The organism is Sneathiella sp. D3-11, assembly GCF_055809395.1.
In genome coordinates this window covers 1,142,662-1,257,573 of record NZ_CM147911.1, presented here as the reverse complement: position 1 = coordinate 1,257,573, position 114,912 = coordinate 1,142,662, and the positions used below count along the sequence as shown (strand labels likewise).

The following is a 114,912-nucleotide window of genomic DNA, read 5'->3' as shown; positions in this document are numbered from 1 at the left end:
GCATTTGTGTTTGTTGCGTATTTCCTGTTCGGCAACTATCTCGGCGGCCCCCTCTATCACCGGCAATTCTCCCTGGGTTATGTAATTTCATATTTGTCGATCGGATTTTCGGGCATTTACGGCACGTTTCTATCTATCTCAGCGAACCAAATATTCCTGTTTGTTGTGTTTGGCAGCATGATGGGACTTTTGCGGATAAATGATTTTCTGTATGAGCTTGGCAAGCTTGTTGGACGGCGTGTCGCAGGTGGACCAGGCCAGACTGCCGTCGTCTCCAGTTCTCTTATTGGCATGGTTTCCGGCGCGGCGGTTGCAAATGTTGCCATCACTGGCGCCTTCACAATCCCTTATATGAAGCGGGCGGGATATTCAGCTCCCCTTGCAGGCGCGATTGAAGCGACTGCATCCACCGGCGGACAATTAATGCCTCCGGTCATGGGCGCCGCGGCATTTCTGATGGCCTTTTTTGTTGGGGTTCCCTACACGGATATCATGATCGCTGGCCTGATTCCGGCAATACTGTTCTACGTCGGAGTGATGCTGTCGGTCCAGTTTGCCTCCACTGCAGCCGGTATAAAAGCTCCGCGAGAGATGCCGAATTGGTCAGTTATTCGGCGCGGAGTTCCGATGTTTGTTATTCCTGTTGCGATCCTAACCGGCTTGCTCTTGTTTCGTTTCAGCCCGGCGTACGCCGCGTTCTGGGCTATTTGTACGGTTGTTGTTTTGAGTTTTTTCGATCTGGCGGTCGACCAACCGCTTCAGAATTTCTCGAGGCAGTGACAGATGGCGCAATCGTAGGTGCCCAGATTGGAATTTCCCTTTGCATTGTTGGCTTAATCTCGCAGACACTGATAACCACAGGTCTTGGCGGTAAGATTGCTGGCCTGGTTGAAGTTTTCAGCGCCGGCAATATTGTTATTGGCTTGCTGTTGACAATGGTCGTATCACTTATTTTGGGATGTGGCGTTCCGCCAGTTGCCGCATATAGCCTTGTTGCCCTTGTCGCGATTCCTACCATTATAAAAATGGGTGTGCCGGTCATGGCCGCACATTTTTTCTGTTTCTATTTCGCAATCATTTCCGCTGTAACTCCCCCAGTTGCCATGGGCGCTTTGGCCGCTTCGGCGATTGCCAAGGCGAATTACTTCGCCACGGCGATGAAAGCGTTTAAACTTTCACTCGCCGGGTTTATCATCCCTTTCTTTATTGTCTTCAACCCGGCAATGACCTTGCAAAGCACAGATATGCTGAATGCGATTATGTCTATCATCGCTATTTTCGTTGTATTGGCTGTCGGCACGGCGTTGCTTTATGGGACCGGTGCGGTTCGCTTTAGCGGAAGGGATTGGCTGTTTGGAATAATCGCTGTGGGAACCAGTATTGCCTACGCTTTGTGTAGAAACATCTTATCCGCAGAAATTGAACTGGTCTTATTCTTGATCGGATTTGCGTTTGCAGTGTTGTTATTCATGTCGCAGGTTCGTCAAAAGCGATTGGTTGTCAACAATCTTGCACTTAGGTGATGGTAATTAGGCGGCGTTATTCTGCTGAGAAAAATTGTTATCGAGAGTCATCACGCGATAATGCCATGATCCAAAAATTCAGAGATATAATAAGTTCAATTTAGATCTATTAGGAAGCTGCTAGGATTGTTCTGGCAGGAATATGACTAGGTGTCCAGACGCCCAAACTAAGCGCCTGCACCCGGAGCATGTGCGGGCAATTTGTATGACAACTCCTCAATTTAGGAGTAAACAAAATCATATTCCTGCGCTATTCATAAACAAATGCGTATCGTGAAGCAGTGGGCTCAATAATAAAAAAGGAAATGCCTGGGATGCACCAAGGACAAAAGCTCGTTCTCAGCCAATATGGTGAGGACAGAGAAGACGCGATAGAAAACGATCTGAAGCTCGAAACGTTCCCAAAACCTGAAGTCGGAAAACTTCAACCTCACGAAGTAATTATTGGCATTCATAGTGCGTCGGTTTCATTCGTCGATTTACTGATGTTGAGCGGGCAGTACCAAACAATGGTACCGTTGCCATGTGTTCCGGGGATGGAATATTCCGGGGTGGTGCTTGCAACTGGTCGCGATGTCGATGTGAATAAGCTCGCTGTCGGTGATAGGGTTTTGAGCGATTTTCTGGTGACAGGCCCTCGAAGCAAAGGCGCCTATCAGGCGGAAGGCGGATGGCAGTCTTATGCGATTGCGCCGGAACACGGCGTCCATAAGTTGCCGGACAATCTGTCATTTGATGAAGGGTGTAATTTACTGCTGAACTACGAAACACCCTATTACGCATTTATCAACCGTGCAAAGCTTCAAGCGGGGGAAACAGTTTTAATCACGGGAGCTTCCGGCGCCGCAGGGATGGCGGCAATACAAGTTGCAAAGCTGCTTGGCGCAAAGGTAATTGCGACCGGTCGATCCGATGAAAAGCTGGCACAGGTTAAAAAATTCGGGGCCGATCACGTTATTAATACTTCCCCCCGGCCCGGTGAAGCGGGCATCCCAAAGTTCCGAGAAGAAGTGAAGGCATTGACCGGAGGGCGTGGGGTTGAGGTTGTATTCGATACCGTCGGCGGTGATGTTTCAGAGGAGGCGATGCGATCGCTCGACTTTGGTGGCAGATTGGTAATCATCGGATGGGCCCAAAATACGAAAGTTGCAAAAGGGGGCGGAAAGCGCGGCTCTGACAATGCGGATCGGCTACCGACAAACATTATGCAGATGAAGGGTCTTTTTGTCATGGGATCGCCTATGGTAATTCATTCCGGGCGTGATCCCTCCATACGCGTCCCTCGTCTTGAAAGCATCTTTAAGGGGGCAAATGATGGTCTCCTGACGCCCTTTGTGTCGCATTGCTTTCCTATGGAAGACTATAAACGCGCGATGTATGCGAAGATCTCCGGCGAAGTCAACGGCGGCTGTGTATTAAATCCACGGACATTCTCATTATGATTTTGCGGGCTTTTAGCTGTAAATCATATGTCTAACCAGACGGTGATTAAAAGAAAGCGTTTCTTTTTGGCTAACTAGGAGCGGCGACTGAATGCAATGTTTGGATTTGTTCTCACGTCAATTAGGCAATATAAGCTTTAAGTACACTAGAGCAGAATCTGGAAAATGGTGCCCAGGGGCGGATTCGAACCACCGACGCGCGGATTTCCAGTCCGCGTGGATTTAGCTTTTTGAAAGATAGTTTGAACCGTAGTCCTTGCTATGAACTGAGAGTGAGGGCTATTTAATTCAGCAATTTTTGTAGCTGTTGTCGATGCAATAATTGGCTAACTTTTTAGCTTTTTCGATTGCTTCTTTTGTCATTTTGTTCTCAAGCCGTTGTTTTAATTTGTCTGCTCCGTAATGTCCTCGCCCGGAAGCGACTGAATACCACATTAGAGATCGTTCATAATCTTTCTCAACTGCCTGCCCATAATAATACATTCTGCCGAGGCTGAATTGAGCATCGATGTTTCCTTGACTTGCTGCGAGCCGATACCATTTCAACCCTTCTTCATAATTTGCCGTGACAAAACGATTGTTTACATACATATCACCAAGGATATTTTGTGCTAACGCGAACCCTTGCTCCGCTGCCATTGTGAACCATTTGCGTGCCGCTTGATAATCTAAGGGTACCCTCTGCCCACGAGAATAAATGAGCCCCAGACTATTTTGAGCGACGACATCACCGGAATTTGCTGTGGCCTCAATTTCCCGGATTGCAACAATGTCTGATTGTAGCACTCCTTGCCCTTCGTATTCAGCGTCTACTATGGCAACCGCTCTGTCGCATTTGTCTATATTCGGGGCTTTGTTTGGATCCAGATCCCTCTTATTGTCAGCATAGCCTATATTGAAAAACCGATCGGTTGCGTACCAGGTTTTAATAGCCTTGATTTTGTATGAAGGGTTGCCGCCAGCATAAAATTGCGAGCAGAGCTCACTATGGCTCGTATTCCACCCAACCATATAGGGGTTATGGCTTTTAAAGTTTGTTGAAGGCTCAATTGTTGTTGTGCAGGCTGCGAGAAAAAGAACCGGTACGACAAAAAAAGCATTTGAAGGAGTATCCTCAAAAAAGTCGTTTGCAAAATAGCAGAGCAACCTATGACGATATTCTCGCAATATATGAACAGGCAAAAAACAAACGAAACGGACTAGCATTGCAACCGTCGTAAAACGTCTCACTGTCATCTCAATTGTACTTGTACACAACTTGCATACCTCTTTCGCCAAATTTCATCCGTATATATGATTTCGACAGAATCCAGAATGTCATTACGACAGCCCATGATTGAACGGAAATGCTAAAGACGAATAGGCTAATACCAATAATGTTGGGTATCCATCCGTCCAGTAATAGGCTTTTCATGGCGGGGTTAATTGAGTAAGCGCCGACATATATTGCAACGCCGATTGAGCTAACTAAAACCGAACCTATTAAAAGACGGGTGAATACTTGGGGAAGTAGCTTCAGTTTATTGGTGAATTTCCCTTTCTCTCCTTCAATCTCTCCAGAAATAGCAGATGGGAGTGCCAACCCGAATAGGGAAAACTGAACTAGAAATAGAATACATTCTAGAAAATGCTCAACAAGTACGATAACAGCTACTAAAGCTACGCGGCTAAGGTCACCATGTAAATCTCGTAAGAAGTATGGAAGGGCTATAAAGAAAGCCAAGCGAGCCAAGTATAGTGGTAGGAAAAGCCCAGCAAATCGAAAATAGAATCGCGCAAAAGGAGCAGCATCGCTTGGATGCTCGTCTGCTTCGGGGCTTAATATACTTACACATGTGCTATAGGCTAAATAGGTCCATAAAGAAAAGTAAGCTACATCGACCCCAATATCATTGAATAAATCGCTCTCGTTCATAAATTTTAGCGAGAAGATTATTAGCGCACCGATGACATAGTATCGGTAGAACTTTCGAAATAATAAGAATGAGCTACGATACATTCAGGATTCTTTGCGCTCAGAGCCGGTTTCAAGATTTACCCGTTACCATAATCTACCTTATGGCGAAGAGTCAAAAAGGTATCTTCATGGCCTACGCCGCCAGCAGACTACTCTCCATCTTCGCGATCTGGGAAATATCTTCCTCTGTATTGTGAAACAGATGTCCATAGACATCAAAGGTCATGTTGATTGACGAATGACCGAGCAGCACCTGGATCTTCTTGGGCGTCCAACCTTGTTCAATGAATAAGGACGCAGCGGCATGTCGCAGAGAATGAAACCCAAACTTAGGTTTTCCATCAGTATCAACAATATCACAGGCAATCATGAGGGGCTTGAAGATCCGATGATAAATATTTGCATGCCCCTCAACATTGCCTGCGCCGTTGGGAAAGACAAGATTAAGCTCCCCTTTCGGACATCGTGCTTTCCAATCCTTCAACGTGCTGGCAACCAAAGGAGACATCGAAATAGTGCGACTACCCACACGGCTCTTGGGAACACCGATAACATTATGCCGATCCGCACGTTGCCTGATATGAATGGGACCCTCGGTGAAGTCTACTTGTGCCTAAAAAAGCCCTCTAAGCTCGCTGGAGCGCATTCCCGTGAGCAGGGCAGTGATGACACGCGGGGGTATGACGGGCAGGGGGCTTGGAGATTAGTTCTCTGATTTCATCCTTTGTAGGAATAATCCGTTCCTTCTCATTTCGACTATCGCGTGAGAGATTTCTTCAAGCAAATCATCAATGAAATCCTTTTCCTCTGACGCTGCCTGACATCGCCCAGCTTACTGGTTATACTATTTACAAAACAAGGGATAGGAGCGCATGGCGGTTTCACGATCTTTAATTGGATTGAAAGAAAACCTGACAAGCTTAGTCAGTGGTAAACTTTGGCTTCAAGTAATTGTTGCGATGATCCTAGGAATCGGCTTTGGTGTGCTGATTGGCCCGGCAACCGGGCTTTTCGATAAGAATATCGCTGAAATAATTGCAGGTTGGGTGGCTTTGCCTGGTAGGGTGTTTCTGCTTGCAATCCAGTTTATTATTATCCCTCTTATTGTTGCATCGGTAATTCGGGGAATTGCTGCCGGAGAGGCCACAGAAAACATTGGTCGACTGGGAATAGCCGCAATATTGTTCTTTGTTCTTACTACTATTGCCGCTGTTATAATCGGTATTGGGTTTGCTCTTATCATTGAGCCAGGGGCATATATAGACGGCACACATTTGAAGGCAATTATCCCTGACTCTCTGCCAGATGTTAGCGGAGCTGCCAAGATGGGTCTTCCCACTTTGAAGGAGCTTCCGGAACTGCTAACTGGACTGTTTCCGAAAGACCCATTAGCTACTTTTGTCAGTGGCAATATGCTTCAAACGGTCATCAGCGCCGTCATTATCGGCGTTGCACTCGTGGCTATGCCGTCGAGCCAACGCAAGCCAATACTCGACCTGCTTGGATCCATTCAGTCCGTCTGCATGGTTATTATCGGTTGGGTGCTTAAATTCGTTCCCTATGCAGTGTTTGGGCTGATAGCCAGCATAAGTGCGCGCGTTGGTATATCAACACTTATGGCAACAGCTGTGTATGTGGTAACTGTTCTGGTCGGTTTGCTTGCATTGCTCATAGTCTATTTGGTGATTTTATTAGTTGTTGGTCGTATGAATCCCCTTACTTTTCTAGCAAATTCCAAAGAAGTTGTGTTGTTGGCATTGTCTACGTCCAGTTCGGCTGCCGTCATGCCGCTTACGTTAAGTACAACAGAGGAAAAGCTAGGTGTCCGAACTGGAATTTCCCGCTTCGTAATCCCACTGGGAACAACAATCAACATGGGCGGCACAGCTCTATATCAAGGTGTTGCTACACTTTTCCTTGCGCAGGTGTTCGAAGTGGATATTGGCTTGTCCGGCATGGTCCTAGTTATCGTTATGGCAACGGGCGCATCGATTGGTTCACCAGGCACGCCCGGTGTTGGGATCGTTATTCTGGCAACAATTCTGGAAAGTGTCGGCATCCCTGCTGCAGGTATTGCATTAATTATTGGAGTTGATCGAATTATCGATATGTGCAGGACATCGGCCAATGTCATTGGTGATATGGTTGCAAGCGTGGTTCTTGATCGATTAATGCCCGATCCGGAAAAAGCTGGTAAATTCTCACCGTAAGCGTTGAGGTTCAGCCTTGATGTTTATATGGCCTCTTTGCAATGGAACGCGAGGTGCGCTGGAGTAAATAGTTTCCAAGGGCAGCAACGAGCCACCGACAGGCTGTTAGCGGCACTTAAGTCCAGTAACGGACAGGGCCAGTATCAATATGGAGAAACTGGGATTTAGGGTAATATCCCACGCCGCCGCCTTTGAGACTTTTTGCAGCTTTTTGAAGATACTTTAGATCGACGCCTCCAATGCGAAGATCAATCGCCATTCCCTTCATATGGTAACTTTTTTTAGCTACATTACTGCTGTTTTGGCGTAGTGCAGCGTTTGTTTTCGGCGACCTGTAGCCAGAGATAATCTGAGCGGATCTGGAAGCGTCAACTGAATGATGAAGCCGATGAATCAGCAGTAACAGTTTCGGGTCAATCTTGGCTACCTCGTCCGTGCGAAAATCCCGAAGAAGGTAATTTATTTCCCGCAAGCTCTCAGGAACGAATTTACCTTCAACCCAAAAAACAGACTGAAGACGTTCACCTGTGTGCAAGTTGCTCAAAGATAACTTCTTTTCATGCCCTGTGAATTGCGTTGCCGCTTGAGCAATTGAAGGAAGAAAAAATCCCGCTGATACAGCGGCTACTCCATTGCGTAAAAACAGGCGCCGTGCACGATGCCTGGATAAAGTCTCCGCCGTATTCTTCATAAACAACGATCCGTCATATTCTGATTATGCTGCTCTAATATACTAGGCTAATTGTGTTAATTTTTTGTCTTTATGGCAAATAATCATTCAGCGGTGCCAAGCTTCAAAACATATATCAAATCCGCATCCCGGCCATAAACATCCTTCCAAAGTTGCAGTTGGCCAGCCTCATCCACTGCTGCCGTGAAATAAGTGATATAAACAGGGATTGGGGCAGGTAATTTTATCACCTGCTTTTCGCCAGCCGCCATCGCCTCTTGTATGGATTTTACCGTCCATTTGGCCGAGGGTTCCATGAGGAAGTCAGCCAGGGTTAACGGGTCCGCTACGCGAATACACCCTGAAGAAATCGCACGACCTGTCTTGTTGAAAAGATTCTTATTTGGCGTATCGTGAAGATAGATGTCATAAGGATTGGTCAGTGTGAACCGGATCTGGCCAAGAGCATTGCTCGGTCCCGGGTTTTGGACAAATTTATAGTTTAGGCGCTCCGGCGATATTATCCGCCAATCGACTCCCTGAGGATCAATTTCTGGGGCATCTTTCTTCCACGACGTGAATACCCGAAAATCCGACGTGAGCAAATAATTCACGTCCGCTTTAATCTTTGGTAACAGGTCTTCGCGGGCAATTTTTACAGGCACCGTCCAGGTTGGGCGGAACTTGATGCTGGTGATTTTGTCATTCAGGATCGGTGTGCGGCGCTTCTGTTGCCCAACAATTACCCGCATGTGCAGTTTTTCGACACCATCGGAAACCGCGGTTAAGTCAAATCCCGGAACATTGACCATTACATAACGGGAGCCGAGGCTCTCAGGTAACTGGCGCAACCTTTCAAGATTGATGGTTATTTTCTGGATAATGCTTGCGGGTGAAACATTCAAAGCGGCATAAGTTTCCGGGCCAATAATGCCGTCCGGCGTTAGCCCATTGCGATTCTGGAACCGCTCGACGGCGACGAAAAGGGCATTATCGAAAACATCATTTGTCTCGTCGTTATCGGCGGGAAAATCCCCTAATATTTTTAACCGGGCCCTGACGTGAGGAACATTGGGGTCGGAGGATCCGAGTTCTAGCTTTTGATCTGTGTTCAAAAGGGGCCATTTCATATCAGCGATTTTACGGTATCGCTCCAGGTATTCCTTCAGGTTTTTGTATTTCAAGCTTTGTGGAGGTAGGCTTTCCAGCCATGCTTGAAAGTCGGCTGTTTGCAGTCCTGCCTTCAATAAAGCGGTGGCATTCGTCGGGTTTGGAATGTCAAAAAGCTCTGGATCCACATAACGTGCAGCCAGACGGCCATCACGTATGTCTGAAATGTAACGCAACAGACCCGTTGTGAAGCTGCGGTCATAGTTCTGTGGCGTCGTTTCTGGTGTCAGGTTTTCGTTTTTGTCATTATTCGAAGGGAGGTAGTCTGACGGTCTGAGCCCTTCCCGGTCTGCATGGCTTAAAAAGTCGACAATAATCTTTCCGCGTGCGGTCAAGCCTGTTGCTGGCGTCCACCAAATTGAATCTTCTCCTAAATCGGCGTAAATTTTATCAACTGACGCAGGTTCAAACCCGCCCCTAGCCTCATCGGCCATAGCTGGATTATAAAAGGCCCCGGGACATAGCCCCAGCATGACCATTAAAGCCACTGAAGTCAGCCCGCGAACCACCCTGTCGAAAATAAAATATTTACCGCGCATCACTTCCCCTAGGTCGCCTTATACATAATGTACAGTCCTGACATTGCCATAGGTCATTCAGCATGATCCGTATCTTAATCTTAAGCTTAAGCAGAGATAATTTTTATGCATGTTGTTTTGGATTTCTTGTACAACATCTCTTCATGCAGCATTTCGGGCCTCAGTTTCCAGTACCATCGGCGCTTCTTCTAAGGTGTGGCTAATGTCCATTCCACGGTCCTACGCAGGACTTTTCCCATAGCTATATCGAAGGCGAGAATGATCGCGTCCATGTTCGTGGCCGTGCTTAAAACAGCCGCTTCGAAGCTGTCTGATGCGACGATTTCCTGTCGGGAGGGGTCGAACAGTATCGCGTTCAAACGGACCCGAACCAATGGTTCCGCAGTGCCGTGAAAATATTCAGCCTGAAACTCCCGGAGTTCGCCTTTTAGTATGTAATTGGGCTGTAAACTAATTGCGTCTCGTCCGACCGTGGCGATGTGACCACTATTTGTAAAGCTTTCAATCAATAGCGTTTGGATCATTAGCGGGGTTCGCTCTGTCCAGCTTGCATCGGCAAAGTATTTCAACTCCGTTGGTTTAGGGTGCAACGCAATACGTTTACTGTTGAGCCCGCCCGTAGCAATCGGTTCTTCGATTACGAGTTTCCAGTTGACATGCGGCAGATTATTGGAAAACGTGCTTTTAGGGGTTAAGTTGTAAAGATTCACCACGCCTTTCTCTCCGGAAATCGAAATGGTTCCGCACCCGGCTAAAACAATTAGTAACGTCGCAACGATAATTGATATGGAGTATTTTGGTTTCATCATTTTGCCTTGAACTCTGCGTCCCGCTCGCCGAACAGAAACCCGGATGGATCGTTTTCAATACGGTCTGTAATGCGAGTCATTATCGCGACCAGTTTCCGGGATTCAGCAAGAAAATTCCTAAATTCTACAACAGCCGCCTTACCATCATTCTCGATCAGATTATCGACGTCAGTCAGAGTATCGTGAGCGACAGAAAGACTAGCTTCCAAATCTTGAACTAGTGGTTTCGTTTCGCTTGCAATCTGCCGAATTAGACGGGCAGATTCACCAACATCAGCACTAGTGCGATCCAATGAACTAATAATATTTTCGATCTTATCTGTGCGTGAGGAAATACTTTCCATGATCCGGGCTACATCCACGAGTATCTCCGTCGCAAGTCGCTGGTTCTCTGAATTCAGGAGATTGGACGCCCGGTCAGCCAACTCCTTGCTGCTGGCAATCAGATCGGGTGCTCCAAGAGCCAGTTTTTCAAGTTGCGACGGTTCGGAGGGGATAACAGGGTACTGCCTGTCTCTGTCCGCAGTCAAAATTTCGGCACCTATTTGTGCGCCATCGATGTTAATATAGGAAACGCCGGTTATTCCCTGTAACTCCAGCCGCGCGTGGTCACCCTTTCGGATGGGTACTGCGGCGTCTATTTCGACCAGCACCCTTATACGTTCGGGATTTTCAGGATCAATACTAATATGTTTTACCGAGCCGACGTTGATACCGCGATATCTTACGTCCGCGGCTGGCGATAGGCCGCTAACTGAGTTTTCAAAGTATATTTCGTAGAATGTCGTTTCCTGATCAAACTCCACCTTTGCAAGCCAAGCGACAAATGCGAACAAAGAGAGCATGCTGATCAGGACAAAGCTTCCAACAAGAATATGTTTTGCCTTGAGTTCCATCGTTCCCCCGTTTATGTCGATGCGTTATCGCCCTGGTTTTAATAACCCGGCGGACCGCGCCCGTGGTCCATGGAAATATTCCAAAACCCAAGGGTGGCGTTCGTTCAACATCTGTTGCATATCGCCGATCACGACCACCCGTTTATCCGCAAGAACAGCAATACGGTCGCAGATAGCATTCAAGCTGTCAAGGTCGTGAGTCACCATGAAGACAGTGAAATCAAGGGTCTTGCGTAACCTCCCAATCAAGGCATCGAAGCGTGCGGCTCCAATCGGATCAAGACCCGAGGTTGGTTCATCCAGAAACAATATTTCCGGATCAAGCGCCAAGGCACGTGCCAGGCCAGCGCGCTTGCGCATACCCCCTGATAATTCCGCAGGATAGAGTCTGCCGGCCTCCGGCGGCAGGCCAACCAATCCAATCTTGATCATTGCGATTTCATCCATCAATCGCTGGTTCAGATTCAGATGCTCTTTTAAAGGAACCTGGATATTCTGCGCCACAGTCAATGATGAAAATAATGCGCCGTCCTGAAATAATACGCCCCATCGCGCTTCGAGGGCGGAACGTTCTGGCGGCTCTAGGTCCAATACGCGCTGACCAAGGACCTCAATACATCCCGACCATGGCTTTTTCAGACCGATGATGCAGTGAAGCAAGACCGACTTTCCCGTACCGGACCCGCCGACGACACCAAGAACTTCTCCCTTGCGGACTTCCAAATTTAGGCCGTCATGGACTAAATGGTCCCCGAACCCCGTATGTAAATCCTCAACCTTGATAACTGCATCGCCCGTCATCCTTACACCCCGGCCAATTGGAAGAAAATGGAGAAAATGGCATCGGCCACGATAACAAGAAAAATGGATTCAACAACGGAACGGGAGGTCATATGACCAACGCTCTCTGCGCTTCCGCCAACCTGGAAGCCTTCATAACAACCAACCAAAGCAATTATCACAGCGAAGAAAGGCGCCTTGATAATACCGATCCAAAAACTCCACAAAGAAACTGCGTCACTAAGTCTTTCGATGAATTGATCTGGCCTTATGTCAAGAACGATCCAAGTCATCAGTCCGCCGCCAAGCAATCCAATCATGTCGGCGAAAAACGCTAATAGTGGCATGGCCAACACCAATGCCAACAATCTTGGGAGCACGAGTACTTCGATGGGATCCAGGCCAAGAGTGCGCATGGCGTCGATTTCTTCGTTCACCTTCATTGCGCCGATTTGCGCGGTGAAGGCGCTGGCCGACCGTCCTGCAATGACAATGGCAGCAAGCAAGATGCCTATCTCGCGCAGGATTGAGACAGCAATCAGATTGACCACGAACACTTCGGCCCCGAATTGCTTCATCTGGCTGGCGCCCTGATAAGCGATAACAACGCCGATGAGGAAGGAAATCAAGCCGACGATAGGAAGCGCATTTAGCCCAACCTTTTCCATGTGATGGATCATCGGAACGATGCGAAGGCGAGCCGGGTGCGACACGCTGCGTGATAGGGTCAGTATAACGAGACCAAAAAAACCGAGGAAATCGCGAGCCCGGGCCAAGGCATCCAGAGTCATTTCGCCGGTGTGCGCGACCCATTCTAACAGTTGGTTCGCATGCGGAAGGGGAGGAGGAGATTGATCATTGGCCGCAACTTCGTCCAAAAGAATACCGTATTCAGGCTTCATACCCTCGAGTATTACCTCTGCACCACCAGATTCTAGACTTTTACGCGTGCGATGGATTAGCCAGGCTCCAGCCGTGTCTAACCTCTCTAACCCTGAAAGATTGAAAATGAACTTGGTGCTGGCGCCGTCATGGATAACCATAAGCTCCTTGTCCAGCCGTTCGGCCTCGCTGATAGTCCAACAGCCCCCAAGTTCTATCATCCCACCATTATTGAACTTTACCCAAGCGGGATTACGCTGTGTTTGATGAGCCGTCGTGGTACTGGTGCTTTCCTCTGCCATCACCACTTTCCCCTCTGACAACGCTTTTGGGTCTAGATTTTAAAGTCCGTTTAATAACGGGCGAGGTACAAACTAACGATTTAGGCGGATTTTATCCAGTATTTCCGGCAATGGCCTCCAATTCACAGCCGGTCAGACCAGGTAGAATCAGATAAGGCTAGCCCATGAAGTAGAAGCCGAAAGACATCATCAGTCCGATGATAATGAACAGAGCGGCATAACTAACACTGGCCGCAGTATTGGCTTTCAGGTCCGACCGGCCGGCAGTGAACCACTTCCAGACATCCTTAGTGCCCACTTCGCCTACCAGAGCCATCTCTTTAAGTAGAAAGTGGACATTCTTAGGTCCGTGATGCGGTCGCTGATTTTTTTTCGGATCTTATGCCCGAAATGAAACGGGACGATTTTAGCGAGCATAGAAAAATTTGGCTCGAAGGAATTTAGTAAGTAGTTCTTGTTACTTAATCTCAATGGTTCGCCTGTGATCTCTTGGCGGTAGTTTCAGCGCTCTGTCTGTATATAAATCTGTATGTTTATCTAATTTCTGAATTAACTACCCTGCCTACTTTTGTCGGATCGAAAGCGGCAAATTTCAGCCAGAAGTTATCTTGCTTCTTGCCTTCAACTCGAATGCTGTCCTTCGGGAAATGACATCTATTCTGCTGTTGATCTTTGCGTTCAGCGAAAGTGTCCTGCCCGCAAAGTAGTCATTCTCGAGCCTCCAACTCCGGTTTACTGTTTTTGGAAAGACTAGCAGTTTGGATACCGGGTACGATGGCCATAGCATTTCTAATTGACATGAATAAAAGGCACTTTGGATTTTTTGAAATCATCCAACAGTTCTATTCTGTAAAAGATCGCCCAAATATTGTGCCAAGGAATGACCCTTGGGAAGGGTTGGTTAATTCAACTTTTGATCGAACCATTGATTATTGCCACTCAACATTTTTACAAAGTGCCGATAGTTCACATTCGGGCGCAGCGCGCTTTCATCGATACCGTTCACATTGTAACGATCTTCGAAAAAAGTCTCGAAGAGGAATAAAGATTCCTGTTTCGGTAGTTCGCCGAATGTTTCGGCAAGTCGGATATTATGGGTTCCAAGGCCGGGGAATGCCGCAACTTTGTCGGCTTGCTGCTAAGTCCAGACAGCGTATTCAGGGCCTCCACCCTCCTGAGATCTCATCCTTAAAGCCAAAACCAGTGATTTCTGATGATCATTCTTCGAGGCGAGATTTAGCATGGAACCGACATAATTTTGAACGCGAGCCACCTGAAATCAGTTGTTCTGGCCAGGGTTCTTCAAACGAACTTGTCATGAAGCCGTTTCCGAACAATCAAAGCCACTGCTAAAAATTAAGTAAAAAAATCTATAGTTGTGCGTGTGCGAGTATAAGTTTGCCACCACGAAATACGGCAAACTTATTGCCAAGTCATGCCGCTAAGTACGGCGAGAGGAGTTTCAAGGATGAACACAGATAGTAGCGATGAAATGAGTAGAAATTCCAATTGTGTAAAGGCTTGGTTGGCCAATTTTGAGCGAAGTCTTTTGGCATCGGACGGGGAGAATCTTAGAACTCTATTTTCTGAAAACAGCCATTGGAAGGACCTTTTGGCTTTCACCTGGAGCATCACACCGCATGACAGCCAATCGGCAATCATAGATAACTTAATCGCCCTTCAACCCGAAGTGCAGGCCAGTAACTTTTGCCTCGATGAAGACCGGACACCTCCGCGCCGCGTCAAAAGATTAGGCATAGATTCAATTGAAGCCATTTTTTCTTTCCAAACAAGAGCGGGGCGAGGGCATGGCCTCCTCCGACTGTTAGCCGAAAATCCCGAACAAGCTTGGGTTTTTACGACTTCGCTTGAGGAAATCAAAGGGCACGAGGAGCCCATTGGCGCGAGGCGTCCTGATGGATCGTCCTATTCGCGGATGTTTGGGGGGAGCAATTGGAGTGACAACCGCAAGCAAGAAATTACTTTCGAAGGGCGCGAACCTGAAGTGTTGATTATCGGTGGGGGACAGGCGGGTCTGAGCGTTGCCGCGCGCCTGCGGCTTCTTGGAGTAAGTGCGTTAGTAGTAGATCGCAATCCGCGAGTCGGAGATGTGTGGCGTAATCGCTATCGCTCGCTCGCACTGCACAACAAGATCGGCCTTAACCATATGGCATATCTTCCGTTTCCGCCGAATTGGCCTGAATTCCTGCCAAAGGACATGATCGCAAATTGGCTGGAAACATACTCCTGGGCCATGGAGTGTAATGTATGGACCGGCACCACGTTTCTAGGTGCAGAATACAACGAGAAGAGCTCCGAATGGAGCGCGCGAGTACGTACTGAAGATGGAAAAGAAAGGCTTTTGCGACCGCAGCACATCGTGTTTGCGAACGGCATTGCCGGCAGGCCTATAATCCCTGAGTTTAAAGGCCTTCAGGATTTTTCTGGGACTCTAATACATACCCATGAATTCGACGACGGTTCAGCTTGGGCGGGCAAAAAAGCGGTTGTCATTGGCACAGGAACTAGCGGTCACGACGTGGCGCAGGATCTGCAAAGCCACGGTGCCGATGTGAAGCTGGTCCAACGCGGATCAACTACGGTCGCCAGCATCAAGGCCGCCGGTTTAGTACACTCCGTTTATTACAATGAGAATCTGCCGCTGGAAGACGCCGATCTGGTCGGCACGTCTAGTACTTATCCGCTACTCATTCGCGGCCATCAGCTCTCAGCTGAGAAAATGAAGGAAATAGATGCAGACATGATCGCAGGGCTAAAGGCTCGCGGCTTTCGCATAGATTACGGTGAAGACGAAACGGGTCACCAGATGAAATTCCGCCGTCGACACGGTGGCTACTATCTCGATTGCGGATGCAGTAATCTGATTATTGAAGAAAAGATCGGTTTACTTCAATTTGAGGACGTGGATTGCTTTGTACCACAGGGTATACGTATGAAGGACGGCAGTCTGATAGAGGCGGATCTAATTGTTTCCGCGACGGGTTACCAGAACCAGCAGGAAGTCGTTCGCGAACTATTGGGTGACGGGGTCGCTGACAAAATTGGTCGCATTTGGGGCATTGCCGATGACGGAGAATTGGCGAATATGTACCGGGCAACTGCACAGCAGGGGTTGTGGTTTATTGGAGGCGGTTTCTCACATGCGCGCATATACTCACATTATATTGCCCTGCGGATTAAGGCTGATCAACTGGGCCTTGTAAATGACAGCAACGAGAAATCGTCGAGGTCGCAGAGCACACGCCATCAGTCAACACAGGGAGCAGCTTGAGCAATGTTACGATTAGATGGGAAAATAGCTTTCATAACCGGAGCTGGCTCTGTAGGCGAGGGCTGGGGAAATGGCAAGGCGACAGCAGTGCTCATGGCTCGTCAGGGGGCGCAAGTCTTTGGAGTTGATTTAGACAAAAAGGCTTTGGAGGAGACCGCGGAGCGCATGAGGGCAGAAGGCCTAGAAGATTCATGGGCATCCTTTACTTGTGACATGACTGACAATAAGCAAGTTAAGGCTGCATTTGAGTCGTGCTTGGCACGGTTTGGTCGCCTAGATATTCTCGTCAATAATGTTGGCGGCAGTGCGCCGGGCAATCCTGTTTCAATGAGTGAAGAAGTTTGGCATCGTCAGATCGATCTCAATCTCACCTCCTGTTTTCTCGCCTGCAAGCATGCGCTACCTACAATGGTTTCCCAGTTTGAGAATGAAGGCAAGGGCGGAGCAATTGTTAATTTGTCCAGCATTGGCTCAATGACTTATCAGGTTGGGGGGCGGGTAAGTGCGGCTTATGCAGCATCCAAGGCAGGGGTGGTCGCATTCGGCCGTTCGACCGCAATAGCTTATGTGAAGCAGGGGATACGGGTGAATACCGTCGTTCCAGGCGTCATGCATACGCCGCTCGTTGAAAACCGACTTGTCGCTCAACTCGGTGCCGGAGATGCTAAATTCCTGATTGCAGCGCGCAATGCCAGCGTTCCCATGGGTCGGATGGGGGATGCATGGGATGTCGCCAACGCCGTACTTTTCTTGGCTAGCGATGAGGCGCGCTACATTACCGCAACGGAGATCGTAGTCGATGGTGGTATGACCGCCGCAAGGCCGAGCCAATGAGCGTCAATGGTTCCGTTTACATAGGAGAAATATAATATGGCAAGAATTCAGCCATTGGCTCAAGATGAGTTAAGTGCCGAACAGCTTAACGCTTGCCGAGAAGTGCAATCGGGTCCACGCGGCAAGGTTCCCACACCGATGACCGCCTGGCTTCGGAATGCAGAGCTCGCTCGACGGGGCCAGAAGCTAGGCGAATTGCTGCGGTTCGACACTGGGCTCGACGCGGCACTCACTGAAATTGCGATACTGACCTGCGCCAGTGCACTGGACGTCTCATCATGAATGGACTGCTCACAAAAAACTTGCGCTCCAAGCAGGGGTGCCAAGCGGCGTGATTGCAGACATTGCTGCAGGCCGCCAGCCCAACTTTGGCGATGAGAAGCAAGAGATGATTCACAAACTCTCTGCTACAATCTTAAAAAAGGGCAAGCTCGCCCAGCCACTTTATGACGAAGGAATGGCAATGTTCGGTGAACGCTGTCTTGTAGAGCTTACTGCCATCCTAGGCTATTACTGTCTCGTCTCCCTGACGCTAAACGTATTCGAGCTGGGCTTGCCTGAGAATGTTGCATCTGAATTGAATGACACAGTTTCTGATCAGGAGGCACCATGAGGGCATGGAAAAGAAGCAACTTCACAAAAAAATGCTAGGGGATATTGAACATTTGGAAAATGACCAGCTTCTCGATCCGTCGCAGCCCATCGTTGACGCTCATCATCATTTGTATGACCGTAAAGACTTGCGCTACCTGTTACCAGAATTCCATACGGATCTGAAGACTGGCCACAATATAATAGCTACGGTATTCGTGCAGGCGAGAAGCATGTACCGCGAGACGGGTCCTGAGCATTTGCGATCAGTGGGTGAAACAGAGTTTGCCGTAGCCATCGCCGATCAATGTGCACGCGACACAGAGATAAAGACATCTGTTTGCGATGCCATAGTCGGCTACGCTGATTTGCAGCTCGGTAAGAGGGTCGCGGAGGTTCTCGAAGCCCATATCCAATCAGGTAAAGGGCGCTTTCGAGGTATCCGACATATCGTTGCGTGGGACGCCGACAAATCGCTACTTAATCCGGCTTATCCTACTTCACGCGATATGATGGATAGTGCAGAATTTCGGGCAGGATTTACCGAACTGGCGCGTGCGGGCTTAAGTTTTGATGCTTGGCTCTTCTTCCATCAACTTGATGATTTGGTGAAACTGGCGCGTGCCTTTCCGGATACCTCTATAATAGTCAACCACTGCGGGGGCATTCTCGGCATTGGCAAATACACTAATCGTCACCCTGAGGTATTCGCCCAATGGAAGAAAGCCATCGTTGAACTCTCTGGATGCGATAATGTTTCTATGAAGATTGGTGGTTTCGGGCTGGAGCTCACTGGGTTCAGCCGTCAACAAGATGGAAATGCTAGTGCACGAGAGTTGGCGCGCGGATGGAAGCCATGGGTTGAAACCTGTATTGAAGCATTTGGGACTTCGCGTTGCATGTTCGAAAGTAACTTTCCTGCAGATCGAGCTTGGATTAGCTATGATAAGGTCTGGAATTCCATGAAATGGCTCACAGCTGATGCCAGCGCGGACGAAAAAAACGATCTTTTCTGGCGTAGTGCGTCGTGTCTATACGGATTGCAGGTCGCAACCTAAACAGGCAATTAATGCTCCGCGAAAAATTGCCGGCCGTAAACCGGCAGGAATTACATAAAGTTACTGATGTCGAATTGTGTTGTAGGCTAGGTGGCGGACCGTATTATTCTGAAATTGTGTACTCGCTCCGACTACGAGTAATATGTTAAGATGGAAGGAAACAAGTTGACCATTAGCTCAGAATTGGCGCGTTTTTCACATGAAACGTCATTTTCCCAAGTGCCCCCGGATGTGCTTCAGAAAACCAAACTAATGGTACTTGATACGATCGGGGTTTGCCTTTCATCGAGCCAGTTCGAATTCGGTCGGGATACGATCAAACTTGCCAAGGAGTGGGAAATACAAGGCGGAGCTTCACTGATTGGATCGTCGCTTAAGGTTGCGCCGCACCACGCTGCGCTTGTCAACGGTATTCTCGGCCATGGACAAGACTATGACGACACGCACACGGAGTCCGTAGTTCATCCATCCAGTGCGCTTGTACCTGCCATGCTCGCGTGCGCAGAGCGTGATCAGATTGACGGCCAACGTGCACTGCTGGCATTAGTGATCGCTGTTGAAGTATCGATCCGTCTTGCAATGCCAGCGCTAAACAGATTTCATCTCAGAGGCTTCCACACAACTTCCGTCGCCTGTACGTTCGGCTCAGCCATCCTGTCGTCGCACACTAGGAACGCCAGTCTTGAGGCTTATGAAGAAGCGTTCGGCATATGCGGCAGTTTTGCCTCCGGTCTCCTTGAATGCGTTCCGGCACGGAGTTCTGCCAAGCGCCTACACGCCGGCTGGGCTGGCGTATGTGGCATAATGGCGAGCGATTTTGCTAAAATAGGGTTTACGGGTCCGACCAGCGTTATCGAGGGACACCTCGGTCTTTATAATTCAATTCTCAGGGGCGAGCAGTACGATCTGGCGAGTATCCTTGATGGTATTGGCCAACACTGGGAACTCTTAGATACGCGAGCAAAGCTTTACCCCTGCTGTCACTATCTGCAATCATTTATAGAGTGTGCCGCGGCTTTACGGCGCTCCGAAGACTTCAGCGTGGACAATATTGTTTCAATTGATTGCCAGGTGACGGAGGGCTCGGTGAATATGATCTGTAAGCCATGGGATCTTAAGACCGCACCTATCACTGGCTATGACGCGCGTTTCAGCCTGCCCTATGCCGTTTGCATTATGCTTTACAAAGGCAAGGCTGGCGCTGCGGAGTTTGATGCCAACGAGTGGACACATGAACCCATACGCGATCTCATGTCTAAAGTTTCGTATAAGGTGAATCCAGATTATTCGGTGAAAGACATGCCGGGTTCTGTGAAAATCACTATGTCGGATGGTCGTGTTTTGGCACATGAGCTCCCAAAAGTTCGCGGTGACCGCGACCAGCCATTTTCAGAAGATGAGATTATAGAGAAATTCCTCGGTTGCACTGAACATTTGGGTGAAAGCCAAGCCATGCGCTTAGTCGATGCAGTGCTGTCGATGGAAAAACTGGAGGATGTGGGTGTCCTTGTAAACGCCGGGGTTTCCTAAAACGTAATCCCTTTCAATACCGAGCTTTGAAGCAATGCCGATGTTGAGAAATCAACTAGTACTCGCTAACTGACGAATAAAGTTCATATTTGGCCCTGCGTATCATGCCGTTGCCATTAGACGCGATGACATTTGCTTGAATTTGAACTCCCCTGACTTCGCGGCTTCAAGCCAGGGCTGCTTACTCCAAACCATATAGTAAAGGGTCATCACCACTGCTCTTCATAAGAGGGGTAGCTAAGCGCGCGCTGATGCAGAAGGCTTCAATACTTATTGTGTCCCCTGAAAAGACGCCGTCACTCAAAAATGGACCAAAGCTCGATTAAATCTCGGGGCACTTCTAGTTGGAAATCAACACGCAGGCCGCCGTGAAACTACATAGTAATTGATGACCGAAAATGTACTTATGCGCCGCACGCAAAAGTTCTTGCCATTTGACATGCCTGCAGTAGCGAGCCGTCCGTGCTAATCTGAAGGAGTGCGTATTGGGTCGTGTTTCTAAAAACAATCAACCAATTTCATTCGTACCCAAACCAGAGAAAAGCGAGAACGCGATGCCTAAAGGTGAGACGTTAGATCTCAATAATGCTATTGGAGATCCCAATATAGTCAAAAAACTAAGGGAAAAAGCTCCCTCCAATCATGGAGCCGCTGAAGATTTTTGGCAAAGCGCAATGGACGCTCCGTTACTTTCGCACCGGTTGAAGGAGCTTGTGCTGCTCGGCGTTCATGCCTCCGCATCGTCAGTCAACGAAACAGCCATTAAGCGCCATATTCGTCGCGCCTGTTCAGCTGGTGCAAGCGAAGAAGATGTGATCGATGTGTTGATCTCTATCGTTGGGCAGGCCAATCATGCGCTCTATTTTTCGGGATCTATATTGGTCGACGAACTTCAAGCATATTCTGCGTCCGATGACGTTCTTCCCGATATGCGGGAAGATATGGCGGCGATTAAAAAGGATTTTGTAGAGAAGCGAGGATTCTGGCATTCGGATAGGGAAACCCTTGCCCGTTTAATGCCGGATTACTTTATGGCTCAGTCGACGCTTTCGGTTGCGCCATGGCAATCGGGAAGCTTAACGCCGCGTGAACGGGAACTAATCTTTATCGCCATAGATTCTTCAGCCTCCCACAACTACGAAGCTGGATTAAGGCTTCATATTCGAAACGCACTCAAAGCAGGAGCACATCGCGACGAGATCATCGAAGTCATGCATCTCGTCGCTCTAATGGGGCTCGAGGGTTATTTAATTGGAGGCACTGAGTTGCTCGGTAAGGGCGACGACTGAGTGTCTTCTATTTGATATTTTGGACAAAGAGAGGGGCGAAATGGGAAACGGACTAGCAGTTGTTTTTGGGGGTGCAAATGGCATCGGAGCCGCGGCCGGCCGATTGATGGCAAAGCGCGGGTGGGATGTCGCTATTGTCGACATTGTGGAGGATCGCACGAAGGTCGTAGCAGAGGAAGTCGGAGGCAAGGGATATGTCTGTGATATCGGTGATCTCCAGGCTATAGAGGCTACAGCAGAGGCAATCACGCGTGCACAAGGGCCTGCTTCTGTACTTGTCAATTGTGCAGCCATTTTGCAGGAACAGAAAACGCTCGACGACTTTCCGCAAGAACTCTTCCAGAGGATATTACAAGTCAACATTCAGGGTACTTTTAACACTTGCCGCGTATTTGGGAGTGCCATGGCGCAGCAAGGTAAAGGCAGCATCGTCAACATCGCGTCGATCACAGCTCATGTTTCGTCGCCTTTATTCGCTTATGGCCCGAGCAAGGCTGCGCTTGTTAACCTATCGAAATCTTTTGCAGCGCAATGGGGTCGGTCAGGGGTGAGGGTTAATACGATCTCTCCTGGCATGGTGCTGGTGGACCGAGTCAAAGCGCGCCCGCCGGGACGCTATGCGACCAATCCAGACGATTTCATGGCACTTGGGCGACGGATTGAGCCAGAGGAAATTGCCGAAAGCATCGAGTTTCTGGCGTCTGATCGTGCGTCGGCAATTACCGGGATTGATCTTGTGGTCGATGCAGGGTTTTTTGTGTCAAACCCTTGGGGAATGTATGGCGGGATTCCGAAATCGCAATCATAAGTCGAAAGTTGCGGGCCGGAGACATTTTGATCTAACGAGGTGCCAATCACTCTTAGAACATCCGTTCCTTAGAACCTTACCAGATGGCCTTTCTGCTAATCGAGAGCACGAATGCCATATTTAAACAGGAGTATTAAAAAATGCCAGATAACGTACTAAAAAAGCCTATGTACCGAATGCCCGTTTCCTTTGGACCAACGCCCGGACCAAGACAAGGACCGGATGGGAAGCCCTTTGCCAATCTTTCGGAGTCAAGGAGGCGCACAATCGAGGTAACTTTTCGTTCAGATGCGAAGCAGTTAGAATCATTGTTACCGCCTGGGTTCGTTCTAGACGGAGAGTCATTGGTAACACTCGAATACCAATACCTAACCAATCTTGCCTGGCTAGCAGGGAGGGGGTATAATATCTTGTCAGTCAAGATCCCAACGGTGTTTCAAGGAAAGACTAAGAAAGTACGCGGCCCCTTTTTGGCCGTCCTTTGGGAAAACTCTCCAGACGCAATCCTCTCGGGAAGAGAAGAACTGGGCTTTAGCAAGCTTTATTGCGAACTACCACCCGTACGAAGATTTGAGGGACAAGAACATTACGTTGCGTCTTGGGAGGGGCACGAGTTTTTCCACATGAACGTCAAGCCAATTGAAGAGATGGACACCTCTACGCTCAGCGCTCCGAAAGCGGATGGTGTTTTGCATTACAAGTACATGCCTCGCACCGGCGAATGGGGAACAGAAGAGATTGCATATGCCGCAATTACTCCCGTCACAACCGGCCACGTACAGGTAAAGAAGAAATGGCGGTGTGATGGAGCCGCATCATTTAGTAAAGCGAGCTGGGAACAGCTTCCGACATTACATCACATCGTTAACAAACTTGCTGACTTAAAGAATTTTGGCGTTGTTTCATCAACGATTACAGAAACTGCCGGGACTACAGATCTCTCTGAACAAAAGATCGTTGACTAGCAACTGTCTTCATCAGCGGGCAGGTGATGCTCACATTCGTCTTGATGTACAAAGCGGGTTTACAATCGTCGCAAGTTTTTGGGTCGCGGCGACAACGATGGCTTTGTATGCCTTGCCAGCGTAAGGTAAACGGTCAGTGACGTATTTGAAACATCACCTGCCATATCGCAGCCTTTCGATCAGAGGAAATGGGTATATTGATAACCTTGATTAAACGGCCGCGGGTATACAGGCAAGATGCTGGCTGTTCCTGTATAAACAAGAGGACAGGGCCCATGGTCCTGAGCTTGTGTCGCTGGTTGAGCTAAACGCCCCTACATCTCGAAACGCTTAGATAGGCAAACATAGCTGCATCATAGGGGATAGAAAACCAATAACGTGCCGAAACTTTGCTGTTTTAGCTTTTTGTCTGTTTTCACAGTGGTTCGTCAATTAGGAACTACGATCTATTACTTTAAGCTTGTTATGGCTGAATAAGGATACTAGGAAATCAACAAAAGCTCGAGTCTTCGGGGGTACCAGCTGTCCGTGGGGAAAGACAGCATACAGAGCAGTATCTTGCTCGGTAGGTTTAACCTCGAAATCCTGCAATACAACACGCAGATCTCCTTGCTCGATCGCTCGTTTAACCACCCACTCTGGCACCACTGCGATCCCAACGCCGTGTAGCGCAGCTTTCATCAGTGCGGTGCTGTGATCGGTCTTCAGATTACCGGAAACGTCGACTTTGATAACCTCAGAACCTTTAATAAATCGCCATGTACTTTCATAATTGGTCGCCGAGTAGACCAGACAGTTGTGCGATTTGAGGTCAGTAGGGTGTACTGGCTCTCCGTGTTCCCGAAAATAGTCAGGGCTGCTACATACGACTCGATTGCTAGAGCTCAGTTGGCGCGCAATAATATTTGAGTCTTCCAGTTTACCTAACCAAACAGCTACATCTATTTGGTTCTTAACAAGGTCGATCTGTTCGTCATTTAGTTCAATATCGATCCTCAGGTCGGGGTTGCCATCTAAGAATTTGGAAATCTGTGGAATAATCACTTCTGTAGCTATCGAAGTGCGAAGCTGGACTTTCAAAACCCCTTTAATTTCACTTTGATATGCTGATGCGTAACTATTTATATTGTCTAGTTTGCGCACTATTTCGACCATACGATTATGGTACATTTGTCCAACTTCAGTCATGCTTTGAGCGCGTGTCGTTCGATTTAGCAACCGCACCCCGAGATTTTTCTCCAGGGCGTCTATGTGTCTTGCAATCGAGCTCGCAGTCGTGTTCTGCTGTCTGGCAACAGATGAGAAGCTGCCAGACTCCACAACCCTAAGAAACGTACGAATACTGGTTAATTCATCCAATGTTGTCTTCCTTGTTGTCTGAACTTCTGGACTTTCAAGGGTTTAAAATGTCGCATTTACTGATCTTTCTGTTCAGCTCACAGTATGGATGAGTTTTAAAAAATTGAACAACCCATCGTCTCTGAGCGGACCTAAAGGTAACGTATTGCCAACATGCGTTCCATCAGAATTCATCTTTGGCAAATTCTTTTAATTCAGAATATTCATGAGGTTAATTGGATTGACCGGTAATCTTAAATCAAGCTTTTAAACTATCGTATGAATTGGGTGAATGAAAGGATATGTTTCCCATAGCGGTTGAACGGGGTCACCTCGTGATTACTCTTGGTTGCTGGTGGGCGCTCGCATTTTTGAATTAGGGTTTGTTGCTCATTGTTTTGACCGAGGTGATGGCATGCGTTATTAATCTCGAAAGCGCTGACGTAGTGGTCAATCGATGAACGCGCCACTAAAGGTCTGCATCACGATGCCGAGCATAGAAAATGCGTAATTGGCAAGCCTAATGAAGCTTGGATAAGAGTAATTATCTCAGTTGAACCGCCCGATCTAGCCATCAGCTGCAACGTTTAATCGAGCAGTATTTTCCAACCGAAATGGCCGACATCTCAGCTAGGCGATGTGATGCGAGAATTTGGCGCATCGTGAGCTTTGCCTAGAAACGCCGGCCAGAAGAACCAATTTCGCACGCACCGTCAGGCGACACTTTGGTTTTGGCAATATCTACATCAGGTTAACCAGAGTGTTAGGATCGGGAAGGCAATGAGCAATCCGAGGGTAACGAACTCAGCAAGCAGGAAGGGAATTATCCCCTTAAAACTCGAATAGAGATTAGTACGGGTGACCGATGAGGTGACAAAGACCACGAGACCTAACGGTGGTGAGACGAGGCCGATCTCTGTCGTCTTGATCATGATCACGCCCCACCAGATTGGGTCAAAGCCGAGACCGACCATCAACGGTGTCGAAATCGGCGCGGTCAGGATTAGAACAGCCGCCTGATCCATGAACATGCCAAGGATCAAATAGATAAGAACGACGATCAGCATGACTACGGTTGGTGTCATGCCGCTTTCGGCAATCCAGCCCAATAGTGTATTCGTAATGTGTGTAATAGAGATGAAATATCCCACGACATGGGAGCTAACAATGATCAGCATGATCATTGAGGTGATCCGTAATGTGCCGCTTACTGCCGCTGCAAAGTCTTTGCGGCCCATACGGCGAGACATGATTGAAAGAACTAAAGCTCCGGCAGCGCCGATTGCGGAGATCTCGGTCGGCGTTGCCACGCCACTGTACAACCCGCCCAATACGATGAAGATGAGTAAAATCATTGGCCAGACTGTGCCGCCATGCTGCTCTGTTGCGACGCGCTTTTCGTCGCTCGCATCAGGGCCAAGCTTTGGCTTTAGCTTGAGCGTGATAGAAATTGTCACGATATAACCCAATGCTGTCAGCAACCCGGGTATGATGCCGGCGATGAATAGTTTCCCGATAGAGGTCTCGGTTATGATGCCGTAGATTACAAAGGACACCGAAGGTGGGATCATGATTGCCAGCGTTCCAGCAATGGAAATCGTACCCACCGCAAACGACGGCGCATACCCAGCTTTCATCATCGCAGGAAATGACGCGCGGGCAAGGCTTGCTGCTGAAGCGGTGCTGCTACCGGTGGCGGCGGCATGGATGGCACCAGCCACGATGCAGGCCATGGCCAGACCGCCGCGTACTCGGCGGAGCATCCGGTTGCATGCCATTAGCAAGTCGGTCGCGACGCCGCCGCAGGAGAGAAACTCTGCCATCAGAATAAACATGGGAATCGTAAGCAGTACCGAATTGGCAAGCGTCTCATGCATGACTTTTCCCATGATCGCCTGAAGCACACCCATAGGAACTATCATGTTGAGGCTTACGAAGCCGGCTATTCCCAATGCAAAACCAATAGGAACGGCGAGCACCATCATTATTAGTAGCAAAGCCACGCCAATAGCAAAAGTCATTCGGGATACTCCTCTGCTGTATGCTCGACGATAAGGTCTTCCGATGCGGCGAATACGCTTAACAGCAGACGAAGGCTCAGTAGGCCGCAACCGATTGGCACCCAGATCCATGACAAGTGCACTGGCCAGTCGATAACATCCATCTCTACGAGCCCCTTGGAGTAGATTTCGTACCAGTTCTGACCGGACATCCAGGCAAGGTCGGCGCAGAACATACTACTGACTAACAGCCCGACGCGTAGCAGTAGGTTACCCACATTTTGCGGAATGACATGTAGGAGAAACGTGATCCGGATAAAGCCGCCTGTGCGGAAGCCCCATGCCAGAGGCAAGCAGACAAGGCCAACCAGCAAATATTGTTCAGTCAGGAAATAATTGAAACTGAGCGGTCTGTTGATCGTGTATCTCAGCAGCGCGTCGAACGTTGTGATGATCATTGCCGCCAACATCATCGCTGCACCAATGATCGCAGCGCCATTCTCAAGTGGACGCAATATCCGGTCCAGCAGTTTGAATGTCGCTTTTCTGCGTGGTGTTTCTCGTTCCAAACTTTGTTACCCCCCTCAGCTTCGCATTGCGTGCAGTAATTTGACTGCACTTAAGTCGAAATCTTTTTTTGTTGAAATGTAACTAATCCTATAGCATCAGAATTGTCTATAACTTAAGAAACCTCGCTGGTGGCTTGGCTGCTTGTCGCAATTCGGGTTCAGGGTTCACAAGTTTAGTAAGCCTTGGAGAGAGGAAAAGAAAAACACTAAAAAAATTTCTTATAATTACCATTGACTTAGAGGCATGATGTATCCCTTTTCAGTCCTCAGAAGAGACCACTGTTTTGCGCCGCCACTTTTGAATTCAGACGCTAAGAAAGGCCGATCATGCGCTCAACGCAAAACTCCTACACGCTTACGGGTATTGTCAGGAATTATTCTGCAGTTAGCATTCGAACGGTCTAAAAACTTAAAAAAAACTTCGATCGTGTCTTTGTTACATAAACCTAGGCAGGTTCTGGGTTCGCTAGATTTACAAATCTTAGGGAGAATAAAACATGTCAATAAAATTACTTGTAAATACTATGGTCTTAGGATCGTGCCTCTTTGCTTCGGCGGCTACAGCAGAGACCATTGTGCTAGCATCAGGCTTGCCCCCGAAGCACTTTCAATCGATTCAGGGCTCTGAGGCTTTGATGGAGTGCGTTACAAAAGGGACGAATGGTGAAGTGACCTTCAATTATTTCCCCTCAGGCGAGCTTGTGAAGCGCGACAGCATGGTGACAGGTATTAACCAAGGTCTTGCTCAGATCGCAGTATCAAGTGTACCAGACGAAGTTGCGTATATCCCTTTACAGGGCCTTTTGACGCTTCCTGGTCTGACGGGTTCTGCTGTAGAAGCAGTGGTCGGTTGGCGCAAGGCTCTTGATAAAAACGGTGTAATGGCAGAAGAATTTACTCGCCAAAACGTAATGCCGCTATTGCTTTCGCCACTCGCGCCGTATCAAATTATGGCAAATGAGCAGCTCGACGATCCCTCGAAATGGGATGGGTTGAAGATCCGCGCTACCGGTTCGTCGCTGTCTGTTTTGGTTAACTCAATCGGGGGAGTTGCCGTACAGATGCCCGCGACCGAAATTTATGTTGCGCTCCAGCGCGGTACAGTGGACGCGACGATCCTTTCCTTTACTAGCCTAGTAGGCTATTCCCTTCAGGAAGTGCTTTCCTATTATTCTACGAATGCAAGCTTTGGCACCTCGGCATCAATGTGGGGGATGGACTTGAAATATTTCAACGGTCTTCCCGCGGATCAGCAAAAGGTCATTAAGGAATGCGGGCGCTCGATTGAATTGTCGATGGCTGCTCTTATCGACTCAAACGAGAAAAAGATTGCAAAGGATTTGGCTGCGCAAGGACAGGTAGTCTTTGAACTGACCCCTGAACAACTCGCCATGTTTGCGGAGCAGATGGTCTCGGTTGAGGCTGATTTTCTCAAACGACTGAATGATCGCGGACTGCCGGCAGCAGAAGCGCTGAGCGAATACAAAGCCGCTTTGGGAAAGTAAACATTCAGTAAGTCCAATTATTGCGCGGGCCGGTCACCTTGTCCGGCCCGTACTTCCTACTAGGTCGAACGGCCATAACGCGAACTAGGTATGGTGTTCTCCACCTATTTTTCCTAGCTATATTAATCCTATATTCTTGGACCAGCCGGTTATACGCTCAAAAAATTTTTTACCCGCTCATGGGTATAGTCAAAAATTACGCCTCATTACTCTGTTGTAAAAGAGTATTTTGCCATTAATGCTGATAAGTGTCGGCACGCAGAAATCGTTTGATTGCGATCTGTTCCCTGGGGAGGCGGAAAATTTGCAGAACTTAGATCACCGTCATTAGGGCAGTGGCTGTTTCACTGGGCGGTAATGCGCCATTTTTGGTAAAGTAACTGATACAGTAAAAGAGGGGGTTGGTTTTATGCGTCTACTAAACAAACGGGCAATAGTTACCGGAGCAGGTTCGGGAATTGGCGCGGCAATTGCCTGTCACTATGCGAAACAAGGCGCGAAAGTTGCCGTTGTGGACATTAATCTGGAAAAGGCCGAGGCGGTAGCGAATAAGATTTGTGTAGACGGGGGCGAGGCGGTCCCATTTTATGCAGACGTTTCCAATTCTGATGATGTCGAGGCTGCTTTCGCAGGAGCAGAGTTGGCCTTCTCTGGGCTGGAAATCATTGTTAATTGTGCAGGTGTCAATCAGAAGCTAACTGCATGTACAGAAGTTAGTGAAGAAACATTCGATCGAATGTTTAATGTGAATGTTAAGAGCTTATACTTCACGACCCTTCATGGTGTGCCGATTTTGGCTAAGTATGAAAGATGTGCGATCGTCAATATAGGATCTGTTGGAGGTATTCGACCACGCGCAGGCATGGCGTGGTACGGGGCGAGTAAAGCGGCGGTTAATGCCTACGGTGCTGCACTAGCACTTGAGCTCGCACCACAGCGTATCCGCGTGAACTCAATTGCTCCTGTCAGAACTGATACGCCTATGGTTTGGTACATGGTTGATGGAGAAACCGTGGAAAAACGCACGAAGATGGAATCAGAAATCCCACTCGGCCGTATCGGGCATGTTGATGATATAGCGCAAGCGGCGGTATATTTGGCCTCAGATGAGGCGAGCTTTGTCACAGGGCAGACCCTGGCGGTCGATGGCGGCCGCCTTCTATTATAAAAATATCCATTATACATCGAAGATAGAAAAGGTTTATTGACTTGAACTGTCGACGGATTTTTCAGTGGAGTACTTTCTCCGAGGTCTTGTGTATTGAAAGGGAAATAAAAGATGAAGAAAACAGCCGTCGTAACCGGGGCAGCCTCTGGGATTGGTCGCCGAAGTGTCGAACGCCTTCTTAACGCAGGCTGGACTGTCTGGGCATTAGACCTGTCCCATGAGAAACTGGCAGCATTTGAAACGCCAGACTGCACCGGACGGTATTACCACCGAGCTTGTGATGTCAGCTCGGCTTCCGAGATTAAGGAAGTCTTTGAGGCTGTCAGTCGAGAAAACCAATCAATCGATGCCCTGATCTGCTCGGCAGGCGTTACTCTTGTGGGGTCTCTAATGGACTTTCCAGAGGAAGCGACCGATAAGCTAATTGACGTCAATCTTAAAGGCCCTTGGCTTACTATTCGTGGTGCCTATCCGCTGCTAAAGTATAATTCCAACATGGCCGACCCAGCCCGGATTGTCATCGTCGGATCGGTAAGTGGCATCAGGCCAAAGGTAGGAAGCGGTATGTATTCAGCGACTAAAGCGGCCCTACATACCTTGACCGGCGTGCTCGCTGTCGAACTCGCAAAGGATGGTATCACGGTAAATGCGGTCGCGCCCGGAACTACCGACACGCCAATGGCGCAGCAAGCAGCAGAAAATGCAGGGTCGTCTGGTTTTCAGCTCTCCGGCACCTCGCCTCTGGGGCGAATAGCGGATACTGACGATATCGTGGACGCGATCGAATTTTTCTTGGGCAGCAGTGCAAAATATGTCAACGGCACGGTATTGCCAGTCGATGGCGGAACCCGTGCAGCCTATTCCCGGGGATAAAGAAAGGCAGTAGTATTTTCTGGTGATCTAGATAGCTCTTTCGGCTTCAGGCTAAAATCAATTTTCTCCGTGCCCGTAATTCTAATGCTGCTTATTCCAATCAACAATAAATACCAATATGACGAAGCTTTATTTGGTTCGGCATTTAGCTGGTTTCGCAAGCGCTGGGGAATTATCCAGACAACAGCGATATATGAAGTTTGTGTCGTAATTGGGCGTCAATCAAGCCAGATCTCATAGCCTCCGTTATTAAAAATGATTAGTATTTTGAGCCTGTTTAAAATAGGGGATGCCAATTATAATGTTGGTGGTGAATTTCTGTTTTTCTCAAGAATTCTGCCAAAATGACCCGCTAGTAGACCATTTTAATTTCAATAGGTTATATAATGAACGATGTTGTTGATTTAACGAATAAAGATAGCTTTAGACACTGGACCCCCGTAACTATTCGTTTCTCTGACCAAGACCCTTTGCAGCATGTAAATAATGTCGCCTACGCGGCTTATTTTGAGGCTGCACGAACCATGTTTTTAGGTGGATTATTAAATGCCGACGAGAGAGTGGGAATTGATTTTATTCTGGCGCGCCTTGTGATTGATTACCTTAAAGAAACTCACTATCCCAATACAGTTGATGTTGGTGCAAGAGTTATCAAGCTCGGTACTAAATCGATAACAACAGGATATGGATGTTTTGCCGGCGACGAATGCGTTGCTACATCTGAAAGCGTAAATGTGTTCTTCTCGACGGCAGAACGTAAATCTGTTGGTATTCCCGATGCTGTTCGGACGAGTTTGGAAGCAGATCCGATGCAAGAATACAGCAAAATTGGATATAGTCGAAAACATTAACTGTCCGAGTTTGAAATTCGTAGTCTAAGTAGCGCGTCGGCCTGATCCTCCCTTTGTGATGGCATCAATTTACGTCGATGAGTTGGCTTGGCATTGTTCTTGTGACGTTCGCAAGCCAGCCACTCTTCAGGGGTTGATGATCGGCATTCCCTCAATTTGCAGGCGGAGTACTGGCTTTGTCCGTTTGAGGTTAGTAGACCATTCAAGTAGGTCGTCTGTTTCTAACGCATAAGCCAGCTCTTTGTATGACAAGGCTAAACACCGCTACTTTGAAATAACACGTCGATATTGTTGCTTTTGAAGGAAATGGTGCCCAGGGTCGGGTTCGAACCATCGACAGACTAATAGCCCGTCGGCATGCCGAACCAGAATATTGAACTGGATCCTTGGTGTGAGTAGCTATATCTCAGGTGAGATTTTAAAGTAACCTAATGGGTTTTTCTTAGGATGACCGGAAATTCCGCATCAGCCGAGCTCAAACACTTTTACTCCCCAACAAAAACATTTGTGACATTGCAATAGGCCTAAATCATTCCGCGGTACTTTCATTTTTACCGTATCGTTGATACAGAAAGCCAATACCGATAAGGCACGCGCCCAATCCAAGAAAAGATATGGCGCGTAGCAATCCGTCGAGAGCGGACATGTCAAAAACGAATACCTTTCCAACTGCCGCCAGCAATAGCAATAATGCACTCTGGCGTAGCAATTGACTATCACGCCAAATACCAACAAACATTAGACCGCTGGCAATGATGAGCCAGGCAAGCGAGTAAGTATAAAATTCTGGATTACTCATAGGGCTTAACCGAATGTCACTACCGACGAAGAAATGTCGTATTTCAGTATTGATGTAAAAGAAGGTCAAAAATCCAGCGAAAATTGTTAGGATGCGAGCAAGCGCAGCATGTTCTGTTTTCGCAATTGCCTTAAACAAGATGAATGTGGCGGCAGGAAAAGCATAGGCGACAAAGAGCCAATCCATAATATACCAGGTACCGACATTCCCTTTCGCGGAAAGAAGCGGGTTTAGAAGGCCAAGGGCACCAAATACCAACTGAATGAGGCCGAGTATGCCAAGGATCTTCCAGCCCCACTCACGCACAACTGTAGGATTTCGCTTGTTTAGCCAGTAAAGCCCCGATGCATTCGCGAACAAGCTGGCAATTTGAAGCGAAATCTCAGCCAGCGACATCCCGGCACTTGAGTAAGTTTCCCCTCCAGTCGTCAGAAGTAAGCCCACTCCTGCCATTTTTCGGATGCCAAGCGCAATCAGCGTGGTCCATAAGAGGACCAACCCGCTTTCAAGCAGAAGTATCAAATAGTCAGTTTTATCTTTTCGAAACCATGTCCATGCGAACCCAAATGCTGCAATGGCGATGGTAAATCCATAGAGAAATTCATCTGCCGCTGCGGTAGGACTAAGAAACAAACGCAGCACTTCACCGTCCAGTTCAAGCCGTATTATAACAACGGCGGTTAGGATCGCACTGAATGGACGAAATGCGGGGATTGGAATTTTCAGATAAATCCAAGCAGTTGCGGCCACTTGCAGGGCTAAGGCGACGCTTAACCATTCGTTCTCCAAGGCGACGGCCAATGCCAGTGCCAATGCAGCGGTTGAGCCAATTGCGAACACAGCAAGGACCGCGTCATCCAGCGTCTTGTTCAATTTATCCCCGACGAAACGCGCTGCAGCTGCGTAGGTTCCCGATAATGCAATTGCAATTAAGGCCCACTCGGGAGCGGTACCCAAACCGTTGAAGTGCCAATAACTGATGCAGAATATCAATATTGGTCCGGCAACAGCATGGGCTGCACCAGTCGCCGCGAAATATCCTTTCGCAATACGACGATACCCAAAGGCTGTGTAAAAAAGTCCAATCGTTATGGCAATCGTGAGAAACCGGAGGATTTCTGAAGCGTCTTTGAGAACAGGCGAATAATTTGGACCGGAGTTGAAGGCAAGCAAAGCCCCTGGCCAACTCAACAACAGTAGCAGTGCAGCGGCATGGGCAATGACAGGGAGACCTTCATAGGCCTGTCCTCGCATCGCAACAAACACAGCAAGCGGAGAAAGAACGAGGAGCAAGAGGATGGCAAGTGTTGCATGATCAAAGGCTGAGGCAATGAAAAGACCTGCAATGGCCGCATAGAGAAATGAAATATAGATCTGGAACAGGGGTGATTTCCAATCCAGAATTTCCGACAGTCGCGGGAGGACAGGAACGATGTTCGGAGTCTCAACGTTTCGGGTCGTAAGAAGAAAAATATAAACTAAGACCAGGCCAGTAAGATAAATCTCTACCACCAGCGCGTCAGCTACATTATTACCGCCATGAATATACCAGAGCCCAACCCAGAGAATACTCGCGCCAAGATTTGAGATGCCGAGCCAGTACCATGAGCGAAAACGCAGAATTGCAAGGCTGCCGACGAGTACGGCGAAGAGATAGAAAAAAGCAGCTCGGTTGAAGGATCGGCAGTTGAAATCAATAAAGGTACGGCATAGGCACCTATCAGCCCTACGGCTGCCATGATAGGACCTAGCAATAGGGAATATGCGAGGCCGCCAGAGGCAGTGAGCGCCAATAAAATAACAGCGACTAGTGGCGGATATAGTTCATAAAAGGAGAAACCCGAATACACTGCGCCATATATTGTCATGAGCCCAGCGCCAGAGACGGCAAGTGGCAAATATTGCCAACTGGACAAGTGATTAAGATACTCAGGTTGTCGACGAAACCATTCCCCAACGGCCAACATTACCGACCCAAGGGATATTCCAATTATGACCCGACTCCATGGACCGAGCATATTATTGTCGATAGAGAATTTCACGATAAAAACGCCGCCGAATGCGAGAGCAATCCCTCCAATCCAGACGAGCCAGTTGACGCCAAGAATCCATTCCCAGGGTGACGACGAGAGTGTTACTGTCGCCTCATGCAGGGCCGCTTCATCACGGCCCTTGGTTTCTGAGTCCAGAACCGTCGAGGCAACTGATTGACCCAGATCCGTTTCTGTTTGTATGACGACCGGTTCTTCTTCTGCCGCGAGTTCTGCGTCGCCAACTGTCTCAGAAGCAGTTTTAGAAGTTGTTTCTTGGAACTGAAGCTTTTCAAAGCGCGTTTCTAGGCTTCGGATGCTGGCTTCTATGCTTTGTAATTTTCTTTGTTGTTTTTTTACTTTGAAGAGTAGCCAGATTAAGCTCCCAACAATAAAAATCGGAATGGCACCGGCAGCGATTATAGATCCGATGTCATTCATGCTTCATCTCCGTTTCCCGGCACAACACTATAACTGGTTTTATCGCTGACAAATACTACTGTGGCAACAGCAAAAGTCAAAAATTGGGTTATTAACTTCCCGCTTGGTATGTTGGCGTTTATCCTCACTTGTCAGGAAAATTAGATTTCCTGTTCTTGCCAATATTTTTGGGCGCACCTTCTTCGACATGCGATCAAGGGTTCGAATAGCAGAACTGCATTCGAAAGCGCCTTCAGTGTAAAACATAGCCCATGTGTCTGGAATGGATCTTTGGCAAAGTGATGAAGAGCGGCGAATTCGAACCACCAATAGAAAGATAGTGCGTTCTACATATCTGGCTTTGCAATCATCAAGTAAAATATGGCTAAAAACAATGTAAAGGCGATAATCCCAAGACCTACCCACCAATGAAACAACTTATCAAAAACTTGGGGAAGAAGGGCGCTTCTGCTTTGTGCTTCTATCGCCATATTCCGCAGTTGATATTGTATCCAAAGAACGGGGAGCCAGCATGCACCGGCAATTGCAATGAGTGTGAACGAAACCACCAACCATGGCTCATCAAACTCTAATCCAAGCTCTCGGATCAAAAACCATCCTGAGATCACCTGCACGATGAAAGCCGGTGTCGTGAATATCCAATCCGCAACCACGACCCAAAAAGTTGCGAAGGCAATGCCGTGAGTATTTTTACTTTTTACGGCAACGAAAAGAAAAAACGCACTTCCAAAGCCCGTTCCAAACAATATTGTTGCTGAAACAATGTGAAACCATTTGAAGAAAAGATAGTCCATGGCTTAGATATACAGGCAATGAGTGATACAATGAATATTGATTTATCAAAAGGCGTGTGGTTCGTCTATGATGGGGATTGCCCGATCTGCAATCTGGCAGCACAGTCACTACGCATTCGGGAAGCCGTCGGTCCGTTATTTCTGGTCAATGCACGCGAAGAAACAGATCACCCTCTTTATCTGGAGATAGTGGACCAAAATCTAGACCTTGATGAAGGTATGGTCCTTAGATACGGCGATAGGAATTATCACGGCCAAAATGCACTCCAAATGATGGCGCTTTTGGGAAGTAGAAACGGTTGGTACAACCGTATGAATTCATTGCTGTTTAAATCACCGGCAATTGCGAGGTTCATGTATCCGATAATGAAACTGGCCAGAAATACGCTTTTGAGAATCCTCAGAATTCCGCGCCTGCAAAACCTTGAAGATGCGAAAGACGCATATCCTGTTTTCAAAGAGGTATTCGGTGATACTTGGCCAAATCTACCACCTGTCATTAAGGCTCATTATGCGGCGAGATCTTATTCGGAGGATCGGGTGATTGTTGACGGGCATTTGAATGTGTATGTGCATCCTTTATTGGGTTTTTTTGCTCGACTGACCGGTTTACTGGTTCCCTTTTCAGGTGAAAACGTTCCTGTTCGAGTGACCTTTAAAGCCGCGCACCACGATAATACCTTGGAATTTGATAGGGTATTTAGTTTTGAAGGACGCAAGCCTGTTCATTTCAGATCTAAGATGAGGCCTCAGCCAAATGGAGATGTCATAGAGCTTATGCGCTTTGGTTTTGGCTGGCGATTTAGATGCGAATGGCGGAAAAACAGAGTGATCTTATCTCATCTGGGCTATGTGTGGCGCTTTTTAGGCATGAATATCCCGATGCCATTCTCCTTGATTTTAGGTAAAGGTTACGCGGAAGAGTCTCCTGTGTCCGATACAGAATTCTCAATGTGGACCCACACGATGCACCCTCTGTTTGGAAAGATGTTCGGCTACGAAGGCTCCTTCACAATAACGGATATGAAATGCGACCCATATTAATTCTTGGTGGTTACGGTAACTTTGGGAAGCGAATTTCCAGGTCGCTCGCGGCGGCAGGCGTCCCTGTAATCATCGCTGGAAGGAATGAAGGGAAGGCTAATCTTCTTCTAAACACCTTGCCAGGGCAGGGCCACGGCGTGGCGATTTTTGATGTAGACCAAGACTTAAAACTTCACATGGCAAAATTGAAGCCTTCTTCCGTCATAAACACTTGTGGCCCGTTTCAGTCGGCTGACTACTCGATTGCCAAAACATGTATTGAGGAAGCAATCCCGTATATTGATCTGGCAGATGCCAGGGATTTCGTATGCGGAATAACTGAGTTGAATCAAAATGCGATTGATGCGGGCATTCCTGTGATTAGCGGCGCAAGTACGGTGCCCGGGCTCTCATCAGCAGTCCTAGAAGAATATGGTCATGAATTCTTACAGATTACGTCACTAAAATTCGGAATTAGCCCCGGACAAAAGGCGGAAAGAGGATTGGCGACAACTCAGGGGATTTTAAGCTATGTCGGAAAGCCATTACGACAGTTTGCAGGCATCGAACCAAATATTTTTGGCTGGCAAAATTTATATCGCCAAAAATATCCTGTAATTGGCAAAAGATGGATGGCCAATTGTGACATTCCAGATCTTGATTTACTGCCAAAGGCATATGGCATTGATAGAATTCAATTTTCTGCGGGATTGGAGCTGGCGCCGTTGCATCTGGGGCTGTGGGTGATGTCCTGGTTAGTTAGATTGGGCGTTCCAATTGACTTGCCAAAATTATCTGGACCGCTTTTGCGGATTAGTAATTGGTTAAATCACTTTGGCACTGCAGATGGTGGCATGCATATACTTATGGAGGGGTATGACACCGCGGGGCAACCGCATCGTCTTGATTGGTTCATTATTGCAAAGAATGGAGATGGCCCACAGATACCAACGATACCCACGATAGTTCTCGCCAAGAAAATTGCGAAAAGGGAATTCCCGGCTGTGGGCGCCATGCCCTGCGTTGGCCTCGTCTCGCTATCAGAGTATCTCGAAGAGCTTTCTGCCTTTGAAGTCAGTACCTATCGAGCATAGCACATTCGCTGACTAATGGCCTAAGGCTTGACCGCGGGAGCGTTTCGTGAGGCTTCGGAAAAATGGTGCCCAGGGGCGGATTCGAACCACCGACACGCGGATTTTCAGTCCGCTGCTCTACCAACTGAGCTACCTGGGCACATTGCGTTACGCGCACCGCCATATGGGCGAGGAAGCAGGTTTATAAAAGAAATAATTGAGGCTGTCCAGAGGTCTTGAACTAAAATTATAGAAAAGTCGCGACACGGCCCATTCGCTATATTTCCATAGGTTAAGCATATGGAAATATGCTTTTATTCGCCGTCCTCATCGTTGGCTGGTATGGTTTCTTCTCCCGGGATTACATAGGCCTCGTTAAACCATTTTCCCAGATCTACCTGTTTGCAGCGAGCGGAGCAAAAAGGGCGGTATTTTTGTGCGCCTGGTTTGCCGCATTGCGGGCACGGCTTAACAGGTGTTTTTACGTCTTCCATTGTCATTAGCCTATTGTGTAGCCGAAATCGGAAAGCTGGGCATTTTCAGATATCATGATTGGTCTCGCAAGTTCCTTTTCCAGAAGAGTTTGATGACGTCGCAACTGAGATGCAAGTTTCTCTCCGGCCTCAATCGTGAGTCGGGCTTGACGGGAGAAGCGGGTTTCGCTTTGCAGGGCGCGAAAAATCTCACTGAGGACCGTGATTTCGTTTTTGTCATATCCACCGCCATCGCAGGTTTTGCATGGGTAGCATAATACTTCATGTAAGGAGAGGCGGCCGCGTTTGCGGGTCATCTGCATCAGGCCTAATTCCGTCATGCCGATCAGGCGGGTTGGGCGGGAATCCCGGTTCAGCGCAACCTGCAATGATTGGGTGAGTTCCTCCACTTCACCTTTGCCATTCATCTGAATAAAATCGATGATAATAATACCACTAAGATTACGAAGCCGTATCTGGCGGCAGATTTCACGCGCTGCTTCGAGGTTCGTTGAAAGTGCAGCAGATCGGGAACCGGCCGCCTGAGTATGCCCTGCTGAATTGACATCGATAACGATGGCGGCTTCCGTGCGCTCAATCGTTATATTTCCGCCCGAAGTGAGCGGCACAGATTTCTGAAGGGCGATCTCCAGCTCCGCCTCGACGCCCCACTCTTCGAAAAGGGATGTTTGCTGGTCCCAGAGTGTGATCTGCTGCGGAATGCCAGGCATGTATTGTGCAATATAGTTTTTCGTCGCGGTGAGGGCCGCGATGTTGCTGACAATAACATCCATATTCGCGGTGAGAAGATTCTTCAGGACACTGGCGAGAGGCGTTTTTCTCTGTCCGAGGGCGGATGGCTTTGTTGCAGCTTTCCACGCCACTTGAATATCAGTCCACTCCTGAGAGAGGGCTTCTAGTTCTTTGAGGAGTGTTTCATCAGTGGCATATTGGGCAGCAGTCCGAACCGTAAGGCCGTACTCATGTGTGTGACCTTCAAGCAATGCTTTGAGGCGACTGCGTTCTTCAGAAGCGTTAATGCTTTTCGATAGCACAACGCCATTGCCGATCGGTCGCAAGATGAGGTTCGCGCCATGCAGGGCAAAACGGCATCCGAGTTGAAGTCCTTTCTCGCCCTTTGCATCCTTAATCACCTGAACGAGTAGTTTTTCGCCCTCGTGAACTGCTGTATTTATTGTTTTTGCGTTGGTCGAGATATCGCCAAATTGCAGGAATCCATCTCCTTCAGGCCCGAGATCAATAAAGGCTATGTCCATATCGGGCAGGATCTTCGCGACGCGTCCATTGAAGAAATCACCGACGCGCGAGAGATTGCTCGCTCTCTCAATTTGGAGTTCCAGCAGTTGATTGTCTTTCAGCACCGCCGCGCGCGTTTCGAAGGGGCCGTCATCGATCAGCAGGGTCTCCCGCATCAATCGCGACCTGCCCAAATCGGAAATCCGTTCCCTTGCAGGATATTCGCCACTTCAAAGAGGGGGAGCCCAACTACGTTGCTGTAGGAACCCTGAATTTGCCGGATAACGGCGGCGGCGCACCCCTGAATGGCATACCCACCTGCTTTACCATGCCATTCGCCAGATGCGATATAGGCGTTGATTTCAAGTTTATCCAGTACCTTGAAGATAACTGCAGTGGAAACAACGCGAGTGATCCGTTTCCCATCGGGCGTTATCATGGCGACGCCGGTATGGACTTGATGCCGCCGTCCGGACAAAAGGGAGAGATAGCTGCGTGCCTCATCCTCTGTTTCAGCTTTACCCAAAGCCCTGCGGCCAACGGCAACTACCGTGTCGGCAGAGAGAAGAAAAGCATTTTTATGCCGGTCTGCAACAGCTTCCGCTTTTTCTTGGGCAAGACGCAGCGCAAGATCGCGAGGACGCTCCTGCTTGATTGCGGATTCATCGATGTCTGCCGGATCTATAGAGTCTGGCTTAACCCCAATCTGCTCAAGCAACGCAAGACGGCGCGGCGATGCGGAGGCCAGGATCAAAAATGGGCGAGTGGGTAGCAAGGGCGGATCAATTTTGTTGCCTCGCTCTGCTACCATCTCGGTAGCCTGGGGGAGGTCTGTTCGATCACCCATGAAAACATTACCTTACTTGTAACGGAAGGTAATGCGGCCTTTGGTCAGGTCATAAGGTGTCATTTCGACGGTGACCTTGTCACCTGCCAATACACGAATGCGATGCTTGCGCATTTTGCCCGCAGTGTGGGCCAATACTTCGTGGTCATTTTCAAGAACGACGCGGAACATTGCGTTGGGCAACAATTCCGTAACAGTTCCTTCAAACTCCAATAGTTCTTCTTTCGCCATAAAATCCTATTCCAGTAATTTCGGTTGCTGCAAAATAAGGGGCACAATAGCTAAAAAGCAAGCACTTCCTTGAAAATGATATGTAAAAAGCAGAAAAAACAAGTAAGTTCGGACTAAAGCGCAACAGAATTCGTGTAAACTTCTTAAACCCGGGGGGCCGGTCCTGTTCTAAACCTTGCCTTTATTTTCTCATATAAGTCGTCCCGAGTGTGACGATAGGCATTTAATCGCATTTCCCGGTTTCCCTCGGTAAGCGACGGATCAATTATGTTCCAGAACTCTGTTTCGCATGCAGTAGCGCGGGTTATTTCTTCCGCCCTTTTATGGGCCTCCTGTGAGAGAGAAATGATAATGTCGAACGAACTGTCTTCCAGATCATCGAAATCCTTTGCGACATGGTTGGTGGCATCCAGGCCGATTTCATCCAGAACCTCAATCGCGAAACCGTCGACAGTCTTTGCCCGAACCCCGGCACTATCCACATAGACAGTATGGCCATAGAGGCTCTTCATAATATTTTCCGCCATTACGGACCGAATACTATTGTGGGTACAGGCAAAAAGAACGCTACCCGGTAAATTATCGCTGAAGGGGGGCGCACTCATGTAATTTTTTGGCCCACAACGGTGGCGTAAAAAAGAATGACTCTTATAGATTTCATTTCTAACCCCTTATGTGGAGGATACACATAAGGGTGAAAAGGCGCCGCGCCGTATCGAAGTCAGTTTCTGCTCTGTCCTTTAACCGCTCTTTTAAAAGCTCTGATCCTTCATTGTGAAGTCCGCGCCGTCCCATGTCGATCGCCTCGATCTTGGAGGGTGATGCCGACTTGATCGCGTCGAAATAACTTTCGCACACATGGAAATAGTCTTTAATGATGCGGCGGAAGGATATCACGGGCAAAGGAATACGAACGAGCTCATTCGCATCGTCCTCAGAGCGTACGTCAATGATTAGCCGGTTGTCCTCAATGCTGAGATGGAGCGAATAGGGCCCATCATTCTCGAACCCATTTACGATAAAGCTGTTTTGATCGAGGATGTCGAAGATAGCCACTTTACGCTCATGTTCGATGTCCGCGTTGCGGCGGACAACGGTCTTTTCATCGAGTGCGATTTTCGCGATATGCTGTGTGTCGGACATGTCTTTGTGACTCCTTTACACAGCTATACTAGTTCAATCGGATTGAGACAGAAAGGGCGTGCGCTCCCAGTCCCTCAGATTTCGCTAATGCAACGGCTGCGGGCCCAATTTTATGAAGGCTGGCTGCATCGAGTTTCATAAGAGAGGTTCTCTTAACAAAATCGAGGGTTGAAAGGCCCGATGAAAATCGCGCGGTGCGAGACGTTGGTAGCACATGGTTCGGTCCGGCAACATAGTCACCAATGGCCTCGGGGCTATAACGACCCAGAAAAATGGCACCGGCGTGACGTATTTGCGCGGCAAGGCCGTCTGGGTCCTCGACGCATAACTCCAGATGTTCCGGCGCGATTTGATCTACAAGAGCTGGTGCTTCGGTGAGGTCTTGTACCGTAATGATCGCACCATAATTCTGCCAACTCGCCCGCGCAATCTCGGCGCGGTCCAGACTGGCGAGAAGGCTTTCAATGGCACGTTCAACGGCTAACCCAAAGGCTGGGTCATCAGTTATCAGGATACTTTGGGCAACCGGGTCATGCTCCGCCTGACTTAAAAGATCCGCAGCAATCCACGCCGGATCATTCAGGTTATCTGCTACCACCAGAATTTCTGAAGGCCCCGCGATCATATCAATGCCGACAGTTCCGAAAACCTGCTTCTTTGCGCTGGCGACATAGGCATTTCCCGGCCCAACGATTTTGTCGACCGGCGCGATTGTTTCGGTGCCGTAGGCAAGCGCCCCGATGGCCTGTGCGCCGCCAATTCGATAAATTTCATCTACATTGCAAAGGTCTGCAGCCGCCAAGACCATTGGATTGATAACACCATCTGGCATCGGGACGACCATCACAAGGCGCGATGCCCCGGCGACTTTGGCCGGAATCGCGTTCATCAGCACGGAGGAGGGATAAGTTGCCCGGCCGCCCGGCACGTAGAGGCCGACATTTTCAATCGCCGTCCAGCGATAGCCAAGAGAGACCCCATCGGCATCCTGATACATCTGATCTGCGGGCAGTTGTCGCCGGTGGTAATCCTCAATACGAATAGCGGCGGTTTTAAGCGCCTCCAGTGTTTTCTGGTCACATGCGGAAACAGCATTCTTTATTTCAGCGTTTGTCACCCGAAGTTTTGCGGCTTCGCTGAGGTCCAACCGATCAAACTTCCGGGTATAGTCAAGAAGTGCCACGTCACCACGTGTGCGGACATCTTTGAGAATATCGGCCGCAACCGCATCAACATTCCTGTCTTCATCGCGCTTTTGATTGAGCAGGTCCGTAAAGTCTTTCGCAAAGCCCTCATCTTTTGAACTCAATCTAAGTGGCATTGACGACCTCACGAAACTTTTCTATCCAGCCGTTTAATTCAACGGATCGAGTCTTAAGGGCGGCGCGATTTACGACCAGTCGGGAAGTTATATCGAGAATTTTCTCAACTTCAACAAGGCCGTTCGCCTCTAAAGTTGCACCCGTCGAGACAAGATCGACGATGCGCCGGCAAAGCCCAAGGCCAAGGCGCGAGTTCCATTGCGCCGGATAGCTTGATGCATTCAGCCTGAATGCCGGCCTCGGCGAAGAATTTGTGGGTCAGGTTCGGATACTTCGTAGCGATACGTATGTGGCTCCAACGGCTGGGGTCACGATCTTCTTCAAGTTCCTTTGGTTGGGCTATGGCAATATGACAGTGACCTATATCAAGATCGACCGGTGCATAAATTTCCGGGTAGTCGAATTCCAACAATACATCGTTACCGGCGACACCAAGCTGCGCCGCCCCAAAGGCGACAAACGTCGCCACATCGAATGACCGGACCCGTATGATTGAAATATTTGGATGGTTCGTTCGGAACTGCAGTAACCGGCTTGCCGGATCGTCGAATGCTGCCTCGGGTTCAATCCCGGCGGCGCGGATCAACGGCATAACCTCTTTCAGTATCCGGCCCTTTGGCAGGGCAATGACCAACTCTTCACTCGATGGCACGGAAATGCTCCATTCTCTTTCAGTTTATTTCAATCTGCCGAAGACGCCTCGTCGTGCCCGGGTTTCAATTTGGTTTCCCAAGGCTCGCCCGTGTCGGTCAGCGTTACATTTATGCATTCCATGGTCAGGCAAAGAGTGCCGCCGCCCGCAAAATTAAGCGATATGTCTGCTTGCCCGTCTTCTCCGAGATGTGTCGAAAGGCTAAGCAATTCAAGCGCCTCTGTCGGGTTTGTTTGTGAAATTCCAGTGGATTTGACACCCATCACATCACCAAAATACAATCCTGACCGTATGCGAAACCAGCTATTCGTGGGTTCCGGACCCTTGGCAGTATCCTCCCATTTGAAGCGGGAGCCCATGACTGTAAAGGCCCGCACGGATTTGAGGTAGCTCATTTCACCTGGACTTGTGATCATCCCTTCAAGGGCCGCGGAGAGGATTTCCATATCCTCAATTTCAGCCGCAATAAGTTTCAGGGGATTAGGCATGTCATCATCCTGTTGCCGGTTTTTGGTCAACTCAACTGAATTCGTTCTATGTCCGCACCGCAGGCTGCGAGTTTTTCTTCCAACCGCTCATACCCGCGATCCAGATGGTATACACGGTTGATAACGGTTTCTCCCTCCGCTGCCAAGCCCGCAAGCACCAAAGAGACCGAAGCACGTAGATCAGTGGCCATAACCGGCGCGCCCACAAGATGATCAACGCCCCGAACAAGCGCCGAATGGCCGTGTACTGTTATATTGGCACCGAGGCGCGCAAGCTCGGGCACATGCATGAAACGATTTTCGAAAATCGTTTCGGTAATCATAGCTGCCCCACCTGCGACAGTCATCAACGCCATAAACTGCGCCTGCATATCTGTCGGATAGCCGGGGTAAGGTAGGGTCATGATATCGACACCGCGAACGGTTCCGCCTTCACGGGCAATGATAAAGCCATTCTCTGTTTCTTCGATTTTGGCTCCGGCTTCGATCAGGGCATCCAGCACGGACCGGATGAGCTCGGCCTGAGTATTGGTGAGTTCAATTTTTCCGCCAGTAATCATTGCCGCGATTGCATATGTGCCGGTTTCGATTCTGTCCGGCATCACGCGGTAATTCGTGCCATGAAGTTTATCGACACCGCAAATGACCAGTCTATCCGTGCCTTCACCCTCAATATTCGCACCCATTTGGGTAAGAAGACGGACAAGATCGGTGATCTCTGGTTCTTTCGCTGCATTCTCCAGGATAGTTGTTCCCTTTGCAAGAGACGCAGCCATTAGCAAATTCTCGGTTGCGCCGACTGAGACCGTCTCGAAACGAATTTCTGCACCCTTCAATCCATTGGGCGCCTCGGCTTCCATATACCCGCCGGTAATGGTAATTTTTGCACCCATTTGTTCCAGCCCGCTGATATGCAGGTTCATCGGACGCGTGCCGATAGCACACCCTCCTGGCAAAGAGACCCGCGCCTTGCCGATACGGGCGAGCAATGGTCCCATGACCAGCGCTCCTGCGCGCATTTTGCGGACGATATCATAGGGCGCTTCCGTGCTGGTGATCGTTTTCGCATTGATTGAGAGGGATCGCCCGTCACTGCCGCCGCCATTGGCACTTTGTCCGTTCATGGCGGCGGTTGCGCCATGCTGACAAAGCAATGTGATCAGTGTCGAGATATCGGCAACATGAGGCAGGTTGGAAAGGGTAAGAGTATCTTCTGTTAACAGACTGGCGACCATTAGCGGCAGCGCCGCGTTTTTTGCCCCACTGATTTCAATTTTACCCTGAAGCGGCTTGCCGCCTCTGATGCGAATACTGTCCATATTGATTTTCTCTTTAATATTTTGCCCGCTATCGCGGATCAGTTTTCATATGCAGCGATTTGGCCATAAAATGTCGTCAAAATAGCAGTTTTTATGTAGATCTATAAAAATAGAAAAGAATTTGCTGCCTATTGGTTCTGTCATTATTTGATGCTCGAAAGTCTCAATCGAACGCAGCCTGCGCGATACTATAGTTTGGGAAGTGTGACACCTTCTTGCCCCATATATTTACCGGCGCGATCCTTATAGGAAACTTCGCATGGTTCGTTTCCTTTTAGAAAAAGGAACTGGCATGCCCCTTCATTTGCGTAAATTTTGGCCGGAAGCGGAGTCGTATTCGAAAATTCGAGAGTGACATGACCTTCCCATTCGGGTTCGAGCGGTGTGACATTGACGATAATCCCGCAGCGGGCATATGTCGACTTGCCGAGGCAAATTACCAGAACGTCACGCGGAATTCGGAAATATTCGACCGTGCGGGCGAGGACGAAAGAATTTGGCGGTATAACGCAAACGTCAGTCTTCCTGTCCACAAAACTGCTGCTGGAGAAGTTTTTCGGGTCAACGGTCGCCGAATCGATATTGGTGAATATCTTGAATTCGTCAGAAACCCGCGCGTCATAGCCATAAGAGGATAGGCCATAGGAAATGGTACCCTCACGTTTCTGGCTCTCCACAAAAGGTTCAATCATCCCTGTTTCCAAGGCTTGTGACCTTATCCATTTATCAGACAGAATGGACATACTTAGATTTCTCCGCTCAAACAGCATAATTTGATCGGCATACTACAGATTGTGGCATGTCGGGCCAAGATTAAATGCTTGATTGGTTAATCGGTCAGCCGGTCCCGGTTCTTTATCGCATCCGGTGCTGCTTCTCCGCGATTGCGCTGCAGATTCTTGCGTTTACGTAGATTATTCCGTAATTCTTCCGCGAGGCGCAGGGCTTTCGCCGCCTTTAATTGCTCCTTGGAGCTTTTGCTATCCGGTTTCTGATCGGTCATTTGATTGCCTGCCAATTCAATGCCATCTCAATAAACCGTATTTTTCATTGTTGCAAATAAACAAAAAAAGGGAGCCATGAGGCTCCCCAGTTTGTTGTAGGTAATGTTTTTTGATTTTAGCTTATTGAGTTGCCATCCTTGCGGGAGATGCCAATTACAGTTGAGCGCGGAACTGTCATCCCGCCATCCGGATAATGGCTGTTGCCTTTTTCTCCCGGATGCTGAACCGCAATGAAGACTGTTTTCCGATCCGCGCTCCAGGCAAAGCCCGTGATCTCACACTCTTTCGGACCTACCAAGAAGCGCTTGATCTCACCGGTTTCCGGGTCGGCCAGAAGCATCTGGTTGTTGCCCATTCCGGCGAAGTCTTTCTCATTGGAATAATTACCGTCGGTCTGGATCCAGAGAAGCCCGCTGGCGTCGAACGCCAAGCCATCTGGGGAGTTGAACATATTCTCTGCATTTATGTTCTTTGAACCGCCATAGGCGTCGCAATGAACCGTTGGGTTGCCAGCAACCACAAAGAGGTCCCACTCAAAACTATCAGAAGCATGGTCTGCGTTGGCCGGTCTCCAGCGAACGATTTGGCCATAGTGGTTTCCAGCACGGGGGTTCGGGCCATCGACAGGGGTTTCATCGCCGCCAGCATTTGGCTTCTTCCCGCGGTTCTTGTTGTTGGTCAGCGCGACATAGGCTTCGACTTTGTTTGGATTAACAGCAACCCATTCCGGACGGTCCATGGTCGTGGCGCCAACCTTCGAGGCGGCCTGGCGTGTCAGAATGCTAATCTCCGCATGGCTCATACCTGTTGTCTCGGGTGTCAAAGGCAGCCACTTACCGCTCATGTCATCGCTGAACTTGGCAACAAAAAGCGTCCCGTCGTCGAGGAGGTTGCTGTTGTCGCCTCCCTCGGTGAATTTTCCAGCGGTGACAAACTTATACAGAAATTCACCGCGCTCATCATCGCCGAGGTAAACGACGACCTGACCATTGTCGGCAACAACTAGTTCTGCATTTTCATGTTTGAAACGGCCAAGGGCGGTGCGCTTTTTGAGAGTCGATTTCGGGTTAAGTGGATCGAACTCGACAATATAGCCAAAACGGTTTGGTTCGTTTGGATTCTTGCTGATGTCAAAGCGGTCGTCGACAGTGGCCCAAGCATAGCCCCAGTCCTTATTTCCAATACCATAGCGTTTCATTTCGGGTGTAGGCTTGTAGTTTCCATCACTGGAGGAGAAGTAACCATTGAAGTTTTCCTCACATGTGAGATATGTGCCCCATGGTGTCCGGCCGTTACCGCAGTTATTCCATGTGCCAAGTGCGAGTACACCTTCAGGATCTGCCGCTGTTTTCATCATGGCGTGGCCACGGGCGGGGCCCGAAATTTCGATTGGCGTATTGGCTGTGACGCGGCGATTGTAAGGGCTGTCAACAACAATGCCCCATTTCCCGTCCTTAAGAGCAATTTGGGTGACAGTCATACCGTGACCTGCCATGCCCTTGTTGACGTCATCTGCTGTCTCCGGCTTTTTGCTTTCACGATTGCCGTAGATAATTGAGCGGTTAACATATTCGTTGTTGGAAACAAGAATATTTTTATCTCCGTCCTGAAACAGCGCCATACCATCGTTATTGTCGCCGACCGAAAGCTCTTGACTAGCGGCAGTTCCGCGAGTTTCCTGATCGAAGGGGACACCTTCAGACCAGAGCGGCTCACCCCAGGTGCTGACGATATGCCAGTCAAACTCATTCGGCACGGTAATCGTATCAAGTTCGTTGGCGGCGACGGGTTCAAATTTCAGGCGACTGCTTGCGGCGCTTGCTGGGGCGGGGGAGAGGGCTGTCGTGCCCATGACGAAAGCCGTGGCACCGAAGGCAACACCTTTGCCCAGGAAGCTGCGGCGAGAAAGCACAGTTTGGGAAATTTTCTCAAAATCTGAGGATTCATTTTTTTGTGCGCGGATATCATCAAACTCATCGAAAGATATTTCATCGGGAATTGGTGCGGACATTTCTGGCTCCTGAAAAGTTAAATTTCATTTTGCATTCGGCGGCTGGGAATACAAACGAGGGTAACTTACAGATGGCTGATTTCAGTTTTGTGTCAGAAGCATGAAGGTGGCAAATTGTCAGGACCGACGTTGCGTCCTACTTTTGAAGGGCTTTTTTATTCCTGCGGCTGAAACTCTTTGACATGGCAGGAAATCCCTATATATTCCGCCGCGTTCTCACCTATATTGCCGCCGTAGCTCAGGGGTAGAGCACTCCCTTGGTAAGGGAGAGGCCGGTGGTTCAAATCCACCCGGCGGCACCATTCTTCCTGAAATTGCAATATATATGATACTGCTTGCGTAACCTCTTGTTAACGCGACGAACATATAGTTTCTCTTGCGCATAATCGGAGGGTCAGAACCTGAGAATAAGATAATACTTTCTGTATTGTTTATGAATCGCCCGTTTTTCAGCACTTTCTCTGTTCTTGTGACCCCTGATTTGTAGTTCTAGCGAGTTGATGGTGTGTTTTAGAGAATGGCGTCAAAAGAGAGATTTTTATATCTGGAACCATTGAGGGGTTTATTCGCTATTGTCGTAGTCGTCATTCATGGCGGTTACATAGGAAGCTCGTCCTTTCTTCTGGCAAACAGTAACTTCACTTCAAATAGTACGATGCTCGTTGATTTATTCTTTCAACTGAGCGGCTTTGTTATTGCATATAGCTATGCGGATAGGATTGGTGGTGCCGCATCCGCTGCCGCGTTTCAGTTTAATAGATTCTTGCGGATGTATCCTTTGCACATTGTCACATTTTTGTGCTTTGCCCTTGGCTTTCCTTTGATGGAATTTGCAAAAGAGATCATTAGTGGAAATTTGGGTGGCGAACATGCTTTCGCAAATTTTAGTTTCTCCGCATTTTTTAACAACGTCTTCTTGGCGCATGGTATTTTTGAAAAGGATCTGACCTATAACTATCCAAGTTGGTCCGTCTCCGTGGAGTTTTTTACCTACGCGACCTTTGCACTGGTTTTCTCGATCTTTTCAACGAAGAAATCCCGAGTTCTCACCAGTATCATTCTCGTGATATTTTCTGCATGGATACTTCAGGTAACAGATAGCGATTACCCAGAAACCAAAACAGCGTCGTTTAGATGTATGTATTCATTCTTTCTGGGGGTGTTGCTCTATTATATTTATGACAACTTTCGGGTCAGAGTTGCTTCGGTTTTTGTGTATTTTAGCTTCGCGCTCTTGTTTGCCGCTTGGTATTTCAGCCATTATTTATCGAGCCTCGTCACGCCTTTCGCATATTCATTTATTTTTATTTCACTACTTTGGTCAGAATCCTCCATATTAAAAAAGTTTTTATGTTCTCCGAAGCTGGTGTTTTTGGGTACCATTAGTTATGGAATATATATGATTCATGCGATTGTTTGGCATGCCATTAGCCGCGTACTGATCGTCTTTTTTGGCTATAAAGAAGAGTATAATGCGGCGATGGAGGATACAGTTTTGGTCGTTGATCCGATGCTGAGCACTATCTTGCTTGTGTTCGGTACCTGCGTCACCATTTTCCTAGCTTATTTGAGCTATCGGTATCTGGAAATGCCTTTTAACAGAAGAAAGATGAAGATGCCGATAGAAACCAAAGAAGTAAGCGCGGAAGGCGCATATGGCCATACCTATTCGAATTCGCGCTAGAACAAATAACTAGTATATGTGGCGGCGTAGGTATTTGCTTGCTCTCCCCCCGATGGTTTAAGTAGATTGAGTGAAATTATCTCTTTCGACGAAAGACCACAAATCGCGTGCGCAAATTATTTGTCTTGCTTCTCCTTATTGGACTGGGCATGGTTGGCTGGGTTGGATATGACTATTCAACCAGTGGGGAAGAGATCGCGCGCTTTGAATTGGCGGGGGAGGCTGGAAGCACGGACCTCATTTCTCTTGACCCCTCGCAGAACCCCATGCGGGCTCTTTTATCCGTAAAATACGAGATTGAGCTCTTAAGCAGCAGTACACCTGCGTTTGAATATTCCGTTTTGATGGTTGGGCCGGCCGGGCTTAATGTCTTCGACACTAAAGGACAGCAGCGGGATAAGCGCGACGACAATACCCCGGAATATGCAACGAAAACATCGGAGCAGGTTATTGAAACTTTCTCAATATCCGCGCCGGGTGACTATTTGCTGGATTGGCGGATTACGCCGGACAAGGCAAAAATCATCAGTCAGAAAATTTCCCTTCGCCGCAATGCCGAGCCTTTGAGAGTTCCTTATCTGATCGCAGGGGGTATTTGTTTTGCTTTGGGCGTTCTGCTTCTTATTCGGAGCCGGAGAAAGAGCAGCTAATTACATTTTTATTTGGGTGACGCATGGCCGATGAAAAACCTGATTATCGATTGTTGACAGGCGAAGATACGCATGATTTCTGCGTGAGGGTAAGCAAGGCTCTTGCGGAAGGCTATGTGCTTTATGGTTCTCCCTCGGCAACGTTTGATCCCAATACAAACCGTATGCTGGTCGCTCAGGCCGTCGTCAGGCCAGATGTTGTGAGGGACGCGTGAGATGTTGATCGAGACGGGTGCGCTGGGCCTTTTTATTCTCTCGGCACTGGCGCTTAATCTGACACCGGGGCCGGACATGTTATTTACAACGGCGAGCGGTCTTAAGCAGGGGCCGCGTGCCGGCGTCGTTGCGGCGCTCGGTATTTCTGCGGGCTCTCTTGTTCATATCCTGTTGGCAATTATTGGCGTTACCGCGATTTTTAAAACATCCGAACTTGCGTTCGATATTCTTCGATTTGCCGGTGCAGGTTATCTCCTGTGGATTGGTATCCGTAGCTTTTCGACGCGCGTTGGGGATCTTAGCCGCCCGCATGTAAAGTCGGCTGATATGTTCGTTGTCTTTCGCCGCGGAATGCTTACCAATATTTTTAATCCAAAGGTAGCTCTCTTCTTTATAGCTTTTTTACCGCAGTTTGTTTCCATCGATGCGGGGTCCATTGCGTTGCAAATATTGATTTTGGGGATTCTGTTTAATCTGACTGGTTTACTTTGTAATGGCGGCGTCGGTCTCTTTTCCGGCGGTGCGGGGCGGCTTTTGCTACAACGGCCGGGGACTGCTAAATGGGTTTCAAGGATTTCTGGTGCTATCTTTATCGGACTGGCCATTCGTCTTGCTCTGACGGAGCGCGCATAAATATTTTTGATCCTTAACGGTGGTTTTGTTCGAAATTGTGAGAGAATAAAAATGGCTGAGAATGTGCTGGTTATCGGAAATAAGAGATACTCATCCTGGAGTTTGCGGGGATGGCTCGCGGCTAAACTCTCAGGCATGGAGTTTGAGGAAGTGTTGGTGCCTCTGTATCGACCCGGCTGCCATGAAAAATTGAAAGAGGTGAACCCTGCGGCGCCGCCAAAAGTGCCTTCGCTTAAAATAGGAGATGCGGCCGTCTGGGATACACTCGCGATCTGTGAGTTCCTCGCAGAACAATATCCGGACGCTCATCTCTGGCCGGAAGACACATTTATCCGAGCACATGCGAGATCAGTGGTCGCGGAAATGCATTCCAGCTTTCAAGCGCTTCGCGAACATGTTCCGATGGATCTATCGAAAAAGCTCCCTTATGGAGCTTTGCCGGAGGATGTTGAGGCGGATATTGCCCGCATATGTGAGATCTGGCGTGAATGCCGGACGAAATACTCAGGAAGAGGACCTTATCTGTTCGGTGAAATTTCGATTGCCGATGTCTTTTTCGCACCGGTTCTTGTCCGTCTGTACAGCCATTCTGTACCCCTTGATGACGTTTGTCAGGAGTATTTCGGCACCCTTTGGGCGTTGCCGGAATTTGTGGAATGGCGTGTGGCGGCTGAGAAGGAAGAATGGACGATTACGGACTACTAGGCAGAAACAGCATCCTTAGGCTGGTGTATATACGTCTATCTGGTCTTTGAGGCCGGGGACAGTTTGTTTAGGGAAACACCGCAAGTCGATTTGGAGATGTTCCGCGATTGCAGAGGACACCAAAAGGCTTGCGTCGAGTGTCTTGGTCAAGTCCTGCAGTCGGCTGGCCATGTTGACCGCGGGCCCAATGATAGAAAAATCGAGACGTTCTCTTGCCCCGATATTGCCGAACATGACATCGCCATGATGAATGCCAATGCCAAACTTCAATTTTGACGCATCGGAGGAATGATGGGCCAGTGCCTCCGTTCCTTTGCGCGCGGCATTTACCGCCTTTTGCGCGGCATCCGATATTCCGGCATTATCCGAGTTTGGGAAAATTGCGAGGAAACCGTCACCCATGAATTTGAGCACTTCTCCCCCTTCTTCCATCACGGCCTCAGACATGGTCTCGAAAAACTGGTTCAGCAGTGTTAGATAGGCAGGCATTTCCATCTGGTCGGCAAGTGCGCTGGATCCGCGCAGGTCGCAAATCCAGATAACCGCTTGAATAACGTCGCCGTCGCCGCGCTGATTTTTACCTTCCATCACCTGCCGTGCCGCGGCGGGGCCGAGATAGGCGCCCAGCACATCCTGCAAAGTTTGCTCCCGCTTAAAAATGCGCGCGGTGGCATGGAATAGATTGATCAGATGTTTCAGGGCTTGAATTTCCCTGTCGGAAAATCCGCTCGGGTGGTCCGTAAGCCATGATGAGATGACGCCATCCTGTGTTTTGAGGGCTGTTTCCTGATCCCCAAAGGGTGCCAGGATCGCGAGATAATCAGTTCCACCACCCTCCTTGAACTCTGAAAAAATTGAATATCTTTGAACAACTTCATCATCGCGCAGGTCGCAACGATATTCAGTTACAATATTGTCCAGCATGTAAAAGAGAGGGCTTTGTGCCCAATTTGGCTCCACAGCCAGTGCGCGCGGGCGAGAATTGGTGTGTAATTCGCCGGCCCTATGCCAAGTGTAATCAGTATGATCAATAAAGGGATGCATTTGTCGCATCGTGACATGCGTGCGCAGGAGTGGAAACAAGGTTTGATCTATTTTCCGGCTGAGTTCAGAGAGAGTTTCCGTAAAGTCAATATTGTCAAGCATGCGCTGGACAAGCCACTTTTCAATTTGACGCACAGCCAGATCGAAGCTGGGAGTATCAGAGGCAATATCAGTTACGGATCGTATGTTCACGGCGGCGAAAACCTCTACCTGTTTTGATCTAAATAGGAAATGCCGCCGGAAATACAAGGGAATGCACTTGCTTGGGTGTTATCTCCAGAAATATTATGCGCTACGTCGCAACCTCCGGGTTGAGGCTATATGTCCCGACGTATGAACCACTCGCAAGGATATGTCCTTCCATCGCAGAGAGTGCCTCCGGCCCTCCGAAATTGCCTGAAAGCCCAAGGCTCTCTATATCCAGAGCATATACAGTAAAATGATAATGATGAAGGATGCTGTCATTCCAGGGAGGGCAGGGACCATCATATCCACCATAATCACCGGCCATATCGGGATCGCCCGCAAACCAGTCGGTATAGTTATTAATGCCGGTGATGCCGTAGGCGCGCTTGCTCGGTGCCTTACCCTTGGGCGTAATGCCATCGCTGACCTCTCCCTCGGCGAGGCTTGCGTACTCGATAGGAATATCAACCTGAACCCAGTGATAGAAATCAACACGCGGCAAATCGGCTGGAACTGTCTTTCCTTCCTGGTTGACATCTTCTCCTGAGGAGGGAACATCGGGATCATGACAGATAATGGCGAAGGATTTTGTTCCTTCTGGTGCGTCAGACCAGCTAATTGCAGGGCTTTTGTTATCACTAAGGGCGACATGACCTTCATCGGCAGGAACACCGAAGGCGAATTTACCCGGGATTGTCCCGCCATTTTCCCAACCGTCGATTTTCACCTTCAATGCTGCCGTCATGGTATGTCATCCCTCATTCTGTTTTTAATAGGCACACGATTTTAACAAAGCCGTCAACGCAGGTAAATGGTCTAGGGTCGGAAGGCGAAGCTAACCGGCCCTTTTAAGCTATCAAGCTGCGGCTGTATCCAGTCAACCCACTGACACAGTGCAGGCCGGGTCTCCCGCGGATCAATAATGTCATGAACACTGAAACTTTCTGCACGGGGGAAGGGTGATTGCTGGGCAGCAAGCTGTTCTTCCAGTTCAGCTCTCAGCTTTTCAGGGTTTTCTGCTTCTGCAATCTGTCGGCGGTAGGCGACGGCCACCCCGCCCTCAACGGGGAGCGGCCCCATTTCTGCGCTGGGCCAGGCAAGGACATAGCCGTTTTCACTAAAATGAGCGGCCGCGGCAACGCCGAAGGCTTTCTTCACAATGACGGTAGCCCATGGGACAACGGACATGACGGCGGCGGCAACTGCGGAGGTGCCATATTTAATGGTACCATCCTTTTCTGAATCCGGTCCAATCATAAACCCAGGTTCGTCTGTGAAATTGACGATGGGAAGGTGAAAGGTGTCGCAGAGTTCAATGAAGCGTCGCACCTTCTGGGCGGCATCTGCCCCCATGGCACCTGCATAAATCCGGCAATCATTCGCGATCACGCCAACGGGCTGGCCGTTGAGGCGGGCAAAGCCGGTAATCAGGCTGCGACCATAGTGCTTGCTCATTTCAAAGAAGCTATCGAGGTCTACCACCAACTGGATCAGCTTTCGCATGTGAAAGGGAAGGCGTCGGTTTTTGGAACGATACTGAGCAGGTCTTCTTCCGTGCGTTCTGTGGGGTCGCTTGTCTCGAAGTGTGCAGGCAGTTCCCAGACGTTATTGGGAAGATAACTTAGGAAAGCACGAATCTGCTTGAAGGCATCGGCCTCATCCTCCGCAATATTGGCGGCAACGGCATTTCGGCTATGGACTGCAGCGCCGCCCAGCTCTTCCTTCGTCATATTGATGTTCAGGGCCCGTTCCACTAACGCTGGGCCTGCGATAAGAAGCTGCGCGGTGTCACGTGTCATCACGGAGAAATGGGAGGCGGCAAAACGCGCCGCCGGAAACCCGGCAACAGGTCCAAGCGCGGCGGAGGCAACCGGGACTTCGCCCATCAATTTTGCGATGGAGAGAAACCTCGGTTTTTCATAAGCCGGACTGCCAACAGTGCCGCTGCCTTTACCCTTTGCTACGCTGCCACCGCCACCTTCCAGCATCCGGATTAAGGGCACGCGATATTGGGACGCTAGTTCCTCTGCGAAGACGCTTTTTCGCAGACCTGCGGCATTGGGTGAGCCACCCTTTAACGTGAAATCTTCTCCGCCGACGGCAACATGACGTCCATTGATGGAGCCAAGTCCGGTCACATAGTTTGCAGGGGAGAACTCTTTGATATTTCCTTGATCGTCTCGTACTACTGATCCGGCGATGCGGCCTTGTTCCTGAAAGCTGTCCGGATCCAGAAGGCTATCGATTCTTTCGCGGATGGTCAGGCGGCCTTTGGCATGCTGGGCCTCAATGGCTTTAACACCGCCTTGGGCCTGTGCCGCGATGCGCATTTTTCTTATTTCTTCGGCTTCTTTTTCCCAGCTCATAGGTTCCGATCTCCCCGTAACTTAAATTAGTCACGGAGTATAACCATTGCCATCGCATTGAGATAGGTTTCAGGATGGTGAAATAGCGGACGTGCGCCATTGCACAAATCAGTAGCCAATCGCTTCGGTCTATAGACGAAAGGGTGGCTATCTGCATATTCCGAGGTATACCGGAGTAGGTGCCTCTTGTGAGGAGTCGGCTAGTCGGCTTAGAGGGTTAGTTTTGTCTCAAGCCCGGCCTGTGGCAGAGTTGCTTCTTCGATCTTCTTAGGATCCTTGGGCCTCATGCCTTCCATAATCTGCTTATTGACCGCAATGAGTGGCGCAACTGATGCTTCGCCTTTCATGGCTTGTAAACTATAGCGACCAACCCAGAATGCGATGGAAAGAAGCCGACCTTTTAAGTCGTCAGGGAGAGCATTATCCTCTGACAGAAGATCCATTTGCATGGTAAGCCATAGCCGCCGATTGTTTGCGACAGCACGGATGCGTTCCATTGCATTTTCTTCCTTGTCAGCGTCTTCCATGGCACGAGTGAATAGCGCGAAAGCCCGGTATTCGGTTTGTCGGGGGTTTTCGGCATTCTGGTTAGCTTTTTGGTAAGCAGCTACAGACATTTCTTCTTCTCATCCATTTCCGATAGTAAAATCTACTATTTACGAAATTTCTTACGATACTCTTACCAATTACTGGAAAAGCTGAAGAATTGACTGTGGTCGCGCGTTGGCGATTGACAGGGACTGAATGCCAAGCTGTTCCTTGGTCTGCAGTGCCTGCAGTTCAGCGCTTGCTTCTGCAAGGTTGGCGTCTACAAGAATGCCAAGACCTTCTTTAAGCTTGTCAGTCAACAGCTGGGTAAATTCTGCCTGGCTATCAAGCCGGTTTGCGGCTGTACCCAACGTAGTGATTACGTCGCCAACCAAAGCTTCAGCAGTGTCTACAGCTGCGAGGGAAGTGGCAGGATCTGTCAGATCAAGGCCGACCAGTCCCAAGGTAACCAGGCGCAAGTCTTGCGCGGCAACTGTTTGTGTAACACCGCCCAGACCGGTCAAAACATCTAGGTCAGCACTGACACCATCAATCAGGTTCACACCATTGAAGACGGTTGTTCCGACAACTGAAGTAATCTCGGCAAGTAGGGCGTCGACTTCTTCCTGAAGAACCGTTACATCGAGGCCGTCATTAAAGGCCTGGGTGACTTTCTGGTTGATGTCGATAAGAATATTTGAAATCTGCAAGGCACCTGCGTTCGCCATGCTTACAGTTGCCTGACCGAAGGTAAGGCCTTCCTCAATTGCATCCAAGGCAGAGATGTCCCCGCGCATTGTCTGGGCAATCGTAAAGGAAGCCGGGTTATCTTTAGGCTCCGCGACTTTAAGACCTGTTTCGACCTGACGCTGAGTCTGGCTCAGGGCCGTTTGTGTCAAGGACAATGTGCGAAGCGCTGCCATCGCCGTTGAGTTAGTGTTAATAGAAAATGCAGCCATTTTGTCTTCTCCTGTAGTTTCCTGCGTTACCAAAAACGCGAATTCACTCAGGGCTACATAAGCAAAGGGCGTGCCAGTTTGAAAAACCCTTGGAAAACTGGGGTTTTTGGGCCAATTTGTGGATACTAGAGCAGGGAAAAAGCGGCTCAGTTACTGCCGAAAATAGGAATAAATTTCTCAGCTATGAAGAAAATGCCCGGCATATAAGGGCCTTGCCCGAGCCGGGTAACCGCAGATTTAGACGAACAGGTCTATTTGGATCGGCTGTGGGCCTACGTATTCTCCGGTGCCAATAGGCTGGAAAAGCGAGAGCATCGGATTGGCCGTTGGATCGTTGTTATTGACCTGCGTAAAAACAAGGAAGCGATTGATAATCTCGTCAATTTTTCCGGGTTCCTGCAGTTCTGACGGATCGAACATATCTCCCAGACGTTCCCTTTGCTGGTCATAAGACAGCGCTTGAAAGCTTTCAGGAAGGCCGAGGCTGACGCGAACAACATGCATAATCGCCGTGTCGGCAATAACCTGTTCAATCGTCTCAATTCCGCCGGCAAGGCGTTTGAAATACATGGCTTCTCGTACGCCGTCTGCATTCTCGCCTTCAAATTTCTCATACTCGTTGGTCCGATAGCCCGTCAAAATAGCGTCAACATTTTCCTGCTTCTGAAAAAAGTCAGGATCACTGTTAAGGCCGTACATAGCGCTGGCGAGTTTCGTCCAGCGGGGTTCGGCCAGCCGATTGACGAGACTTTCGCTTTCAGTCGGTGGTTCGGTGAGTATTTTTTTGACCATCGCCGGTTTATCGATTTCACTTTCCAGCTGAAAAGCGGAGAGAACCATGGTCAGGACGGTGCGGTTCTTCATCAGGTCGTCGACGGACTTAATGTTTGTAATATCTTCGCTGAAGGTTACCAGGTCCCGGGCAACAGTTGGCTGCGCCTCAAACGCCTTCATATGGGCGTCTTCCAGCTCGTAAGCCAGCTTATACCATAGCAGCGGATTATTGTTTGCAGATACTTGCATATCTAAACCTGGTTAAAAATCTTATCAGCGTAACTATAGCGTGCTAATCGTAAATAAGATGTTAACAAAAAAAGGCGACCACGAAGGCCGCCTTTCTTTGATAGGAGGGCTCTTAACGGAACAGAGCCATAATCGTCTGAGGCGCCTGGTTGGCGATACTCAGGGACTGAATGTTCAGCTGTTCCTTGGTCTGCAATGCAGTCAGTTCGGCCGCAACAGCAGCCATATCTGCATCAACCAGAGCACCAAGACCTTCTTTCATCGTATCAGTCAGAAGCTGGGTAAATTCACCCTGGCTTTCCAAACGACTTGAGAATGTACCAATCGCCGTCAATGCGTTACCGACAGTTGTCTGTGCGGCAGCAATGTTAGCCAAGGCAGTCGTGATGTTGGCGCCGGACGAAAAGTCAGTCGTCAGGGCAAGTGTGGCAGCATCGAGGTTTGTAGCAGTATACGTCATCGTGCTACCGGCCAGATCAGTTGGAACGGTCAATACGTCCGTACCGGCGTTGTTAATCAGATTAACACCGTTAAACTCTGAACCAGCGGTAATAGCTGTAATCTGAGCCAAAACTTCATCAGCCTGAGCGGTTAGAATGGCGTCATCAAGACCACCGTTCTGAGCCTGCGTGGCAAGAGTTTCGAGTTCAGAGAGCTGTTCCAAAATGGAAGTGGCACCAGCCATTGCAACACCAATTGTTGCTTCACCGAAAGCAATACCTTCACTAATAGCGCCAAGAGCGCCAATATCAGAACGCATACCCTGCGCGATAACGAAAGTAGCAGGCGCATCTTTAGCGCTGCTCACGCGGAGACCAGTTTCAAGTGAGTTCTGAGTTTTGGAGAGTTGGCTCTGCGTCATGTTAAGCATACGCAGACCAGACATTGCATTCGCATTAGTATTAATTGAAGCCATAATATAAAATCCTCATTCTAGAGTTGTCGCATCTGCGACGAAATAGCTCGTTTGAGCCCCGGTCCACTTCGAAACCGTGCCCTGACTATCTCTGTGATTTCCTAACAAAAGATTAACAGGTGCTTCTTTGGTCAATTCAGCTGGGAGAAATTGGCCAGGATATGCGCGGCGCAACGCAAAAATGCGCAGAAAACTGATGTTTTCAGATTTTCTCAGAGGGTGTGTATTTTTAAGGAAAAAAGCAAAATCTATCGAAATAGACACCATTCATCGCCGCCATAAGCGGTAAAAATGACTGAATCAATCTGTTAAATGCGGGAGATAACCACCATGATTCCGATGATTCTTATTCTTCCGTTTCAGCGGACTTAAAATATTTCTGAATTAACTTAAGCGCTGCGTAATAGTTTTTCTCGCCAACAAGACCGACAATTTCAAACACGCGGTTTCGTTCATCGTTGTCAGCGGTTGAAAGAAACGCGATCTGCGCTGCGTCCTGAAAGCTTTTGTGATGCGCATCGTGACTGTCCGGATCTATATACATCAGCTGGATATAGAGATAGACATTTTCTAAAGGCGTTTTAACGTCTTCTGGCAACAGAATGTCTCGCTCGCGCATGATTGACGCATCATTCTCTAGCGAGAAATGCATTGCTTTGTTGCTTGTATTTGTAAGAACGGCACCGTTGACAACAATTTTCTCACCGGCGGGAATACGAAACTTTAACGACATGAAACTCGTCTCCAGATAGGGACCACACCGTCTACTATAACAATAGTCACAAATTGTGCAAAATAGGATTGTATTCTGAAGGGCGATAATCGGCTTTTAGAGCCCTTCTGGGCAGAAAGTAAATAAATTCTGGCCATGACCTTGGGGTGGCCTATATGATTGCACATGCTGGTGCGCGCATCTTTATGGGTGCAACCGCCTTATTCTAGAGGATATTGAATGCCAAGAAATATCGGCTCACTGATTATAAAATTGGTTATTTTTTCTTTTATTGTCGGCTGGGCTCTGACCCTGTTTGATATCACGCCGCTTGATCTCTTAAAGGATCTGAGTGGAACGATTGGTCAGATTTACTCTACCGCGCTAAGTACAATAACCTGGGCGGCGGACTATATTCTGCTTGGTGCGGTTATTGTCATTCCTATCTGGGCAATTGTTGCTGGCCTGAACTATCTGCAGCGGAAAAGCCGTCGGAGTATGTCGTCCTCTTCTAAAAACGAGGACTAGGTTTCTGGCGGTTAGCCGCTTGCACAGTCGATGCAAAGCGGGGTGCTGGGGTCCAGAGAAAGACGTTTTACTGAAATTTCCTCATCGCAATTGACGCAATACCCATAGTTTCTTGTATCAACACGGGCAAGGGCGGCATCAATCCGTTGCAGTTCATTCTTCCGCCGTCGCTCTGTCTCTTGGGCCATTGCCTGTCCTTGCAATGCATCCATGCGAGAAAGACGACCCACACGGGTCTGGTCAAGTTCCACAGGGCGGCTGCCTTCAGTGCTGGCCTTCATCACTGACAGCAATTCTTCCCGGCGGGCAAGAAGTACTTTTCTCGGATCAGTCTTTGTCATAGGTTCAGGCTACGACAATCTAAAGGTTGATGCAAAGAAAAGGCCGGTCATTTCCAGCCGGCCCTTCCAAACTGCTGTTCCTCGCCCTTACGCTTCCCAAGTATGCCCTTGTCGAAGGAGCGCGTCTAAGGAAGGTTTGCCGTTGGCTTCTGCTGCATCCAACTTTTCGGTAATGCCATCTTCATAGGTGGCTGTCGGGTTGCAATAGATGACACCAAAAGCTGCAGGGAGATCTTGGCCATCCATTGCCGCGATCAAGGTTGCAAGGGATCGGTTCGTCTCGTCATGAACCAGAATATCCGCTTCCGTGACCCCATTTTCTCCGATCGTCACGGCTTCTAGTGTTAAAGACTGCGTATTCAAGTGAATGCCCTTGTTCTTTTCAGCGCCAAAGATCATAGGCTGGCCATGTTCTACATGTAGCTGCTTTTCGGAGGCGACATCGCGAGCGAGAACATTATCGAAAACTGCGTCGTTATAGACAATGCAATTTTGTAGGATTTCCACCATCGACGTTCCCTTGTGTGCATGGGCACGTTTTAGGATATCGGGAAGCGTCTTTTGCGTATCATAGGCACGGGCAGCAAATCTCGCGCCAGCGCCGAGTGTGAACACAAGTGGCTTCAACGGCGTATCAACTGATCCATCCGGGGAAGAAGGCGTACGTAGTCCAACTTCCGATGTTGGAGAATACTGCCCCTTGGTCAAGCCATAGATCTCGTTATTGCAGAGCAGGATTTGCATATTAACGTTTCGGCGCAGCACGTGGAGCATGTGATTTCCGCCGATACTGAAACCATCACCGTCGCCGGTCACCATCCAGACATCGAGTTCTGGATTAGCGATCTTGATTCCCGTCGCAAATGCCGGGGCCCGGCCATGGATCGTGTGAAATCCATAGGTCGACATATAATAAGGGAAGCGCGATGAACAGCCGATCCCGGACACAAACACATAGTTTTCTTTCGGTGTGTCAATATCGGGCAGGGTTCTTTGTACAGCCTTCAGGATCGCATAATCACCACAGCCCGGACACCAGCGTACTTCCTGATCTGAGGCAAAATCGGCGGGTTTCAACTTGTCTTTAGTAACGGCAACATTCATGTCAGTTCTCCAATGCTGCGTCGATGGCGCGTTCAATTTCGGAAATCTTGAAAGGCTGCCCGGTCACTTTGGTGAGCGGTTGCGCATCAATCAGATATTGATCACGAAGGACAGTTTTCAATTGCCCATCGTTCATTTCCGGAACAATTACCTTGTCAAATCCGCGAAGTAGGTCGCCAAGGTTGCGTGGAAGCGGCCAGATATGACGCAGATGTATGTGGGAGACGTCCTTGCCGTCCGCCAGCTTGTTTTCTACGGCGCGGCTAATGGGCCCATAGGTCGACCCCCAACCGATAATGGCCAGCTTACCGTCCGTTTTACCATTCTCGACTCCCTGTTCCGGGATATCATTCGCTATATTCAGGATCTTGTCGCGCCGGAGATCAGTCATTCGCTGATGGTTTGCCGGTTCATAGGAAATATTGCCCGATCCGTCTTCCTTCTCGATCCCACCGATACGATGCTCAAGCCCCGGCGTTCCGGGAACGGCCCAATGCCGGGCTAATGTATCCGGATCGCGATTGAATGGCTTGAAGCCTTCCGCATTTGTCTCAAACGTTTTTGGAAATGCTTCCCGATCCGCCACATTGGGGATCAGCCAAGGCTCCGCCGCATTGCCGATATATCCGTCAGTGAGCAGCATAACAGGGGTCATATACTTTGTGGCAAGGCGGCAGGCCTCGATGGCAACCTCGAAGCAGTCCGACGGACCATGTGTTGCCAGCACGACAAGCGGAGCGTCGCCATTGCGACCGTATACGGCCTGATATAGGTCAGATTGTTCCGTTTTTGTCGGCAGGCCAGTTGACGGTCCCGCGCGCTGCGAATTCACGATGATCAGCGGAAGTTCTGTCGAAATGGCAAGGCCGATTGCTTCACCTTTCAGGGCAATGCCTGGGCCCGACGAAGAGGTAATACCGAGAGAGCCGGCATAGGACGCACCGATCGCTGAACATATAGCGGCAATTTCATCCTCGGCCTGAAATGTCTTCACGCCGAACTGTTTCATCTTTGCCAAAGAATGTAGGACAGGGGAGGCAGGTGTGATCGGATAGGACCCAAAAAATATTTTTAAATTTGCAAGCTCTGCGCCTGCGACCAGCCCCCATGCGAGCGCTTCGCCGCCCGTGACGGTGCGGTAAAGCCCATGAGGCATTGCGGCCGCCGGAATTGAGTATAGTTGCGTGAGGCCGCCAATTTCCGATGCTTCAGCATAAATATTCCCGGCATTCAGGGCAGCAATATTAGCATCGGCGATATCCGGGCGCTTTGCGAACTTACGTCTTAGCCAGTCAACTGTATCGCTCCGGTCGCGGCCATAAATCCAGTATACCATGCCAAGCACCCAGAAGTTCTTACAACGGAGCCCTTCCTTTTGTGAGAGGCCGAATTCCTTAACCGCCTCTAACACCAGCTTGGTAATATTGATATCCAGTACCGTATAGGCCTCAAGTGAGGCATCTTCGAGGGGGTTCTCAAGATATCCGGCCTTTTTAAGGTTCCGGTCAGTAAAGGCGCCGCTGTCAACGATGATCATTCCGCCTGGCTTCAGCCGGGCAATATTCACCATCAGGGCGGCAGGGTTCAGGGCGACCAGAACATCAGGATCGTCTCCCGCTGTTTCAATCCTCCGCGAGCCGAAATTGATCTGAAATGCTGAGACACCGAAGGTCGTGCCGACAGGCGCTCTAATTTCCGCCGGAAAGTCAGGAAATGTGGCGAGGTCATTTCCGGCCAAAGCGGTCGTGTCGGTAAATCGGCTGCCAGTAATCTGTATTCCATCACCAGAATCGCCTGCGAACCGAATGACGACAGAAGAAACTTCTTTCCGTGGCGCCGGGTCCGTCTTAATTTTTAATTCGTTCAACTTTCTTACCCGCGTTAAGCATAAGAGGGGAGGCCTTGGCTCTAAACCCTATCAATGCCTTTAGTTTAGCCATATTTCGAACCAGCAATCAACGGCCTATATTATCATTTGCTGTAACAACAACAATTTGTTGGACGTTAATTTGTCACTATCAAGACTATAGTTCTTTTTCGTTCATGATAGCTATCTTGTTAGCGTTAGATATAAGGGATTTTAAATAGAACGCAACAGTATTTTCTCATTTTAGATGTAAAATTATTTATTTACAAAATTATAGTGTGAATATGATTTCCGATCTCATGATAAGCCGTCTCTCATGACTTTTACGAAAAAGGCGCCGATTTGCGCCGGAGTCTGTCCTCCCGGGCGATACCAGCTGGTGGACCAGTTGAGCGATCCAAGCAGGTTCAACCGCAGTAATCCTTTGTCCATATCTTCGGCAAGCGGCAAATCCTCAATCAGATCCATGAAGAGTTTATCATAGCTGTCCCGTATTTCGATAAGCCGGCTCCGCAGGGTGGGAGCTGTTCGGGAGATGTCTGCGCATAGCAGGATGGAGAAGTTATTACCTCCGAACAAAGTATTCATATGGGCGACCGCCGCCTGGGTCAGTCGTTCCCATGGATCCTCCACTCCGTCTATGGCTTCCAGAACGGCCGTGCTGATCAGGCGCTTTCCCTCTTCATAGGTTGCGACGATCAGGTCCTCTTTGGAGGAAAAATGATAATACATCGACCCGGCCAGCATCCCGGCTTCGCGGGCGATATCCCGCATCGAGGTGGCATCATATCCGCGTTGATTAAACAGATGCGCCGCCGCCGCCATCAATTCCTGTCGGCGGTTATCGCTCCGATGGAGACCTTCCTCGCGGGCGCGTGTTTTTTCAGTCACGGGCTGGTCCTAACAAACAGTTGTTATAATGCCTGTTATGCCCGCTTCAACGATAGGCGGCAACTTTATTTTTCGAGGAGACCCCGTATCTGATCAATCACTTCTTCAGTTTCATCACCTGCGCCGCGAAGGATATTAAGAGCCTGGTCAGAAAGGTTAAGGTCGGTCGATAGGGCCGCAAGGGTAGTCGCCTGAAGGAGTGGCCTATATATCGCTTCGATCAGCGCGGCTGGATAGAGCCCGTTTTCACTTTGGCCAAGATCTTCAAGGTGGAGGTTATCCAATACGGCCGTTGCTTTTTTGCCCATAAGTTCCTCCGCTTCAACAATGACAACAGCGTTCGTTATATATAGGTCATTGATGATAAATTTTTTCGTCGGACCGGCGTGATCGACAAGGATAGGACCGCGTGCTTCAACGGCAATTGCTTCTTTGATGTAGAATCGAATGGTGCGTAGGTTATCGCCAGAATTGGTAATTTCATAGGTAATCTCAGGCGCTTCGATTTCTATGCGTTTTATTATGATGGTTTCGCTGTTGACGGTTTGCGGATCGATTTGCATCTTGATCCGTGGTGTCAGGAATGCCGGTTGAGCCTTGTATGGCGCAGGGTTTGCGATCTTCAAATCAAGTAATTCGGCCTCTCCCGTCGTTGGGGAGAATTCCGTTTCCCGTAAAGTGACTTTAGTTTGTGTGATGGCGGTACCATAGTTTTCAATTGTCGATGTAATAACGGATCCAATTGAAAGATAGACGGTGACGATTGCCACGCAGAAAAGTATGACGATCCCGATCATAACGATTGTTAATCCACGTCTCATATATGTCACCGTTTCTGCGAGATTATTTTTCGGCTGCACCATACGATGACCAATAAGGCATCGCAAGCGCAAGAGGTCTTTGGTGATATATGCAGGGTAACAATAAAAAACGCCCGCCTAGAAAATCCAGACGGGCGTTTTTATTGCGTAAAGTATTCCCTAGATCGCAGCGGCTGCCTTTGCACGCCGATCAATCATGAAGGCGAGCATAGCTGCAGGCCCTGCCGTGACCAGCGCGAAGAGAGCCAATTCCAGATTACTAAATGGAATGAGGGCACTCCCGCCCGGTGTTGCCAAAGCGAGGCCGCCGATAAGGATAAGCGCTCTGATAGGCCAGCCCAACACAGGATGACGGTGCAGGTTGCCGATCCAGATGAGATATCCTTGTAACGAACTGGCGATCAGAATAACGCCAGCCACTGCCGAAACGAACAGAATGGCTGTCTGGCTCAATTCTCCGCGGAAAATAAAGGCCGGATCGAGAACGAAGAAGAAGGGAACGAAATAGATGATCGATCCCAACCGCATGGCCTCGAACCCAGTGCGCATTGGATTGGCGCCTGCAATCGATGCCGCAGCAAAGGCACCCAGAGCAACAGGTGGCGTAATGAAGGACACCATGCCCCAGTACAGGATGAACAGATGCACTGCCATCGGATCCAGTCCGCCTTGAATAAGGGCGGGCGCCAGAACAATGGCGAGGAAGATGTAAGCGGCCGTTACTGTCATGCCGATACCCATGATAAAACTGGTAATCGCGCCCATCAGTAGAAGAACGAGAATATTACCGCCTGCCATAAAGATCAGGTCATTGACCAGCGTACCCGCCATTCCTGTAATGGACAGAGCGCCTACGATCAAGCCAACACCAACCAGAATACCTGCAATCTCTGCAAGAAGTTTACCGGTTGCCAGAAGGAATTCCCAGAATTCTGCCATTCCCCATCGATTGGAGGAGAACAGTTGATTGATCACGAGAAGCAATGCTGTCGCATAGAACGGTGCGAGCACTTCCTGCTTCAGGTAAACAAGCATAACAATGAGCAGAACAAATACTGCGATAAAATGCCAGCCCTTGCGGAATGTTTCCCCCAGTTTCGGTAATTGATCCCGAGGTAGACCCGGCATGTTGTTTCGTGCCGCATAGGCGTCAATCTGGATGAACAATGCAAGATAGTAGAGCACAGACGGTACAATCGCGGCAACGGCAATTGTGATGTACGGAATGTTCAGAAACACCGCCATGATGAAGGCGGTTGAGCCCATAATCGGCGGCATGAGAACACCGCCCGTCGAGGCACATGCTTCTACACCAGCGGCATATGATTTCCGAAATCCGGTTTTGCGCATCGCGGGAATGGTCATGACGCCGGTTGTGATAACGTTTGAAATCACGCTGCCGCTCATTGAGCCCATAAGGCCGGATGAGAAAATGGCAACTTTCGCCGGACCGCCACGTACATGTCCAAGGGCCGCAAAAGCAAGGTCAATAAAGAACTTCCCGCCACCGGTCTGGGTGAGGGCAACGCCGAAGATCAGGAAGCCGATCACCAGATTGGCGAGCGCCTGCATTGGTATGCCGAGCATACTCTCCGCACTTAAGACGTGATAGGCTGTCGTATCCGCGAGCGTGCTGCCAAGGCCGGATATCGGACCCGGCATAACATCGGCATAAAGCGGATAAAGTGAAATTATAAGCACAATCGTGAACAAGGCTGTGCCACCGGCGCGTCTCGTCCCTTCAAGGACCAGAAGCCAGAGCACCAAGCCAAGTGTGACAATGTAGTCTGGAGCGCCCATTTCCCAACCATTGTCGACAATTGCTTCGGCGTTCATGAAGAAAAACACCAGCAGTCCAAAGGTGACCACCGCAAACAGGATGTCGTACCATGGAACATGATCTCTGGAGGATTTACTCGTCGCCGGAAAAATCAGGAACACAACTGGTACCAGTAATCCGAACAACGCATACTGATACTCGTTATCGAGCCAAGTATGCCCTACTAGAAAACCAGCGTTGAATAGCTGATTGACAGCAAGCAGGGTGACAATGGCTGTGATCGCAATAACGATCACACGCCATCCTAAAGAAAGATTACGGTGGCGCGCCAACTCTGGCTGCGCCACCGCTCCGTCCTCTTGTTTTTGATTTTCCATTAAGAATTCTACAAATAAGAACTAATTAGAAAATTGGGTTCATGTCGGCAGCTTTAAGAGCAGCTGCACGGACTTTCATCCATTCTTCCTTGAAAGCATCGCCATCAAGGTCTTTGTCTTTCATGGTAGCCCAAGCGTTAGCAAGTACATCCTGACGCTCAATCATCTTGTTGTTGTTGGCTTCCATGTCGTCTGTCCAGACGCCGACTTCTTTCCAGTATTTTACCGCCGACTTATGATAGGGAACTGCCCATTCAAAAGTCTGGTTTTCAACTGCCCAACCTGTCATGGCCGGCAAGGCGTCCTTGTAGTTATCATATTCAGAGTGAACAGCTTTCACCATCGAATAGACAAGGTCAGGATCCTGGTCCGCGCGGGTAATCAGGATTGGATAAGGGTAAGCTGCGCCGTCATGCGGCGTTTCCTTGGAAATGTTACCCGTGCCCAAGATCGCTGTGTGCGGTACGAAATAAGGTGCGATACTCTGAATGCGAGCCCAGCCTTCTTTGTCAGCAGCAGGCGTCGGAGGCCAGTAAATGCCACGAGGTGACGCTTCAACCTGCTTGGTTGGTCCAGACACGGTGGAAGCAAACGCTGCATCGATCTGATTCGAAAGCATGCCTTTCCACATTGCGCCATAACCACCAAACTCGACTACTTCAACATCGTCAAAAGTCAAACCACCAAAGGCGATGATCGCCTGTGTACCGATCGTGAGTGCAGGGGAGCTGCGAACCACGCCGACGCGTTTGCCCTTAAGGTCCTGAAAAGTTTTAACGCCTGTATCTGCCGCGACACCAACCGAAAGGTTTGCATCAGAAGTGGCCGACATCAGAAGCTGGACTTTTTGCGGACCCCAGTTTGGAGTTGCAAAGTTAAAAACACCTTCAGAGGCGTAGAAAGTGCCTGCGCCGTTTGCAACGAACTGAACTTTATCGGACCGCAATGGACCCATACGTGAAATATCGTTCTTACCCGGAACAACCCGAAGATCGACGCCGTACTTATCTTTTAGCGCCTTACCAATTGCGACGGACTGGTTATAACCGGTAGTACCCGTGTTATAAGCACTCCATGCCAGTGTGCCCGGAAGCTTTACGTCATCAGCAAATGCTGCGGTCGAAAAAGCAAACGCTGCTGCCACAGCGCATAAGCTTGTACCTATTTTCATTATTGTCTCCCTAAAGAAAACTTGAGTTGGATTTTTTTTGTTTTCTAATAGGACCGCATTCTGCATAGTGGAATGGAATTCTGCAAGTTTTTTTCCTAATTAATCCTTTTTATACCATAGTTAGAAAATGCGAGAAGATAAAACATTCGTTGGGGGTATATCGACTCCTGATAACAGCCGACACTTCGTTACATCGTTAGCGCGCGGCCTTGAGCTATTGCAAGCTTTTCGACCGGGTGAGGGGCCTCTTGGGAATAATGAGCTTGCCAAGAGAACGAAACTCCCAAGATCCACTGTATCGCGCCTGACCAGTACCCTGCTGCAACTCGGCTTCCTGACATATCGAAAGAGTGCCGGAAAGTATGAACCCTCCCCGGCGGTTCTTTCCCTCGGATATACCTATCTTGCCAATAACAAACTCCGATTGCTGTCCCGCCCCCTGATGCATGATCTTGCAAAGCAGGTGGGTCTGGGCGTCGCCCTCGCGACACGCGTAAAACTAAACATGATGTATGTCGAAACCGTTCGCGGTGGAGATGAAAGCACACTTCGGCTTGAGGTTGGCTCGTTTCTACCAATCGCAACCACCTCGGTTGGTCGGGCCTTTCTTTGTAAGCTGCCGGAGGGAGAGAAAAATTTTCTTCTGGATCATGTCCGGAGAAAATTTGCTGAAGAATGGCCGAAGGTAAAAAAGGGATTTGAGCAGGCGGAGAAAGATTTTGCAGACTTTGGATATTGCCTATCAATAGGAGATTGGCGGGCGAGCTTTAATGCCGTCGGTGCGGCAGCTCTTGATAATTCAACTGGTGATATCGTCGCCTTTAATTGCGGAGGCTCTGCATATCTGGTAACAGAAGCAGCCTTGCGGGAAGATGTTGGTCCCCGTCTCGTAGGCCTCTCGCGAAGTGTTGAGGCAATGTGCGGGATGAACTGAGATTAGATCTATATAATAACAAGAAAGTAGAAGGATAGAAGATGGCTCTGGATGCCGAGACGTTCGAATTAATGAAAGATGCAGTCGCTCGATTCGTGAGCGAAAAACTCGTCCCTGCTGAAGATACAGTTGAAGAGACGAATGATGTGCCAGAAGAAATTATTCAGGAAATGCGGGAATTGGGCTTGTTCGGCCTCTCAATCCCGGAGGAATATGGTGGACTGGGTCTTAGTATGGCACAAGAATGCCAGATTATACACGAGCTTTGCAAGGCATCGCTGGCGTTTCGGTCAGTAATCGGGACAACGGTTGGTATTGGCAGCCATGGCCTTGTCATGACGGGAACGGATGCCCAGAAACAACAGTATCTGCCGCGGCTCGCTTCTGGTGAGATCATGTCCTCTTTTTGTCTTACCGAACCGGAAGCGGGTTCTGATGCTGCGTCTCTGCGCACTGTCGCCGTCCGGGATGGGGATGATTATGTCTTGAACGGAACAAAACGTTACATCACCAACGCTCTGCGCGCAGGGATGTTGACGGTTATGGCACGTACCGACTCATCAAAAAAGGGGGCCTCGGGTATTTCGGCCTTTCTCGTTGATCCAAATATCCCGGGTGTTACGATTGCCAAGGCGGACGAGAAAATGGGTCAGCGGGGCACGAAAACCAGTGATGTTATTTTTGAGGATGCCCGCATTCCTGCGTCTGCTTTGATGGGCGGCGTTGAAGGTAAAGGGTTCTACACGGCCATGAAGGTGCTGGACCGCGGGCGGCTGCATTTGAGTTCCGTATCGACCGGTATTTCAGAGCGAATTTTGCAAGAAGCACTTAACTATGCAGCCGAGCGCAAGCAGTTCGGTACTGTGATTGGAGAATTCCAACTGGTACAGGCCCTGCTTGCCGATAGTCAGGCAGAACTTTTCGCCGGTAAGGCAATGACATTGGATGCTGCGCAGAAATATGATAATAATGAAGATATCCCGATGCTGGCGGCCTGCTGCAAGATGTTTACAACCGAAGCTGCGGGGAAAATCGCGGACCGGGCGGTACAGATCCACGGTGGCGCGGGCTATATGGCGGAATATAAAGTTGAACGCTTCTACCGCGATGTGCGGTTACTGCGCCTTTATGAAGGAACGACGCAAATTCAGCAGCTTGTCATCGCACGTAATATGCTGAAGTCTCATACGAACTAAAAAACTGAAAAAGGAAAAATTGATATGGGTGTTGATATAATAAACAAGATGGTGCCCAGCTTGGAGGGCAAGGTCAGCGATGAAGAATGGGAAACACGCGTAAATCTCGCGGCCTGTTATCATCTGATTGCTCATTATGGTATGAGCGATCTTGTCTTCACCCATATTTCGGCGCGCGTGCCGGGCAGTGATCATCACTTCCTGATCAATCCCTATGGCCTCTTCTTTGATGAAATTACGGCTTCAAGCTTAGTCAAGGTGGACATTGACGGGAATGTTCTAAGTGACACGCCATTCATTATCAATCCTGCGGGATATACAATTCACAGCGCTATCCACGGCGCGCGTGAAGATGTTGGCTGCGTTCTTCATACGCATACGACGGCCGGTATGGCGGTCGCCGCGCAGAAACAGGGATTGTTGCCAATCAGCCAGCATTCGATGATGTTCTATGGTCGTTTGGCCTATCATGGATATGAAGGAATTGCATTGGATCTGGATGAGCGTGAGCGTCTGGTGCGCGATATGGGGGACAACATTGCGATGATCCTCCGTAATCACGGTTTGCTCACCGTCGGGGCCACGGCGTCAGAAGCATTCCGTCGGATTTTCTATCTTGAGAAATCCTGTGAATCACAGATCAAAGCGCTTGCAGGGGATTCCGAGCTAATTCTTCCCTCTCGCGAGGTTTGCGAACATGCGGCCAATCAATTTAAAATCAGTGCGTCTCAGTCGGGCCTTGAATGGCCGGGCCTGTTGCGCCTTCTTGATCGCAAGGGATCAAACTACCGCGACTGATCTGGGAAATTTTAAATTAAAATATTTGGCGCAGGAATCTGTTTATTCAAGCAGGTTCCCGCGCCATTTCTTTAGGTAACTTTGATTCCTTCGACCGGCTGTAAATCAGCAAGGCGACCGCAACAATTGCCGCAAGACTGAAAAAGAGCACCCGATAGGCCAAAAGCGGCGCCGTCCCGTCTTCTTCAACGAAGTTGCCTATTATGAATCCGCCCATGGACTGGAGCAGGAATACACCCAAAAATACGGCAGTGTTCAGTGTTGCGATCCCACGGCCCAAAAGCCTTTCCGGAAATATCGAACGACCTTGGGACATGATCAGGACACCATAGTTCCCAAAAAAGCTGAACAGAATCAAAAGTGCAGATATTTGCCAGACGGACACCACGGGCATTGAGCCGAGTATGACCAGTAGAATTATGGTAGTGATAGCGGCGGTCGCAACCAGTTTTTTGCGTGACTTGGCAATACCATCCAAATACCCATAAAAAAACGCGCCGCCGATAACCGCAACAGTCATCCAGAAAATAATATCGCCACGTTCTGTGAGGTCGAGACCATAGACATCTCGCAGGAAATTTCCGCCCCATAGAGCGACAATAGACATGATAGTTCCGTAGATGACGAGATTGATGGCGAATACAAGCTGAAACTGGCGATCCTTGATAATGCCGATGACGCCTCCCAATGTCTCCGACATGCTCTCGATTTTTCTGGAGTGGAAAGCATGGCCTTCGGGGGCGTCTTTAATGATAAAATATCCAAAGACGATGGATACCGCACTGAAAAGACTTGCGATCCAGAAAACATCCCGCCAGCCGATCATATCGGCCAGAATTGCTGTAGGTGTCGTTGCAAGGATATTTCCGAATCCGCCCATGCCTACGATAAGGGACATATAAAATGCGAACTTTTCCGCGGAGAGCCAGCGAGATATAATGACGAGGGATCCCATCAAAACAGGAGCGCAGCCAACGCCCATAAAGAACCGGGCCGAAGTTAGCTCAAGAAAATCCGACGCTACAGCAAAACCAGCCGATCCCAGCACTGCAAACATCATCAATCCACAGATCGTTTTTCGGGGGCCATAGCGATCCAGAAAAATACCAACGGGGACACTGGAAAAGGGCAAAAGCTATAAAGAAAGTACCGCCAACAACGCCAAGTTGTTCATGGGTGAGCCCGATTTCATCCATCATGTTGGGCGCAATTACAGCAATGGAAGAACGATAAAAATTACTCGCGACATAAACAATCGACAATGTCGTGATGATCTTGAAGGCAGTCGCCGTTTCTTTTTTCATTTTTATTGCGCTCGTACATATTTTTATAAGAGCTATCAGGTTGTGCTCCCGAGGTCAATTCGTGCCGAAGTAGGGCTTTTCAGGGGATCATCTTGCGGTTAAGCTGGCAAAAAAAATAATAACATAGGAAAATACAAATATGTCCAGATGGAAGAAACGGCCAGAAGGGTCAAACTGGGGCGACTTTGGCGAAAATGATCAGATAGGCCGTCTGAATCTTATCACGCCGGAAAAAATTCTTGCCGCTGCGGCGGAAATAAAAAGCGGGGAGCGCTTCTGTCTTAGCCTGCCGCTCGATTTGCCGGGAGGGAATCTCCTGAATCCCCGTCGTCACCCACCCAAAATATCCCCGACCTTAAGGTCCGGTGACAGGCCGAACATGAATTACAATCTGTCGCAGGATAATCCAAACATGATTGATGTGATCTGTGACGATTTAGTTGTTCTGCATACGCAGTATTCCTCGCAATGGGATAGTCTGGCCCATGTGGGGCAGGAATTTGATGCCGATGATGATGGCGTGGCCGAAATTGTGTATTACAACGGCTATCGCGGCGGGGAGCATATTCAGGGACCGGAAGACGAAGGCGGCCCGCGTGCGTTGGCGCTTGGGATTGAAAATATGGCCGCCGCCGGAGTGCAGGGACGTGGCGTTATGATCGATCTGGAAGGAGAGTTCGGTCGCGCCCAGACGATTGTCGGCTATGACGATCTGATGCGTGTCATGGAAAAGGACGATGTCACCGTTGAGGAAGGAGATATGGTTTGTCTCCACACCGGTTTTGCACAAATGATTGTTGAGATGGACGGTAATCCTGATAAAGACAAGTTGCATGGTTCCTGCGCCGCGCTCAACGGACGCGATCCCAAGCTTCTTAACTGGATTACTGATTCTGGTCTATCCTTGCTGATTGCCGATAATTATGCGGTTGAGGCCCATCCATCTGTGCCCGGAGAGGGAAGCTGTGCTTTCTTGCCCATCCATGAACATTGTCTGTTCAAGCTTGGTATACATCTTGGGGAGTTGTGGTATCTGACGCCGCTGAACAATTGGCTCAAAGAAAATAGCCGGTCACGGTTCATGTTGACAGCGCCGCCGATCCGTCTACCGGGTGCAGTCGGCTCTCCCGCCAATCCGGTAGCCACCGTCTAGTATTTTAGGGCGGCTACGGCTATTGCATACATGAGTGGGTGCATTATGTTAGGCTTGTGGCTTGCCCATGCAAATTTATTCTGCTAGCTGACGACCGTGATTATATTTCCCGCTTAAGGGCATTGGAGTTTTCCCATGTTTATTCAGACCTTGCCGCATGAAAATGAAGACAGGATGAAATTTTTGCCTGGCCGTCAGGTTCTGGCGGAAGGCTCCGTGCTGTTCGAAAATGAGGAAGAGGGACGAAAGCAGTCCCCACTAGCGGCGCGCCTTTTTGATATTCCGGGGGTTCGCTCGGTTGAACTCGGGGAGGATTATGTAACAATCGTCAAACGGACGGATGAAGAACATAAAACCCTGTGGATACAGCTGAAACCAATGGTTCTCGCCGCGATCATGGACCATTACATGAGCGGTATGCCCGTTTTGAACGGAGAGCCACAGTTGGCAAGCGCCAGTTATTCTGAAAAAGAGCAAAAGATAGTTGATTCCATTATTGAGCTGATCGAAACGCGGGTTCAACCGCAGCTTCAAGAGGATGGCGGTGACGTTGGTTTTAAATCATATGATCCAGCGGATGGTGTTGTTGTGTTGGAGATGGACAGCACCGGCCTGTCAACCCCGGCATTTGGCACGCAGATTAAAATCGAAAATACACTGAAGCATTTTGTGCCGGAAATTCACCGAGTGCGATTTGAACGTATGGTCGAAGAAGAAACTGAGGTTACGAGTGATCGGCCCGGCCTGCAAAGTGATGAGGCGGAACAAATTCGCGTTCTTCTTGAAACGCGGATCAACCCTGCAATTGCGGCGCATGGTGGATATATCACCTTAATTGACATTAAGGATAATACCGCCTTTGTTGAGATGGCCGGGGGGTGTCAGGGCTGTGGTATGGCCGATGCTACGCTGAAACAGGGAGTGGAAGTTGAAATCAAATCCGCTGTTCCGGTAATTGAACGGGTTTTGGACGTGACGGATCACGCAGGCGGTGCAAATCCCTATTATGTGGGATATTGATTGCGACGCTTAATCGGCGGTGTCGATAGCTTTGATCACGAACCCGCGTTCTGCGCTATACTTGCGGCGCATTTTTTCCCAAGCTTGCTCGAGATTTTCCGCATAAAAGTCTAAATAGTGCGTTTCTGCCCAGCTATCCGCGAGATCCTTGTGATGCTCGCCTTCTTGGAGCGCAACAAGAACTTCTTCATTAAAAATAGCCGCTTCAAATTTCAGCTGCATTTCCGGTCTCGTCTATAATTTCTATTTCCGGATTTTTGCATTTTGAGATTAACAAAAGGTTATTTGTCATGCTTAACGATTGCGTCATTCAAAACTGGAAAATTCACTGAATTGGCAATAAAGCAGGTTTCATGTGCGTCATGATGAAGACGTACTGCTTTTTCAAGGTTGCTTGTCGCTGAAATGGTGACAACAGGACGCAAAATAACTTCTGTAAATCGAAGTTTTCCGTCCTTCATTTCCATTTTCCCCCAGGCGTCATCTTTATAGGAGGTGACGGCGACACTTTTCCGCGCGCAAAGAGCAAGGTAGCTTAGTAAATGACAGGCCGACAGTGACGCTACCAATAAGTCTTCTGGATTGTATCGGTCGTCCGTCCCTAAAAATACAGGATCTGCCGAACCTTTGATAACCGGTCGACCCTCAATTGAAATATCATAGTCGCGAGAGTAATTCTTATAGTCCATTGTCGGACCATTGCTCGCACCTTTCCAGTCGATATGAGCAACGAATTCATGCTTATGAACCATCTTTTATCCTTGTCACGTCATTTCACAATATCGGGAGCAGAAGCGATATCACTTTGCCTTGTTCAAAGAATGCTACTATGTAATTTTTTTACTGACAATCCTAAGGCTATTTAGGCAGATCAAAAGGGTATTTCGAATAAAAAATGTTTGATGCAGCGCTGCGAAATATCATCGACCCGCCACTCAATGCGATGGGTACCCGGATCGCAGCGATTGGTGTATCCGCGAATGCGGTGACTGTCTTTGGCTTTTTACTTGGCCTATTGGCTGTTCCCTTGATTGCAATAGAGCAATATGGCGCGGCCCTTATACTTATTCTTATGAACCGCCTGTTCGATGGTCTGGACGGAGCCGTTGCGCGACACTCGTTGCTCACTGATTTCGGTGGATATCTTGATATTATCTGCGACTTTATTTTTTATTCGGCAGTTGTTTTTGGCTTCGCGCTGGCCAACTCTGAAAATGCGCTCTATGCCGCTTTTCTGATTTTCAGCTTTATGGGAACCGCGTCGACCTTTCTAACCTACGCAATTATGGCGGAAAAACACGGGATATCGACGGATATTCAAGGTCGCAAGTCGCTTTACTATCTCGGTGGACTTGCCGAAGGCGGAGAGACGATTGCCGCGATGCTGCTGATGTGTATTTTTCCAAACTATTTCATGATAGTCGCACTTGTCTTTGGTAGCATGTGCTGGGTAACCACCATTACACGCATTTATGCTGCTTGGCTGACATTCGGTAAAAGCCACTGATCACCATTGTTTGGTCAGCCGGAACCGCTATACTCTTTCCGTAGTACATAAAAATAATAAAAATAATGACGGAGGACCCCGAATGAGCGATTGGCAAATCGGCAACGTAAAGATTACCCGTGTTGTTGAGGTAGAGGCAACTGGCGGCACTCGCTTTATCCTCCCGCAGGCAACTCCGGATGCGGTGCAGCCGATTGACTGGCTCGTCCCGCATTTCGCCACAGCAGAAGGCAAGCTGATCATGAGCATTCACGCGCTCATTATTGATACGGGTTCGCGGCGGATTATTGTTGATACCTGTCTCGGCAACGATAAAAAACGTGAAATTCCCGCCTGGAATATGCTGCAAACAACCTTCCTTGCTGATCTCGAAGCGGCTGGATACCCGCGTGAGAGCTTTGACACCGTGCTTTGTACACATCTTCATGTTGACCATGTGGGCTGGAATACGATGTTGGTGGATGGGGAATGGGTGCCGACTTTTCCGAACGCGCGCTACCTGATCGGAGCGACGGAATGGGATTACTGGCGGGCGACGGCGCAGGACGAATTTGGTGATGTCATCGGCGATTCGGTTACGCCCATCATCGATGCGGGTCTTGCCGATCTTGTGGCGATGGATCATCAGATATGCGACGAGGTGAGCTTGTTCCCCTCCCCAGGCCATACGCCGGGGCATGTTTGCGTTCAAATCCGTTCTGCAGGCGAAGAAGCGATCATTACTGGTGACAGTATGCATCACCCTTGTCAGATCGCGCATCCTGAATGGTCAAGCGCGGTGGATGCGGATGCCGCCGCAGCACAGTCAACCCGGCATGCGTTTTTGGAGAAATACGGTAATACAGATACACTCATTATCGGCACCCATTTTGCGACCCCGACAGCGGGACGTCTTAAAAAGAAAAATACCGGGGAGTATTGGCTAAAAGTCTAATGACATTCTGATAAAATCTCAGGAAACTGTGCAGAAATAATGATTTCTGCGCCAAATTACAGTGAAGTAACTAATCCGGGGCGCAATACTGGATGAGGTAAAATAAAAATGAAGCTATATGACTGTCCCGGGCCGCCGAGCCCGCGCCGTGTCAGGATATTTCTGGCGGAAAAGGGATTAGATATTGAAAAAGTGATCGTCAATATCCGGGAGGGAGAGCAATTTAACGACGAGTTCAGGGAAATTAACCCGAACTGCACAGTGCCAGTACTGGAACTCGATGATGGAAGCCGGATCTCGTCGATTGATGCAATAAACCGTTACTTGGAGGAGAAATTCCCTGAACCGCCACTATTCGGCAGCTCTCCGGAAGAGCGGGCGCATATCAATGACTGTTGCCATTATATAAATGTGAATGGGTTTATGGCGGTTGCTGAAGCTCTCCGCAACTCTGCGCCGAGGCTTGCTCACAGGGCTATTACCGGACCGCGAAATGTTGAACAGATTGCTGAGCTCGCGGAACGTGGACGACAGCGTGTTGTTTACTTTTTTGAAGACATGAACAAACAGCTTGAAAATCAGGAATTTATGGCCGGAAACAGCTATTCTGTTGCAGACATCGGTGCATTGGTGGTGGTGGATTTCGCAACCAAAATGGCGAAGATCGAGATGCCGGAAGGGCTTGATAATCTCAACCGCTGGCATGCGGCAATCTCAGCCCGCCCAAGTGCAGACGCTTAAAAGAACTTACCTTAACTCTGGCGGCGGCGATTACGACGATTGCCGCGGCCAGTCTCAGGTGACGCCCCATGAGACGCCTCTGCCGGTAACTTAACCTGCCAAACGGGGCCAAAGCGTGCTTCGATTTCCGAGATACCGATGTCCTTTTTGGGTGTATATCCGTCGAGGGCTTCCGCCATCGCTTTCAGATGCGCGTGACTTGTACCGCAACATCCTCCAATGATCCGGGCACCCGCATCGGCCGCAAGTCGTGCGTAATCGGCCATCACCTCCAGCGTCCCGCTGTAAATCAGCTTGCCATCCTTGAATTCGGGAATACCGCAGTTGGCTTTGGCAACGATAATGTCGCCTTCTTTCGCCGTGGATTTAAGGCCTAAAACAGTTTCCAGTAACTCACCCGCACCGACGCCGCAATTAGCGCCCCAGCCAACGGGGGGCGCAGGCAGATCATGGCAAAATTCAGTGAAATCGGCAGGTTTAATGCCCATCATTGTACGCCGATTGGTATCGAATGACATGGTGCAGACAAAAGGATGTCCAGTTGCCTTCGCAGCCTCAACCGCAGCAGCTACTTCCTCTTTTGAGGACATAGTTTCAATCCAGAGCACGTCAACGCCACCCTCAACCAGTGCATTCGCTTGTGCCTTGAAGGCTTCAACGGCCTTCTCGTGAGTGAGGGTGCCCATCGGCTCCATCAACTCGCCCGTCGGCCCCATGGATCCCGCCACAATAACCGTGCGGTCCACGCGATCTGACTCCGCACGGGCAATCTTTGCGGCAGCAATGTTAAGTTCCCGAACCCGATTTTGGGCATTGTGAAGTTTAAGCCGGTAACTCGTCCCACCAAAGCTGTTGGTCAAGATGATATCCGAGCCAGCATCGACGAAACCCCGATGCAAATCGTGAATTTTTTCCGGCGCATCAATGTTCCATAGCTCCGGCGCGTCGCCCGACTGCAGACCGACAGCAAAGAGGTTCGTTCCAACCGCACCGTCAGCCAGCAAGAAGGGTTTACTATCCAGAAGTTCTTGAAGTTTATTGACCATATTTATGTCCTATACAAAGGCCATGCAGAGATTAGGCGGTATTCGTGCCTTTGTCATCATCCGCATCTTCGGGCTTAGGTGTTGGACTACTTTGGGGCTTTCCAGGCGGCTTTGGCTTTTTCGGCTGCTCTTCCGCTACAATGATCACATCATCGCTTGTTTCGCTTTTACTCGCAGTCGGCGTTTGTGGCGGCCACGGGCCGACAGGAAAGGGTTTCTCGTCGCTCTGATAGGACAAATACGCAACGAGTTGCTTATTGTATTCCGCAAGTGCGCCGCCGAAAGATTGCAACTCCGCAAAAGGAGTACCCGTCAGCAGTGCTTTGATGAATTGTATGATCGTGATCGCAAACAGGACGATACTGGCGACCCGGAAAATGATCGCATACAGGATCAAATATATTAATCTCGTCCATGTCGTCGTCGACTTAACATGCTTTTTTACATCATCTGTCATTGGTTGCACCCCTTGAGATGGTCAATATGTTATGGCGGGAAACCGCGACTATTTCAGGCTACTTACAGCCAGCGTCGAACCCTTGCCTTATAGTCTAGATATTCCTTCCCGAACTTATCTTCAAGGTAGGCTTCCTCTCGGGTGATAACGTGAAAGCGAATTACGAGGAGGCAGATAGGGAGAAGAAGGAGAGCCACCCAACTGTCCGCGGCGACAGCAAGCCCCACATATACAGCCGCCATTGCGACATAGATAGGATTGCGAGAGTATTTGTACGCACCGTCAGAAATGATTTTTGTTGTCGGCTTCCAAGGCTCGATATTTGTGCCGGCATTTTTGTGCTTTTGCGCGGCGAGAACAAGACAAATAAGGGATGTGAGTGCAATTACACTGCCAATAGCAGTCAGGTTAGTCGCCGCAAAATGTCCACCGATCCAAGCTGAATCCAAAAGTATGCCTACCAAAAGGAAGGCAAAGAAACAAATCGGCGGCGGAATTTTTACTCCTGCATGATCAGGTTTAAACACGGAAATCTCCCTCTACAATCTATTGAATATTAGCAAAGAAAAGATTCCCTATCCGTGTCCTGCGTCACAAAAGATAATTATCGTGGGACGTTGGTGGCGAGAAAATCAATTGCTGCTTCGACACCGCCTGCACCATGAGGAATGTTTAGGGCTTTCAGGCTCATTTCAATCGAGCCTAGCGTGCCGAGGAGCATGGGCGCGTTGATATGCCCCATATGCGCTATCCGAAGCGCTTTGCCGGAGAGTGCTGCAATGCCCACACCAACAACAACCCCGCATTTTTCGATGCAATAATCATGAATAGCTTCAAGATGCTGTGCATTCGTCACTAGAACTGTCGTTACGGAGTTCGCGCGCTCATTAGGATTAATAATGTTAAACGCGAACTCATCTTCTTCCGCCCATTTTCCAACTGCCACGCGAGTTGCACTGGCAAGCAAACGATGTCGTTCGAATATATTGTCTAAGCCTTCATTGCGAATAAGCTCAAATGCCTTTTGCAGCCCAAAAAGCATATGTACTGGCGGAGTACCTGCGTAATTCTGGTAATGTTCAGGGCCTTGACGGCTCGTCCAGTCCCAATAGGCAGTTCGGAGGTTTGCTTTCTGGTGGCGTGCCATGGCTTTTTCATTTGCGACGGTGAAGCTTACTCCAGGTGACATCATCAGCCCTTTTTGGCAAGCGGCGACGGTCACATCGACCCCCCATTCATCCATCCGATAATCCATCGTTCCAAGAGAAGCGATCGTATCCACCATTAGTAAGGCATCATGTCCAGCGTTATCTATCGCACGGCGAATTGCCGGGATATCATTCTGAACGCTGGAGGCTGTATCAACCTGCACGACAAGGACAGCCTTAATGTCGCTGCTCTTATCCGCCTTTAGACGAGTCTCTATAGCGTTCGGGTCGACAGTCTTCCGCCAGCTTCCGGGAAGAACCTCCACATCAAGGCCAATCGTACCGCCCGTCTGACCCCATCCGCTGGCAAATGATCCGCTTTCCAGTACAAGCACTTTGTCATCGCGGCAGAGAACGTTACTCAGCGCGGCTTCCCAGGCACCATGACCGTTTGCAATGTAAATAAAGGGAGTACCCTTTGATTTCGTTATCATGCGCAGATCATCTTTAAGGCGTGCTGTCACATCAACAAGTTCGCCTTTACGAATATCCACCGCTGGGCGGTGCATCGCCGCCAGAACTTCATCTGGAACAGTTGTTGGACCAGGAATGCTCAAAAATTGGCGGCCGTTTTTGACGCTCATATTGGTAGTTTCCCGTAATAGGTATTCAAATAGTTAGAAAAGTGTATTCGCTTTTGTGCAGAGGGCAATGGTAATCTGTCCGCTGTGTCATTCTTCATTTCCCTTATCCTCCTGCTCGTAGGATTCCCTGGCAACGGAACTATAGAGTTGCTTGCTTGAAGAGCCGAGACTGCCCAGTGGCAGGAACTCCGCCTTTTTCTTGCCGGACGGCCGTTGAATGACACGAATGATTGTCAATATTGCCAGAAACAGGGTGCAGCCGATTACATAGTAAAACAGACCATTCGGGCCGACCCGACCCATAATTTGTGAGGCTACGATTGGTCCGATGCTCGCGCCAGTGCCATAAGCAAGGAGGAGGCCGGCCGAAACCTGGACAAGACGATCCTGATCGGCGAGATCATTCACCTGCGCGGAAGACATGGGATAAATTGTGTAGCAAAATCCACCATAGACGATACAGAAGGCAAATAACGACAGGATGTAATGCTCTTCTGCGGCCCATATTATACCCACACTGACCAGAGCTGTTGCTAGGGCAGATATGATAAGTATTGAGCGTCGGTCAAAAAGATCGGATAGACGACCTACAGGAAATTGCAGCAGCATGCCGCCCAGAAGAATGGTTGCCATAAAGGTTGATATCTGCCCGAGGCTAAGGCCGATGGTGGCTGCGAAGATGGGGCCCATGCTATTGATGGCGGAATTGGTCAGGCCAGCCACAAGGGTTCCTGCGACGCCAACTGGAGAAATTCTGAGAAGCTCGCGGAACTTCATCCTTTCAGGGGCCGAAGGTTTTGGTGCTGTCGCCCGGGTCAGGAGGATGGGAACAAGTGCGATGGAGAAAATAATGGACGCCACGGAGAAGAGTTGAAAACTATCCGGGTTTGCAACTGTGATCAGAAACTGGCCGGACCCGGCACCAAGATAGTTTGTGATCATATAGAGCGAGAGGACGCGTCCCCGCGTGGCATTCGTGGAGCGTTCGTTCAGCCAGCTTTCAACGATCATCACCATGCCGGCCATGCAAAACCCTGTGACTGCACGGAGGAAGAACCAGGCAACTGGGTCGATGAGCAGCACATGCGCTAAGACCGCCACTGACATGACTGAAGCAAAGGCGGCAAAACTTCGGATATGTCCCGCGCTTGCCACGACGCGAACGGCGTAAAATGCACCCAGAAGCATTCCAATAAAAAATCCGGCCATGATGATGCCCGTGACTTCCGTCGAGAACCCTTCGAGCTTACTGCGGAGTCCAAGCAGAGTACCGAACATGGCATTCGCAACCATTAACAGACCATAGCTGGACAGGAGGGAGGCGACGGACTTAATCGAACCCCATATCATAAGCCGGATCCGGGATCGGTTTTTGATGTTCGCACAGTCCAGATCATCGCCGCGAGTGACAATGCGCCAAGCACGGCGAAGCTGGCGACAAGCGGGAAAACCGTGCCATCATAGAGCTGAGCAATTAGGGTGCCGAGGCCCATGGAAACGAATGTCGTAATGGAGCCGATAACCGCCGCCGCGACCCCAGCTATATGTCCAAGCGGCTCCATCGCCATGGCGTTGAAATTACCGAACAGGATACCGATGCAAAAGAAAATAACCATAAAGAAGGAAACCAGCGCCCAGAGCGGAGGATGCCCTTCCCACATGTAGGTATAAATCATAAACAGGACGGACAAAATGGTCAGCGCGACGAGCGCATAATAGGAAAGTTTGCGCATACCAAAGCGCATAACCAAGCGAGCATTTATGAAAGAAGCGGCCCCCAGCGCCAGCGCCAGCGCACCGAAATATACCGCGAACATGTCGCCTACGCCATACTGATCCTGAAATATTTGCTGTGACATGGTGAGGTAACCAAGAAAAGCACTGAAAATGAATCCGCCAACCATTGTAAACCCAAATGCCGCACGGGTATAGATCACTTCCTTGGATGCTCTCCAGATACGTTTGAGAGAGAGAGGCACGCGCCGCTCCACCTCAAGCGTTTCTTCCTGACGAAGGCCGAACCATATGAGTGTTGCCAGCCCGAGAGCGAATAAAGTAACAAAAATAATGCGCCATTCCGCAAAAAACAGAATGAATTGGCCAAGGGCAGGTGCGAGCACGGGAACCAAGATAAACACGGTCATCACGAGAGAAACAAACTTTGCCATTTCCCGCCCTTCATATTGGTCACGGATAAGGGCAAGGGAGACAATGCGCGGTGATGCCACGCCTAAGCCTTGCAGGAGCCGACCGATGAGCATAACGGTGAAATTGGTGGCAAAAATGGATAAAAGACAGCCAGCAAGGAATAGCCCGAAGCCCATATAAATGGCGATCTTTCGTCCGGTAGTGTCGGATATGGGGCCGTAAAACAGTTGGCCGATGGCAAGACCCAGAAAAATGGTTGCAATGATGTACTGTCTGTCGTTCGGATCTTCAGCATGTAGATCCTGACTAATATCGAATAGGGCCGGCAGCATCATATCAATTGTGAGGGCAACCATGGAAATCATCAGCGCGAGCAGGATGACCTGCTCAACAAACCCAAGTTTTTTGACGGCGCGGACATTGGTGAGCTGATGCTCCTGTCTTATAACAGTGTTCGGGATAAAGCTGGAAGCTGCAGGCTCTCTAGTGGAGTGTCACCTTCCGCTCGATGATACCCCACTATAGTCTATTTTATTTTAGGCTGAACAGACTGTTTTTGATCAAACATCTTTTAACGTTCATTTAGTGCCCGATGGTGCTACCCATCGCGTGCTGCAATCGTTGAAATGTCAGGTCATCCCATGTTGCGGAACCATAATTTTCGGCAAAATTACGGTTTGGTCCTAGCAGTATGGACTGGTCGGTATCTATGCCTAACGCACGTACATACTCATCGTCTGTAATTACGAATTGCGTTTTATACGGAAAGAGGAAGCTTCCCTTGCGCTGACTGAATTGCTCTTGCGCTTCCTCATAATTTCGGCACCAGATATTCAGTAACCCTGTGCATTTGTTATTGTACCAAAGCACGCCCATATCATCGCCAATATGGGCAGATCCACCGAGAATATGGCTGGCATGCTGCCAACTTTTAAATCCGGCTAGACGGGATACTGCTTTCAGCGCGTCTTTATGCTGGAAAGGAGGTTCTTGCTTGCCAAATTTGCTTAACGTTTTCAGGGCTTCCGGCTTTTCCTGAGCGGCGGCCTTCAGCAGAATACGGCTGCGGATTTTTAGTTCCGCGAGTGAACGGCAGGCAATGGGCTTGTTTTCGGAAATAGACATATCATAACTCCAAAGTTTTATCGGCGTCCCGCGAAGCCAAACTTGTAAGTATAAAACATGTCGGTATCTGAAGTTGTTTCAGGGTGATGTCATCTTGAGCGGGCAGGCGCACCTGAGAACCTGCGGCCAATATAGGCATAGTTTATTGCGAGTCAATTCTTGATAATACTGACACGGGTATTTTTCCGTTTCGCTTGTCTGACTTAGTGGGTTAAGCTTCGCGTTATGCTGACGGGAGTTCCACGTTGCAAAACCAATAATAAGGAAGCAGCATGACCCAAATGAAAAGTAAGACACAGTTGCATGGGATGGATGCGACGCTCGCACGCACTCCATTTTTCTATGGATGGGCGGTTGTCGCCATTGTCTTTATCACAATGGGGATCGGTGTAAATGTCCGAACCTCTTTTTCATTGCTATTTCCTTCTATTCTGAACGAGTTTGGCTGGGATCGGGCGACAACCGCCGCCGCCTTTTCGATCGGCTTTGCGCTTGCGGCAATTCTGGCACCGATCGTGGGCAAGCTTCTGGAATTTGTTGCGCCACGATATCTTCTCTCGGTGTCTGCTGTCACAGTGAGTATCGGCCTGATAACTTCCACATTTGCCACTCAGCCTTGGCATTTTTACCTCACTCTTGGCGTGCTGATGGTGGGAACCGGAATAGTCTTGACCTATGTCGGACAGTCGATGTTTTTGCCGAACTGGTTTCAGCGTCGCCGCGGCCTTGCGGTAGGAATTGCTTTTTCAGGGGTTGGAATAGGCTCCATGATTCTGATGCCCCTTATCCAGGAAACAATTTCAGCAGAGGGCTGGCGGGACGCTTGTTGGCTGATGGCGTGGCTGTTGCTGGTTGTCATTCTACCACTCAATTTCTTTTTTCAGCGTAAGCAACCTTCTGATATCGGTCTTTATCCTGATGGCGATGCCGCACCGGATCAGGAACAAACACGTGGTCAGCAGGCTGCGGCCGATCCTGTGGTGGATCATGCTTGGGTTAATACGGACTGGACGATAAAAAAGGCGATAAAAACAGGGACGTTCTGGTGGCTGTCCCTTGCGTGTTCGACGGCGCTTTATGTCTGGTATGCGGTGCAAGTGCATCAAACGAAATACCTGATTGAGATTGGCTTCTCCGATCTGGAAGCCGCGTCAGCTTTGGGCCTTGTTGGTTTTGCCGGAGTGCTGGGACAGATATATCTTGGTAATCTTTCTGACCGTATTGGTCGGGAATGGGTGTGGACCATCTCAACAGCGGGTTTTCTGCTTAGCTGTGTCTTGCTATTGATTATGGAGCATGTACCAAGTGCAGCGATGATGTATGCCATGGTCATCTTGCAAGGCGGTCTCGGGTATGGTGTAGCAACTGTCTATGGGTCCATGCCTGCCGACCTGTTCCAGGGACGGGGCTACGGCATTATTTTTGGAACGATTAGCACGCTCGCACTGGTTGGCGGTGCCGTAGGGCCTTGGCTTACAGGGCTTTTCTATGATGAGGCCGGAAACTATCATCTTGCCTTTTATGTCATTATTGGCATGTCGATATTGTCAATCATGTCAGTCTGGCTGGCAGCGCCACGAAAACGGCGACTGGTTGCCGGGCAGGCGCAAAAACGTGCAGCAAGAGCGACTGTAAACTAAACATGAATTTCAAACGTAGTGGATTAAAGACATGACGGGGAAAAGCAGGATCGCACTTGTCACGGGTGCGGGGGCAGGGATTGGCAGGGCCGTATCTCTTGCACTTATGAAGAACGGTTATCATGTCGTACTGGCAGGGCGAAAACGCGAAACCCTTCAGGATACGCTGGACCTTGCAGGTTCGGCGTCTGCCAACGGGTTGGTGATCCCAACTGATGTAAGCGATCCGGCGTCGGTTGAAACCTTGTTTAATAGGCTCCGGAAGGAATTCGGACGACTTGATCTTCTTTTTAACAATGCCGGTATTGGCGCGCCACCCGTAACACCGGACGAGTTGGCCGTTGATCTCTGGCAGAATGTGGTGAACACGAACCTTAATGGCTCCTTTTATTGCGCCCGGGCGGCATTTGGCCTTATGCGAGAGCAAAGTCCGATGGGCGGCCGGATCATCAATAACGGGTCGATTTCGGCACACGTACCCCGCCCGAATAGCATTGCCTATACCTCAACGAAGCATGCCATTACCGGGCTCACAAAATGCCTGTCGCTGGATGGACGTGCTTTTGACATCGCGTGCGGTCAGATTGACATCGGCAATGCGGAAACCCCGATGACAGCAGTTATTAAAAAAGGTGTCCCGCAGGCCAATCTCTCGATTGCGCCAGAGCCTGTCATGGATGTTGAAAATGTTGCCTCCGCTGTCCTTTATATGGATAGTCTGAGCTTGGAGGCGAATGTTCAGTTCATGACGATTATGGCAACGAAAATGCCTTTTATCGGCCGCGGGTAATGCGAGACTTTCAATTTGAGATTTCATACATATATCTAACCGATCGTTCCAATATATTTGAGAAGGAAAGTCAGGTGTATTATGTCCAACTTGCGAAAAGTGAACCGAGTTATTCATTCTGTTGAAGCTTCCGACGGGGCCGGTGTAAAGCTGCGCCGCTCAATCGGATCGGAATTGATATCGGAGCTAGACCCGTTTCTGCTGCTCGATAACTTCGGCACTGAAAACCCGGATGATTATATCGCAGGCTTTCCTTCTCATCCCCATCGCGGTTTTGAGACCGTGACCTATATGATTGACGGTCAGATGCGGCACAAGGATTCGACCGGTGCGGAAGGCGTGCTCGGTCCGGGTAGTGTCCAGTGGATGACTGCCGGGCGCGGGATTGTGCATTCCGAAATGCCGGAACAACGTGAGGGTCGGATGAGTGGGTTTCAGCTCTGGGTCAATTTGCCCGCGAAGAACAAGATGTGCACGCCGCGGTATCAGAACATTGATCCTGACGATGTACCGGAGGTGGTGCTTGATAATGTGACACTTCGGGTGCTTGCGGGCGAGGTAGATGGTCCTGACGGACCTGTTATGGGGCCAGTGAGGGGTGTTGTGACAGATCCCATCTACATAGATGTCTCGCTGGAGGCAGGTGGTCGATATCGTCATGCGGTGCCAGAGGGACATACGGCGTTTGCCTATGTATTTGATGGCACCGTTGATGTCAGCGGCCAAGAGGTAATCCAGCATCATCTCGCGATCCTTTCGGATGGGGGGACGGTTGAACTTTCGAGTGAAGTTGGTGGTCGGGCCATTTTGGTCGCCGGGCGACCTATTGGAGAGCCTGTGGCACGCTATGGCCCGTTTGTGATGAACAGCTTTGATGAAATACAGCAGGCTGTTCGGGATTTCCAGACAGGCAACTTCTAACCTTGCTTGATTGACCGGGGAAAGGCCGTTAGGATTTTCCCCGGCTTAATTGTCTCCATAGAGAATGACGAAAAAGGACTTGCCCCAATGACAGTAGATATTTCTTCCCCGATTACCCTTCCGTGCGGTGTTTCGGTTAAAAACCGGATTGCCAAGGCCCCGATGACGGAAGGGCTGGCTGACCCGATGAACCGTGCGACGGGACGCCATGTCACGCTTTATAAAAAATGGGCCGAAGGCGGCGCAGGTATTCTAGTGACGGGTAATGTTCAGGTGGACCGCCGATATCTGGAGAGGCCGGGGAACGTTGTCATTGATCAGAATGGCGGGCTGGAGGAACTTCGCGCATTTGCTGCTGCGGGGACGTTGAATGATACTCTTCTGTTTATGCAGATCGGTCATGCAGGGCGGCAGACACCGCGCCGTGTGAACCCCCGGCCGGTCGCTCCGTCAGAAATTTCAATGACACTGCCTGATAGTGCCTTCGGCGCCCCGCGCGCACTCACATCCGAAGAGGTGGAGGATGTGATCAAACGGTTTATCCATGTAGCGACTGTAGCCAAGGAAACAGGATTTTCCGGTGTTCAGGTTCATGGTGCGCATGGCTATCTGATTTCCGAATTTCTCTCGCCCCTCGCCAACCAGAGGACAGATCAATGGGGTGGTAGCCTTGAAAACCGCGCCCGTCTTTTACGCACCGTTGTGCAGGGTATTCGGACGGCAGTAGGTCCGGAGTATCCGATTTCCGTTAAACTGAATTCGTCGGATTTTCAAAATGGCGGTTTTAGTCATGAGGACTGCCTGCAGGTTGTGAAATGGCTGGAGGAGGACACGGTCGATCTCCTTGAAATTTCTGGCGGCAACTATGAGAATCCCGCCATGATGATTGGTGCACGCGGCGCGGATGAAATTCGCAATTCGACCATCACTCGTGAAGCCTATTTTATGGGATATGCCAAAAGCATTCGCGACGCAACGAACGTTCCCTTGATGATCACCGGCGGGTTTAGAAGCCGTGCGGCAATGGACGCGGCACTTGCGGAGGGGAATGTGGATGTTATCGGGATCGCACGCCCGATGTGCGTCGACACGGATGCGCCGAACCAATTGCTCGCTTCGCCGGATGCCAGCACGATAGCATATGAACAGACTATTAAACCGTCAAAAGGCGCGCTCGGCTGGTTTTGCCTCAATATCATCCGGATCGCGGAGGGCAAAGGCGCAGATCCAGACATGACTGGGGAAGAAGCGATTACGGCTTATCTCGAAAATGAAGAACGAACCGCCTCAGCAATGGAAAGTGTAAATACAAAATAACCGGTTAAAATTGTAAGTTAGTGTATGTTATTTGCAGGTTTTTCTGCTCTTGAGGTAGTAAAGCTGATCTTTGCGAGCCTGTAGCGTTTCCAGGTTTTCCTTGGCTTCATCATTATTTTCAGCCGCAATTGCTGGAAAGATAAACAAAGCACCGAGGTAACCGACAATTTGGTTCTTTTTCCGATCTCCTTTAATTACTAATTCATTGTCTTCGATCGCTTCATTTACTTTCGCAAGTTCCGTATCAAGCTCAATGCATGCCTTAGAGAGATCAGATTCGTTTATATTTAGCGAATTAATGATTTCAGCGTCTGACATATTTACTCGGCTAACCGGAAGATCTGGGGCGGATCTTGCACAACCAAATAAAAGCAACAGAGTGAGCGCGGCTGTAAAATAATTGCGAAATTTTCCATGATAAAGTGCCCGCATAGCTATTTTATTACTCTTTCGTACAACTGAAATACTAAATAATCATTCGTTGAAGGATACTGCGCGCCCTTTGCCTTCCAAAGCTCCCCAACTGAAAAATGAAACGCCGACTGAACCATGTCTTACAAAAATGACTGCATCCGCCCCAATCTCGGCAGCTTTCTCTTTGAGTGCTTCATTCACCATTTCGGGTGTGGGATCAGCATTGAAGATGGTTGTCTTGTTTACGGTTACTTCAATGTCGCCGATAACAGAATATTTTTTATCTGTGATATCGCCCTCGGTAAGGATTATTTTTGATGGATCCTTTTTCTCGGATTCTGAAACGCTAGTAATTTCAACAGCCTTGCCGTCATTCGTAACCTGTGAGTCTGACCAAGTGGAGCAAGCGGAAACGAGAAACATCAAAGAAAATATTACGATAGCTTTTTTAAACATTTTAAAATCCACGACTATTCATGCTGATCAATGAAACACCAATGAGGAATTTACCCTTATTAGTGAACAATATATGCGTGTGTCATTGTTTGCAAGAATTTACGTGTATTACCTGAGGGAAAATTAGACCGTAGATTTAGTATAATTTGATTGCGGTCAATGCGGCTTCAGGCAGATATTAGTAGGTTTGAAGCTCATTCAAAGGGGGGAAAGGTTTATGTTCGGTAATCCGTCATTGATAACGCGCATTGCGATTGGCAAGTTTATTGGTCTGTTTTTCGGCTTGATCGGCTTTTTCGTAATGCCATATATCTGGCCCGAAGGTGATATGTTGCTGCGGCTTGGTGTATTGTTTTGGTACATCACAGTTGGTGCATTTATTGGCGTTTTCGGCGTGATGGACTGGCACCCCATACTCCGTATGCCGCTGCCTTGGTGGTTCCGCGCGCCCTGGATTGGCGGCTGGATGAACTTCGTCCTTACCCTCTTTGCGTATGATACGTTTCAGCAAATGATGCTCTATATTTTCGGACCTGACTTTCCTTTCTTGTCGCCTTTCTGGTTTATTCTGGAAGGTGCAGTTATCGGGTTAATCATTGGGTATTTCGCGACGAAGTTTGGTGGTGAGGGCAAAGCCACAGTGCCCGAACAACCTGAATAGCCGTTGTAAAGGCCGGTTGTCAGGCCCTGTTACTGTTGACGCATAATCTCTCTTTCGACGGCCTCCAACCGGTCCTTGCCGAAGAACATTTCGTCGCCAACAAATACCATCGGTGCGCCAAAGCAACCGCGCTCGACGGATGCGCTCGTATTTTGGATAAGGACGTCTTTGATGGATTGTTCCTGAATACGACCAAGAATATGTGTGCCATCAAGGTCGACGGCGTTTAAAGTGGTGGTGATCACTTCCGGGTCATCCATCTTCTTTTCATCTTCCCACATGGCCATGAACATCGCGTCTGTATATTGCGCAGAATAGCCTTCATCTTCGGCAACGATTGCCCCGCGCATCATCTGAACGGTGTTAACGGGAAAATGAGGGTTCATCTTGAATTTTGCGAGTTTATGTTCCTTGATAAAGCGCATTGTTTCTAGACGCGCGTAGTCCATTTTGAGAGGAATATCTGCAAATTGCTGCATGGGTGATTTATTGTTAGTCATCTTGAAGACGCCGCCCAGCAATATCGGGAAATAGGTGAACTTTACCCCGGTTCTTTTCTCAATCTCGGGAATGGCTTTATGCACAAAGTAGCAATTTGGGCTGCCAAAATCATAGTGAAGTTCGACATTTATCGTCATCCGATGATTCCTTTTTTGTTTTTTGTTGCCGTGGTAAACTGCAGTCTGAACCGGGAGGCGACAAGAGACAAGAGTTGTCTTATGCTACTCAGACATAAACAATAATAATATCGACGGGAGCGGTAAAATGAATGAAATCTCCAATGAGAGAGCAAAGTTCAGCCAGATGACAGACGGCACAGCGGCCGACTACAAGATCATTTCTGACAATTTCAAAGTTTTTTCCAAGGAATTGCCGAACAGGGTTCTGAATCACTTGAAGCTATTGGAAGGTGATTTTGGTGGCTTTTCTGTGGATAGACTTGAGCATTCCTTGCAAAGCGCCACACTTGCCCATCAGGACGGTCAGGATGAGGAATATGTTGTTGCGGCGCTGCTGCACGACATAGGTGATACGCTGGGCACTTTCAATCATGCAGATATTGGCGCGGCAATGTTGAAGCCTTTCGTGTCGGAGAAGATCCACTGGATCCTCGAAAAACATGGTATTTTCCAGGGCTATTATTTTTTCCACCATATTGGCTTGGACCGGGACATGCGCGAACAGCACCGCGGTCATAAGTATTTCGAGGATTGTGCGCATTTCTGTGCCGCCTATGATCAGGCTGCGTTTGACAAAAATTTTGAGTCAGCGCCATTAGAATATTTTGAACCGATGGTACGCCGGGTCATGGCCTCGCCCAAGCAATCCATTTATCTGATGGAGTAGAGGCTCTTCCCCGATAGCCTCTATATCTTTGTCTCAATGGCTGAGGGTGTTTGCGCCTTGCGGCTGACCTGCAATTCCCGGTGGGAAATATAGGTCGCCGCCCCAATGATGACAGCACCACCGATCATGACGTAGGGGTCTAGCGGTTCGCCAAATACCAGTAAACCCAATATTGAGGCCCAGACGAGTTGTAGAAAACCGAGTGGTTGGGTCACTGTTATGGGCGCAGCCTGAAAGGCACGGGTCAGGGTGTAATGACCCGCCGTCGCAATAATGGCGGCCAGAGAAAGCCAGGCGAGTTCATGTGTCGTCGGAGCGCGCCATTGTATGATTGCGCCCGGCAATAGGGTGACAGTACATCCCAAGGAAAGCATGCCGACGATCATGGATGAACTCTGGTTTCCTGTGAGCTTTTTCGCAATAAGAAACGAAACAGCAAAGAGCGGGGCCGCGCAGAGTTGTGCAAGCTGGCCAAGCTGAATCTCCTGAAAACCGGGCCGCAAAATAATAAGCGCGCCGATAAACCCCGCAATGACGCCGCCAATTCGCCGAAACTGAAGTCTTTCGCCCAGAAAGATCGCCGCACCAATAGTGACAAAAATCGGAGCGACGTAACCAATTGCGGTTACTTCTGCAATCGGAATGCGGGCCATGGCGTAGAACCAGAGCATAACACCGACTCCATGGACGAGACCTCGTGAAATAAACAGCTGGGCGTCCCGCTTATTTGGCATGCCCGGCCAATGTCTAATAACCATGGGGAGAATAATCAGTGACCCTAAACAATAGCGAATAAACGCGGCCTCAATCGCGGGCATATCAGAGCCAAGATGGCGAACAATCCCCGTCATGCCGACAAAGAGAAAACTCGTCAGTATCATCCAGGCGATACCTTGCAGGGTCGTGCTGTTTTTCAGGGAACTGGATACTGACATGCGCTGGCCTTTTTATTTTTATTGCGGCGCCTGCACAAAGTTGTTCAAGCAAAGCTGTCGCGCCAAGATTCATTTTAAGACGCGCGACAGCTTTTGACTACTTTATTTCGGATAGCGGTAAACTTGATGGTAGAAATTCAGAAATCCAAATCCTCGTTTTGGGTCAATTAATGTTCCATTATGCCGCGGTGAGCCTGATCGCCCCAAAGCTCTTCTACCTTGGCATCCCGACCGCAATTGAAGCGGTAAAAGCTATATCTTATTGGGTTTATCTCAGCATAGTTTTGGTGATAGTCCTCTGCAGGGTAAAATGTCATAGCACTTCGGATGGGAGTAACAACAGGATCATTCAATAGCCCCGAGGCATTAAGCTCAGCTTTGGAATTTTCGGCGGTTGTTTTTTGGGTATCGCTGGTCGTGAAAATAGCCGTCTTGTAACTTTCGCCGCGGTCGCAAAACTGGCCGCCGTCATCGGTTGGATCGACACTCCGCCAGAAAATATCCAGTATACTTGCATATGAAATCTTGTCTGGATCAAAGATGATTTCGACGGCTTCAAAATATCCGCTACCGCCCGCCGAGACAGACTTATATGTCGGATTGGGTGATTCTCCCCCGATATAGCCTGAGGTCGTCTTCAGCACGCCAAGGACATGATCAAAATCTGACTCCACACACCAGAAACACCCGCCTGCGACAATGGCTGTTTCCTCAGCTGCAGCAGCTTGAGATGCGATGCCGACAGCCCCGCTCATGACAATGGCGAATGCCAACATAACTCTTTTAATGGGCGTATAAATCTTCTGCATTAACGAATCTCCGCTTCACGACGTAACTAAACACTGGTCGACTAAGTGGGCTAATTACGTTGGGATTACCAGAGCATCTCGCAGAAAGTTGATATCACAAAAAAGTCAGCGGATCGGGTGAGTTCAGGCCGCTTTTTCGTTTTTCGGCATGGCCGGACCGAATGGACGGTCTCCCGCGACTGTTGTCCGGTAAAGCGCTCGTCGATAACCATCATAGTCGTTGAGCGCAAGATGCATCGCCGCCCGATTATCCCACATGGCAAGAGAGTTTTTCCGCCACCGGAACCTGCAGGTAAAAATCTCGCTGACCGAATGACGATAGAGCTTTTCCAAAAGCTCCCGACTATCTCGTTCGGACATATCCTTAAACCGGATTGTGTAAACAGGGTTGATGAATAGCGCTTTACGCCCTGTTTCCGGATGAATTCTGACAACGGGATGCTCGATTTCATCATGTGCTTCTTCAGACTGGATGATCGTCATCGACTTCCGCTTCTTGGTGCCAAGAATGCTTTTGCCTGTGCCGTAAGAGCGACGCGCGGAGTGAATCGCCACCAGCGGATCGATGAGCGTCTTCATACCGTCCGACAGGGTTTCATATGCAAGGTACATATTGGCAAACATTGTATCACCGCCATAGGGCGGGATATCATCCCCAAACAAAATGGTCGCCATCGGCGGATTTTCCTGAAAGGACCAGTCCGAATGCCAATGGCCGCCGAAATTTATGGTCTTTACTTCTTCTGCTTCTTTGACGACGGCAATTACCTCCGGATGCTCTCCCATTGTCTTGACATATGGTTCAATGCCAAATGGCCCAAATTGGGAGGTGAAGTTCTTTAGATCTTTGATATCAAGCGGCTGATCCCGGAAAAAAACAACTACATGCTCGAGGAAGGCCGCACGAATTTCTGCCACTGTTTCTGCGTCAAGGTTGGTGAGATCAACGTCGAAAATTTCCGCACCGACTGTTCCCGTTAAAGGCTCAACTGAGATTTTTTTATACGCCATTGTTCTTTATCCCTGCTTTTATTTATTTTTTTAGAACATTGAACTTTATTCCGCATAGCCCGGCAATTGACGGTCAAGCTTACGCAGGAGGGCTGTCCAGGCAATCCCGGAAACAGCGGTCAGGCCTTTCTCGCCCTGCTTTGCCGTTACTTCCACAACGCTATCGGATGGATAGTGAAGCTTGCGGCCCCCTGCGAGGCTGGCAACCTGCATTTCGCAGGCGCGCTCCAGGAAGTACATGCTCAAAAACGCATCGCGGACTGTTGGGCCGAGCGCGAGCGTGCCGTGGTTCCAAAGCAGCATCAAATCCTTGTCACCGAGATCCTTTTGCAGGCGCGGCCGTTCGTCATGATTAAGCGCGACACCTTCATACTCGTGATATGCAAGTTGCTCTCGGACGAGGAGTGCTGTCTGGTTGAGGGGCAATAACCCTTCTTCCTGTGTCGCGACGGCAGTGCCGGCCGCTGTATGCAGATGCATGACGCAGCCTGCATCGTGCCGCACTTCATGAACTGCGGAGTGTATCGTGAAGCCAGCAGGATTCACCGGATAGTCACTTTCACCAACTATTTCGCCGCTCAGGTCAATTTTGACCAGGGACGAGGCAGTAATTTCATCGAATGTCATACCATATGGGTTAATGAGAAAATGGTTGTCATCACCCGGTAGACGCGCAGAGATATGAGTAAAAATCAAATCATCCCAGCCAAATAGCGCGACCAAACGATAGGCAGCAGCAAGGTCGGTCCGGATTTCCCATTCGGTGGCACTGAATTGTTCGCGTCGTGATGATTTCTGTAGTTTAGCCAAGCTCATTCTAATCTCCCGTGTCAAGCTTCCGGGTTATGCTATTCATCTGAAAGCTGCGTACACAACCGGAATACATAAATTTTTATTTATTCTGAGGTTCAAGTGTAGCGGATTTTTTGATTTATGAACAATTCTCTTTTATCGGGCAATGTCTAACGCGATGTTAATGTTTTTACGGTAGTCATATTAAGTCGTTGTAATTTATGAGGAGCCGAGCGGGCTAATTGAACGGATGATGAAAAAATTACTAAAGCTTTTAAAAAAGAAGAGCAGCCCGAAAGCAACGGGAGGCGAAGTTAAATATTCAAAATTTGGCATTGGACCTCGGCTAATTGCGGCATTTTCTGTCGTTGCGGTTTTGACAATCGCCATTTCGGCAATCAGCTGGGTCAGCCTGGGAACAATTACAACCGCGCAAGAAGATCTTATAAATAAGAAAGTTCCGTCAATCTCTCTGGCCCTGAAGCTTGCGAATGAGACGACAGCTCTCGCGGCAACAGCGCCGCAGCTCAGCACGGCAAAAACAGAATCTGAGCGGCTTATGAGCATTAAAGCTATCGAGGATACGGGCAAAAAGGCCTCCGCGCAGTTAAGTTCACTGCGTGAGTTCATGGCGGGCAATGAATTTCTCCCAAAAATCGAAGATGGCCTGAATAAAATGCTGGAAAGCTTGGAACGGCTGAATGGGCATGTTCAGAATCGCATCGAGCATTCTAAACAACTGAATACGACGTCTCCGGGCCTTTCGGTCGCTCGCGATATACTTGATACGGGATTGAGCCCATTCCTTCTTCCTTTGAGAATGCAGGTTATTGAAAATTCCGAAAAATGGAATGAATTGCTCACGCAGTCCATAGATAAGGCACTTGCGGGAGTGCGTCCTGAAAATGACACCTCTAAATTTTCACAGGAAATACTTCAAATTCTCCGCTTTCAGGAAGAGGTTTTCTCTTTCAAGAGCAACGGATATCAAATGCTGAGCCTGCTTACAGAAGGCTTGCAGACAGGTGATATTGACGCTGTGAAAGACTTGGAATCCACCTTCTTGTCATCGATTGCGTCGCTGGGGACGCCATTGGACGAGATAGAAAAGCAGACATCGAAAGGCCAGACGCAGGAACTCTCTGAATTGTTCGGTGACTTTCTCGCGATGGGCGTAGAAGAGAGTAACTTCAGCTCAGTCAATATCTTCAAAACCCGTATTCAAGAGTTGGAAGCTGCCAAGGCAGCAGAGGCAACCGTAAGTGAAAGCCGGTTCCTTGCTGCAATCCTTGTAAATAATGTGAACGCATTTACCGCAGAAATTGAAGAGTCTTTGGGGGCTGCGGCTCAACAAAACACCGCCCTCGCGAATACGACAAAGATGACATTGTTGATCTGCGCTTTGGTGGCATTGTTGATTACAATCGCTATTGGATGGCTTTATGTTCGCCGTAATATCATTCGTCGCTTGATGCTTCTCGTGAGCTCTGCCCAGCATCTTTCCGAAGGAGACCTTACGTCAAGCATTTACCGCGACGGGACTGATGAAATTGCCCGGATGGGACATGCTCTCGTTGGATTCCGCGATACTGCCCGTGAAGCTGAAGCCGCGCGTGCGGAAGCAGAAGCTGAGCGCCAGAAACGTGATGAAGAGAAAGCCAAGCGTGAAGCAGAACAGCGGAATGCAGAAAAAGCTGCTTTGGAAGAGCGTGAGCGACTCGAACGCGAACTGGCAGAAACGAAAACCAAGGAGCGGAACCAACTCGCCGATACATTCGAAGGCAGCGTGAAGCATCTGGTCGAAAAATTTGCCGCTGCTGCTTCAGAAATGACGGGAAGGTCACAATCGATGACGAAGTCCGCCGAAGATACAACACAGCGCTCTGCGACTGTCGCTTCGGCATCTGATCTTGCGACATCCAGCGTCAATTCAGTCGCGGCCGCAACAGAAGAACTTTCTTCTTCCATCAATGAGATCAGCCGTCAGGTTAGTCAGGCGGCCAGCATCGCAGGGGAAGCCGTTACTGAAGCTGAGCGGACCAACATAATGGTCACCTCGCTGAATGAGGCGGCATCCAAAATTGGTGATGTTGTCGGTCTGATTAACGACATTGCTGGGCAGACTAATCTGCTCGCCCTGAATGCGACCATTGAAGCAGCCCGGGCCGGTGATGCCGGTAAGGGGTTTGCTGTCGTCGCGAGTGAGGTGAAGAATTTGGCCGCACAGACAGCGAAGGCAACAGAGGAAATTTCTGAGCAGATCAAGGCGGTCCAGGAAGAGACTGGGAATGCCGTTGGTGCAATTGGTGATATCACAACAACCATTGGCAAGATCAACGAGATTGCGACCTCTATATCTGCCGCCGTGGAAGAGCAGGGCGCTGCGACTGGTGAAATCAGCCGGAGCGTTCAGCAAGCCGCTGAGGGATCGCAAGATGTCTCCGAAAATATTCAATCCGTGAGAAGTGCAGCAGAATCGACGGGTAAATCGGCGCAGGAAGTTGAAGAAATCTCGAACGGGCTTACAAAGGAAGTAACAGAATTAGATCAGCAGGTAGAAGGGTTCCTTGCGCAAATTCGCGCAAGCTAGTTATAGAAATACCCAACTAAGGCGGCAGTTACGGGCGAAATACCCTGAAGTAACTGCCGCCTTTTGTTTTTCTAATGTTCTCTCGCAATAATTGATTAAACCAAAAAGTATAACCATCCCTTAGACTTACTCCGTAAAAAACAATATATTTTTTTCTGGTCAAAACGGTTTCTTTGAGTCACAGTTATCGAACAACAAATAAAGAATAACGTTTTAAACTGGGAGGTGGACGCCAAGGCGTCCGGAAGCGTATTCATAATAATTTTGAAGATGCATCTGGTAGCTTGTGCAACCATTAGTTATGAGTGAACAAAAACACAGATAGTATAGCGTCTGCAGACGTTTCATCGACGGATGCATTGTTAAGCGTCCGGGATGTAAGTGTTCATTTCGGCGGCATCGTCGCGTTGGACGGTGTGTCATTTGACATTCCTTCAGGTCAAATTGTCGGTCTGATCGGGCCAAACGGGGCAGGTAAAACAACCCTTTTTAACTGTATCAGTCGCCTCTATGACGTGAATTGGGGTGATATCATCTTTCGCGGAAACTCCATCCTTAAAAGTCCTGTACACAGGATGAGTGAGATCGGACTTGGACGGACATTCCAAAATCTCGCCCTTTTCTCCAATCTAAGCGTTCTTGATAACATCATGATTGGTGGGCATGCGACCGCAAAATCTGATTACATCAGCAATGCGCTGCATTTGCCCTGGATAAAGCGGGAGGAGAAAGAGCTTCGAAGCCGCGCGTTGGAAATGCTCAAGTTCATGGAACTTGAAGATACAGCGCTGCAGCGGATCGGCGGACTCTCTTTCGGCATCCAAAAACGGCTTGAGATTGCACGCGCGATTATGAGCAAGCCCAAGCTATTGCTGATGGATGAACCTGCTGGCGGGCTTAACCACAATGAGTTATCGCTCCTTGTGGATACGATCCGGCGAATTCGCGATGAGTTTGGTACGACGGTTCTTTTGGTGGAACATCATATGGGTGTGGTCATGGAGGTTTCCGAGAAAGTTGTTGCACTCAACTTTGGCCGAAAACTTGCTGAAGGCCCGCCTGCTGAAATTCAGCAACATCCTGATGTTATCGAAGCGTATCTGGGGACGGGCAAGAAATGAGTCAATTGCTTGATGTAAAAGGGCTTGAAGCGTCATATGGCCCGACGAAAGTTCTGCATGGGCTGGATTTCAGCCTCGAACACGGTGGCGTTACAACAATTCTCGGCGCGAATGGCGCCGGTAAAACAACGACCCTTCGCGCAATCAGCGGGATGGTTACCCGAAAAGGAACGATACAGCTGGAAGGCACGGAACTTGCCGCTCTGCAAACAGCAGATATCACGCGGAAGGGCATTGCCCATGTTCCGGAGGGGCGCGGTACATTCGTGAGAATGTCGGCTGAAGACAATTTACGTCTTGGAGCCTATAGCCGGAGCGACAAAGCGGGTATCGCGGAAGATGTTGAACGGGTTTACGGCTATTTCCCCATCCTCAAACAGCGTCGAAACCAGCAAGCAGGCACGTTAAGTGGCGGTGAAGCGCAGATGTTGGCTGTTGGTCGGGCCTTAATGTTACGGCCGCGATTGTTGCTGCTTGACGAGCCTTCTTTCGGCCTTGCACCGCTAATTGTTCAAGAGCTGTTTGAAATTCTGAAAAGAATCAACGCTGAAGAAGGGGTGAGTATGTTGCTAGTCGAGCAAAACGCGTCTCTGGCTCTTGAGTTGGCCGATCATGCCTATTTGCTGGAAACGGGAAATATCGTCATCTCCGGCACTTCGGAATCAATTCTTGAAAATGAGACCGTTCGTCGGTCCTACTTAGGGTATTAGGACGTTCCCATGGATCTTTTTTTACAGCAATTACTAACCGGTCTTGCAAATGGCGCGATTTACGCGTGCCTGGCACTTGCGGTCGTTATGATTTATCAGGCCATCGATCATTTCAATTTTGCACAAGGCGAAATGGCGATGTTCAGCACCTATATCTGTTGGGCAATGATTGCGGGCGGAGTGCCCTACTGGATCGCGTTTTTCGCGACTATTGTTGTCTCCTTCATTGGTGGCTTGGCAATTGAGCGAATTATCTTCAAGCCGCTCCATAATGCGCCGGTTCTTAGCCATATCGTTGTCTTTATCGGCCTTGTCGCCATATTCAACAGCTTCGCTGGCGCAATATGGGACCATAATATCAAGACATTTCCGTCTCCTTTCCCTGAAGGGTCTTTTGGGGGCCTGATCGGATTGCATGAAGTCGGCATGTTCTTCGTGACCCTGCTTTTACTTTTCGCAATATTCTGCTTTTTCCGCTTTACACGTGTCGGAATGGCGATGCAGGCAGCAGCAGCCAATCCAGATTCCGCAGGCCTTGTGGGCATTCGGGTCGGCTGGATGCTGGCGCTGGGCTGGGGCTTGGCCGCAGCAATCGGTGCTGTTGCAGGAATGATGATTGCACCAATTGTCTTTTTGGAACCGAACATGATGCTAGGCATTCTTCTCTATGGCTTTGCGGCTGCGATTGTCGGAGGTATATCAAGTCCGGGAGGAGCCGTCGCCGGCGGTTTCCTAGTCGGTATTATTGAAAACATGGCCGGGACATATATCCCAGCCATTGGTAGTGAATTGAAACTGACGGTTGCTCTGATTTTGATCGTGACCGTTCTGTTGTTCAAGCCTAACGGGTTGTTCGGCAAAACCATTGTGACCAGGGTATAATAATATGGCAACCGATGTAGAAACGCGTATAGATACTAAACTGAATGCCGGCGCAAAAATCCCTTTTAAGTGGGTCATTCCCTTCATAGTGATTGGCGCAGTCTTGCCCTTTATTCTTGGAGGGTATGCGACCTTCCAGGGCACGTTGATAATGATCTATGCCATAGCAATCCTCGGCTTAAACTTGTTGACGGGGTTTAATGGGCAATTCTCACTTGGGCATAGCGCCTTTTATGCTATCGGGGCCTATACAGCCGCCATTCTTGTGTATCATCTCGATTGGCCAGTCTATGCGGCCATTCCCGTTGGAGGTGTGGTCTGTTTCATCGCAGGTTTCCTATTTGGCTTGCCTGCGCTACGACTTGAGGGGCTTTATCTAGCCTTGGCCACCTTTGCTTTGGGTGTCTCGATACCGCAGGTCCTGAAATCATCTCATCTGGAAGGATTGACCGGAGGGGTGCAAGGTTTGGATGTATTCCGCCCGGACGTTCCAGCCATTCTGGTTGATAACTTCGGCATCACGATGGACCAATGGTGGTATATGATTGTGTTCGTGGTGTTGCTTTTTATGTTCTGGATTGCTTGGAACCTGATCAATAGCCGGACAGGCCGTGCCATGATGGCGATACGTGATAATCCAATCGCCGCGAGATCGATGGGTGTGAATGCATCTATGTACAAATCTCTTACCTTCGGTGTCAGCGCGTTCTATACGGGTGTTGCCGGTGCGATTGCTGCCATTGTTATTGAGTTTGTTGCGCCAGATAGCTTTACATTCCAGCTCTCTATATTGCTGTTTATCGGAATGGTGGTTGGTGGAACAGGCTCTATTTGGGGAGCCGTGTTCGGCGGATTTTTCATACTGACAGTGCCGAATTTTGCAGAAGAAATTTCAACTGGCCTTTCCTATGCCATTTTTGGCATTATCCTTATATTGGTTATTTATGTCATGCCCTCAGGTTTTGCAGGGCTGGTAAATCTGCTGAGAGTCCGAATAAAGAAAATACTTTGAGCTCTCAGTTGAAAGCGTGAAGAAGAGTCGCGTCATTGTAGATGCGAAAAATAATAAACAGGAGGTACTAATGAATACCGGGAGAAAATTAGCGATTACCTTCGCTGCCGTTGCCACAATGGGAATGGCCGCGACGTCGGCTTTAGCTGACAAGATGTATGGTCCGGGTGTGACCGATGATTCCATCAAGCTTGGCAATACCATGCCTTATAGCGGCCCTGCGGCTGCCTACGGTCAGATTGGTAAGTCCACGGCTGCCTATTTTGACAAGATCAATAAGGAAAATGGCGGCGTAAACGGTCGGAAGATTGAGTTTATTTCGCTGGATGACGGCTACAGCCCGCCTAAAACAAAGGAACAGGTTCGTAAGCTTGTTGAACAGGATGAAGTGCTGCTCATATTCGAAAGCCTGGGTACTCCGACAAACTCGGCTATCCATAACTATATGAACAAGAAGAAGATTCCTCAGCTGTTTGTTGCAACTGGCGCGACGAAATGGGGCGATCCTGAAAACTTCCCTTGGACAATGGGTTGGCAGCCTAGCTACCAGACTGAGGGCGCGCTGTTTGGTGCCTATATCATGGAAAATGTGAAGGATCCGAAAGTGGCTATCCTTTACCAGAACGATGATTATGGTAAAGACTATGTCCATGGCTTGAAAGAATATCTCGGTGATAAGGCTGATTCCGTTATCGTTGCTGAAGAAAGCTACGAAGTTACAGATCCGACAATCAACTCGCAGATGATCAAGCTAAAAGACAGCGGTGCGAACGTCTTTTTCAACGTGACGACACCGAAATTTGCGGCTCAGGCTATTAAGAAATTCCGCGAATTGAACTGGGATGCGGTTTTCCTGAACAATTCAGTTTCTAACTCCGTAGGCTCTGTTTACAAACCTGCAGGACTGGATAACTCCAAGGGTATCATTTCGCTGATGTACTATATGGATATCACGGACCCTGGGAATTTCGAGACTGAAGGGTACAAAAAATGGTCAAAATTCATGGATGAATACTATCCTGATGGAGATAAAACCAGCGCCTTCACAGCATATGGATATCTCGTTGGCCAGACGATGGAGCAGGTGTTGAAACAGGCTGGAGACAACCTGACACGCGAAAACATCATGAAGGAAGCTGCCAATCTGGATCTGGAACTGGATATGATGCTGCCAGGCATTAAAATTCAGACAGGCCCGAATGACTTCTTCCCGATTGAAGCAATGATGCCGGTTGAATTTAACGGTGAGAAATTTAACTCACTGGGCAAAGTTGTATCTGTAAATTAATCAGATATCTGATCTAAAAAAGAAAGGGCAGGGGATGAAAATCCTCTGCCCTTTTTTTATATACCTATTTTTGCGGGCTGAGGACAATGCGGCCTTTGACGTTTCCGGCCTGCAGGTCCGTGAGGGCACTATTCACCTCGTCTAGGGGGCGGACTTCGTAAGGAATTGGCGCTACCTTGCCACCCCGAACGAGTTCCATTAACTCGTGCATCTCCTCAAGGCTTCCAACATAGGAGCCCTTGATCGTTCTCATCATGAGTGGCAGCATCGCAATCGACAGAGGCATGGAATCTCCGAACAATCCAACTGTCACCATATGGCCGCCCTTCCTCAATCCGTTAAAACCAAAGGATGCAGTTGCCGGCGCACCCACAAAATCGATGGAGCCGGCCGCGCCTCCGTTCGTGATTTCCTGAAGTTGAGCGAGTGCGGCTTCAGGATCGCTGTTGTCGATGGTTTCATGCGCGCCTGATTGGCGAGCGATTGACCGCTTCGTATCATCAATATCGGCGACAATGATTTTTGCCTTCACAACACTTGAAGCGAAATGCACCGCGGAGAGCCCAACCCCTCCCGCTCCTATGATCACAATATGATCGTCTTCACGCAGATGGGAAAGTTTCTTTAGAGCGCTGTAGGCTGTGAGGCCGGAGCATGCATATGTGCAGGCAAGTTCTGTCGGAACACCGTCATAGGGAATAAGATATTTCGGGTGGGGCGCAATAACTTCGTTCGCATACCCACCGTTATACCGAGTGCCGACTGTTTGCGGCGCCATGCAAAGAAGCTCGTCCCCAGCGAGGCAGACATTGCATTTTCCACAGCCTATCCAGGGAAAAACAATACGTTTGTCGCCAATTTCAACCCCTTCTGCATCTGGACCAATCGCGGCAACCTCACCAACGACCTCATGCCCGAGCGTGAAGGGAAGCTTCATCCGTTGTAAGAGGTCCATCTTTTGGCCTCCACCAAGATCGAAGAAGCCTTCCCAAATATGCAAATCACTATGACAAACACCACAGGCTGTGACATTCAGGAGTACTTCGGTTCCTTTGGGTTCTGGTGTTGGGTAGTCTCGCGCTTCGAGTGGTTTGCCAAACTGGATGATCTGCTGACAATGCATGGTAATTCTCCCCGTTTATTTGTTTTTAATTGGAGAAAATATGCTAGCTCGTTTCATGCGTGACCGCCAGAATTTCTGTGGCCGGAAATCGCGCAAGTTCGCCGACCCTATGATTGCAGTCGATTGCTGAAAAGATAGCGTCCGTCACGAAGCTCAGAGAAGAAGTCTTTGACTGACGGATGCGACACCGGTTTCCCGCTTTCGTCAATCAGGAGATTTTGCTCAGACACGTAAGCCTCATAAGTTGTTTCGGCATTCTCCGCGAAGAGATGATAAAACGGCTGATCTTTCTTCGGTCGAACCTCTTCCGGGATAGATTCCCACCATTCTTCGCTATTACCAAAGGTGGGGTCGACATCGTAAATCACGCCGCGAAACGGATAAACCCGATGTTTGACGATTTGTCCAATCGCGAACTTGGCTGCTCTGACTTGTGAATCTTTGCTCATGACGTGCCATAATAGTGGAGTTTACTTTATGGGCAAGTCTTGAACATCAAGAATTCAATGCGGCGTGAAATATCTAAGAAGGCTCATTTCTATACGATACGGCTCTTTTTGTCGCCCCAGTAGCGATCCCTGAGCAAGCGTTTGTATAGTTTTCCGGTAGGAAGCCGCGGAAGCTGCTCTTCAAAGTCAAAGGAGCGCGGGCACTTCTGCGCCGAAAGGTGCTCATGGCAAAAGGCGTTAAGCTCCTCTGCCAATTCTTCGCCCGGATGAATGCCGGGCATAGGTTGAATGACGGCTTTCACCTCTTCTCCGAAATCTTCATTAGGAACACCAAAAACTGCCGCGTCCTCTACTTTCGGATGGGTAATAAGTAAGTTTTCGCATTCCTGTGGGTAGATATTCACACCGCCGGAGACGATCATGAAAGTCGCCCGGTCAGTGAGATAAAGAAATCCGTCCCCATCAATGTACCCCATGTCGCCAACAGTACTCATCGTACCATCCGGTGACATCGCCTCTTTCGTGCGGTTCGGGTCGTTGAAATACTCAAATTGAGTTGCCGTTTTGAACCAGACCGTGCCGGGTGTTTCAATCGGGCAAGGCTTCATTTCCTCGTCCAGAATATGGAGATCACCAAGAAGCACCTTTCCGACCGAGCCTGGATGGGCAAGCCATTCTTCACTATTGCTTGCGGTAAAACCAAGCCCTTCTGTCGCACCATAATATTCATGAATAATTGGGCCCCACCATTTGATCATGTCCTGCTTTACCTGAACCGGGCAGGGGGCCGCGGCATGAATTGCAATTTCCAGAGATGAGAGGTCAGCGCTCTTGCGTATCTCCTCAGGGAGTTTAAGCATCCGGGAAAACATGGTGGGGACGAGCTGAGTGTGCGTGACATTATACTTCTCGACCAACTGGAGATACTGCTCCGGATCAAATTTTTCCATGATGATAACGGTTCCGCCGAAACGGATCGCGAAATTGCAGGCAGCCTGCGGGGCGGAGTGATAGAGCGGCGCTGGCGACAAATACACCATATCTTCGCGGTACTGCCAGAGCTTCTGGAGAAAGAGATAAAGAGGAATCTGGTCAAGAGGGTGACTGTCTGGCATAGGGCGGAGAATGCCTTTTGGTTGCCCTGTTGTGCCGGACGAATAGAGCATGGATAAGCCAAGCCGCTCATTCTCAAGTGGTGTCGACGGGTAGTCTCTGGTTGCCTCCTGAAGATTTACGAATTGATCATCGGTTTCGCCATCGACGACAATCCCTAAGATTACATTTGGGCATGATTTTAAAGCTTCGCGCGCAACTTCCCGTTTTGCATCCGATGTAATGAGAATCTTCGCTTCACTGTTGTTGACAATATACGCAAGCTCTTCGGCAGTCAGGTAGGAGTTGATGCAAGTGTAATAAAGGCCAGCGCGTTCCCCGGATCCGCAGCTTTCAAAATACCAGGCATTATTCTCCATGAAGATTGCATAGTGATCCTCTTGTGAGAGCCCCTTACTTTGAAGAAAATGAGCGAGTTTATTCGCCCTTTCCTCATACTCGCGATAAGAAACAGTTTCCCCGGAAGAGGCCATGATAAAGGCTGGCCTATTGGGGTTTTCAGTCGCAAATTTCCCTGGATACATACTGCGCTCCTCCCTTTTTTTGTTATTTCTTAATTAGAATGATGTTTTGGAAAAAGGATAGGTCGCGCAAACTCTAATCGCAACATTTATATGGCCAAGCGCAAGCGTTGTAATCTGATTGTTATCTAGGACGGAGCGCAGGGCATAATGGCGAACTACAAAGGGCGCTCTTTCATTTCGCGAGACTGAGATCTTATCTCTGGTTAGGAAGGGACGTTACAATTGAGCGATGATCGTTATGTAGATAGCTAGCTTTCTGCGCGCGCATTGTGTATTTTTGTTAGTCGCGTGAAATCTTCCAGCAATTTTTCTTCTTTCAGATACGCCACATCCGGATGACAAGGGATGTTAACAAGACGGTGATAGATATCCACGCAGTTTGAAGTCTCGGCAAGAGGTAGATAATATTTTGTGAGCACCAGATGTTCAGCATCATCAATGTCATCCTGCCGGATGGGGGTATCCGCACAAAATGGAAGACTGGTTGCCGGTGTGCTGCCGTTGAACGGGTAAAGTGGTCGTAATCCGACTTTCGACGCGATTTTTGTCACTCTCGCCGCTTGTTCCAGATAGAGAGGTTTCCATTCTTCGACGCGGTCAAGCCGGTCAATTTGGAAGGCGCAGGCGATATCGGAAACTTTACCGTTATTGATCCAATGTTTCTTTTCCGCGGCCTTTACGGGACCATAGTTCAAAAGATTGTAAATTGACTCCATTTCTTCTCTTGGCGACAGAATGAGCCCGCCCTCTCCGGCACCATACGGTTTCGTGTGATGCAGGCTGAAGCTTTGATAGGGCCAATCCGGCAACTTTTCATTGAGGCCAGCCGCATTGTCTATCAACATGAATTTATTATGTTTTTTGGCAAATTCGATAAAAGGCTCGAAATCATGCCAAGGTCCAAACGGGTTAGTTACAACGAAGCCATCAAAATTGCCAAGCCCGAATTCTTCGAGCGCCGTCAAGCTCAGGATACCCTGCTCAGTGCAATCGACGAAATGCATATCGTTGAAATATCCGCGCCCGAGATTGTTGAAACTGAAGGAGCTGCCAACCCAGCGGATTGGGCTATCGAATTTTATCTCAAGAAATCTTGCCAGAGCCTCTAGGCCGATGCCGCCATTTGCACAGGGTGTAACAGCACGTTCGGCGGATAGGTTGAAATGCTTTTCGTACTTCTCTGCAAGCAAGTGATAAAGCGGGCCACGATTTGCCCACATATTGGTTTCCACGCACTGCTCAAAGAGCTTTGCAACATAAACCATGTCCGGCCGTTTGTTCTCGACAAATGGCATTTTGATGTTGTGATCTGACAATTTCACGGCCTTGTACTCAGAGTATAAACTGTTGAATTTTTCTACTTAAGCTTATCATAAACCATAAATGCTAAATTTTCTGTTTACTTGCCAGAGTAAGCAGTCATGAAAAACGCTTTTTTTCACGCTATATGCGCCATTTCGCGTGATTGATAATCCGTGCTAAGAACAAATTCTTCGAAACCTGAAACCTGCGCAATTAATATTTTAGACTATCTATCTATTACGGGCCCCTTCAATATAGCAGCATTGCAAAAAAAAACGATAGGACGGAGAAACCGCCATGAGACAAATTTCCGTTGGTCAGAAGAGTGGACGGATGTCGGGTGGGGATCTTTTCTTAATTGGTGCCGTCCTTGCATGGGGTATTAACTTTCCAATTGCGAAGTACGCACTGGATTTTATGGATCCGGTTACCTTCTCTGCGACGCGGTATTTGGCGGCAAGCATTCTTCTGTTTGGTATTCTTCTAGTCAAAAATACGGGCATTGGAATATCCGTCAGAGAGGCAGGAATGTTGGTCATTATTGGCCTGTTGAGTGTTACCCTGTTTCAGGGCGGGTGGGCCTATGGCCTTAGCTTGACGTCCGCATCGAAAGCTTCGGTCCTGATAACGACCTCTCCCATTTTTGGGGCCCTGATATCCGCCGTGATGGGAAACCGTCCGGGTGCCAAGGCGTGGGTCGGTATTTTTGTTTCTTTCTTGGGCGTTGCCGTCGTTATTAACAACAGTCTGACGGAAATTACATTCAATGCCGGCTCGATCGTCGGGGATCTGCTGATTGTGGGGGCGTCGATGATGTGGGCGCTTTATACTTATGTTTCCGGTCCATTAGTTGCGCGGCGCGGCCCTCTTCTCGTGACCGCTTGGGCGACATTATTCGGCTCGATAACATTAACCCTGATCGGTATTCCAAGCCTTATCGAACAAAATTGGACGACTATCCCGACACTTGGCTGGTTGAGCTGGGCATCTACTGCGATCTTCGGGGCCGCTCTCGCCTTCGTTTGGTATTGCGCAGGTATTGCTCGTCTGGGCGTTACCAAGGGTATGGTCTACAGTTTCTTAATCCCTGTTGTTGCCATCCTGAGCTCGGTCATACTGCTCGATGAGGCGATCACTCCCATTCAAATATTTGGTGCTGCTATTGTGTTGATAGGGGTGAAGCTGACGCGCTCAGACTGACGGTTCTTTTGACGTCATCCAATTGTTTAAGGCAGAGATTTGTTCCTCGCGCATCCCAATTCCGATTTTGCTCCTCCGCCAAAGGACATCTTCGGCTGTTTGCGCCCATTCATGATCCATAAGGTATTGGACTTCTCTCTCGAACAATCCGCCCCCGAATTCGATGCCAAGGTCGGATTTACTCGCGGAATCATCCATCAGATCAAACAGGCGCGTGCCGTATGCGCGGAGCATACGTTCAGACTGGTGGTGATCCAGAAAAGGGTATGTGTCGCGAACTTTTTTGAGCAAATCTGTGAAGCCTTCCATCGGGAAATCACCGCCCGGAAGTGCGGCACTGATTGTCCATGCGCGCGCTTTGCTGCCGAGTTTTTGCTCTACCATTTCCAGGACAGCTTCTGCAAGGCGGCGGTAGGTGGTGATCTTGCCACCGAAAATATTCAGAAATGGCGGGGTGTCTTCATCGGATTGCCATTTTAAAACATAGTCGCGGGTGGCTTCCTGTGCCTTGGTTGCGCCGTCATCAAAAAGCGGTCGAACGGCGGAGTAAGTCCAGATAACGTCTCCTTCTCGCACGGGCGTGTCAAAATACTCGCTCGCGGCGTTACAAAGATAGGAAATCTCAGTATCACTAATCGCGACGTTCTCCGGATCGCCGCTGTAATCCTGATCCGTAGTCCCGATCAAGGTGTAGTTCTGCTCATAGGGAATGGCGAAGATGATCCGTTCATCCGCATTTTGGAAGATGTAGCATCTGTCATGCTCATAAAGCTTTGGCACAACAATATGGCTTCCCTGAACGAGGCGAACGGTCGGGGACGTAGATGAGTTTGACGCCACCTGAATAATCTTATCGACCCAAGGTCCAACTGCATTCACGATCATTCGCGCCGTTCTGGTCACGGTTTCTTTGCTGACTGTGTCCTGTGTGGTGATGTGCCAAAGCCCGGCTTTTTGTTCAGCGGCAATACATTTCGTGCGCGTTTCAATAAGCGCCCCGCGCGCCGCGGCATCCATCGCATTAAGGACAACCAAACGTGAGTCATTTACCCAGCAATCCGAATATTCGAAGCCGGCTGTGAATTCCTTTTTTAATGGTCTACCTAGAACGTCGTCATGTAGATTGAGAGATTTAGATGCGGGGAGCTTCTTTCGGCCCCCGAGGTGATCATAAAGAAATAATCCAAGCCTTAGAAGCCACGCAGGTCTCAATCCCTTGTGATGCGGGAGCACGAACCGCAAAGGCCAGATTATATGTGGTGCATTGGCCCAGAGAATTTCCCTTTCCTGAAGGGCTTTTCGCACAAGTCGGAATTCATAATGCTCAAGATAGCGAAGGCCACCATGGATGAGTTTAGTCGAACCCGAAGAGGTGCCACTGGCAAGATCATTCATTTCACAGAGAGCAACGGAATATCCGCGGCCAGCGGCATCGCGCGCCACACCGCACCCGTTTATTCCGCCCCCGATTACAAAAATATCAAAATCTGCCGTCATAATTCCTAGTTTTCCGAAATTGAATTGCTGTGAATAACGAAGATTTATATCGCAAAAATGAAAACAAAAGGAAAATATTATCCTAGATATATTTTCGTTATATCGGAGCTAGGACGATGTCTCTATGATCCGGACATCTCCCTCGGCGCATATGCGTCGGATAGAAGGTTTGCTAATGTGATCGGTTACTAGGGTATCGACCTGCGCCATTTGCGCGATCACCACCGGCGCCCGGCGTTCAAACTTGGTGGAATCCGCAACAAGAATGACATGCCGGGCTTTGGAGATAATTGCCTGCGCGACTTTAACTTCGCGGAAATCAAAGTCCAGAAGGGAGCCATCCGGATCAATAGCCGAGGCACCAATGACAGCATAGTCAACCCTGAACTGATTGATGAAATCAATGGCAGCTTCACCAACAATACCACCATCGGATGGACGGACAACGCCGCCGGCTATGGCGACCTCAAATGAGGGATAAAGCCGCAACTTATTTGCGACATTGATATTATTTGTCACAACCATTAATCCTTGATGATTGATTAGGGCTTGCCCAACGGCCTCGGTCGTGGTGCCAATATTCATAAAAAGGGAGGAATGATCAGGGATAAGCTTGGCCGTTTCCTCGCCGATGGTGGCCTTTTCTTCTGACGCAATTTGCCGTCTTGCTTCATACTCGACATTCTCACGTGCCTCTGGAAAAAATGCGCCGCCGTGAAATCGGATCAAGACCTTATTGGAACAAAGGCTGTTCAGGTCCATTCGGATTGTCTGAGGAGTAATATCGAAATGCGCCGCCAGCTCATCGACCTGCACACGACCCTGTGTTTTCGCAAGCTCGACGATTTCGGTCTGACGGGCGGTCAAATGCATTGATTATCCTCCTGTTTTCGGTTGAGTATACTGACATTGGCGCGCGAATAGGAAAGAAATAATCCTGGAAAAGTATGGAATTGGTTTGTGCGTCGCAGGACTGTTGCTCAGCTTTGGCGAGTGGCGTATTCATCCTTCAAGATGTCGTATATGAACGAGTCAATGATCGGACGTTGGGGAGAATTATAAGGTGATAATAAAATTTCCAGATCGGATTGAACTAAAGCGATATGAATGATCTTCTGGCGGGGTTGCAGTCGGCATTCGGGTTGATCATTCATCTAGATCACGATCTAGTTGAGATATCCTTGCGGTCGTTGCAGGTAACCATATCGGCGGTGTTGATCTCCGCTGCCATCGGTTTACCTTTTGGCGCCTTGGCTCTCGGTCACACGATTTCGATATCGGCGGTTTGCGATTGTCTTGTTGAACGCTTTAATGGGACTTCCACCTGTTGTAGTCGGGCTATTCGTTTACATTCTGCTGTCGCGGTCGGGTCCGTTCGGTGTGCTTGATCTTCTGTTTACACCGACAGCAATGATTATTGCGCAGGTGATTATTATAACACCAATCATTGCCTCTATTTCTCAACAGTCGATGCGCGATCTCTGGTTCCTCTATCACGACCTGCTGATATCCATCAAAACAACGAAATGGCAGCGTATGAAGATATTGCTTTGGGATGGTCGGCGCAGCCTTCTGACCGCGACCCTTACCGGGTTCGGCCGGGGTATCGGGGAGATAGGAGCAATCATGATTGTCGGTGGGAATATTGACCATCTTACTCGTGTTCTGACAACGGCAATCGCGCTGGAGGTGGGGAAGGGTGATTTTCCGCTGGCTCTTGGTCTGGGTATAGTCCTGATTTCTATGGCGATCCTGATTAATCTCGCGATCCATATCCTTTCACGAACGGAGCGGGAGGGAACATGGTAGATACGATACTGCCCGTTGATCTTAAGGGTGCAATCGTGCGCAAGGGCACGAAAAACATCGTTGGTCCACTTGACCTCTCATTCGGTGCGACAGGTTGTAGTATTCTGATCGGGCCCAATGGCGCCGGAAAAACGACATTTCTCCGGTTATTGCACGGGCTGGAGCGGCCAAACAGCGGTACCGTCAAATGGGCAGCCAAAAAGAGCGAGATTTACAATCGCCAATCGTTTGTTTTTCAGTCCCCGGTCGTTCTTCGTCGCTCCGGTATTGAGAATATAGCCTATCCGCTCTTTGTCCGCGGCGTCGCCAAGAGAGCCGCGCGCGCAGAGGCGACAAAATGGATTGATAGAATTGGCCTAAGTGATGTTGGGCATTACGATGCCCATGTGCTTTCCGGCGGAGAGAAACAGAAGCTGGCGATGGCGCGGGCGCTCATCACGAAACCGGAAGTGTTGTTTCTTGATGAGCCTACGGCCAACCTCGACGGTGCGTCGACTTTGGACGTCGAAAGGCTGATCCTCTCTGCAAGAGAGGCGGGAACGCGCATCATCATGGCTACACATGATTTTGGTCAGGCGAAGCGTCTCGCTGATGAAATTCTGTTCATGTATCGGGGAAAAATACATGAGCGAGCGGCGACGGATGACTTCTTCGGAGATCCACAAACGGAAGAAGCACAAAAATTTATAAGAGGAGATATTTTGCTATGAAATCCCGGTCAATTCTCGCGGCCTTCACCCTGTTGCTGCTGATGAATGTAAATGCCCTTGCCGATGATATGAAAATGGCGGTGACAACATCTTTCCATAACTCCGGTCTATCCGACATCCTGATCCCACGGATCAAGGAAGATACCGGAATTGATGTCTATCTTCTCGTTGTCGGGACCGGGCAGGCACTTAAGCTCGGGCGCGCAGGGGATGTGGATACAATTCTTGTTCACTCGCGCAAAGCAGAGGAAAAATTCGTGGAAGAGGGATATGGCACTCATCGACGGGAGATCATGTATAATGATTTCGTGCTGATTGGCCCGAAACCGGATGAGGCTGGCATCGCAAATGCCAAAACAGCGGCAGATGCACTTAAGGCGATTGCAGAAACGAAAGCGATTTTTGTCAGTCGCGGTGATGATAGTGGCACTCATCGCAAGGAATTAGCACTCTGGACGTTAGCCGGATTGGATCCTGAAAAATTCGAAGGGAACTGGTACCGGGCGAGCGGATCGGGCATGGGCGCTACGCTTAATACGGCAAGTGGTATGAATGGTTATGTTTTCGCGGACCGGGCAAGCTGGCTCAACTTCAAGAACAAGGGAGACCTCGGTCTGCTCTTTTCGGGCGACCCTATCCTTTTTAATCAATATGCATACCTGCCTGTCAATCCGGCGAAACACTCGCACGTCAAAAAGGACCTGTCGGCAAAGCTGGAAAAATGGTTGGTCAGCCCAAAAGCACAAAAAATAATTGGTGATTATGAAATCGCAGGAGAAAAGCTCTTTACGCCCAACGCTGGTGTGCTGGATAGCGACAGCTAGACCCCAAGAATATGGGCCATCACTTCAAGGTGGTCCTGCCCGTAAAACATATCGCCATCGATAAAATAAGTGGGGGAGCCAAACAGGGAAAGCTTGATGGCTTCCTCGGTATTTTGGGCATAAATTTTTCGCACTTCTTCCGATGCGGCTGCAGTCAGGAGAGGTTCAGGATCAACGCTGGCCCGCTCTCCGATTGTTCTTAGGTCGTCGGCTTTATCCAGATCGAAGTCTTCGGCCCAATGCGCACGCA

At 49.1% G+C, this 114,912-nt stretch carries 114 protein-coding genes, 3 tRNA genes and 4 pseudogenes (2 of these 121 cut by a window edge); 50 read left to right on the top strand and 71 right to left on the bottom strand.

Features of this window, described 5'->3' with window-relative positions; genetic code table 11:
- The 3 genes from AC0L73_RS06560 to AC0L73_RS06550 form a co-directional block, all read left to right on the top strand.
- Positions 1-780, top strand: partial view of a TRAP transporter permease gene (locus tag AC0L73_RS06560; protein WP_473655166.1) — the 3' portion only. 375 nt of this gene lie to the left of the window's left edge; the window shows 780 of its 1,155 coding nt (coding positions 376-1,155); its start codon lies off the left edge, out of view; it ends in the stop codon at positions 778-780.
- Positions 777-1,523, top strand: a complete 747-nt coding sequence (locus tag AC0L73_RS06555; RefSeq protein WP_473655165.1) for a TRAP transporter large permease subunit — start codon at positions 777-779, stop codon at positions 1,521-1,523. The genes AC0L73_RS06560 and AC0L73_RS06555 overlap by 4 nt, the downstream gene beginning before the upstream one ends.
- Before the next feature lie 314 nt (positions 1,524-1,837).
- Positions 1,838-2,965 carry an NADPH:quinone oxidoreductase family protein gene (locus AC0L73_RS06550; RefSeq protein ID WP_473655164.1) on the top strand — a complete coding sequence of 376 codons (1,128 nt, stop codon included), beginning with the start codon at positions 1,838-1,840 and terminating at the stop codon, positions 2,963-2,965.
- A 166-nt stretch (positions 2,966-3,131) separates the two neighbouring features.
- Here AC0L73_RS06550 and AC0L73_RS06545 read toward each other — a convergent pair.
- The 4 genes from AC0L73_RS06545 to AC0L73_RS06530 form a co-directional block, all read right to left on the bottom strand.
- Positions 3,132-3,222: transfer RNA gene (locus tag AC0L73_RS06545), tRNA-Ser, on the bottom strand.
- Between the two features lie 31 nt (positions 3,223-3,253).
- Positions 3,254-4,195: a tetratricopeptide repeat protein gene (locus tag AC0L73_RS06540; protein WP_473655163.1), complete on the bottom strand. Its 942-nt coding sequence runs from the start codon at positions 4,193-4,195 to the stop codon at positions 3,254-3,256.
- A gap of 7 nt (positions 4,196-4,202) precedes the next feature.
- Positions 4,203-4,964, bottom strand: coding sequence for a hypothetical protein (locus AC0L73_RS06535; RefSeq protein ID WP_473655162.1), 762 nt, complete (start codon positions 4,962-4,964; stop codon positions 4,203-4,205).
- A gap of 91 nt (positions 4,965-5,055) precedes the next feature.
- On the bottom strand, positions 5,056-5,430 hold the full coding sequence (locus AC0L73_RS06530) for a tyrosine-type recombinase/integrase (protein WP_473655161.1): 375 nt from the start codon (positions 5,428-5,430) through the stop codon (positions 5,056-5,058).
- Positions 5,431-5,794: 364 nt separating this feature from the next.
- Here AC0L73_RS06530 and AC0L73_RS06525 point away from each other — a divergent pair, with 364 nt between their 5' ends.
- The gene (locus AC0L73_RS06525) at positions 5,795-7,132 is read left to right on the top strand and encodes a dicarboxylate/amino acid:cation symporter (protein WP_227949120.1); all 1,338 of its coding nucleotides are present in this window, start codon (positions 5,795-5,797) and stop codon (positions 7,130-7,132) included.
- Between the two features lie 115 nt (positions 7,133-7,247).
- On the opposite strand, the gene mepK is transcribed toward AC0L73_RS06525, so the two are convergent.
- The 7 genes from mepK to AC0L73_RS06490 form a co-directional block, all read right to left on the bottom strand.
- Positions 7,248-7,823 (bottom strand): peptidoglycan L,D-endopeptidase MepK, encoded by a 576-nt coding sequence (gene mepK / locus AC0L73_RS06520; RefSeq protein WP_473655160.1) that lies wholly within the window; start codon positions 7,821-7,823, stop codon positions 7,248-7,250.
- Between the two features lie 83 nt (positions 7,824-7,906).
- On the bottom strand, positions 7,907-9,511 hold the full coding sequence (locus tag AC0L73_RS06515) for a L,D-transpeptidase family protein (RefSeq protein ID WP_473655159.1): 1,605 nt from the start codon (positions 9,509-9,511) through the stop codon (positions 7,907-7,909).
- A gap of 188 nt (positions 9,512-9,699) precedes the next feature.
- The gene (locus AC0L73_RS06510) at positions 9,700-10,320 is read right to left on the bottom strand and encodes an ABC-type transport auxiliary lipoprotein family protein (RefSeq protein ID WP_227949127.1); all 621 of its coding nucleotides are present in this window, start codon (positions 10,318-10,320) and stop codon (positions 9,700-9,702) included.
- The gene (locus AC0L73_RS06505; protein ID WP_227949130.1) at positions 10,317-11,216 is read right to left on the bottom strand and encodes an MlaD family protein; all 900 of its coding nucleotides are present in this window, start codon (positions 11,214-11,216) and stop codon (positions 10,317-10,319) included. The genes AC0L73_RS06510 and AC0L73_RS06505 overlap by 4 nt, the downstream gene beginning before the upstream one ends.
- A 24-nt stretch (positions 11,217-11,240) precedes the next feature.
- Positions 11,241-12,017, bottom strand: coding sequence for an ABC transporter ATP-binding protein (locus AC0L73_RS06500; RefSeq protein WP_227949132.1), 777 nt, complete (start codon positions 12,015-12,017; stop codon positions 11,241-11,243).
- Positions 12,018-12,019: 2 nt separating this feature from the next.
- Positions 12,020-13,180, bottom strand: a complete 1,161-nt coding sequence (locus tag AC0L73_RS06495) for an ABC transporter permease (protein WP_227949134.1) — start codon at positions 13,178-13,180, stop codon at positions 12,020-12,022.
- A 157-nt stretch (positions 13,181-13,337) separates the two neighbouring features.
- On the bottom strand, positions 13,338-13,478 hold the full coding sequence (locus AC0L73_RS06490) for a hypothetical protein (protein WP_227949136.1): 141 nt from the start codon (positions 13,476-13,478) through the stop codon (positions 13,338-13,340).
- A 1,170-nt stretch (positions 13,479-14,648) separates the two neighbouring features.
- On the opposite strand from AC0L73_RS06490, the gene AC0L73_RS06485 reads away from it, so the two are divergent.
- From AC0L73_RS06485 to AC0L73_RS06445, 9 genes are all read left to right on the top strand, one after another.
- On the top strand, positions 14,649-16,472 hold the full coding sequence (locus AC0L73_RS06485) for a flavin-containing monooxygenase (RefSeq protein WP_227949138.1): 1,824 nt from the start codon (positions 14,649-14,651) through the stop codon (positions 16,470-16,472).
- 3 nt (positions 16,473-16,475) lie between these two features.
- On the top strand, positions 16,476-17,306 hold the full coding sequence (locus AC0L73_RS06480; protein ID WP_227949141.1) for an SDR family NAD(P)-dependent oxidoreductase: 831 nt from the start codon (positions 16,476-16,478) through the stop codon (positions 17,304-17,306).
- Positions 17,307-17,342: 36 nt separating this feature from the next.
- Entirely contained in the window at positions 17,343-17,588 is a 246-nt protein-coding gene (locus AC0L73_RS06475; RefSeq protein ID WP_473655158.1) for a hypothetical protein, read from the top strand.
- Between the two features lie 49 nt (positions 17,589-17,637).
- Positions 17,638-17,919: a hypothetical protein gene (locus tag AC0L73_RS06470; protein WP_473655157.1), complete on the top strand. Its 282-nt coding sequence runs from the start codon at positions 17,638-17,640 to the stop codon at positions 17,917-17,919.
- Between the two features lie 4 nt (positions 17,920-17,923).
- The gene (locus AC0L73_RS06465; protein ID WP_227949145.1) at positions 17,924-18,955 is read left to right on the top strand and encodes an amidohydrolase family protein; all 1,032 of its coding nucleotides are present in this window, start codon (positions 17,924-17,926) and stop codon (positions 18,953-18,955) included.
- 165 nt (positions 18,956-19,120) lie between these two features.
- Positions 19,121-20,485, top strand: a complete 1,365-nt coding sequence (locus AC0L73_RS06460) for an MmgE/PrpD family protein (RefSeq protein ID WP_227949147.1) — start codon at positions 19,121-19,123, stop codon at positions 20,483-20,485.
- A gap of 485 nt (positions 20,486-20,970) precedes the next feature.
- Complete coding sequence (locus AC0L73_RS06455; RefSeq protein WP_227949149.1) at positions 20,971-21,774, top strand: carboxymuconolactone decarboxylase family protein; 804 nt, start codon at positions 20,971-20,973, stop codon at positions 21,772-21,774.
- Between the two features lie 40 nt (positions 21,775-21,814).
- Complete coding sequence (locus AC0L73_RS06450; protein ID WP_473655156.1) at positions 21,815-22,582, top strand: SDR family NAD(P)-dependent oxidoreductase; 768 nt, start codon at positions 21,815-21,817, stop codon at positions 22,580-22,582.
- Positions 22,583-22,722: 140 nt separating this feature from the next.
- The gene (locus AC0L73_RS06445; RefSeq protein ID WP_473655155.1) at positions 22,723-23,547 is read left to right on the top strand and encodes an acetoacetate decarboxylase family protein; all 825 of its coding nucleotides are present in this window, start codon (positions 22,723-22,725) and stop codon (positions 23,545-23,547) included.
- A 432-nt stretch (positions 23,548-23,979) separates the two neighbouring features.
- Here AC0L73_RS06445 and AC0L73_RS06440 read toward each other — a convergent pair whose 3' ends face one another.
- The 3 genes from AC0L73_RS06440 to AC0L73_RS06430 form a co-directional block, all read right to left on the bottom strand.
- Positions 23,980-24,906 carry a LysR family transcriptional regulator gene (locus tag AC0L73_RS06440; protein WP_227949153.1) on the bottom strand — a complete coding sequence of 309 codons (927 nt, stop codon included), beginning with the start codon at positions 24,904-24,906 and terminating at the stop codon, positions 23,980-23,982.
- Positions 24,907-25,631: 725 nt separating this feature from the next.
- Positions 25,632-26,888: a TRAP transporter large permease gene (locus tag AC0L73_RS06435; RefSeq protein WP_473655154.1), complete on the bottom strand. Its 1,257-nt coding sequence runs from the start codon at positions 26,886-26,888 to the stop codon at positions 25,632-25,634.
- Between the two features lie 14 nt (positions 26,889-26,902).
- Complete coding sequence (locus AC0L73_RS06430) at positions 26,903-27,454, bottom strand: TRAP transporter small permease (protein WP_227949158.1); 552 nt, start codon at positions 27,452-27,454, stop codon at positions 26,903-26,905.
- 497 nt (positions 27,455-27,951) lie between these two features.
- Between AC0L73_RS06430 and dctP the strand changes: the two genes are divergently transcribed.
- From dctP to AC0L73_RS06410, 4 genes are all read left to right on the top strand, one after another.
- Positions 27,952-28,959: a TRAP transporter substrate-binding protein DctP gene (dctP, locus tag AC0L73_RS06425; protein ID WP_227949160.1), complete on the top strand. Its 1,008-nt coding sequence runs from the start codon at positions 27,952-27,954 to the stop codon at positions 28,957-28,959.
- 409 nt (positions 28,960-29,368) lie between these two features.
- Entirely contained in the window at positions 29,369-30,127 is a 759-nt protein-coding gene (locus AC0L73_RS06420) for an SDR family NAD(P)-dependent oxidoreductase (protein WP_227949162.1), read from the top strand.
- A 111-nt stretch (positions 30,128-30,238) separates the two neighbouring features.
- Positions 30,239-31,000, top strand: coding sequence for an SDR family NAD(P)-dependent oxidoreductase (locus AC0L73_RS06415; protein ID WP_227949165.1), 762 nt, complete (start codon positions 30,239-30,241; stop codon positions 30,998-31,000).
- Between the two features lie 386 nt (positions 31,001-31,386).
- Positions 31,387-31,851, top strand: coding sequence for an acyl-CoA thioesterase (locus AC0L73_RS06410; RefSeq protein WP_227949167.1), 465 nt, complete (start codon positions 31,387-31,389; stop codon positions 31,849-31,851).
- A 529-nt stretch (positions 31,852-32,380) separates the two neighbouring features.
- Here AC0L73_RS06410 and AC0L73_RS06405 read toward each other — a convergent pair.
- Together AC0L73_RS06405 and AC0L73_RS06400 are read right to left on the bottom strand one after the other, a co-directional pair.
- Positions 32,381-35,121, bottom strand: a pseudogene (locus AC0L73_RS06405) (DUF2339 domain-containing protein).
- 326 nt (positions 35,122-35,447) lie between these two features.
- Complete coding sequence (locus tag AC0L73_RS06400) at positions 35,448-35,915, bottom strand: DUF2269 family protein (RefSeq protein WP_227949172.1); 468 nt, start codon at positions 35,913-35,915, stop codon at positions 35,448-35,450.
- Between the two features lie 18 nt (positions 35,916-35,933).
- Here AC0L73_RS06400 and AC0L73_RS06395 point away from each other — a divergent pair, with 18 nt between their 5' ends.
- Positions 35,934-36,959, top strand: coding sequence for a DUF4166 domain-containing protein (locus AC0L73_RS06395; RefSeq protein WP_473655153.1), 1,026 nt, complete (start codon positions 35,934-35,936; stop codon positions 36,957-36,959).
- Complete coding sequence (locus AC0L73_RS06390) at positions 36,944-38,032, top strand: saccharopine dehydrogenase family protein (RefSeq protein WP_473655152.1); 1,089 nt, start codon at positions 36,944-36,946, stop codon at positions 38,030-38,032. Before AC0L73_RS06395 ends, AC0L73_RS06390 begins: the two co-directional genes overlap by 16 nt.
- A gap of 63 nt (positions 38,033-38,095) precedes the next feature.
- Here the strand turns inward: AC0L73_RS06390 and AC0L73_RS06385 are convergent.
- The 14 genes and pseudogenes from AC0L73_RS06385 to AC0L73_RS06320 all read right to left on the bottom strand — a co-directional run bounded on the left by AC0L73_RS06385 (position 38,096) and on the right by AC0L73_RS06320 (position 48,758).
- Positions 38,096-38,171: transfer RNA gene (locus AC0L73_RS06385), tRNA-Phe, on the bottom strand.
- Between the two features lie 154 nt (positions 38,172-38,325).
- Positions 38,326-38,505: a DNA gyrase inhibitor YacG gene (locus AC0L73_RS06380; RefSeq protein WP_473655151.1), complete on the bottom strand. Its 180-nt coding sequence runs from the start codon at positions 38,503-38,505 to the stop codon at positions 38,326-38,328.
- Positions 38,506-38,510: 5 nt separating this feature from the next.
- A complete protein-coding gene (locus AC0L73_RS06375; protein WP_473655150.1) occupies positions 38,511-39,917 on the bottom strand; it encodes an Rne/Rng family ribonuclease in 1,407 nt (468 codons plus the stop codon).
- Positions 39,917-40,552, bottom strand: a complete 636-nt coding sequence (locus tag AC0L73_RS06370; protein ID WP_473655420.1) for a Maf family protein — start codon at positions 40,550-40,552, stop codon at positions 39,917-39,919. Before AC0L73_RS06370 ends, AC0L73_RS06375 begins: the two co-directional genes overlap by 1 nt.
- A gap of 48 nt (positions 40,553-40,600) precedes the next feature.
- Positions 40,601-40,819: a translation initiation factor IF-1 gene (infA, locus tag AC0L73_RS06365; RefSeq protein ID WP_161315948.1), complete on the bottom strand. Its 219-nt coding sequence runs from the start codon at positions 40,817-40,819 to the stop codon at positions 40,601-40,603.
- A gap of 143 nt (positions 40,820-40,962) precedes the next feature.
- Entirely contained in the window at positions 40,963-41,424 is a 462-nt protein-coding gene (locus AC0L73_RS06360; RefSeq protein WP_227949185.1) for an arsenate reductase ArsC, read from the bottom strand.
- Between the two features lie 58 nt (positions 41,425-41,482).
- Entirely contained in the window at positions 41,483-41,962 is a 480-nt protein-coding gene (locus AC0L73_RS06355) for a UPF0262 family protein (protein WP_227949187.1), read from the bottom strand.
- 28 nt (positions 41,963-41,990) lie between these two features.
- On the bottom strand, positions 41,991-43,283 hold the full coding sequence (gene hisD / locus AC0L73_RS06350) for a histidinol dehydrogenase (RefSeq protein ID WP_473655149.1): 1,293 nt from the start codon (positions 43,281-43,283) through the stop codon (positions 41,991-41,993).
- Positions 43,273-43,876 (bottom strand): annotated as a pseudogene (gene hisG / locus AC0L73_RS06345) (ATP phosphoribosyltransferase). Before hisG ends, hisD begins: the two are co-directional and overlap by 11 nt.
- Positions 43,877-43,965: 89 nt before the next feature.
- Positions 43,966-44,424 carry a DUF2948 family protein gene (locus AC0L73_RS06340; RefSeq protein ID WP_473655148.1) on the bottom strand — a complete coding sequence of 153 codons (459 nt, stop codon included), beginning with the start codon at positions 44,422-44,424 and terminating at the stop codon, positions 43,966-43,968.
- 26 nt (positions 44,425-44,450) lie between these two features.
- Entirely contained in the window at positions 44,451-45,743 is a 1,293-nt protein-coding gene (gene murA / locus AC0L73_RS06335; protein WP_473655147.1) for a UDP-N-acetylglucosamine 1-carboxyvinyltransferase, read from the bottom strand.
- Positions 45,744-45,931: 188 nt separating this feature from the next.
- The gene (gene dcd / locus AC0L73_RS06330; RefSeq protein ID WP_227949192.1) at positions 45,932-46,486 is read right to left on the bottom strand and encodes a dCTP deaminase; all 555 of its coding nucleotides are present in this window, start codon (positions 46,484-46,486) and stop codon (positions 45,932-45,934) included.
- Positions 46,487-46,572: 86 nt separating this feature from the next.
- Complete coding sequence (locus AC0L73_RS06325) at positions 46,573-46,746, bottom strand: hypothetical protein (protein ID WP_473655146.1); 174 nt, start codon at positions 46,744-46,746, stop codon at positions 46,573-46,575.
- Between the two features lie 116 nt (positions 46,747-46,862).
- Entirely contained in the window at positions 46,863-48,758 is a 1,896-nt protein-coding gene (locus AC0L73_RS06320; protein WP_473655145.1) for a PhoX family protein, read from the bottom strand.
- A 227-nt stretch (positions 48,759-48,985) separates the two neighbouring features.
- Between AC0L73_RS06320 and AC0L73_RS06315 the strand changes: the two genes are divergently transcribed.
- The 6 genes from AC0L73_RS06315 (at position 48,986) to AC0L73_RS06290 (ending at position 52,646) form a co-directional block, all read left to right on the top strand.
- A tRNA-Thr gene (locus tag AC0L73_RS06315) sits at positions 48,986-49,060 on the top strand.
- Positions 49,061-49,275: 215 nt separating this feature from the next.
- Positions 49,276-50,442: an acyltransferase family protein gene (locus AC0L73_RS06310; protein WP_473655144.1), complete on the top strand. Its 1,167-nt coding sequence runs from the start codon at positions 49,276-49,278 to the stop codon at positions 50,440-50,442.
- A gap of 107 nt (positions 50,443-50,549) precedes the next feature.
- Positions 50,550-51,092, top strand: a complete 543-nt coding sequence (locus AC0L73_RS06305; protein ID WP_473655143.1) for a hypothetical protein — start codon at positions 50,550-50,552, stop codon at positions 51,090-51,092.
- Positions 51,093-51,115: 23 nt separating this feature from the next.
- Positions 51,116-51,307, top strand: coding sequence for a DUF1737 domain-containing protein (locus tag AC0L73_RS06300; protein WP_473655142.1), 192 nt, complete (start codon positions 51,116-51,118; stop codon positions 51,305-51,307).
- 1 nt (position 51,308) lies between these two features.
- Positions 51,309-51,941: a LysE family translocator gene (locus AC0L73_RS06295; RefSeq protein WP_473655141.1), complete on the top strand. Its 633-nt coding sequence runs from the start codon at positions 51,309-51,311 to the stop codon at positions 51,939-51,941.
- Positions 51,942-51,992: 51 nt separating this feature from the next.
- Entirely contained in the window at positions 51,993-52,646 is a 654-nt protein-coding gene (locus tag AC0L73_RS06290; RefSeq protein ID WP_227949206.1) for a glutathione S-transferase family protein, read from the top strand.
- Positions 52,647-52,661: 15 nt separating this feature from the next.
- Here the strand turns inward: AC0L73_RS06290 and AC0L73_RS06285 are convergent, their stop codons facing one another.
- The 9 genes and pseudogenes from AC0L73_RS06285 to AC0L73_RS06245 all read right to left on the bottom strand — a co-directional run bounded on the left by AC0L73_RS06285 (position 52,662) and on the right by AC0L73_RS06245 (position 60,401).
- Entirely contained in the window at positions 52,662-53,882 is a 1,221-nt protein-coding gene (locus tag AC0L73_RS06285) for an adenylate/guanylate cyclase domain-containing protein (protein WP_227949209.1), read from the bottom strand.
- Positions 53,883-53,982: 100 nt separating this feature from the next.
- Positions 53,983-54,609: a YbhB/YbcL family Raf kinase inhibitor-like protein gene (locus AC0L73_RS06280; protein WP_415776512.1), complete on the bottom strand. Its 627-nt coding sequence runs from the start codon at positions 54,607-54,609 to the stop codon at positions 53,983-53,985.
- 83 nt (positions 54,610-54,692) lie between these two features.
- Positions 54,693-56,206 (bottom strand): annotated as a pseudogene (locus AC0L73_RS06275) (acyl-CoA carboxylase subunit beta).
- A gap of 245 nt (positions 56,207-56,451) precedes the next feature.
- Positions 56,452-56,859: a flagellar biosynthesis regulator FlaF gene (gene flaF, locus AC0L73_RS06270; RefSeq protein WP_227949216.1), complete on the bottom strand. Its 408-nt coding sequence runs from the start codon at positions 56,857-56,859 to the stop codon at positions 56,452-56,454.
- Between the two features lie 69 nt (positions 56,860-56,928).
- Positions 56,929-57,729 carry a flagellin gene (locus AC0L73_RS06265; RefSeq protein ID WP_227949219.1) on the bottom strand — a complete coding sequence of 267 codons (801 nt, stop codon included), beginning with the start codon at positions 57,727-57,729 and terminating at the stop codon, positions 56,929-56,931.
- 237 nt (positions 57,730-57,966) lie between these two features.
- Positions 57,967-58,752: a DUF1217 domain-containing protein gene (locus tag AC0L73_RS06260; protein WP_227949221.1), complete on the bottom strand. Its 786-nt coding sequence runs from the start codon at positions 58,750-58,752 to the stop codon at positions 57,967-57,969.
- Positions 58,753-58,864: 112 nt separating this feature from the next.
- Positions 58,865-59,668 (bottom strand): flagellin, encoded by an 804-nt coding sequence (locus tag AC0L73_RS06255; protein ID WP_227949223.1) that lies wholly within the window; start codon positions 59,666-59,668, stop codon positions 58,865-58,867.
- Between the two features lie 12 nt (positions 59,669-59,680).
- Complete coding sequence (locus tag AC0L73_RS06250) at positions 59,681-59,935, bottom strand: hypothetical protein (RefSeq protein WP_227949226.1); 255 nt, start codon at positions 59,933-59,935, stop codon at positions 59,681-59,683.
- Between the two features lie 79 nt (positions 59,936-60,014).
- A complete protein-coding gene (locus tag AC0L73_RS06245; protein WP_227949228.1) occupies positions 60,015-60,401 on the bottom strand; it encodes a flagellar biosynthesis repressor FlbT in 387 nt (128 codons plus the stop codon).
- 219 nt (positions 60,402-60,620) lie between these two features.
- On the opposite strand from AC0L73_RS06245, the gene AC0L73_RS06240 reads away from it, so the two are divergent.
- Entirely contained in the window at positions 60,621-60,908 is a 288-nt protein-coding gene (locus tag AC0L73_RS06240) for a DUF6460 domain-containing protein (RefSeq protein ID WP_227949230.1), read from the top strand.
- Positions 60,909-60,919: 11 nt separating this feature from the next.
- Here the strand turns inward: AC0L73_RS06240 and AC0L73_RS06235 are convergent, their stop codons facing one another.
- The 7 genes from AC0L73_RS06235 to AC0L73_RS06205 form a co-directional block, all read right to left on the bottom strand.
- Positions 60,920-61,249: a TraR/DksA family transcriptional regulator gene (locus tag AC0L73_RS06235; protein ID WP_227949232.1), complete on the bottom strand. Its 330-nt coding sequence runs from the start codon at positions 61,247-61,249 to the stop codon at positions 60,920-60,922.
- An 87-nt stretch (positions 61,250-61,336) separates the two neighbouring features.
- The gene (locus tag AC0L73_RS06230) at positions 61,337-62,353 is read right to left on the bottom strand and encodes a 2-oxoacid:ferredoxin oxidoreductase subunit beta (protein WP_473655140.1); all 1,017 of its coding nucleotides are present in this window, start codon (positions 62,351-62,353) and stop codon (positions 61,337-61,339) included.
- Between the two features lies 1 nt (position 62,354).
- A complete protein-coding gene (locus tag AC0L73_RS06225; RefSeq protein WP_473655139.1) occupies positions 62,355-64,220 on the bottom strand; it encodes a 2-oxoacid:acceptor oxidoreductase subunit alpha in 1,866 nt (621 codons plus the stop codon).
- Between the two features lie 297 nt (positions 64,221-64,517).
- Entirely contained in the window at positions 64,518-65,111 is a 594-nt protein-coding gene (locus AC0L73_RS06220) for a TetR/AcrR family transcriptional regulator (RefSeq protein WP_227949238.1), read from the bottom strand.
- 65 nt (positions 65,112-65,176) lie between these two features.
- Positions 65,177-65,932, bottom strand: a complete 756-nt coding sequence (locus AC0L73_RS06215; RefSeq protein ID WP_227949240.1) for an AsmA family protein — start codon at positions 65,930-65,932, stop codon at positions 65,177-65,179.
- A gap of 159 nt (positions 65,933-66,091) precedes the next feature.
- The gene (locus AC0L73_RS06210; RefSeq protein WP_227949242.1) at positions 66,092-68,089 is read right to left on the bottom strand and encodes a TRAP transporter permease; all 1,998 of its coding nucleotides are present in this window, start codon (positions 68,087-68,089) and stop codon (positions 66,092-66,094) included.
- Between the two features lie 25 nt (positions 68,090-68,114).
- Positions 68,115-69,260: a TAXI family TRAP transporter solute-binding subunit gene (locus AC0L73_RS06205; protein ID WP_227949244.1), complete on the bottom strand. Its 1,146-nt coding sequence runs from the start codon at positions 69,258-69,260 to the stop codon at positions 68,115-68,117.
- Positions 69,261-69,387: 127 nt separating this feature from the next.
- Here AC0L73_RS06205 and AC0L73_RS06200 point away from each other — a divergent pair, with 127 nt between their 5' ends.
- The 3 genes from AC0L73_RS06200 to AC0L73_RS06190 are packed head-to-tail and all read left to right on the top strand — an operon-like array spanning position 69,388 to position 72,188.
- Positions 69,388-70,194, top strand: coding sequence for an IclR family transcriptional regulator (locus AC0L73_RS06200; RefSeq protein ID WP_227949246.1), 807 nt, complete (start codon positions 69,388-69,390; stop codon positions 70,192-70,194).
- Positions 70,195-70,235: 41 nt separating this feature from the next.
- Positions 70,236-71,390, top strand: a complete 1,155-nt coding sequence (locus tag AC0L73_RS06195) for an acyl-CoA dehydrogenase family protein (protein WP_473655138.1) — start codon at positions 70,236-70,238, stop codon at positions 71,388-71,390.
- A gap of 24 nt (positions 71,391-71,414) precedes the next feature.
- The gene (locus tag AC0L73_RS06190; protein ID WP_227949251.1) at positions 71,415-72,188 is read left to right on the top strand and encodes a class II aldolase/adducin family protein; all 774 of its coding nucleotides are present in this window, start codon (positions 71,415-71,417) and stop codon (positions 72,186-72,188) included.
- Between the two features lie 46 nt (positions 72,189-72,234).
- On the opposite strand, the gene AC0L73_RS06185 is transcribed toward AC0L73_RS06190, so the two are convergent.
- Both AC0L73_RS06185 and AC0L73_RS06180 read right to left on the bottom strand, forming a co-directional pair.
- Positions 72,235-73,251 carry an MFS transporter gene (locus AC0L73_RS06185; RefSeq protein ID WP_473655137.1) on the bottom strand — a complete coding sequence of 339 codons (1,017 nt, stop codon included), beginning with the start codon at positions 73,249-73,251 and terminating at the stop codon, positions 72,235-72,237.
- Entirely contained in the window at positions 73,193-73,492 is a 300-nt protein-coding gene (locus tag AC0L73_RS06180) for a hypothetical protein (protein WP_473655136.1), read from the bottom strand. Before AC0L73_RS06180 ends, AC0L73_RS06185 begins: the two co-directional genes overlap by 59 nt.
- Before the next feature lie 139 nt (positions 73,493-73,631).
- Here AC0L73_RS06180 and AC0L73_RS06175 point away from each other — a divergent pair, with 139 nt between their 5' ends.
- On the top strand, positions 73,632-74,645 hold the full coding sequence (locus AC0L73_RS06175; protein ID WP_227949255.1) for a cyclase family protein: 1,014 nt from the start codon (positions 73,632-73,634) through the stop codon (positions 74,643-74,645).
- Positions 74,646-74,780: 135 nt separating this feature from the next.
- Positions 74,781-75,665, top strand: a complete 885-nt coding sequence (locus AC0L73_RS06170; protein WP_473655135.1) for a NifU family protein — start codon at positions 74,781-74,783, stop codon at positions 75,663-75,665.
- Positions 75,666-75,674: 9 nt separating this feature from the next.
- On the opposite strand, the gene AC0L73_RS06165 is transcribed toward AC0L73_RS06170, so the two are convergent.
- Together AC0L73_RS06165 and AC0L73_RS06160 are read right to left on the bottom strand one after the other, a co-directional pair.
- Positions 75,675-75,887: a hypothetical protein gene (locus AC0L73_RS06165; protein WP_227949259.1), complete on the bottom strand. Its 213-nt coding sequence runs from the start codon at positions 75,885-75,887 to the stop codon at positions 75,675-75,677.
- A gap of 59 nt (positions 75,888-75,946) precedes the next feature.
- Positions 75,947-76,417: an OsmC family protein gene (locus AC0L73_RS06160; protein ID WP_473655134.1), complete on the bottom strand. Its 471-nt coding sequence runs from the start codon at positions 76,415-76,417 to the stop codon at positions 75,947-75,949.
- Between the two features lie 143 nt (positions 76,418-76,560).
- On the opposite strand from AC0L73_RS06160, the gene AC0L73_RS06155 reads away from it, so the two are divergent.
- The 3 genes from AC0L73_RS06155 to AC0L73_RS06145 all read left to right on the top strand — a co-directional run bounded on the left by AC0L73_RS06155 (position 76,561) and on the right by AC0L73_RS06145 (position 78,847).
- Positions 76,561-77,172: a CDP-alcohol phosphatidyltransferase family protein gene (locus AC0L73_RS06155; RefSeq protein ID WP_473655133.1), complete on the top strand. Its 612-nt coding sequence runs from the start codon at positions 76,561-76,563 to the stop codon at positions 77,170-77,172.
- An 82-nt stretch (positions 77,173-77,254) separates the two neighbouring features.
- Entirely contained in the window at positions 77,255-78,106 is an 852-nt protein-coding gene (locus AC0L73_RS06150; protein WP_473655132.1) for an MBL fold metallo-hydrolase, read from the top strand.
- A gap of 108 nt (positions 78,107-78,214) precedes the next feature.
- Positions 78,215-78,847: a glutathione S-transferase family protein gene (locus AC0L73_RS06145; RefSeq protein ID WP_227949267.1), complete on the top strand. Its 633-nt coding sequence runs from the start codon at positions 78,215-78,217 to the stop codon at positions 78,845-78,847.
- An 11-nt stretch (positions 78,848-78,858) separates the two neighbouring features.
- Here the strand turns inward: AC0L73_RS06145 and bmt are convergent, their stop codons facing one another.
- From bmt to AC0L73_RS06110, 7 genes are all read right to left on the bottom strand, one after another.
- The gene (gene bmt, locus AC0L73_RS06140; RefSeq protein ID WP_227949270.1) at positions 78,859-79,893 is read right to left on the bottom strand and encodes a betaine--homocysteine S-methyltransferase; all 1,035 of its coding nucleotides are present in this window, start codon (positions 79,891-79,893) and stop codon (positions 78,859-78,861) included.
- A 31-nt stretch (positions 79,894-79,924) separates the two neighbouring features.
- Positions 79,925-80,350: a DUF4389 domain-containing protein gene (locus AC0L73_RS06135; protein WP_227949273.1), complete on the bottom strand. Its 426-nt coding sequence runs from the start codon at positions 80,348-80,350 to the stop codon at positions 79,925-79,927.
- A gap of 62 nt (positions 80,351-80,412) precedes the next feature.
- Entirely contained in the window at positions 80,413-80,877 is a 465-nt protein-coding gene (locus AC0L73_RS06130) for a methyltransferase family protein (RefSeq protein ID WP_227949275.1), read from the bottom strand.
- A gap of 77 nt (positions 80,878-80,954) precedes the next feature.
- Positions 80,955-82,142: a pyridoxal-phosphate-dependent aminotransferase family protein gene (locus AC0L73_RS06125; RefSeq protein WP_227949277.1), complete on the bottom strand. Its 1,188-nt coding sequence runs from the start codon at positions 82,140-82,142 to the stop codon at positions 80,955-80,957.
- A gap of 87 nt (positions 82,143-82,229) precedes the next feature.
- On the bottom strand, positions 82,230-83,492 hold the full coding sequence (locus AC0L73_RS06120) for an MFS transporter (protein ID WP_473655131.1): 1,263 nt from the start codon (positions 83,490-83,492) through the stop codon (positions 82,230-82,232).
- Positions 83,489-84,667: a multidrug effflux MFS transporter gene (locus tag AC0L73_RS06115; protein WP_473655419.1), complete on the bottom strand. Its 1,179-nt coding sequence runs from the start codon at positions 84,665-84,667 to the stop codon at positions 83,489-83,491. Before AC0L73_RS06115 ends, AC0L73_RS06120 begins: the two co-directional genes overlap by 4 nt.
- Before the next feature lie 205 nt (positions 84,668-84,872).
- On the bottom strand, positions 84,873-85,415 hold the full coding sequence (locus tag AC0L73_RS06110) for a hypothetical protein (RefSeq protein ID WP_227949284.1): 543 nt from the start codon (positions 85,413-85,415) through the stop codon (positions 84,873-84,875).
- 272 nt (positions 85,416-85,687) lie between these two features.
- Here AC0L73_RS06110 and AC0L73_RS06105 point away from each other — a divergent pair, with 272 nt between their 5' ends.
- The 4 genes from AC0L73_RS06105 to AC0L73_RS06090 all read left to right on the top strand — a co-directional run bounded on the left by AC0L73_RS06105 (position 85,688) and on the right by AC0L73_RS06090 (position 90,083).
- Positions 85,688-87,055 (top strand): MFS transporter, encoded by a 1,368-nt coding sequence (locus AC0L73_RS06105; protein WP_227949286.1) that lies wholly within the window; start codon positions 85,688-85,690, stop codon positions 87,053-87,055.
- A 31-nt stretch (positions 87,056-87,086) separates the two neighbouring features.
- Entirely contained in the window at positions 87,087-87,845 is a 759-nt protein-coding gene (locus tag AC0L73_RS06100; RefSeq protein ID WP_473655130.1) for an SDR family oxidoreductase, read from the top strand.
- Between the two features lie 81 nt (positions 87,846-87,926).
- Positions 87,927-88,766: a pirin family protein gene (locus AC0L73_RS06095; protein ID WP_473655129.1), complete on the top strand. Its 840-nt coding sequence runs from the start codon at positions 87,927-87,929 to the stop codon at positions 88,764-88,766.
- A gap of 87 nt (positions 88,767-88,853) precedes the next feature.
- The gene (locus AC0L73_RS06090; protein WP_473655128.1) at positions 88,854-90,083 is read left to right on the top strand and encodes an NADH:flavin oxidoreductase/NADH oxidase family protein; all 1,230 of its coding nucleotides are present in this window, start codon (positions 88,854-88,856) and stop codon (positions 90,081-90,083) included.
- 27 nt (positions 90,084-90,110) lie between these two features.
- On the opposite strand, the gene AC0L73_RS06085 is transcribed toward AC0L73_RS06090, so the two are convergent.
- Both AC0L73_RS06085 and AC0L73_RS06080 read right to left on the bottom strand, forming a co-directional pair.
- On the bottom strand, positions 90,111-90,515 hold the full coding sequence (locus tag AC0L73_RS06085; protein ID WP_473655127.1) for a hypothetical protein: 405 nt from the start codon (positions 90,513-90,515) through the stop codon (positions 90,111-90,113).
- 42 nt (positions 90,516-90,557) lie between these two features.
- Entirely contained in the window at positions 90,558-90,953 is a 396-nt protein-coding gene (locus AC0L73_RS06080) for a hypothetical protein (protein WP_473655126.1), read from the bottom strand.
- A gap of 217 nt (positions 90,954-91,170) precedes the next feature.
- Between AC0L73_RS06080 and AC0L73_RS06075 the strand changes: the two genes are divergently transcribed.
- The gene (locus AC0L73_RS06075) at positions 91,171-91,614 is read left to right on the top strand and encodes a hypothetical protein (protein WP_473655125.1); all 444 of its coding nucleotides are present in this window, start codon (positions 91,171-91,173) and stop codon (positions 91,612-91,614) included.
- Positions 91,615-91,643: 29 nt separating this feature from the next.
- Here the strand turns inward: AC0L73_RS06075 and AC0L73_RS06070 are convergent, their stop codons facing one another.
- A complete protein-coding gene (locus AC0L73_RS06070) occupies positions 91,644-92,252 on the bottom strand; it encodes a DsbA family protein (RefSeq protein WP_473655124.1) in 609 nt (202 codons plus the stop codon).
- Positions 92,253-92,379: 127 nt separating this feature from the next.
- Here AC0L73_RS06070 and AC0L73_RS06065 point away from each other — a divergent pair, with 127 nt between their 5' ends.
- Positions 92,380-92,961 (top strand): HD domain-containing protein, encoded by a 582-nt coding sequence (locus tag AC0L73_RS06065; RefSeq protein ID WP_227949301.1) that lies wholly within the window; start codon positions 92,380-92,382, stop codon positions 92,959-92,961.
- Between the two features lie 20 nt (positions 92,962-92,981).
- Here the strand turns inward: AC0L73_RS06065 and AC0L73_RS06060 are convergent, their stop codons facing one another.
- The 4 genes from AC0L73_RS06060 to AC0L73_RS06045 form a co-directional block, all read right to left on the bottom strand.
- Positions 92,982-93,896 (bottom strand): DMT family transporter, encoded by a 915-nt coding sequence (locus tag AC0L73_RS06060; RefSeq protein ID WP_473655123.1) that lies wholly within the window; start codon positions 93,894-93,896, stop codon positions 92,982-92,984.
- A 167-nt stretch (positions 93,897-94,063) separates the two neighbouring features.
- Entirely contained in the window at positions 94,064-94,705 is a 642-nt protein-coding gene (msrA, locus tag AC0L73_RS06055) for a peptide-methionine (S)-S-oxide reductase MsrA (RefSeq protein ID WP_473655122.1), read from the bottom strand.
- A gap of 123 nt (positions 94,706-94,828) precedes the next feature.
- Positions 94,829-95,716 (bottom strand): TauD/TfdA dioxygenase family protein, encoded by an 888-nt coding sequence (locus tag AC0L73_RS06050; RefSeq protein WP_473655121.1) that lies wholly within the window; start codon positions 95,714-95,716, stop codon positions 94,829-94,831.
- A 45-nt stretch (positions 95,717-95,761) separates the two neighbouring features.
- On the bottom strand, positions 95,762-96,532 hold the full coding sequence (locus tag AC0L73_RS06045) for a class II aldolase/adducin family protein (protein WP_227949310.1): 771 nt from the start codon (positions 96,530-96,532) through the stop codon (positions 95,762-95,764).
- A 226-nt stretch (positions 96,533-96,758) separates the two neighbouring features.
- Here AC0L73_RS06045 and AC0L73_RS06040 point away from each other — a divergent pair, with 226 nt between their 5' ends.
- The 6 genes from AC0L73_RS06040 (at position 96,759) to AC0L73_RS06015 (ending at position 104,111) form a co-directional block, all read left to right on the top strand.
- A complete protein-coding gene (locus AC0L73_RS06040) occupies positions 96,759-99,098 on the top strand; it encodes a HAMP domain-containing methyl-accepting chemotaxis protein (protein ID WP_473655120.1) in 2,340 nt (779 codons plus the stop codon).
- 326 nt (positions 99,099-99,424) lie between these two features.
- Positions 99,425-100,219, top strand: coding sequence for an ABC transporter ATP-binding protein (locus AC0L73_RS06035; RefSeq protein ID WP_415776513.1), 795 nt, complete (start codon positions 99,425-99,427; stop codon positions 100,217-100,219).
- A complete protein-coding gene (locus tag AC0L73_RS06030; RefSeq protein ID WP_227949316.1) occupies positions 100,216-100,929 on the top strand; it encodes an ABC transporter ATP-binding protein in 714 nt (237 codons plus the stop codon). The genes AC0L73_RS06035 and AC0L73_RS06030 overlap by 4 nt, the downstream gene beginning before the upstream one ends.
- Before the next feature lie 9 nt (positions 100,930-100,938).
- Positions 100,939-101,811 (top strand): branched-chain amino acid ABC transporter permease, encoded by an 873-nt coding sequence (locus AC0L73_RS06025; RefSeq protein WP_227949319.1) that lies wholly within the window; start codon positions 100,939-100,941, stop codon positions 101,809-101,811.
- A 4-nt stretch (positions 101,812-101,815) separates the two neighbouring features.
- Positions 101,816-102,823, top strand: a complete 1,008-nt coding sequence (locus AC0L73_RS06020) for a branched-chain amino acid ABC transporter permease (protein WP_227949321.1) — start codon at positions 101,816-101,818, stop codon at positions 102,821-102,823.
- A 70-nt stretch (positions 102,824-102,893) separates the two neighbouring features.
- On the top strand, positions 102,894-104,111 hold the full coding sequence (locus AC0L73_RS06015; protein ID WP_227949323.1) for an ABC transporter substrate-binding protein: 1,218 nt from the start codon (positions 102,894-102,896) through the stop codon (positions 104,109-104,111).
- 64 nt (positions 104,112-104,175) lie between these two features.
- On the opposite strand, the gene AC0L73_RS06010 is transcribed toward AC0L73_RS06015, so the two are convergent.
- The 4 genes from AC0L73_RS06010 to AC0L73_RS05995 form a co-directional block, all read right to left on the bottom strand.
- Entirely contained in the window at positions 104,176-105,234 is a 1,059-nt protein-coding gene (locus tag AC0L73_RS06010) for an alcohol dehydrogenase (protein WP_473655119.1), read from the bottom strand.
- 107 nt (positions 105,235-105,341) lie between these two features.
- Positions 105,342-105,683 (bottom strand): heat shock protein HspQ, encoded by a 342-nt coding sequence (gene hspQ / locus AC0L73_RS06005; RefSeq protein WP_227949326.1) that lies wholly within the window; start codon positions 105,681-105,683, stop codon positions 105,342-105,344.
- An 89-nt stretch (positions 105,684-105,772) separates the two neighbouring features.
- Positions 105,773-107,320, bottom strand: coding sequence for an AMP-binding protein (locus AC0L73_RS06000; RefSeq protein WP_473655118.1), 1,548 nt, complete (start codon positions 107,318-107,320; stop codon positions 105,773-105,775).
- A 248-nt stretch (positions 107,321-107,568) separates the two neighbouring features.
- The gene (locus AC0L73_RS05995; protein WP_473655117.1) at positions 107,569-108,636 is read right to left on the bottom strand and encodes a DegT/DnrJ/EryC1/StrS family aminotransferase; all 1,068 of its coding nucleotides are present in this window, start codon (positions 108,634-108,636) and stop codon (positions 107,569-107,571) included.
- Positions 108,637-108,919: 283 nt separating this feature from the next.
- Here AC0L73_RS05995 and AC0L73_RS05990 point away from each other — a divergent pair, with 283 nt between their 5' ends.
- Entirely contained in the window at positions 108,920-109,822 is a 903-nt protein-coding gene (locus tag AC0L73_RS05990) for a DMT family transporter (protein ID WP_473655116.1), read from the top strand.
- Here the strand turns inward: AC0L73_RS05990 and glpD are convergent.
- Both glpD and AC0L73_RS05980 read right to left on the bottom strand, forming a co-directional pair.
- Positions 109,814-111,319: a glycerol-3-phosphate dehydrogenase gene (gene glpD, locus AC0L73_RS05985; RefSeq protein WP_473655115.1), complete on the bottom strand. Its 1,506-nt coding sequence runs from the start codon at positions 111,317-111,319 to the stop codon at positions 109,814-109,816. The genes AC0L73_RS05990 and glpD overlap by 9 nt on opposite strands.
- Positions 111,320-111,427: 108 nt before the next feature.
- Positions 111,428-112,192, bottom strand: coding sequence for a DeoR/GlpR family DNA-binding transcription regulator (locus tag AC0L73_RS05980; RefSeq protein WP_227949332.1), 765 nt, complete (start codon positions 112,190-112,192; stop codon positions 111,428-111,430).
- A 230-nt stretch (positions 112,193-112,422) separates the two neighbouring features.
- On the opposite strand from AC0L73_RS05980, the pseudogene AC0L73_RS05975 reads away from it, so the two are divergent.
- From AC0L73_RS05975 to AC0L73_RS05965, 3 genes and pseudogenes are all read left to right on the top strand, one after another.
- Positions 112,423-113,128: pseudogene (locus AC0L73_RS05975) on the top strand (ABC transporter permease).
- On the top strand, positions 113,122-113,838 hold the full coding sequence (locus tag AC0L73_RS05970; protein WP_227949336.1) for an ATP-binding cassette domain-containing protein: 717 nt from the start codon (positions 113,122-113,124) through the stop codon (positions 113,836-113,838). The pseudogene AC0L73_RS05975 and the gene AC0L73_RS05970 overlap by 7 nt, the downstream one beginning before the upstream one ends.
- Positions 113,835-114,662, top strand: coding sequence for an ABC transporter substrate-binding protein (locus tag AC0L73_RS05965; RefSeq protein WP_473655114.1), 828 nt, complete (start codon positions 113,835-113,837; stop codon positions 114,660-114,662). The genes AC0L73_RS05970 and AC0L73_RS05965 overlap by 4 nt, the downstream gene beginning before the upstream one ends.
- Here the strand turns inward: AC0L73_RS05965 and AC0L73_RS05960 are convergent.
- A protein-coding gene (locus AC0L73_RS05960; RefSeq protein WP_473655113.1) for a DsbA family protein crosses the window boundary here: on the bottom strand, positions 114,659-114,912 show its end. Its footprint extends 346 nt past the window's final position; the window shows 254 of its 600 coding nt (coding positions 347-600); its start codon lies beyond the right edge, outside the window; its stop codon occupies positions 114,659-114,661. The genes AC0L73_RS05965 and AC0L73_RS05960 overlap by 4 nt on opposite strands.

Excerpts from the sequence above, each read along its gene's own strand:
- AC0L73_RS06550 (WP_473655164.1), top strand. The coding sequence starts at position 1,838 with ATGCACCAAGGACAAAAGCTCGTTCTCAGCCAATATGGTGAGGACAGA.
- AC0L73_RS06535 (WP_473655162.1), bottom strand. The coding sequence starts at position 4,964 with ATGTATCGTAGCTCATTCTTATTATTTCGAAAGTTCTACCGATACTAT.
- AC0L73_RS06530 (WP_473655161.1), bottom strand. The coding sequence starts at position 5,430 with ATGTCTCCTTTGGTTGCCAGCACGTTGAAGGATTGGAAAGCACGATGT.
- AC0L73_RS06525 (WP_227949120.1), top strand. The coding sequence starts at position 5,795 with ATGGCGGTTTCACGATCTTTAATTGGATTGAAAGAAAACCTGACAAGC.
- mepK (WP_473655160.1), bottom strand. The coding sequence starts at position 7,823 with ATGAAGAATACGGCGGAGACTTTATCCAGGCATCGTGCACGGCGCCTG.
- AC0L73_RS06515 (WP_473655159.1), bottom strand. The coding sequence starts at position 9,511 with ATGCGCGGTAAATATTTTATTTTCGACAGGGTGGTTCGCGGGCTGACT.
- AC0L73_RS06510 (WP_227949127.1), bottom strand. The coding sequence starts at position 10,320 with ATGATGAAACCAAAATACTCCATATCAATTATCGTTGCGACGTTACTA.
- AC0L73_RS06505 (WP_227949130.1), bottom strand. The coding sequence starts at position 11,216 with ATGGAACTCAAGGCAAAACATATTCTTGTTGGAAGCTTTGTCCTGATC.
- AC0L73_RS06500 (WP_227949132.1), bottom strand. The coding sequence starts at position 12,017 with ATGACGGGCGATGCAGTTATCAAGGTTGAGGATTTACATACGGGGTTC.
- AC0L73_RS06495 (WP_227949134.1), bottom strand. The coding sequence starts at position 13,180 with ATGGCAGAGGAAAGCACCAGTACCACGACGGCTCATCAAACACAGCGT.
- AC0L73_RS06485 (WP_227949138.1), top strand. The coding sequence starts at position 14,649 with ATGAACACAGATAGTAGCGATGAAATGAGTAGAAATTCCAATTGTGTA.
- AC0L73_RS06480 (WP_227949141.1), top strand. The coding sequence starts at position 16,476 with ATGTTACGATTAGATGGGAAAATAGCTTTCATAACCGGAGCTGGCTCT.
- AC0L73_RS06475 (WP_473655158.1), top strand. The coding sequence starts at position 17,343 with ATGGCAAGAATTCAGCCATTGGCTCAAGATGAGTTAAGTGCCGAACAG.
- AC0L73_RS06465 (WP_227949145.1), top strand. The coding sequence starts at position 17,924 with ATGGAAAAGAAGCAACTTCACAAAAAAATGCTAGGGGATATTGAACAT.
- AC0L73_RS06450 (WP_473655156.1), top strand. The coding sequence starts at position 21,815 with ATGGGAAACGGACTAGCAGTTGTTTTTGGGGGTGCAAATGGCATCGGA.
- AC0L73_RS06445 (WP_473655155.1), top strand. The coding sequence starts at position 22,723 with ATGCCAGATAACGTACTAAAAAAGCCTATGTACCGAATGCCCGTTTCC.
- dctP (WP_227949160.1), top strand. The coding sequence starts at position 27,952 with ATGTCAATAAAATTACTTGTAAATACTATGGTCTTAGGATCGTGCCTC.
- AC0L73_RS06420 (WP_227949162.1), top strand. The coding sequence starts at position 29,369 with ATGCGTCTACTAAACAAACGGGCAATAGTTACCGGAGCAGGTTCGGGA.
- AC0L73_RS06415 (WP_227949165.1), top strand. The coding sequence starts at position 30,239 with ATGAAGAAAACAGCCGTCGTAACCGGGGCAGCCTCTGGGATTGGTCGC.
- AC0L73_RS06410 (WP_227949167.1), top strand. The coding sequence starts at position 31,387 with ATGAACGATGTTGTTGATTTAACGAATAAAGATAGCTTTAGACACTGG.
- AC0L73_RS06400 (WP_227949172.1), bottom strand. The coding sequence starts at position 35,915 with ATGGACTATCTTTTCTTCAAATGGTTTCACATTGTTTCAGCAACAATA.
- AC0L73_RS06395 (WP_473655153.1), top strand. The coding sequence starts at position 35,934 with ATGAGTGATACAATGAATATTGATTTATCAAAAGGCGTGTGGTTCGTC.
- AC0L73_RS06390 (WP_473655152.1), top strand. The coding sequence starts at position 36,944 with ATGCGACCCATATTAATTCTTGGTGGTTACGGTAACTTTGGGAAGCGA.
- AC0L73_RS06380 (WP_473655151.1), bottom strand. The coding sequence starts at position 38,505 with ATGGAAGACGTAAAAACACCTGTTAAGCCGTGCCCGCAATGCGGCAAA.
- AC0L73_RS06375 (WP_473655150.1), bottom strand. The coding sequence starts at position 39,917 with ATGCGGGAGACCCTGCTGATCGATGACGGCCCCTTCGAAACGCGCGCG.
- AC0L73_RS06370 (WP_473655420.1), bottom strand. The coding sequence starts at position 40,552 with ATGGTAGCAGAGCGAGGCAACAAAATTGATCCGCCCTTGCTACCCACT.
- infA (WP_161315948.1), bottom strand. The coding sequence starts at position 40,819 with ATGGCGAAAGAAGAACTATTGGAGTTTGAAGGAACTGTTACGGAATTG.
- AC0L73_RS06360 (WP_227949185.1), bottom strand. The coding sequence starts at position 41,424 with ATGAGTGCGCCCCCCTTCAGCGATAATTTACCGGGTAGCGTTCTTTTT.
- AC0L73_RS06355 (WP_227949187.1), bottom strand. The coding sequence starts at position 41,962 with ATGTCCGACACACAGCATATCGCGAAAATCGCACTCGATGAAAAGACC.
- hisD (WP_473655149.1), bottom strand. The coding sequence starts at position 43,283 with ATGCCACTTAGATTGAGTTCAAAAGATGAGGGCTTTGCGAAAGACTTT.
- AC0L73_RS06340 (WP_473655148.1), bottom strand. The coding sequence starts at position 44,424 with ATGCCTAATCCCCTGAAACTTATTGCGGCTGAAATTGAGGATATGGAA.
- murA (WP_473655147.1), bottom strand. The coding sequence starts at position 45,743 with ATGGACAGTATTCGCATCAGAGGCGGCAAGCCGCTTCAGGGTAAAATT.
- dcd (WP_227949192.1), bottom strand. The coding sequence starts at position 46,486 with ATGTCCATTCTGTCTGATAAATGGATAAGGTCACAAGCCTTGGAAACA.
- AC0L73_RS06325 (WP_473655146.1), bottom strand. The coding sequence starts at position 46,746 with ATGACCGATCAGAAACCGGATAGCAAAAGCTCCAAGGAGCAATTAAAG.
- AC0L73_RS06320 (WP_473655145.1), bottom strand. The coding sequence starts at position 48,758 with ATGTCCGCACCAATTCCCGATGAAATATCTTTCGATGAGTTTGATGAT.
- AC0L73_RS06310 (WP_473655144.1), top strand. The coding sequence starts at position 49,276 with ATGGCGTCAAAAGAGAGATTTTTATATCTGGAACCATTGAGGGGTTTA.
- AC0L73_RS06300 (WP_473655142.1), top strand. The coding sequence starts at position 51,116 with ATGGCCGATGAAAAACCTGATTATCGATTGTTGACAGGCGAAGATACG.
- AC0L73_RS06295 (WP_473655141.1), top strand. The coding sequence starts at position 51,309 with ATGTTGATCGAGACGGGTGCGCTGGGCCTTTTTATTCTCTCGGCACTG.
- AC0L73_RS06290 (WP_227949206.1), top strand. The coding sequence starts at position 51,993 with ATGGCTGAGAATGTGCTGGTTATCGGAAATAAGAGATACTCATCCTGG.
- flaF (WP_227949216.1), bottom strand. The coding sequence starts at position 56,859 with ATGTCTGTAGCTGCTTACCAAAAAGCTAACCAGAATGCCGAAAACCCC.
- AC0L73_RS06265 (WP_227949219.1), bottom strand. The coding sequence starts at position 57,729 with ATGGCTGCATTTTCTATTAACACTAACTCAACGGCGATGGCAGCGCTT.
- AC0L73_RS06260 (WP_227949221.1), bottom strand. The coding sequence starts at position 58,752 with ATGCAAGTATCTGCAAACAATAATCCGCTGCTATGGTATAAGCTGGCT.
- AC0L73_RS06255 (WP_227949223.1), bottom strand. The coding sequence starts at position 59,668 with ATGGCTTCAATTAATACTAATGCGAATGCAATGTCTGGTCTGCGTATG.
- AC0L73_RS06250 (WP_227949226.1), bottom strand. The coding sequence starts at position 59,935 with ATGGTGTCTATTTCGATAGATTTTGCTTTTTTCCTTAAAAATACACAC.
- AC0L73_RS06245 (WP_227949228.1), bottom strand. The coding sequence starts at position 60,401 with ATGTCGTTAAAGTTTCGTATTCCCGCCGGTGAGAAAATTGTTGTCAAC.
- AC0L73_RS06240 (WP_227949230.1), top strand. The coding sequence starts at position 60,621 with ATGCCAAGAAATATCGGCTCACTGATTATAAAATTGGTTATTTTTTCT.
- AC0L73_RS06235 (WP_227949232.1), bottom strand. The coding sequence starts at position 61,249 with ATGACAAAGACTGATCCGAGAAAAGTACTTCTTGCCCGCCGGGAAGAA.
- AC0L73_RS06230 (WP_473655140.1), bottom strand. The coding sequence starts at position 62,353 with ATGAATGTTGCCGTTACTAAAGACAAGTTGAAACCCGCCGATTTTGCC.
- AC0L73_RS06215 (WP_227949240.1), bottom strand. The coding sequence starts at position 65,932 with ATGAGACGTGGATTAACAATCGTTATGATCGGGATCGTCATACTTTTC.
- AC0L73_RS06210 (WP_227949242.1), bottom strand. The coding sequence starts at position 68,089 with ATGGAAAATCAAAAACAAGAGGACGGAGCGGTGGCGCAGCCAGAGTTG.
- AC0L73_RS06205 (WP_227949244.1), bottom strand. The coding sequence starts at position 69,260 with ATGAAAATAGGTACAAGCTTATGCGCTGTGGCAGCAGCGTTTGCTTTT.
- AC0L73_RS06200 (WP_227949246.1), top strand. The coding sequence starts at position 69,388 with ATGCGAGAAGATAAAACATTCGTTGGGGGTATATCGACTCCTGATAAC.
- AC0L73_RS06195 (WP_473655138.1), top strand. The coding sequence starts at position 70,236 with ATGGCTCTGGATGCCGAGACGTTCGAATTAATGAAAGATGCAGTCGCT.
- AC0L73_RS06190 (WP_227949251.1), top strand. The coding sequence starts at position 71,415 with ATGGGTGTTGATATAATAAACAAGATGGTGCCCAGCTTGGAGGGCAAG.
- AC0L73_RS06180 (WP_473655136.1), bottom strand. The coding sequence starts at position 73,492 with ATGAAAAAAGAAACGGCGACTGCCTTCAAGATCATCACGACATTGTCG.
- AC0L73_RS06175 (WP_227949255.1), top strand. The coding sequence starts at position 73,632 with ATGTCCAGATGGAAGAAACGGCCAGAAGGGTCAAACTGGGGCGACTTT.
- AC0L73_RS06170 (WP_473655135.1), top strand. The coding sequence starts at position 74,781 with ATGTTTATTCAGACCTTGCCGCATGAAAATGAAGACAGGATGAAATTT.
- AC0L73_RS06165 (WP_227949259.1), bottom strand. The coding sequence starts at position 75,887 with ATGCAGCTGAAATTTGAAGCGGCTATTTTTAATGAAGAAGTTCTTGTT.
- AC0L73_RS06160 (WP_473655134.1), bottom strand. The coding sequence starts at position 76,417 with ATGGTTCATAAGCATGAATTCGTTGCTCATATCGACTGGAAAGGTGCG.
- AC0L73_RS06155 (WP_473655133.1), top strand. The coding sequence starts at position 76,561 with ATGTTTGATGCAGCGCTGCGAAATATCATCGACCCGCCACTCAATGCG.
- AC0L73_RS06150 (WP_473655132.1), top strand. The coding sequence starts at position 77,255 with ATGAGCGATTGGCAAATCGGCAACGTAAAGATTACCCGTGTTGTTGAG.
- AC0L73_RS06145 (WP_227949267.1), top strand. The coding sequence starts at position 78,215 with ATGAAGCTATATGACTGTCCCGGGCCGCCGAGCCCGCGCCGTGTCAGG.
- bmt (WP_227949270.1), bottom strand. The coding sequence starts at position 79,893 with ATGGTCAATAAACTTCAAGAACTTCTGGATAGTAAACCCTTCTTGCTG.
- AC0L73_RS06135 (WP_227949273.1), bottom strand. The coding sequence starts at position 80,350 with ATGACAGATGATGTAAAAAAGCATGTTAAGTCGACGACGACATGGACG.
- AC0L73_RS06125 (WP_227949277.1), bottom strand. The coding sequence starts at position 82,142 with ATGAGCGTCAAAAACGGCCGCCAATTTTTGAGCATTCCTGGTCCAACA.
- AC0L73_RS06120 (WP_473655131.1), bottom strand. The coding sequence starts at position 83,492 with ATGATATGGGGTTCGATTAAGTCCGTCGCCTCCCTCCTGTCCAGCTAT.
- AC0L73_RS06110 (WP_227949284.1), bottom strand. The coding sequence starts at position 85,415 with ATGTCTATTTCCGAAAACAAGCCCATTGCCTGCCGTTCACTCGCGGAA.
- AC0L73_RS06105 (WP_227949286.1), top strand. The coding sequence starts at position 85,688 with ATGACCCAAATGAAAAGTAAGACACAGTTGCATGGGATGGATGCGACG.
- AC0L73_RS06100 (WP_473655130.1), top strand. The coding sequence starts at position 87,087 with ATGACGGGGAAAAGCAGGATCGCACTTGTCACGGGTGCGGGGGCAGGG.
- AC0L73_RS06095 (WP_473655129.1), top strand. The coding sequence starts at position 87,927 with ATGTCCAACTTGCGAAAAGTGAACCGAGTTATTCATTCTGTTGAAGCT.
- AC0L73_RS06090 (WP_473655128.1), top strand. The coding sequence starts at position 88,854 with ATGACAGTAGATATTTCTTCCCCGATTACCCTTCCGTGCGGTGTTTCG.
- AC0L73_RS06085 (WP_473655127.1), bottom strand. The coding sequence starts at position 90,515 with ATGCGGGCACTTTATCATGGAAAATTTCGCAATTATTTTACAGCCGCG.
- AC0L73_RS06080 (WP_473655126.1), bottom strand. The coding sequence starts at position 90,953 with ATGTTTAAAAAAGCTATCGTAATATTTTCTTTGATGTTTCTCGTTTCC.
- AC0L73_RS06075 (WP_473655125.1), top strand. The coding sequence starts at position 91,171 with ATGTTCGGTAATCCGTCATTGATAACGCGCATTGCGATTGGCAAGTTT.
- AC0L73_RS06070 (WP_473655124.1), bottom strand. The coding sequence starts at position 92,252 with ATGACGATAAATGTCGAACTTCACTATGATTTTGGCAGCCCAAATTGC.
- AC0L73_RS06065 (WP_227949301.1), top strand. The coding sequence starts at position 92,380 with ATGAATGAAATCTCCAATGAGAGAGCAAAGTTCAGCCAGATGACAGAC.
- AC0L73_RS06060 (WP_473655123.1), bottom strand. The coding sequence starts at position 93,896 with ATGTCAGTATCCAGTTCCCTGAAAAACAGCACGACCCTGCAAGGTATC.
- msrA (WP_473655122.1), bottom strand. The coding sequence starts at position 94,705 with ATGCAGAAGATTTATACGCCCATTAAAAGAGTTATGTTGGCATTCGCC.
- AC0L73_RS06050 (WP_473655121.1), bottom strand. The coding sequence starts at position 95,716 with ATGGCGTATAAAAAAATCTCAGTTGAGCCTTTAACGGGAACAGTCGGT.
- AC0L73_RS06045 (WP_227949310.1), bottom strand. The coding sequence starts at position 96,532 with ATGAGCTTGGCTAAACTACAGAAATCATCACGACGCGAACAATTCAGT.
- AC0L73_RS06040 (WP_473655120.1), top strand. The coding sequence starts at position 96,759 with ATGATGAAAAAATTACTAAAGCTTTTAAAAAAGAAGAGCAGCCCGAAA.
- AC0L73_RS06030 (WP_227949316.1), top strand. The coding sequence starts at position 100,216 with ATGAGTCAATTGCTTGATGTAAAAGGGCTTGAAGCGTCATATGGCCCG.
- AC0L73_RS06025 (WP_227949319.1), top strand. The coding sequence starts at position 100,939 with ATGGATCTTTTTTTACAGCAATTACTAACCGGTCTTGCAAATGGCGCG.
- AC0L73_RS06020 (WP_227949321.1), top strand. The coding sequence starts at position 101,816 with ATGGCAACCGATGTAGAAACGCGTATAGATACTAAACTGAATGCCGGC.
- AC0L73_RS06015 (WP_227949323.1), top strand. The coding sequence starts at position 102,894 with ATGAATACCGGGAGAAAATTAGCGATTACCTTCGCTGCCGTTGCCACA.
- AC0L73_RS06010 (WP_473655119.1), bottom strand. The coding sequence starts at position 105,234 with ATGCATTGTCAGCAGATCATCCAGTTTGGCAAACCACTCGAAGCGCGA.
- hspQ (WP_227949326.1), bottom strand. The coding sequence starts at position 105,683 with ATGAGCAAAGATTCACAAGTCAGAGCAGCCAAGTTCGCGATTGGACAA.
- AC0L73_RS06000 (WP_473655118.1), bottom strand. The coding sequence starts at position 107,320 with ATGTATCCAGGGAAATTTGCGACTGAAAACCCCAATAGGCCAGCCTTT.
- AC0L73_RS05990 (WP_473655116.1), top strand. The coding sequence starts at position 108,920 with ATGAGACAAATTTCCGTTGGTCAGAAGAGTGGACGGATGTCGGGTGGG.
- glpD (WP_473655115.1), bottom strand. The coding sequence starts at position 111,319 with ATGACGGCAGATTTTGATATTTTTGTAATCGGGGGCGGAATAAACGGG.
- AC0L73_RS05980 (WP_227949332.1), bottom strand. The coding sequence starts at position 112,192 with ATGCATTTGACCGCCCGTCAGACCGAAATCGTCGAGCTTGCGAAAACA.
- AC0L73_RS05970 (WP_227949336.1), top strand. The coding sequence starts at position 113,122 with ATGGTAGATACGATACTGCCCGTTGATCTTAAGGGTGCAATCGTGCGC.
- AC0L73_RS05965 (WP_473655114.1), top strand. The coding sequence starts at position 113,835 with ATGAAATCCCGGTCAATTCTCGCGGCCTTCACCCTGTTGCTGCTGATG.